Source organism: Nitratireductor sp. J20-h4, assembly GCF_056780505.1.
Window position 1 is genome coordinate 2299748 of sequence record NZ_CM165557.1, and the last position, 112495, is coordinate 2412242.

Sequence of the window (112495 nt, forward strand, 5' to 3'; positions counted from 1 at the left end):
TAGGCGACCATGTCCCAATTATAGTCGGGCCGCACCCAGGCATAAAGCGCCGTCCCCAGGATGACGACCACCATGAAGACGGCCGCCAGCCTGTCGAAGACGGTCTTGGTCGCGATCCGGCCGAGCAGCGCCCCCACGACCGGCGTGGTGAGCGCCCAGCCGATCGGGCTGTTGCGCTCGGCCCGTTGCGCTGTGTTCATCTCGAAACTCCCCGCCCCTACTCGACGTCCTCAGGACATCTGGCTTTTCACGAAATCCTTCACGATCGCGACGATGCCGCGGCCGAGCAGGCTGTCGAGCGCGTCGACGAAGGCATCGACATGCTCACGGCCGCAAATCAGCGGCGGCTCGAGCCGGATGACGTTGCGGTTATATTCGGTGAAGGCGACCAGAACGTCGTGATCGCGCAGAAGCAGCGCGCCGACGAAGCCCGACAAGGAGCCCTTGAGCTTGTCGTCGAGCACGCCCACGATCGGCCGCAGCACCATCGGCAAGGTCTGCGAAAAATCCTGGAATTCCAGGCCGACCATGAGGCCCCTGCCCCGCACATCCTTGATGATCTTGGGATATTTGTCCTTCAGCGCGTCCAGCCTTTCGAGCAGATAGGCGCCGGTGTCGGCGGCATTGTCGATCAGCCCCTCGTCATAAAGGATGTTCATCGCCTCGATCGCGGTGATCGACGCCTCGCCGATGCCGCCAAAGGTGGCCGCGGCATGGATCATCGCCGTCTTCGGCGCCCCATAGGCCTTCATGTAGATTTCGCGGCGGGCGATCATCGCCGCCATCGCAGTCTTGCCGCCGCCGAGCGATTTGGCGAGCGCGGTGATGTCGGGCACGACGCCGTAATGCTCGAAGGCGTAGAAGCGGCCGGTGCGCCCGAAGCCGCACTGCACCTCGTCGGCGACCCAGATCACCCCGTACTGATCGCACAGCGCCCTGAGCTTGACCCAGAATTCGGCCGGCGCCTGGACAATGCCGCCGCCGCCCTGGACCGTCTCAAGCACGATGGTGCCGATCTCCGGATCGGACCGGAAGGCGCGCTCGATGGCGTCGATGTCGCCGAACGGGACGCGCACATTGTCGCCCGGCAGGCGGAAATCGGCGCGGTAGAGCTGGCCGTCGGTAATCGCCAGAACGCCCTTGGTCTTGCCGTGGAAGGAATTCTCCGCATAGACCATTTTCGGCCGCTTCGGGCCGGCCGCGCGTTCGGCGAGCTTGACGGCGGCTTCCATCGCCTCCGACCCGGACGAGCCCAAGAACACCATGTCGAGATCGCCGGGCGAGCACTGCGCGAGATTGTGCGCGAACGCGGCCGCATATTGCGACATGAAGGCGATCGCGATCTCGTGGCGCTTCTCGTCCTGGAACTTCTTGCGCGCCTCGAGGATGCGCGGGTGGTTGTGGCCGAAGGCGAGCGAGCCGAACCCGCCGAAGAAGTCGAGGATCTTGCGACCGTTCTGGTCGACATAATACATGCCTTCGGCACGCTCGATCTTCACCTTGTGGAAGCCGAGCAGCTTCATGAAATGAAGCTGACCGGGATTGAGATGCGCCTTGAACAATTCCGTCATGCGCGGCACGTCGAGCGCCTTGGCGTCCTCGACCGACAAAAGCTCCGGCTTGGGCAGTCTTGCAGGGGCGAGTTCGGGCGCGTCCACCATGGCGCGCGCGGTCTTGATTTCAGGCTTGGCCATCACGGTCATCTGTTGGTTCCTTATTCCGCCGGCTGCAGGGTTGCGGGCACGGCGCGCCCCTCGCGCTTGGCGCGATATTCGTCATAGGCGGCGATCAGCATGTCGCCATCGTTGTATGCGGGCACCCAGCCCAGCTCGCGCTCGCCCTTCGACACGTCGAGCACGCACATCTCGTCGGCGATCAGATATTGCTCGGGATCCATCAGCGGCAGATTGATCAGGTCGAGGAAGTCGAGCGTGCGTTTGACCGCCCAGCCGGGCGTGGGCAGCAGGAAGGATTTCGAACCGGCGTGGCGAACCAGGTCGCCGAGCAGCTTGCGCACCGGCGGCGGGTTGAGCGAGCCGAGATTATAGGCCTCGTTGGGCACGCCCGCCTTCCAGCCGAGCCTGGCCGCCTCGGCGCAGTCGAACACCGAGATGAACTGGTAGGGGTTCTTGCCCGAGCCGATCATCGGCACCGGCAGGTTGAGGTCGACCAGCTTGAACAGTTTTTCCAGGATGCCGAGCCGGCCCGGCCCGATGATCAGCCGCGGCCTGAACAGCGAGATCTTCATGCCGCGCGCGCGCCATTCGGCGGCGAGTTCCTCGGTCTTGAGCTTCGACAACCCGTACTCGCCGAGCGGGTTGGCCGGATGGTCCTCGGTCTGCGGCCACACGAATGTATGGCCATAGATCATGTCGGTGGTGAAATGCACCAGCCGGCCGCACCCTCTCACATCCATTTCCTGGATGATGTTTTCCGTGCCGTGGTAATTGACCGGCCAGAAGAAATCGTGCCGCTTGGCCCGAACCTGGATCGGCGACAGCATCTTGGCCGACAAATTGTAAACCATGTCGTCGGCCTTCAGTCCGACCGCGGCGACCGAGGCCTTGTCGGTGACGTCGCAATGAATGAAGTGCGCCTGGCCGTAATGCGGCAACTCGCTGCGCACGATATCGGCAACGATCACCTCCTGGCCCTCGGCCAGCAGTTTCGGGGCAAGATGGCGGCCGACGAATCCGTCGCCGCCGAAAATCACATGTCTCATCGGGTCAACTCACTGGTCTGTACGGTCGGGGAAGAAACGGTGGCCGGCTCGTCGTGCGTCCGCCCGCTCTGGGCAATCAGCACGGTGCCGACGCAGATGAAGGCGATGCCGGCGATCCTGAGCGCGTTCAGATCCTCGCGGAAAACGAAATAGGCAAACACCGCGACCGCGACATAGGCCAGGCTCAGGAAGGGATAGGCGAAGGACAACTCCACCTTCGACAGCACGAAGAGATGCGACGCCATCGAGACCACAAAGGTCAGCAGCCCGAAGAACACCCATGGGCTGAACACGATCTGCAGGATCTTGAGGACCGGGTTCACCCCCGCGAACGAGAGCGGCCCCATCGACATCATGCCGTGTTTCAGCATGAGCTGGGCCGCGGCGTTGGTCATCACCGTAAACAGTATGAATCCGATATATTTCATGTCACCACCACATTCATGCTCGATATAATATCAAAATAAGAAATATTCGTGAATCCCGTTGTATTTTCTGGATAAAAATCAGATATACTTATTGGTAACCATATTTTCGTTCCATTTTATCTATTCCGCGGCGGCTCGCGCTGGTGCGACCGCGTCCAAGCCCTCAGCCACCGTGCGCCGCCAGAAATCCGACATGAAAGCGGGGTCGCGCAGCGCCTCGACCTGCCGCCAGGCCGGAAACGAGGCCGAAAAAACGTCCGGCGCCATCAAGGCGTGTTTGTAGGGATTGACCGCACCGCCAGCCGCAACGGTGATGCGGTCGAGTTCGGCGAGTAAGGACAGGGTGCGCGCACCGAGATCGGGAAAATCGAGCGTCAGCGTGTAGCCCGGGCGCGGAAACGACATCAGCCCGGGCGATGGCTGGTCTCCGAACCGCTTGAGCACGGTCAGGAAGGAGCCCTGGCCGGCCCGGCGCGCCGCCGCCAGCAGGGCCGGAACCGCCTCGCGCGCCGTATCCGTGGGGATGGTGCTTTGGTGCTGATGCAGTCCGCGCGGTCCATAAAGCCGGTTCCAGGCCGCCACGCCGTCGAGCGGGAAAAAGAAGCCGCGCGCATTGACCCGCCCGCTACCGCGCGCCGTCCTGGCCCGGTAGGCCGCATTGAACAGCTTAAGCGCCGGCCGGTTGAGCAGGTTGAGCGGCGGCTGGAACGGCACGGTCAGCCGCGCCGGGCGCACATCGTAGTGCAACGTTCCGCCGTCGGCGTGATTGCCCGTCAGCAAGAGGCCCCTGCCGGCCTTGGCGCCGGTGGCGAGCTGATCGATCCAGGCGACAGCATATTCATTGGCCGCGTCGGCCGCCTCGGCAAGCGCGAAATAGTCGTCGAGCCGGTCGAACGGGCGCACATTCTGCTCGATATCGAGCCCCGTGATCGGCATCAGCCGGATTACGGCCCGGGTGATCAGCCCGGTCAATCCCATTCCGCCAATCGTGGCGCGGAAGAGATCGGCATTCGCGTCGGCGCGGCATTCGAGCGCGCGCCCGTCGGAGCGCAGCAGTGAAAGCCTCTCGACATGGCGCCCGAACGTGCCGCGCCGGTGATGGTTTTTGCCGTGAATGTCGTTGGCGATCGCGCCGCCCAGCGTCACCCATTGCGTGCCCGGAAGCACCGGCGGCAGGAACCCGTGCGGGGCGGCATGGGCGATGATGTCGGCCAGAAGCACGCCGGCTTCGGCCTCCAGAATGCCCGTCTGGGGATCGAATTCCAGAATGCGCGCGGCCGGGCGCATGTCGACCAGCCGGCCGGAACTGTTGAGGCAGGTGTCGCCATAGCTGCGGCCATTGCCGAAGGCGAGCAGGCTTCGCGCCCGCGCCTCGCCGGAGGCCAGAAGGCCGGCCGCTTCCTCGAACGTCAGCGCCGATTGCCGGGCCGCGTTCGGCCGTCCGAAACTCTGCAGACCGTTTTTCATCACATGCTCGCCGCTACCAGCAGCAACGCCCCGAAACCGGCGACGAGCTGGCTGCGCCAGTCACGGATGATGAACACGACCGGGTCCTCATGCATCTCGCCGCGGCGCGCCAGCACCCAGATGCGCATGACGATGTAGAGCACGATCGGCGCCAGCGGCCACACCATCCACGGCTCGCCGTAGAGTTCGCGCACGCTGCCGGAATCGATGTAGAGCGCAAGCACCAGCACCGCCGCAAACCCCGAGGCGACACCGGACTGGCCGATAATGTCGATATCCTCGGCCCGGTAGCCGCGTCCGGCCAGGCGCACGCCGCGCTCCAGCTCGCCATCGTCGAGTTCGACGAAGCGTTTGACCAGCGCCAGCGACAGGAAGAAGAAGATCGAGAAGGCGAGCAGCCAGAACGAGACCTCCGTTCCCGTGGCCGCCGCGCCGCCGAGGATGCGCATGGTGTAGAGGCCGGCGAGCGTCAGCACGTCGATCAGGAGCATGCGCTTGAGCGACACCGAATAGGCGGTGGTTGCGACCAGATACCCCGCCAGAACCAGCCAGAACTGCGGGTCCAGCAGCGCAGCCAGCACCGTGCTGGTCGCCAGCAGGACGACGATGCTGGCAAGGCCGAACGGGATCGACAGCCGACCGGACGCGAACGGCCGGTTGCGCTTGGTGGGGTGTTTGCGGTCGAGCGCCAGGTCGAAGAAATCGTTGATGATGTAGATCGCCGAGGCGGCGGTGCTGAAGGAGAAGAAGGCGATCAGGCACGCCACGACCATCTCGACATTGAGATATTCGTGCGACAGCACCATCGGCACGGCAATCAGCGTGTTCTTCAGCCATTGGTGCACGCGCAGCATCTTGACGACGGCGCGCAGGTCCGGCCGCTCGCCGGGCACGAGTTCGCAACCATGGGCGGCCTGCCAGCGCGCGGCCGCGCGATCGGGCGCGACCACGATCGACTCGCGCGCGGCGCCGAACACCTTGAGATCGTGGCGGCTGTTGCCGACATAGTCGAACCCGCCATCGCCGAAAGTCTCGACGAGCCGCGCGCGCTTGCGCGACGAGGTCAGGTTCACGCCGTCCTCGGTCGCCAGAACGTCGTCGAACAGGCCCAGATGTTCAGCGATCGCCTCGGCGAACTTGCGCGGCGTGCCGGTCGCCAGGATGATGCGGCGCCCGGCCGCCTTTTCCTCCGCCAGCCGCGCCGCCACCGCCGCGCGGTAAGGCAGGCTCGCCGGATCGATGTCGACGCGCGCCGCGATCTCGTTCTTGAGCCGCGCGGGACCGCCAAGCAGCCAGAACGGCACCAGGAGGAAGGCGAGCGGGTGCTGGCGCAGCAGCAGGAAAAGCCCTTCCCACAAAAGATCCGTCGCGATCAGCGTGCCGTCCAGGTCGACGGCAAGCGGGATGGCGGTTCGGTCGGCGCGAGCATCCATATCAGGCAACCTTCACAAGCAGGGCACACCGGTCGTCGGGTGCGCCGTCTGGCGAAGGTCTAGCCGCAGTTGCCCTACAAAAAGCTGAATCCGGGCCGCCGCGCCGCCGGTAGGGCGCGGCTTTTCGAAACCCAGGCTTAACAGGCGGTTAGCTGGAAAGATAAAAGGCCGGACAAAGGCCCGGCCCGCGCTGCGATGATGGCAGGAGCGGCTAGCGGATACGCCCGCGCCCGCCATCTATCTCGACCGCCTCGGTGCCGGTCAGCGCCTCGCGGTCGCCGTTCGGCATGGTCACGAAACAGCCATTGGGGCAGAACTGCACAGTTTCGCCGCCCGCCAGAACGAGCTCGCTCTGCGTGCCGCCCTCCGTGACGATCACCGTGCGCGGCTCCGAATCGCGATTGACGATGCTGGCCGCGAAGGCAGGCCCGCCCGCGACAAGCAGGGCGGCGAGGATCATGATGGATCTGTTCATCTATCGGGTCCGGTGTTTCCACCGCCTCTCATTGGTTCGGCGAGCCGTGGCTCGGCTTTCGATCCAGTCTATAGGGTTTCCATGCTGAACGGCAACTGAACGGGCGATCAGGCCCCGCCTGCCGCCGAAGCCGCGGTGGTCGCACCGGTCCGTCCTCAACTGTCGGGATCGACGGCGCGCCGACGGCGGCGGCGCGGTTTGATCTCCTTGGCGGCCGGCTCGGCCCCGGCGTCCGGCGCCTCGGGCTCGTTTCTTGCCGCCGCCGCGGCCCGGGGCGCTTCGACCGGCGGCGCGGCGCTTCCCAAGGCGCCTGTCCCGCTCTTGATGTGGATGTCGCGCTGCGGGAACGGAATTTCAATGCCTTCGCGCTCGAAGGCCTCCACGATCTGGAAGCGGATTTCGTTTTGCACCGAAAGTCCGCTCAAAATGTCGGACAGATAGAGCCTGAGCTCGAAATCCAGCGACGAAGCGCCGAAATCTGCGAAAAACACGAACGGTTCCGGATTTTTCAGAACCAGCGGATGGCCACGTCCGATCTCCAGCAGGATGTCGTGGACGCGCTTGACGTCGGAGCCGTAGGCCACGCCGATGCGGATTTCGACGCGGCCGAGCTTGTTGCGGTGGGTCCAGTTGCCGACGGCGGCGTTGATCAGGTCGGAATTGGGCAGGATCACCGTCTGGCGCTGAAACGTCTCGATCTCGGTCGCGCGCACGCTGATGCGCTTAACGGTGCCGGTCACCGCCCCCGCCTCGATCCAGTCGCCCGCCTTGAACGGGCGTTCGGCGAGCAGGATCAGGCCGGAGACGAAATTCGACACGATGTTCTGCAGTCCGAAGCCGATCCCCAGCGACAAGGCGCCGGCGACCAGCGCGAGATTGGACAGATTGATGCCGGCAGCCGAAACGCCGATCAGCGCCGCGACCGCGATGCCGGCATAGCCGACCGCCGTGCGGATGGAGTTGCGCACGCCGGCGTCCACGCGCCCGCGCGTCAGCACCGAGCCGTCGAGCCAGCCCTGAAAGCCGCGCGTCAGAAAATAGCCGAGCGCGAACACCAGAACGCCGGTCAGGATGCCGATCAGCGAGAACGAGACCGAGCCGATGGTGATCTCGTTGGCGAGCCTGTAGGCCCAGCTGGTGATGTCGCCCCACTGGAACCCCCATTGCAGCAGGATCAGCGGCACGCCGACGGCCACGATCAGTATATTCGTGCACACGCTGGCCACGAGACCGAGCTGGTCGAGCGAAATGTCCTCGAGCAGGAAGCGCCGGCGCACGAAACGCCCGAGCGCGGTATCGATAAAGGCGCCCTCGCGCGAAATCGCGCTCGCCGACAAAAAGCCGATATACATCGTCGCCCCGATCGCACCGGTGATGACGATCTGCTTCGACAGGAAACGCGCAAAGCCGATATAACCCAGTATCGCCGCGACCGTGGTGCCGATGCCGAGCACGAGAAAGAAATAGTTGAGCGGCCTCAGCCGACGCGGCCCCGGCGTGTCCTCGTCGGGGCGCGCCGGACGCACGAGCCCGATCAGCGTCACCAGCACACCGACGATCACCGTGGCGAGCAGGCTCTTGGCGATCGTCAGCGACAGCGGCGAGCCCATTACCTGGTTGATCTTGTTCATCGCCACGTCGAGGCCGTTGATGACGGCCGTCATCCAGGCGAGCCAGAACAGGCGGAAGGCGGATTTCGAATCGACGGGAAGCAGCCGCCAGTCGGCGCGGGCCGGCGACAGCGCCGCGCGCGCCAGCCGGTTGACGAAGAACACGATCACCGCGACCTGGGCGAAGGTCGACAGCATCGCGGCGATATCCGAGCGCAGCACGTTGAAATAATCGAAGAAGAAGTAGCTGGCGCCGAAGAAAACGGCGAGCGACGCCGACGGCAGCAGGGTCGACCAGAAGGCGACGGAAAGACGCGACAGATAGGTCGGCGCGGGATGATCCTCTTCGACCTCCACCATGCCCGAAAAGAACCGGTTGCCGACGAACAGGATCACCCCCGCCGCCGCCAGCGCCAGCAGGGTCGCGATCAGCACCGACTGCCATTTGAAGGTAACAACGAAACGCAACCATGACGCGAACGCCCTGTAGAGATCGTGCGCTTCTGCGACCAGGTCGTCCAGCGTGCCGGGGCTCAGCGCGGCGACGATGTCGTAGCGTTTCGACAGCGTGTCGGTGAACAGGTCGCGGCGCATGGCGCTGATCCGGTCGATCAGCCGGTTGACCCGAAGCGATTCGCTTTCCGCGCGGCCGAGCAGCGCATTGATCTCGGCCTTTTCCTGCACCAGCTCCGCCCGCTCCTCGGCGACGATTTCCGGCTCCGGCGGCTGGTCCTCGCCGGGCGCCGGCCCGAGCGCGTCCAGGCGCAGGTTGATCTCGTTGAGGCGCGGGCGGAATTCGACGCCCGCGCCGAGAAACGCGGCCGCCAGGTCTTCAAGCTCGAGCCGCAATTCGACCAGCCGGGCATCGTCGGTCGCGTTCTGCTCGACCAGCCGCTGCAGGTTCTCGCTTCGCTTCATCAGCTCTTCGATCGCCGCCCGCTGCCGGTCGAGCAGGCTTTGGCCGGCCGCGGCGGTGGGGGTCTCCGTCTGAGCGCGCGCGGGTGCGCCCGCCACGCTGCCGGTCGCGAGCGCCAGCCCGGCCACGACGAGAAAAAAACGGACAAATCGAAACAAGGATAAATTCACGCGCTACTTCCGCCCACGGGCAATCGGCTTCGGCTCCATCATTAGTAACACCGCTTCAATGGGGCAAGCCGGCCAGAGGCGATGGCCGGGGCGGTATGGTCGGTCCAGCGAAAGGCGACGGCGTATTCCAGGCTTTCCGACCGGATTGCGGGCCTATAGTGTCGCACCGACTGCGAGCGGACAGGCACCATGGCCGAATATTCCCTTTTCTCCCTTATCAAGAACGCCTGGAACGGCAATCGCGACTGGAAACCGGCCTGGCGCAAGGCCGAGCCGAAAACCGATTACGACGTCGTCATCGTCGGCGGCGGCGGTCACGGGCTGGCAACGGCCTATTATCTGGCCAAGGAACACGGCATCACCAATGTCGCGGTGCTGGAAAAGGGCTGGCTCGGCTCCGGCAATATCGGCCGCAACACCACCATCGTGCGTTCCAACTATCTGTTGCCCGAATCGATCCGCTTCTACGATTTCTCCGTGAAATTGTGGGAGGAACTGGCGCACGACCTCAATTACAATGTGATGTTTTCCCAGCGCGGCATCCTCAATCTCGCCCATTCGCCGGCCCAGGCGGACGACTATATCCGCCGTGGCAACGCCATGCTGCACGGCGGCGGCGACGCCGAATGGCTCACCCCGGCCGAGATCGCAAAAAAGGCACCCGGCGTCGACCTGAGCGCATCGGCCCGCTTTCCCGTCGTCGGCGGCCTGCTGCAGCCGCGTGCCGGCACGGCGCGCCATGACGCGGTCGCCTGGGGTTATGCGCGCGGCGCCGACCGGCGCGGCGTCGACATCGTCGAGAATTGCGAGGTCACCGGTTTTCTGCGCGAGGGCGAGCGCGTCGTCGGCGTCAAGAGTACGCGCGGCGAAATCCGGGCCAAGAAAATCGCCGTCGCCGTGGCCGGCTCGACCGGCCGCGTCATGAAACTGGCCGGCATCGACACCCTGCCGATCGAAAGCCATGTCCTGCAGGCCTTCGTCACCGAATCGCTGAAACCCTTCGTCGACACGGTGGTCACCTTCGGTGGCGGTCACCTTTACATGTCGCAGTCCGACAAGGGCAGCCTTGTCTTCGGCGGCGATCTCGACGGCTATAATTCCTACGCCCAGCGCGGCAACCTGCCGGTGGTGGAGGAGGTGATGAGCGAGATGGTGGCGCTGTTTCCCGGCCTCGCCCGGGTGCGTCTGCTGCGCTCCTGGGGCGGCGTGATGGACATGTCGATGGACGGCTCGCCGATCATCACCACCGGCCCGCTGCCGGGCATGTATCTGAATTCGGGCTGGTGTTACGGCGGGTTCAAGGCGACGCCGGCCTCGGGCTGGACCTTTGCCTGGACGATCGCCAAGGACGCCCCGCACGCCATCAACGCCCCGTTCACGCTCGAGCGCTTCCATCGCGGCGCACTGATCGACGAAAAAGGCCAGGGCGCCACGCCCAAGCTTCACTAGGATCGCCCGATGCTGATCACCTGCCCCTATTGCGGTCCGCGCGACCTTGCCGAGTTCTCCTACCAGGGCGACGCCAACCGGCCGCGCCCCGACCAGCACGACACCGACCAGGCGCGCTGGAACGCCTATGTCTACGACCGTTCCAATCCGGCAGGCCCGCATCGCGAATATTGGCAGCACGCCGGCGGTTGCCGCAAACATCTGCTGATCGTGCGCTCGACCCTGACGCATGCCATTGAAAGCGTCGCCTTCGCGGGAGCCCAAGGCGCGACGCCGCAAGCGCCTCGGCGGGCGGCCAAGGGCCGCACGAAGACCGGACCGGCCAAAGGGAAAAAACCATGAGCCCGCGCCGCAGCACCGAGGGCGGCCGGATCGACCGCGGCCGCACGATCCGGTTCAGTTTCGACGGCAAGACCTATCAGGGCCACCCCGGCGACACGCTCGCCTCCGCCCTGATGGCCAATGGCGTGCGGCTGTTCGGCCGCTCGTTCAAATATCATCGCCCGCGCGGCCTGCTGGCGGCCGGCGTCGACGAGCCCAACGCGCTGGTCACCGTGCTCAAGGGCACGGTGCGCGAGCCCAATATCGCAGCCACGCAGATCGAGATTTACGAAGGCCTGACGGTGGAAAGCCAGAACCGCTTTCCCTCGCTCGATGTCGACGCCGGCGCGGTCAACCAGCTCGCCGGCGGGCTGCTGTCGGCCGGCTTTTATTACAAGACCTTCATGGGCCCGGTCGTCGGTCCGCTCAAGGGCACGCGGGTCTGGATGGCGTGCGAACATTTCATCCGCCGCGCCGCCGGCCTCGGCCGGGCCGGTCACGACGCCGATCCCGACCGCTACGAGCGCATGAACGCGTTTTGCGACGTGCTCGTCACCGGCGCCGGACCGGCCGGCCTGTTGGCCGCCAAGGCCGCCGCCGAGGCCGGCAAGCGCGTCATCCTGGCCGATCTCGAGCCGGTGCCGGGCGGTTCGGCAAAATGGTCCGGCGACACGATCGACGGCCTGCCGGCCGCCGCCTGGGCGCAAGGGACGATCGAGGCGCTCGGCGCCATGGACACGGTGCGGCTTTTGCCGCGCACGACGGTCTGGGGCTACTACGACGGCAACACGCTCGCCGCGCTGGAGCGTGTCACCGATCACAAGCCGGCGCCAGACAGGGGCGAGCCGCGCCATCGCCACTGGACGATCCGCGCCGGCGCGGTGGTGCTGGCGACGGGCGCGTTCGAGCGCCCGCTGGTCTTTCCCGGCAATGACCGGCCGGGCGTGATGCTCGCCGACGCGGCCGTGCGCCTGTTGCGGGAATACGGCGTCGTCGCCGGCTCCAGGCTCGCGCTCTTTGCCAACAACGACGACGCCTATCGCGCCGCCGCGGCATTGGCCGAGGCCGGCGCGACAATCGCCGCCATCGTCGACATGCGCGACACGATCTCGCCGGCCGCCCGGGCGCTCGCCGAACGGGCCGGCGCGGAATTGCTTGCCGGCCACGCCGTCACCGGCACCAAAGGCCGCAAGGCGCTCCGCGAGATCACCGTCCAGCGCCTGCGCGAGGGTGAAATCACCGGCCAGCCGCGCAGGATCGCGGTCGACTGCCTGTTGATGTCGGGCGGCTGGTCGCCGGCGATCCACCTGGCGAGCCAGGCCGGCACGGCGCCGCGATGGGACGAAGCGCTGCAGGCCTTCCTGCCGCCAAAACCGACCCAGAACTGGGTCGGCGCCGGCGCCTTTGCCGGCCGTTTCGCGACCGCGACGGCCCTTGCCGATGGGCTTGCGGCCGGCGCGAAGGTGGCCGGCGGCAAGCCGCCGCGCAAATCCGCGCAGCCCAGGGTCGAGACCCTGGAACTGGACATCGCGCCCGCGCCGGTCTTCGAGATCCGCCCGCCCGGCAAGGCTGGCAAGGCCTTCGTCGACTTTCAGCACGACGTCACCGCCGAGGATGTGCGCCTGGCCCACCGCGAGGGGTTCGTCTCCGTCGAGCACCTCAAGCGCTACACCACGCTCGGAATGGCGACCGATCAGGGCAAGACCTCCAACGTGCCCGGTCTCGCCATCATGGCCGCGGCGCTGGGCAAAACCATTCCCGAGGTCGGCACGACGCGTTTCCGCCCGCCCTACACCCCCGTCTCGCTGGGCGCGCTGGCGGCCGAGCGCTACGGCGAATTGCGGCCCGGCCGGCTCACCCCGATGCACGACTGGCACGTCGAAAACGGCGCGACCATGTATGCGGCCGGGCTCTGGTACCGGCCGATGATCTATGGCGGGCGCGGCGAGACGGTCGAGCAGGCCTATGTGCGCGAAGCCGCCGCAACGCGCGCCGGGGTCGGCGTCGTCGACGTCTCCACCCTCGGCAAGATCATGGTTCAGGGTCCCGACGCGGCCGATTTCCTCGACCGGGTCTACACCAACACCTTCTCCACCCTGCCGGTGATGAAGGCCCGCTACGGGCTGATGCTGCGCGAGGACGGGCTGGCCTATGACGACGGCACGACCTGGCGCCTGGCGCAGACCGATTTCCTGATGACGACCACCACGGCCAATGCCGGCAAGGTCATGCAGCAGCTCGAATATTATCTCGACATCGTCTGGCCCGACCTGAAAGTGACGCTCACCTCCGTCTCCGACCAATGGGCCGGCGCCGCGATTGCCGGCCCGCGATCGCGCGACGTGCTGGCCGCCTGCGTCACCGGTACGGCCGTCGACAACGACACCCTGCCCTTCATGGGCATCGTCCGTGGCGAGGTCGACGGCGTGCCGGTGATGATCTGCCGCCTGTCCTTTTCCGGCGAGCGCGCCTACGAGGTCTATTGCGGCGCCGGCCACGGCCTGCATGTGTGGGAAGCGTTGATGGAAGCCGGCAAACCGTTCGCCATCGTGCCCTACGGGCTCGAGGCGCTGGGGACGCTGCGTATCGAAAAGGGCCATGTGACCGGCGCGGAGATCGACGGACGCACCACCGGGCGCGATCTTTATCTCGACTGGATGCTGTCGAAGAAAAAACCCTTCGCCGGGTCGATGATGATGGATCGCGAGGGCCTGTGCGACGACGACCGCATCCGCCTGGTCGGCATCGTCGCCCTCGACGACAGGCCGCTCGGCGGCGGCGCCCATATCGTGGAACACAACGACCCGGCCGAAATCCGCGATTCGATCGGCCACGTCACCGCCGGCTGCTATTCGCCCGCACTCGGCAAATATATCGCGCTGGCGCTCGTCAAGGGCGGCAAGACGCGCCACGGCACGCGCGCCTTCGTCTCCGACCCGCTGCGCAAGCGCTTCGGCCTGGTCGAGATCGTCAGCCACCATTTCTACGATCCGGAAGGGAGCCGCATGCATGGTTGAACCCGTGTCGCCGCTCGGCGCGGCCTGGAAACCGGGCGCCTATCCCAACACCGCCGGCGAGACCGGTCTGGTCCTGAGCGAGACCCGTCCCGGCTCGATCGTCCAGGCCGCGGCCTGGCGCGGCCGGGAAAAGGCGCTGATTGACGCTATCAAGTCGGTTACCGGCCTGGCGCCTGTCGACGGCGTCGACGCCGGCCGGGTCGACGGGACCAAGGCCGCGTTCGGGTTCGCGCCCGGAAAATTTCTGGTCGTCGACCAAAGGGAGGGCCTCGCCGCTGCCCTCGGCGCCGTAATCGGCGTGGAGACCGGCACCGTCACCGACCTGTCGCACGGCCGCACCGCGCTGCGCCTGGCCGGAGCCAAGGCCGAATGGGTGCTGGCCAAGTTCTTCGCGCTCGACTTTTCGCAGAGCGCCTTCCCGCCAGGCGCCGGCCGCGCGACCAGCCATCACGACATTTTCGCCCAGATCCAGCGCTCCGGCGCCGAGCAGTTCGACCTCTACGTCTTCCGATCCTTCGCCCGCGCCTTGTGGACCGCGTTGTGTCACGCGAGCAAGGAAACCGGCTACCGGGTCGGGTGACGGCCGGCCGCGCCTATTTCACGAAGGTGACGAATTCCTCGAGATCGGCGCGCTCGGTGCGCAGCTTGTTTTCCGGTTTCGACGTGTCCTCGTGGCCGAGCGCCATGCCGCATACCACGACTTCCTCGTCCGGGATGCCGAGCACGGGCCGGATCTGGCGGTGATAGGGCGCGAACGCCGCCTGCGGGCAAGTGTGCAGCCCCCTGCCCCGCGCCGCGACCATGATGTTCTGCAGGAACATGCCGTAGTCGATCCACGATCCCTGGTTCAGCCGCCGGTCGATGGTGAAGATCATGCCGACCGGTGCGTCGAAGAAGGTGAAATTGCGATCGTGCTGGGCGCGCATCTGGTTGACGTCGCGGCGTCCGATGCCGAGATGACCATAAAGCGAGAAGCCGACCGCGCGGCGGCGCGACAGATAGGGTTCGAAGAACTGGTCGGGATAATAGCGATATTCGTCCCACTTGGCCTTTTCGGCCCTGATCCCGGAATTGAGGATGGCATCGGCGAGCTGGCGCTTCTTCTCGCCGGTGGTCACATAGACCTTCCAGGGCTGCATATTGGTGCCCGACGGCGCCCGGCTCGCGACCTTGAGGATGTCGCGGAGCGTGTCCTCGTCCACCGGATCGGGCAGGTATGCGCGCACCGATCGCCGCGACGTGATCGCTTCGTCGACGATGTCGGCGTCCAATACGGCATCGTTTTGTTTGTCTGGCACCAGCATTCAGCCGTCCCCACCTCAACTCTCTGGCCGCGCGCTCCGCGCACGGTCAATCTTGCCACTCACTCGGGCCGCGGCACCGGACGGACATGCGTTGCACGGCCCTCCGGCAGGACCGCCCCTTCCTTTGCATATTGTCGCTCGCGGGTCGACTCCGTCCCATCCCATCCGCGATCGCAACGCGGCTTCACGCCGCCTGTGGCGGTAGAGTGACAGGCCCTGTCGGCAGCGACGCAGCCTGTGGTGGACAAATCCGCCAGGCTCGCCATGCTGTGACAGGAAGGAAAGAGAGACTTGGACGTGCGTGACGTGATCCTTCTCGACGGCGGCATGGGGCAGGAACTGATCGCCCGCAGCCGCTTTGCGCCGACGCCGTTGTGGTCGACGCAAATCCTGCTCGACGAGCCCGAGATCGTCGAACAGGTCCACCGCGACTATATCGAGGCGGGCGCCCGGGTCATCACCATCAACGCCTACTCGGCCACCCCCGAGCGCCTGGAGCGCGACGGTGACCCGGCGCGGTTTCGTCCCCTGCAGCAACGCGCCATCGACCTTGCCTGCGCCGCGCGCGAGGCGATGGGGCGTGAGGTCGCGATTGCCGGCTGTCTGCCGCCGCTGGTGGCGAGCTACCGGCCGGAGCTGACGAGCGATTTCGACCTGGCGCTCGCCACCTATCGGCGGATCGCCGGAATTCAGGGCCCGCGGGTCGACCTGATACTGTGCGAGACCTTGTCGTCCACCCTCGAGATCGCCGCGGCGACCCGCGCCGCCGCCGAAACCGGCAGGCCGGTCTGGACGGCCGTCAGCCTGATGGACGGCGCGCCGTCCGCGATGCTGCGCTCTGGCGAGCCGCTCGCCGCCGGGCTGGAGGTCGCGCGCACGGAAGGCGCGCAGGCGGTGCTGGCCAATTGCTGCCGGCCGGAAACGATCTCGGCCGCGCAAACCGAACTTGCCGCCGCGGGCCTGCCTTTCGGGGCCTACGCAAACGGATTTTCTGCCATCGACGCGCTGCGTCCGGGTGGTACAGTCGACGCGCTGACCGCCCGGACGGATCTCGACCCCCAGGCCTATGCGCGATGGGCGCTCGACCTGGTGGCCCACGGCGCCGTAATCGTCGGCGGCTGTTGCGAGATCGGCCCGGATCATATTTGTGAGTTGAAGCGCCAACTCGAACACACCGGACACACCATCACGGGACCATTCCATGCCTAATCCCTCTTCCCGCATCTCCGGCATCACGCCCCACGGCAAGGATGGCTGGGAGGTTCATTTCGCCGCCATGACCCGCAAGCAGGCCGGCGAGGACATCATGATGCTGTCGGTCGGCGACCACGATTTCGACACGCCGGCCAAAACCGTCGAGGCCTGCGTGACGGCGGTCCGCCAGGGCCGCCACCACTATACGCAGCTTGCCGGCCTGCCCAGGCTGCGCGCGGCCATGGCCGCGATTTCCGAACAGGCGACCGGGCTTGCGACCCGCCCCGATCAGGTGATCGCCACGCCGGGCGGCCAGCTTGCCCTGTTCGCCGCCGCCCAGGCCACGCTCGACCCCGGCGACCACGCGATCATGATCGCGCCCTACTACGCCACCTATCCCGGCACGTTTCGCGCCGCCGGCGCCGATTTCACCGTCGTGGAAGCGCGCGCCGAGGACGGGTTCGAGCCGCGCGCCGAGGCGATCGAGGCGGCCATCCGCGACAATACCCGGACGCTGCTGATCAACACGCCGAACAATCCGACCGGCGCGGTCTATTCGCCCGAGACGCTGGAAGCGATCGCCGCCCTGTGCCGGCGCCACGATCTCTGGCTGATCTCCGACGAGGTCTACTGGACCTTGCCCGGCAGCAAGAAACATGTCTCTCCGCGCGCCCTGCCCGGCATGGCCGAACACACGCTGGTGATCAATTCCATGTCCAAGAGCCACGGCATGACCGGCTGGCGGATCGGCTGGCTGACCGCGCCGGCCGATCTCGTCGCCAGGCTGGTGAGCCTCAACCTGGTCACCACATACGGCCTCAACGACTTCGTCAGCCGCGCCGCGATCGAGGCACTGGAAAACGCCTATGGCGTCGACGAGATCGCCGAGCGCTATGGTGCCCGCCGCAAGGCCTTTCTGGACGCCATGCGCGGCTTCAACGACATCACCGTGCGCGGCTCGCAAGGCGGCATGTATGTCATGCTCGACATTTCCGCCGTCGATTTCGATTGCGAGCAGTTCGCCTGGCGTTTCCTGGAAGCTGAAAAGGTCGCCGTCATGCCGGGGCTCAGCTTCGGCGAGGCCGCGAGAAGCCACATCCGCATCAGCCTGTGCCAGAGCGAGGCCGTGCTGCGGGAGGCCGCCGACCGCTTGCGCCGCTTCGTGGCCGGCTATGGCGAGCGGCGTCGCTCCGCCTGACCGCCCTCATAGCAGGCACGAACCGGCCTCAAAGCTCCGGCGCGCCGGCAAGCTCGATCAGCGCCGGGCCGCCGGCGCCCCGCGCGCGCGCCACCGCCGCGCCGAGATCGGCCAGCGCACCGATCCGCTCGGCGGCCATGCCGTAGGCGGCGGCCACGGCGCAGAAATCGGGTGCCGACGGGCGCACGCCGACCGGCACGATACCGGCCGCGCGCATCGACGTCTCGATCTCCTGGAAACCGCGATTGTTCCACACGACGAAGATCACCGGCGCGCCCTCGTCAACCGCCGTGCCGAGTTCGGCCAGGACGAACTGCATGCCGCCGTCGCCGCTCAGGCAGATCACCGGCGCGCCCGGCCTGCCGAGGGCCGCACCGATCGCCGCCGGCGGCCCGTAGCCGAGCGCTCCGTAGCCGGTGGCGGCGTTGAACCAGCCGCCCGGCCGGTCGTGGTCGTAAAAAAGATTGCCGGCATAGATCGCCTGGGTGGAATCGCCGACGATGGTCGCGCCCGGCACCGCGCTGCGGATCGCCTCGAGCGCGCCGACATGGGTCCGCATGCGCTGCCCGATCTCCTCCCATGCATCGTCTCGCGCCTGTCGGGCGCGTTCGGCGCCCGTGCCGGCCGAACCATCACCGCCGCCGCCGAGGGCCGCGACCAGCGCCGCGGCGGTGGTAGCCGCATCGCCGGCGAGCGCGACCGCGCCGGGGGTTGTCGAGAGCTGGCTGCCGTCGCAATCGACCCGCACAAGATTCGAGAGGGCGGGCATGCCGCCATCGGCATAGACGTCGTAGTCGGTCGGTCCCATTTCGGTGCCCAGCGCCAGCACCGCATCGCTGCCGGCCAACAAGGCGCGTACCGCTTTCAGGCTCGGGCTTGCCGGCACCGCCAGCCGATGGCCATGCATGATGCCGCGCGCGTTGGCCGTCGAAATCACCGGCGCGTCGAGCCGTTCGGCCAGCGGCGCGACGGCGTCGGCCGCGCCGCGCGCGCCGCCGCCGATCAGGATCGCCGGCCGGCGGGCCTGGGCCAGGATCTCGACGGCGCGGTCGCGTTCGGCCTTGGCGGGCATCGCCGGCCGCGGTCGCGGCGCGATCTCGAGGGACAGGTCGCCGGCAGGCAGGCCCATCACGTCGAGCGGGATCTCGATATGAACCGGGCCCGGCCGGCCGCTGGCCAGACGGTCGAAGGCGCGGCCGACGGTTCCGCCGAGGTCCTGCGGCCGCTCGATGCGTTCCGACATCAGGCAGACGCTGCGCATCATCGCGCGCTGGTCGGGCAGTTCGTGCAGATGGCCGAGCCCCCGGCCGAGGCTATCTAGCCGGTTGACGCCGGAAATCACCAGCATCGGCACGCTGTCGGCGCGCGCCTGGGCGATCGCGGTGATGGCGTTGGTCAGGCCGGGCCCGGTGATCAGCAGGGCCACGCCCGGCCGCCCTGTGGCGCGCGCATAGCCGTCGGCCATGAACCCCGCCGCCTGCTCGTGACGCGGCGTGACGTGCCGGATCGGCGAGCCTGCAAGGCCGCGATAGAGCTCGATCGTATGGACGCCCGGAATGCCGAACACCGTGTCGACCCCATGCGCCTCCAGAAGCCTGACCAGCGCCTCGCCGACGGTTTTCATGGGCGTTCGCTCCCTTCATCGCCCGGCAGATCGACGCCGAGCTGCGCGGCGACGCTGGTGATCGCGATCCCCGCCAGTTCGCCTTCGTCAAACAGGCTGCTGGCCATGCAGCCCTCGATCCACAACCCGTCGATTATGGCGTTGATGGCGATCGCGTGCCGGCGCAGCGTCATCGCGTCGGCCGGGTGGCCGGCCTCGCCCAGCACCGCACCCACCAGGCTTTCGACCTCGTCGCGGAAGCCGAGATAGCCTTCCCGGTGGACGGCGGCCAGCGCGGTGTCGGCATGGGCGCGGGCGATAAAGCCGGCCCAGAGGGCGAAAATCCGCGTATCGACCACCGGCGGGCCGAGATTGGCGCGCACGAAGGCGGCAAGCCGCTCGGCCGGCCGCGCCTCGCGCGCGGCGAGCGCGTCCTTGGCCTGGTCGGTCATTCTCTTGACCACTGCCGCATAGGCGGCCTGCAAAAGCTCCGCCTTGCCGGGAAAATAGTGCCGGATCAGGCCGGCGCTGACGCCGGCGCGCAGCGCGATCGCCCGCACGGTCGCGCCTTCGATTCCGTTTTCTGCCACGCAGTCCAGCGTCGCCTCGATCAGATCCCGACGGCGACGCCCCTCGCCCTCGCGTCTAAACTTGCGCCGTGCGCTGACGGTCATTGCCGCAGGATCGGTCGGGTCAGGCAGGTCGGCCCGCCCTCGCAGGCAATGCACAGCGCATCGGCCTCGAAAGTGTCCACCCTGCAGCCGGCCCGTTCCATCGCCGCCTTCGTCCTGGGAAAGCCGGCAACCGCGATCGCCGCGCGCGGCGCGGTCGCCAGCACGTTGAGCGACAGCCCGTTGCTGGCCGCGAACTCGTCTGGATCGCCCTCCACCAGCATGATGCCGCGCGCCCGCAGCATCTGCCAGAACGGCGCCGGCAGCAGCGGCGCGTGAACCAGCGCCAGATCGTCGGCGAGCGGGCTGATGACCGACATCAGGTGCAGGCAGGCCTCCTCCCCGTGCCACAGGGGCAGGTCGAAACCCTGCACGGCCACGCCCAGCGGCTCAAGCAGCGCGGCGAGTTGGCGAATGCCGGCCTCGTTGGTGCGCACCCCGCGCCCCACGGCAAGCGTGGCCCGGTCGAGCCACACGCAATCCCCGCCCTCGACCTGACCCGGCGCCTCGATCCGCCCGAGAACGGCGATGCCCAGCTTGCGGTAGCACGCCTCGTGCAGCTCAGGCTCCGGCCCACGCAGCGCCTTGCCCATCGACAGGATCACCGCGCCGCGATCGGTCATCAGCGACGGATCGTGGGTGAAGACGGAATCGGCCAGCCCGTCGGCGCCGGCGAGCCAGTCGATCCGCGCACCGGCTGCTTCCACCAGCGCGCTCAGCCGCGCATGCTGGGACGCCGCCCTGGCCGGGTCGAATTGCGGTCCGTAATGCCAGCGCTTCGGCTCGGCGCCGCGCATGGCGGTGCCGGCGGAACACATCAATACGCGCTTCAGCGGCGCGGCCATGGATTGCGAGCCGTATTGCGTCACGATTTCTTCTTTCTCCGGCCCGCGAAATCGGGGCGCCCGTATTTATACGCTTGCATAACAAGCCGGCAAGTGCCGTAATGGCCTCGAAAAACAAAGGCCGGTCCGCCGCCACGGCGACCACGGATCCGGCGAAAGAAACGGGGAACGATGCGACAGGCGATGGCGCACCGGGTGGGTCTGCGGGTGTTCGATACGCCGCGAAAGCGTGACCGATGACGGTCGCGGCCGCGCAACCCGAAGCACAAGAGCCATCCGGCACACCGGCCGAGGCGATCCATGTCGAGGACCTGCACAAGAAGTTCGGCGCCCTGCACGTGTTGAAGGGCGTGTCGCTGTCGGCCCGCGACGGCGAGGTGGTCGCCATCATCGGCGGCTCCGGGTCGGGCAAGTCGACGCTGTTGCGCTGCATCAACTGCCTGGAAAACCCGACCAGCGGCGTCATCCGCGTCAATGGCGAGCAGATCCGGCTGAAACCGGACGGCCACGGCGACATGGTGCCGGCCGACCGGCGTCAGATCGAGCGCATCCGCTCCCGGCTCGGCATGGTGTTCCAGAGCTTCAATCTGTGGAGCCACATGACGCTGATCGAAAACGTCATCGAGGTGCCGGTGCATGTGCTGGGCATCGCGAGGGCCGAGGCGATCGCCACCGGCGAGGCGCTGCTCGAAAGGGTCGGGCTGGCCGAAAAGCGCGATGTCTACCCCGCCTTCCTGTCCGGCGGCCAGCAGCAGCGCGGCGCGATCGCCCGCGCACTCGCCGTCGAGCCGCGCGTCATGCTGTTCGACGAGCCGACCTCCGCGCTCGATCCCGAACTGGTCGGCGAGGTGCTCAAGGTGATCGCCGACCTCGCCGGCGAAGGCCGCACGATGGTGCTCGTCACCCACGAGATGAAATTCGCCCGCGAGGTCGCGAGCCACGTCGTCTACCTGCACCAGGGCCTGGTCGAGGAGGAAGGCCGGCCCGAAGAGCTGTTCGGCGCGCCGAAATCCGACCGCTTGCAGCAGTTTTTGCGCACGGTCGGCTGAGACAGAAATTAGGGAACCGCAACCAAACAAAGGGAGTTTTCCATGAAATCCTTCGCCAAATTCGCCGCCGGCATGATTGCGGCCGGCATCATGTCGCTCGGCGCGGCACAGGCCGAGACCGTCAAGGTCGGCATTGCCGCCGAGCCCTATCCGCCCTTCGCCTCGCCGGACGCCTCGGGCAAGTGGGTCGGGTGGGAAGTCGAGATCGCCGAGGCGATCTGCGCGGCGGCCGAACTCGACTGCGAGATCACGCCGGTGTCGTGGGACGGCATCATTCCAGCCCTCAACGCCAAGAAGATCGACTTCATCGCCGCCTCGATGTCGATCACCGCCGAGCGGATGAAATCGATCGATTTCAGCGACAAATATTACAACACCCCGACCGGGATCGCCGGCGCCAAGGCTGTGGAGATGGACGCGACGCCCGAAGGGCTGAAGGACAAGATCCTCGGCGTTCAGGTGTCGACCGTGCACGACGTCTACGCCAAGAAGCATTTCGGCGACACGGTTGCCGAGATCAAGGTCTATCAGACCCAGGACGAAGCCAATGCCGACCTCGCCGCCGGCCGCATCGACGCCACCCAGGCCGATTCCTTCGCCCTCGAAGCCTTTCTTGAAACCGACCAGGGCAAGGCATGCTGCGAGATGAAAGGCATCGTCGCGCCCGATATCGACGTGTTGGGACCCGGCGTCGGCTTCGGCGTGCGCAAGGGCGAGGACGATCTCAAGGCCAAGCTCAACGCCGCCATCGGCGCGATCCGCGACAGCGGCAAATATGACGAGATCACCAAGGAATATTTCGATTTCGACATTTTCGGCGGCTAGCCGAGGCCAGAGCTTGAACGCCCCTCGATCGGCGCGCCGCCTGGCGTTGCCGGCGGGGGGCGCGACGCGCATCCACCGCCGGAGACAAGCACCTGCTTGAGACCCTGCTGCAACTGAGCCTTTTCGACCTGCTCGCGCCGAGCCCGCCCGGCTGGGGCGGAACGCTGCTGCGCGGCCTCGCCAGTTCCGTCCAGATCGCGCTCGGCGCGTTCGGCATCGGCCTTGTGATCGGCACCGCCGGCGCCTGGGGCAAGCTCTATGGCGGCCCGGTCGTCCGCGACCTGTTGGAGGTCTACACCACCGTGGTGCGCGCGGTGCCCGAACTGGTGCTGATCCTTTTACTCTATTACGCCGGCACCGATCTGGTGAACCGCACGCTCGAGGCCTTCGGTTATCCGCCGGTCGACATTTCCGGCCTCGTCGCCGGCATCGCCGTGCTCGGCGTCGTCCAGGGCGCCTATTCGACCGAAGTCATTCGCGGCGCCATTCGCGCCATTCCGCAGGGCCAGATCGAGGCCGCGCGCGCCTACGGCATGGCGCCGGGCCTGCTCCTGCGCCGCATCACCCTGCCGGCAATGCTGCCCTACGCCATTCCCGGCCTCGCCAATCTGTGGCTGATCGCCACCAAGGACACCGCGCTGCTGGCCGTCGTCGGCTTCAACGAGCTGACGCTTGCGACCCGCCAGGCGGCCGGCGCGACCAAGGCCTATTTCACCTTCTTCGTCGCCGCCGGCGCGCTCTATCTGCTCCTGACCCTGTTTTCCAACGTCATCATCGCTCGCGTCGAGCGCTGGGCGCGTCGCGGCATGCCGCATGTCGGAGGCGCGGGCTGATGGCAAACGTGATCGAGGTCACCGGCAAGCCGCTGCCGCCGCTGCGCGCCTGGCTGAAGCCGCACCGCATCGTGCTGATCGCGATCGCGCTGGCGCTCGCCGCCTATGCCGGCTGGACCATGCGTTGGGACTGGATCCCCGACTACGCCCCGCTCGCCGCCGAGGGGCTCTGGCGCACGCTGTGGCTGCTGGTCGTGACCTGCATGCTCGGCTTCGCGCTTGCCGTGCCGCTCGGCCTCGCCCAGGCGGCCGGGCCCGCCTATCTCGCCTTGCCGGCGCGCGCCTTCTGCACGGTGATCCGCGGCACGCCGCTTCTGCTGCAATTATGGCTGCTTTATTTCGGGCTGGGCTCGCTGTTTCCGCAATTTCCCTGGATCCGCGGCTCGGAACTGTGGCCGTATCTGCGCCAGGCTTGGCCCTATGCCATGCTGGCGCTGACCATGTCGTTCGCCGGCTACGAGGGCGAGGTCATGCGCGGCGCCTTTGCCGGCGTGCCGCGCGGACAACTGGAAAGCGCGCGCGCGTTCGGCATGAGCCGCTGGAAGATTTTCCGTCGCATCTGGCTGCCGCAGGCGATCCAGCGCGCCCTGCCCACGCTTGCCGGCGAAACCGTTCTGCAACTGAAGGCGACGCCGCTGGTCGCCACGATCACGGTCGTCGACATCTACGCCGTGTCGAGCCGGGTGCGCCAGGACACGTTCATCATCTTCGAGCCGCTGCTGCTGCTGGCGCTGGTCTATCTGGTCATTACCGGACTGATCGTGCTCGCCTTCCGGCGCCTCGAAGCCCGCGTTCCGACCAGGCTGGGCTGAGCGGGCGACACCGGTGGGCAACCCGCCGATCGCGATTGCCGGGCGGCGAAATTTCTTCTAGTCTTTACCAATTGATAAAAAATGAGGCGGGCAACGTCCTCGCGCACGTTCCAACCAGAGGTGGACCCATGACGAAATTCACGCCCGGATCAACACGCTCTCTCGTCTCGCGCCGCACCGTCTTGAAGGCCGCCGGCGCCACGGCGGCCCTGGCCGGCGCCGCCACAGTGCCCACCAGGCTGTTCGCCCAGGAGCCGGTCAAGGTCGCCGCGATCTACACCGTGCCGGTCGAGCAGCAATGGGTCAGCCGCATCCACAAGGCCGCCAACGCCGCCAAGGACCGCGGCGACATCGACTATGTGTTTTCCGAAAACGTCTCCAACAGCGACTACGAGCGCGTGATGCGCGAATATTGCGAGGCCGGCCACCAGCTCGTCATCGGCGAGGTGTTTGGGGTCGAGGACGCCGCCCGCACCGTCGCCGCCGACTACCCCGACACCGCCTTCCTGATGGGGTCGAGCTTCAAGCCCGACGACGCCCATCCCAATTTCGCGGTGTTCGACAACTATATCCAGGATGCCTCCTACCTGACCGGCATCATCGCCGGCGCGCTGACCAAGTCGAACAATATCGGCATGGTCGGCGGTTTCCCGATTCCCGAGGTCAACCGGCTGATGCACGCCTTCATGGCCGGCGCGCGCGAGATGGCGCCCGACATCGCCTTCCAGGTCGCCTTCATCGGCTCCTGGTTCGATCCGCCCAAGGCCAAAGAGACCGCCTTCGCCCAGATCGACGCCGGCGCCGACATTTTGTACGCCGAGCGCTTCGGGGTCTCCGACGCCGCGCAGGAGCGCAAGCTTCTGGCGATCGGCAACGTCATCGACACCCAGGCCGACTATCCCGAGACCGTCGTCGCCTCGGCGCTGTGGCATTTCGAGCCGACGCTCGACAAGGCGATCGCCGAGGTCAAGGGCGGCTCCTTCAAGGCCGACGATTACGGCATCTATTCCTTCATGAAGCATGGCGGCTGCTCGCTCGCCCCGCTCGGCACCTTCGAGGGCAAGGTGCCCGACGAGGTGATGGCCAAGGTGGCGGAGAAGGAAAAGGCGATCAGGGACGGCTCGTTCACCGTCGAGATCAACGACGAGGAACCGAAATCGAGCTGATCGAACGGCCTCTCCCACAAGGGAGAGGCCGGATCGGTATTTTGCCATCCGCAACCGGCCCGCGATCCGGGCGAAGGCCGAGACCTCGTTTCGGCGGCCTTCGGCCCGAGGCGCAGAAAGGGTCGTGACCGTCGCGACCGGAATCCCGATGACCGCCACCCCCGTCCTGCGTCTGCACAACATCACCAAGCGTTTCGGCCCGCTTGTCGCCAACGACGCGATCTCGCTCGAATTGCGGCGCGGCGAGGTCGTGGCGCTGCTGGGCGAAAACGGCGCCGGCAAGACGACGCTGATGAACATCCTGTTCGGCCACTACGTCGCCGACGAGGGCACGGTCGAGGCGTTCGGCAAGACCTTGCCGCCCGGCGATCCGCGCGCCGCGCTCGAAGCCGGCGTCGGCATGGTCCACCAGCATTTCACGCTGGCCGACAACATGACGGTGCTGGAAAACATCGCGCTCGGCACCCAGTCGTCCTGGTCGCCGCGCTTCGACCGCGCCACGGCGCTCGCCCGCATCCGCACGCTTGCCGCCGATTTCGGGCTCGCCGTCGAACCGGACCAGACGGTCGCCAACCTCACCGTCGGCGAGCGCCAGCGCGTGGAGATACTCAAGGCGCTTTATCGCGACGCGGGCGTGCTGATCCTCGACGAGCCGACCGCGGTGCTGACGCCGATCGAGACCGAGGCGCTGTTTGCGACCCTGAAGAAACTGGTCGCCTCGGGGCTTTCGGTGATCTTCATCTCGCACAAGCTCAACGAGGTGCTGGCGATCAGCGACCGCGTTCTGGTGCTGCGCACCGGCCGCCTGTCGGGCGAACGCGAAACCAAGGGCACGACGCGCCAGGAACTGGCCGCGCTGATGATCGGCCAGGAAATCGCCCCGCCGGCGATCGCCGCGGCCGCGCCGGGACCGGTGTTGCTCGAATGCGAGGCCGTTTGCGCCGCGCCCGCCTCCGGTCCCGTCGGCCTGGAAAGCGTCTCGCTGGCGCTGCGCGGCGGCGAGATCGTCGGGCTGGCCGGCGTTTCGGGCAACGGCCAGACGACGCTGGCGGCACTGCTGTCTGGCATTCACCGTCCGCGATCGGGACAGTTTCGCATCGCCGGCGAGGCGGTGGAGACATGGTCGCCGGCGATCGCGCTGCAGGCCGGCGTCGCCCGCATCCCCGAGGACCGGCACGCCGTCGGCACGATCGGCGACATGAGCGTGACGGAAAACGTCATCGCCGAGCGTTACCGCTCGCCGCGCTTTTCCCGGCACGGCTTTCTCGACTGGGCCGCCGCGCGCGGTTTCGCCGAGGAGCTGATCCGCGATTACGACGTCAAATGCCCCTCGCCGGAGGCGCGCGTGCGCCTGCTTTCGGGCGGCAATATGCAAAAGCTGATCCTCGGCCGGGCGCTCGATCCCGATCCGAAGATCATCCTGGCCAACCAGCCGACGCGCGGGCTCGACGTCGGCGCGATCTCCTATGTACACCGGAAACTGCTGGAGGCGCGTGCGCGTGGCGCGGCGGTGCTGCTGATATCGGAGGATCTCGACGAGATCCTGACGCTCTCCGACCATGTCTGCGTGATGTTCAAGGGCAGGCTTTCGCCGCCCTCGGCGCGCGGCGAACGCTCGGTGCGCGACCTTGCCGAACTTATGGCCGGCCACGGCATGGAGGCGGCATGACGGTGTTTCCCCGCCCCGTGATCGCGCGTGCCGCCCGGGAGCCCGGCGGCGACATCCTCCACAAAGGCCATGGACGCCCTCATCATGCGGCTTGAACCCAAACCCGCGCCCTCGCTCGCCGCCACGCTCGCCTATCCGGCGGGCGCGATCCTGGCCACCATGGCGATCGCCGCCATTTTGGTGCTGGCGGCCGGCGCCTCGCCGCTGTCGGTGTTCGCGCTGGTGGCCAAGGGCGCGGCCGGCTCGCAATTTGCCCTGCTGGAAACCCTGACCCGCGCCACGCCGCTGATCTTCACCGGGCTTGCGGTCGCGGTCGCCTTTCGCGCCAAATTGTGGAATATCGGCGCCGAAGCCCAGCTTTACGCTGGCGCCATCGTCACCGTCGTGCTCGGCACCGGCGCGCTGCCCCTGCCGGCGATTGTCCTCATCCCGCTGATCATGCTGGCCGCGATGACGGCCGGCGCCCTGCTTCTGCTCGGTCCGGCCTTTTTGAAAACCCGGCTCGGCGTCGACGAGGTCGTCACCACGCTGTTGTTGAACTTCATCATGCTGCTCGTGGTCTCCATGCTGCTGGAAGGCGTCTTGAAGGACCCGATGGGGCTCGGCTGGCCGCAATCCGAACGCGTGATCGCTGAGGCCAAGCTGCCGCGCATCGTCAGCGGCAAGCGTCTGCATTACGGCTTCGTGATCGCCGTCATCGCCGCGCTCTGGGTCTGGGTGATCATGAAAAAGACCGCGCTCGGCTACGAGATGCGCGCCGTCGGCCACAACCCCGCGGCCGCGCGTTTCGCCGGCATCCCCGTCAACACGGTGCTGATGAAGACGGCGCTCCTGTCGGGGGGCCTAGCCGCGCTTGCCGGCTTTTCCGAAGTGTCGGGACTGAAGGGCAACCTCACGCTCGATCTGTCGCCGGGCTTCGGCTACACCGGCATCGTGGTCGCCATGCTCGCCATGCTCAATCCGCTCGGCGTGATCGCCGCGGCGATCTTCGTGGCCGGCATCTTCGTTGGCGCCGACGCCATGAGCCGCACCGCCGACGTACCGAGCTACATCGCCAATGTCATGACGGCGACCGCATTGCTGACCATGGTCACGGCGATCATGCTGACGCGTTACCGCATCCGGTGGAGGTGAGCGTGATCGAAGCTCTTGAAATCCTGTTCACCGCCTCTTTCTGGGTCGCCGCGATCCGCATCGCCTCGCCGCTGATCTTCGCCACCATGGGCGAACTGATCTGCGAGCGCGCCGGCGTGCTCAATCTCGGCATCGAGGGCATCATGGTCGCCGGCGCCTTCACCGGCTGGTTCACCGTCTATGCGGGCGGCGATCTGTGGACCGGGATCGCGGTCGCCGCGGCCACCGGCGCGGCCTTCGGGCTGCTGCACGGCACGCTGACCGTGCCGCTCGGCCTGTCGCAGCACGTGGTCGGCATCGGCATCACCCTGCTCGCCACCTCGCTGACCTATTTCACCTATCGTCTCGCCCTGCCGGAAGTGACCTCGCCGCCGAAAATCGACTCGTTCCAGCCGCTGGAAATCCCGCTCCTGTCCGACATTCCGCTCGTCGGTCCGGCGCTGTTTGCCCAGACCCCGTTCACCTATCTCGCCTTCGTCACCGTCGCCGTGGTCGGTTGGGTGCTTTATCGCACGCCGCTGGGGCTGGCCGTGCGCGCCGTCGGCGAAAACCCGGCCGCCGTCGAGGCCCAGGGCATCGGCGTCACCGCCACGCGCATCGGCGCGGTGATGGCCGGCAGCGCGCTGATGGCCGTCGGCGGCGCCTTTTTGACCATGTCGGCCTTTAACTCGTTCTTTTTCGAGATGGTCAACGGCCGCGGCTGGATCTGCATCGCACTGGTCGTGTTCGGCTCCTGGCGTCCGGGCAAGGCGCTGCTCGGCGCGGTGCTGTTTGCCGCCTTCGACGCCTACCAGGTGCGCCTGCAGCAAGTGACCGGCGGCGTCATTCCCTACCAGCTCTTCCTGATGCTGCCCTATGTGTTGTCGGTGCTGGCGCTGATTCTCGTCGCCCGCCGCGCGACCTATCCCAAGGCGCTGATGATACCCTACCAGAAAGGCGAGAGATGAGTTTCGACCTGATCGTCAAGGGCGGCACCCTGCCCGACGGCCGAACCGCCGACATCGCGATTGCCGGAGCCAGGATCGCCGCCATCGAGCCCGGCATCACCGCCGAGGCCGGCCGCGTCGTCGACGCGAGCGACAATCTCGTCGCCCCGCCGCTGGTCGATCCGCATTTCCACATGGACGCCACGCTGTCCTACGGCCTGCCGCGCATCAACGCGTCGGGCACGCTTCTGGAAGGCATCGCGCTGTGGGGCGAGCTGAAGCCGCTCCTGACCCACGAGGCGGTCAAGGAGCGCGCGCTTGCCTATTGCGACTGGGCGGTTTCGATGGGGCTGCTGGCGATCCGCAGCCATGTCGATGTCTGCGACGACCGGCTGCTCGCCGTCGAGGCGCTGCTGGAGGTCAGGAAGGAGGTCGCGCCCCATATCGATTTGCAGCTGGTCGCCTTCCCCCAGGACGGGTTCTATCGCTCGCCCGGCGCGCGCGAAAACACGCTGCGCGCACTCGACATGGGCGTCGACGTCGTCGGCGGCATCCCGCATTTCGAGCGCACCATGGCCGACGGCACCCGCTCGGTCACCGCCCTGTGCGAGATCGCGGCCGAGCGCGGTCTGATGGTCGACCTGCACTGCGACGAGACCGACGATCCGCTGTCGCGCCACATCGAGCAGCTCGCCTACGAGACACAGCGTCTCGGCCTCGGCGGCCGCGTCGCCGGCTCGCATCTGACCTCGATGCACTCGATGGACAATTATTACGTCTCCAAGCTCCTGCCTTTGATCGCCGAGGCCCAGGTCGCGGCGATCCCCAACCCGCTGATCAACATCATGCTGCAGGGGCGCCACGACAGCTTTCCCAAACGCCGCGGCCTGACCCGGGTCAAGGAAATGCTTGCCCACGGCATCCGTGTCGGTTTCGGCCAGGACTGCGTGCTCGATCCCTGGTACTCGCTCGGCACCGCCGACATGCTCGACGTCGCCTTCATGGGCCTGCACGTCGCGCAGATGTCGCATCCCGACGAGATGCGCCGCTGCTTCGACATGGTCACCGGCGAGAGCGCGGCGATCATGGGGCTTGACGATTACGGTCTCGCGGTCGGCAAGAAGGCGAGCCTGATCGTGCTCGACGCCGGCGACCCGGTCGAGGCGATCCGGCTGCGGCCGGAACGGCTGTGCGTGATCGCCGCCGGCAAGGTGGTGGCCGAGCGCGACCGGCAGGAAACCCGGCTTGCCCTGCCCGGCCGGCCGCGGACCGTCGCCCGCCGCCATCGCGCCCCGACCGCGCGACAGGAATGACGCGACGCCCGCGCCTGACAGCCGAGCTCGTCCGGCGGGTTCATCGCGACCTCGCCGATCCCGGGTCGATGCAGCGGCAAAAGAATGTCCCGAAAAGCTGGTTCGCCGTCACCGCGCGATCCCTGCGCGCCGCGCTGGCGCCCGGCGAGCCGTTGTGGGTGTTCGCCTTCGGTTCGCTGATCTGGCGCGCACCGATCGCCTTTTCCGACCGGCGCACCGGCCTCGTGCGCGGCTGGCACCGCGCCTTCTGCCTCGGCTGGGACACGCGCTATCGCGGCAATGTCGACCAGCCGGGCCTGATGCTGTCGCTCGACCGGGGCGGAAGCTGCAAGGGCGTGGCGCTGAAGATCGCGCCGGAACGCCTCGACGCCGACCTCGTGCGGCTGCTTGAACGCGAGCCGCCGATCATGCCGCGCTGGGTCACTGTCGCCACCGACACGGGGCCGCTGCGCGCCATCGCCTTCGTCGCCGCGCGCGATTATGCCGGTTATGTCGGCGGCCTGAGCGAGACCGAGATCGCCGACCGGCTGGCGGTCGCCGTCGGCTTCTGGGGCTCGATGGCCGAATATCTGCTCAACACGGTCGAGCATCTCGAACGGCTCGGCCTGCACGACCGGCATTTGTGGCGGATGCAGGACCTGGTGGCCGAGCGCATCGCCGCGCAGCCGCAGGACGCGAGAGCCGGCCGCTGAAACGATCAACGCCCTTTGATTGCCAGCGCCGCCGTGGTGTAGCCGCCCGACGCGCCGTCGACGAAGTGCACGTGGTCGTCGCTCGACACCGACGGCACGATGCAGGTCATGATCGCCTCGTCCTGCTCGAACAGACCGTAGTCGAGCACACCCTCGGCCGCCGCCCCAGCCAGCAGCGCATCCAGCCTGTCGCGGGTTTCGGCATCGCAATCGATCGTCATCTTCAGACCGTCGTCGAATTTGCGGAAATCGGCGTTGGCGCTGGTCGTCTCGACATAGTGGCCCGGATCGAAACCGCCGACCCCGCGCCCGGTCCTGAACAGCAAAAGCGCAAACAGCGTTTCGGCCAGGAGCCGCAGCTTGTTGAGCAGCAGCGAGCCGCCGCCGCGCCGGGCGCGCGCCTCCAGCTCAAGCCCGAGCGGGGGCCATTCGAAACCGGGCCCCGCCGCCGGCACCGGGTGGCCGCCACGCTCCAGCCCGACCGTCAGGGCGATGATTCGGCGCATGGCATCGGCGACCGCGGCCGCCGGCGCGTCCGCTCTCGGGATCGCCAGCAGCGACAGGATCCTGCCGTGCCTCGCCCGCATCGGCGTCCAGCGGCACGACAGGCCGGCCAGATCGGGATGGCGGTCGGCGGGCGCGGCCTCGACCCGGTAGCGCCCGCGTTTCATCTCGCCTTCCGCCCAGGCCATGCCCCCGCCGGAAAACATCGCGTAATCGACGCCGGGCGACGGCGCGTAGCGGGCGACGGCAAGCTCGTGGCCGGCCGCGCGGATCGCGCCGACCGGCACGATTGCGCCGCGCATCTCGATGTCGAACTCGCGCCTGGCCCAGCCGATCACGCGCGCCAGCGCGTCGCGCGCCGCCTCCAGCCGGTCCGCTTCGAAACCGAACCCGGCGCCGTCGCCGCCGAACACGAACGGAAACCGCATTCCGCCGGCCGCGTTGATCTGCGCCGAGATCACCGCCGCGCCGACCGTGTTGACGACCTTGTAGCGGCCGGCCGCGATCAGGTCGGTCGAACCGACAATATCGGCGGTGCCGACGAACCAGTCGTCCGGAACCGGCCGGTAAGCCGTCCCGTCGGCCAGGTCCTCGAAGCCGGCATGAACAGGCAAAGCGCCGTAAAAATCGGAACGCAGCGCGCCGCCGCCCGCAGATTGTTCGTCCATTCGCCACCACCCGCCTTGCTGCCGCACTATCCAAGCCGGCTTCGCCGCCACCATCAAGAGCGCCATGCAAGGTTAGACGCATTCGCTCCGCGATGGTTTCACATTCGTTCGGCTTTGACGAACACGGATGCGTGTTCGGGACAGAATGCCGGGATCACCGATCGGCCCGACCATTGACGAACGTAATAACATCACATAACCAGACGGGATCGGCCGGCAGCGTCGGCGATTATTCCGGACATGGCAATGAGCGACGCCAGCCTGACCTTTAGCGACCTGACCCTCGGCTATGGCAGCCACCCGGCCGTCCACCATCTGAACGGCCCCGTCGAACGCGGCTCGCTGACCGCCGTGGTCGGCCCCAACGGATCGGGCAAATCCACCCTGATGAAAGGGATCGTCGGCATCGTGAAACCGATGGCCGGCGCCGTGCGAACAGCACCCGGCCAGCGGCTTGCCTATCTGCCGCAGCAATCCGAGATCGACCGCAGCTTTCCCGCCCGCGTTCTCGACCTGGTTGGCCTCGGGCTTTGGCCGAAACGCGGCCTTCTGGGGCGTTACGACCGCCGGGACCGGCAGGACCTGCGCGACGCGCTCGACGCGGTCGGCCTGGCCGGCTTCGAGCACCGGCCGATCGACACCCTGTCCGGCGGCCAGCTGCAACGCGCGCTGTTTGCCCGCGTGCTCGTCCAGAAGGCCGATCTGATCCTGCTCGACGAACCGTTCAACGCCGTCGACGCCAAGACGACCGCCGATCTGATCGCGCTCATCCGGCACTGGCATGGCGAAAGGCGCACCGTGCTGGTGGTGGCGCACGATTTCGAGCTGGTGCGTGAGCATTTTCCCCAGACGCTGGTTCTGGCCCGCCGTCCGATCGCCTGGGGCCGCACGCAAGACGTGATGCGGCCCGACATTCTGGCCCGCGCGCGCCGCTTCGACGAGGCCTGGCACGACGACGCCCCCTGGTGCGCGGCCGACGGCCCGCATGCCGGTCACGATCATGCCAAAACGGGGTCATCGTCGGTTCCGGCCACGGCACAGCGCAGCGGCTCGCTATGATCGAGCTCCTCGTTTCACCCTTTGTCGAATTCGCCTTCATGCGCCGCGCCCTGCTCGGCGTGGTGCTTTTGTCGATCTCCTCGTGCCCGGTCGGCGTGTTCTTGATGCTGCGCCGCATGAGCCTGGCCGGCGACGCCATGGCGCATGCGATCCTGCCGGGCGCGGCCACCGGTTTCCTGCTGTTCGGTCTCGCCATCGTGCCGATGACCGTCGGCGGGCTGATCGCCGGCGTGCTGGTGGCGCTCGGCGCCGGCGCCGTCTCGCGCCTGACCGTGCAGAAGGAGGACGCCTCGATGGCCGCCTTCTACCTGATCTCGCTGGCGGTCGGCGTGTTGATCGTGTCGTTGCGCGGCTCCAGCGTCGACCTGATGCATGTGCTTTTCGGCAGCGTGCTGGCGCTCAACGACGAGGCGCTGATCCTGATTGCCGGCATTTCGATCGCGACGCTCGCAGCGCTCCTGCTTTTATGGCGTGGGCTGATCGCGGAATGTCTCGACCCGCTGTTCCTGCGCTCGGTCAGCGGCATCGGCCCGCTGGTCCATTTCGTCTTTCTGGGCCTGGTCGTGCTCAACCTGGTCGGCGGCTTCCAGGCGTTGGGCACGCTGTTGTCGGTCGGGCTGATGATGCTGCCGGCAGCAGCCGCCCGTTTCTGGACCGCGCGCGTCGACACGATGTGCCTGCTGGCGGTCGCCATCGGCATCGCGTCGAGCACGGCCGGCTTGCTGTTGTCCTATCATTTCACCCTGCCGTCGGGCCCGGCCATCATCCTGTCGGCCGGCCTGGTCTATTTCGCCTCGATCCTGTTCGGCGGCCGCGGCATCGTGCGCGTGCTTTTGATCCGCCATCGGCATCGCACCGCCTGAGACCGGTCGCCGGCGCGGCCAGGCGGGACGCTTGCCAAGCCGGCGACAAGCCGCTCTTGTAGGAAGCGCAATCCCGAAACGACCTGCAAGCGGAGAGCGGAATGGCCGCACGGCGCTACGAAATCTACGACGTCTTCACCGACCGCGCGCTTGCCGGCAATCCGCTGGCCATCGTGCATGACAGCGCCGGGCTTACGGGCGAGGCCATGCAGACGATCGCGGCCGAGTTCAACCTGTCGGAAACCGTCTTTGTCGGGCCGGCGCAAAACCCGGCCCATGCCGCCGGTCTGCGCATCTTCACGCCGAAATCGGAACTGCCGTTCGCCGGCCACCCGACCGTCGGCAGCGCGATCGCGCTTTACGAAAGCGGCAAGGCGCGGGCCGGCGGCAACGCCATTCTCGTGCTTGAGGAAAAAATCGGCCCGGTGCGCTGCGCCGTCAGCGCCACGCCCGGCCGGGCGAGCTTCGCCGAATTCGACCTGCCGCGCCTGCCCGCCCCCGTCGCGCTGTCGGCCGAGCCCGAACTGATCGCCGCCGCGCTCGGTCTCGATGCCGACGAGATCGGCTTCGAAAACCATCGCGCCTCGGCCTGGACTGCGGGCGTGCCCTATGTCTGCATCCCGGTGGCCGGCCTCGAGGCGGCCGCCAGGGCCCGGCTCGACCCACGGCTATGGCTCGATATCGCGCCGCCTTCGGATAGTCTCGTCCCCGGCGCCTATGTCTATTGCCGCGAGACGGTCGGCAATGACTGCGCCTTCCACGCGCGCATGTTCGCTCCGCATGACGGCATTGTCGAAGATCCCGCCACCGGTTCGGCGGCGGCCGCCTTCGCCGGGGCGCTGGTCGCCTTCGACGCCCCGGTCGACGGGCCCGGCCATCACTGGATCGAACAGGGCGTGGAAATGGGCCGTCCGTCCCGCATCCGCCTGGAGGTCGAAACCGCCGGCGGCGCGCTCACGGCCGCGCGCATCGGCGGCTTCGCGGTCCGGCTCGCCGAGGGGACGCTTTTCGTCTGAATTCTTCTTTCCCCAAGGCTTGCAACAGCCGGAACGAGCGGCTATAGAGCCGCACGCTCGTGCTCCTTGAGACGCGGCTCCGTGGGTGATTAGCTCAGTTGGTAGAGCAGCTGACTCTTAATCAGCGGGTCGTAGGTTCGATCCCTACATCACCCACCAATCATTTCAATGACTTACCGGCAATGGTGGCGGAACGGGCCGTGAACGTGTGACGCTCGTGGGACCGTCCCACGTCCCACGTGGGACATTTTCGTTCACGGCCCGTTCCGGCAGGCCGATCTGACCCGCATTGCCGCGGCGACGCCCTCCCGCCGGCGTTCCGCCTAAGCCCCGCGCCGCCCGCATCTTTAGCCGTTCAGCTTCGGTTCACCCGCAATCGGCAAGGTTTCGTCCAGTCAAGAACTCTGACGCAGAAATCGCCTGTAAGTTGAAAAATCCATGGCGGATTTCTGCAAGAGCAAGGCCAAAACAGGAACAGAACACAGCAGCGCTTTACCATGACGAGATTTCGTGCCTAGCTTTGTGTCCCGCGGGTGGTGTGAAGTGCTTCATTTACCCGGAGGGCAAGCGGACCTAGTGAAGGCCCGAATAAAAAGGGACAGACAGACTGCCAGGAGGAGGAGCATCCCATGGCCGCCCACCCGTTACGCACCCGTCATTTTTCACGCAACGCCCTGAAAGGCAAACGTCTCGCCTTCGCCTCGGCCCTGCTTTTGGGATCGTCCGCGCTGGTTCCCGCAGCCCTTGCCCAAGAGGCGCTGTCGGCCGGAGAGTCCTTTGCCACGCGCTTTTCCGGCACCACCGAAATCACGCTTGCCGACGGCGAGCGTCTGACCCTGATCGACGAGGGCGGCGTCGTCGGCTCCGTCGTCGACATTCGCAATCCCGGTTTTGCCGCCGACGGTCGCCACTGGATCGACGAGCCGCAACGCCTGCCGGTGACCGCCGGCCAGGTCGGCCAGGTCTTCGGCATCGCGATCGACGACGGCAGCCCGGCCAATATCTACCTGACGGCCACCTCGCAATTTGGCCTGCACCGCGATCCCGACAATACCGATTGGCTGCCCGGTCAATGGGGCGAAGGCGGCCCCGGCGGGCTTTACAGGCTCAACGCCGACAATGACTACGAGCCCGAACTGCTTGCCGTGATCACGCTGGACGGGCGCGAGAACACCGGCGCCGGCCTCGGCAATGTCGCCTTCGACAAGGCGCACGGACAATTGTTCGTCTCCGACCTCGAAACGGGTATGATCCACCGCCTGTCGCTCGACGGCACGCAGATCGATCGTTTCGACCATGGCGCCGACGCGCGCACCGGCTTCCTCGACGCCATTACCGGCGAGACCGCGACCCTGCCCGCGATCGCCTTCGATACGGCTTCGAGCGCGGCGATCGGCGACTGTGCCGATGCCGGCGGTTCGCCCCAGACCTTCGCGCAGACGCCCGAATGCTGGAACTATGCCGATTTCCGCCGCCGCGTGTTCGGCCTTGCCGTGTTCACCGACCCGCTGTCGAACGAAACCCGGCTCTATTATGCGGTGTCGGGCGCGGACGGCATGGGCAATCCCGACTGGGACGGCGCCAGCGACGATGCCGCCAACAGCGTGTGGTCGATCGGCCTGGACGAAAACGGCGGCTTCAACGGTGCCGATGTGCGCCGCGAAATCGTGCTGCCGGAATTCGGCGGCGATGACGCGACGCCGCGCGCGGTGCCTGACCTTGCCATCTCCAACGAAGGCGTGATGCTGGTCGGCGAACGCGGCGGGGTGCGCAATCTCGGCCTCGATCAGCCGCAGCCGTTTGCCACGCCACATGCCGCGCGCGTGCTGCAATACACGCTGACGAGCGAGGGGTTCTGGGTCCCGCTCGGCCGCTACGACATCGGCTTCTATGACCGCAAATCGCTTGGCGCGCCGCATATCCGCGCCAATGCCGCCGGCGGTGTCGATTTCGGTTACGGTTACACCACCGACGGCACGATCGACGCGGATCGGCCTTATGGGAGCGTCTGGGCCTCCGGCGATTCGCTGTGCTCGCCCGACGGGCCCTGCCTGGAGCCCTCGACCGGCGAACGCAGCGATCTCTCCGAGGTGCACGGCATTCAGGGCACGCCCGTGGAGGCGCTCGACGAGGTGCTGCCCGAGGCGGCTCTCGGCGCCTACCCCGACACCGGCGACCCTTACCCCGCCGACGCGGTGCTCGCCTCCTACATGATCGACCTCGACACCAATATCGACGAGGCCGGCAACCCGATCGCCATCGAGGCGCTCAAGCACGACGCCACCAAGATCGGCGACGTGGAGGTTTATCGCGCCGGCGCCGGCGCCCCGCCGCCAGGAGAGCCGGCACTGCCGCAGCCACAGGGCTACGATCTCGACATCGACAAGAGTGGTCCCGTCGAATGCCTGCCGGGTTCGGAATGCAGCTTCACCATCAAGCTGACCAATAACGGCCCGGCCGATTTCTCGGGTCCGGTCTATCTCTGGGACGTGATCGAACCCGAGGCCGCGCCCTTCGTCGAGACCATCGGAACGGGTTGGAATTGCTTCGAGCTCGACGCGGGCATCCAGTGCTACAATCCGAGCGTGACGCTTGGCGTCGGCGAAGCGACGGAATTCGCACTCAAGATATCGATTCCGGCGGATTATGGCTCCGACATCCTCACCAATTGCGTCAGCATCCAGTGGCTGTACGGCGAGGACGGTGGCGTCGACGCGCAGGCGATCCAGGTCGCGCTCGCGCTTCTGGGTTACGATCCAGGTCCGATCGACGGCATTCTGGGACCGCAGACCCAATCGGCGCTGGCGCAATTGCAGTCCGACAGCGGTCTCGATCCGACCGGCGAACTCGACGACGAAACGCTCGGCTTGCTCTATCCCGGCATGGTGGGGATCATCGGCGATCTCGACAGCACCAACGACCAGGATTGCCACGATGTCGGCACCGGCGATCCGACGCCAATCCATTCCAAGTGGAACTCGCATCTGAAGACGGGTTCGCCACATAACAAGATCCAGTCGCACCTCAAGACAGGCTCGCCGCACAACAAGATCCAGTCGCATCTCAAGACAGGCTCGCCGCACAACAAGCTGCAGTCGCACCTCAAGACCGGATCGCCGCACAACAAGATCCAGTCGCACCTCAAGACAGGCTCGCCGCATAACAAGCTGCAGTCGCATCTCAAGACAGGCTCGCCGCACAACAAGATCCAGTCGCATCTCAAGACCGGATCGCCGCACAACAAGCTGCAGTCGCACCTCAAGACAGGATCGCCGCACAACAAGCTGCAGTCGCATCTCAAGACAGGCTCGCCGCATAAGAAGCTGCAGTCGCACCTCAAGACCGGATCGCCGCACAACAAGCTGCAGTCGCACCTGAAAACCGGATCGCCGCACAACAAGCTGCAGTCGCATCTCAAGACCGGATCGCCGCACAACAAGATCCAGTCGCACCTCAAGACCGGCTCGCCGCATAACAAGCTGCAGTCGCACCTCAAGACCGGATCGCCGCATAACAAGCTGCAGTCGCATCTCAAGACAGGCTCGCCGCATAAGAAGCTGCAGTCGCACCTGAAGACCGGATCGCCGCACAACAAGCTGCAGTCGCACCTGAAAACCGGATCGCCGCATAAGAAACTGCAGTCGCATCTCAAGACCGGCTCGCCGCACAAGAAGGTGCAGTCGCACCTCAAGACCGGATCGCCGCACAACAAGCTGCAGTCGCACCTGAAAACCGGATCGCCGCATAAGAAACTGCAGTCGCACCTGAAGACCGGCTCGCCGCACAAGAAGGTGCAGTCGCACCTCAAGACCGGCTCGCCGCATAAGAAGACGCAGTCGCATCTCAAGACCGGCTCGCCGCACAAGAAGGTGCAGTCGCATCTCAAGACCGGTTCGCCGCACAAGAAGGTGCAATCGCACCTCAAGACCGGTTCGCCGCACAACAAGGCGCAATCACACAAGAAGATTGGTTCGGTCAGGCCACACAACAAAGCGCAGTCGCACAACAAGACCGGTTCGGTGAAGCCGCACAACAAGCTGCAATCGCACCTGAAGAAGGGCTCGGCGATCGAAAAGCCGCCGGCATTCCTGCCCAAGCTCTAGGCTTGCGCAATTCAGATGCGCGGGGAGTCTGCAGGCCAGGCTCCCCGGCAGGTCCCGAAGATTGGAATGGAGATCGACATGATACCGGCATCATTCGTGCCGCGGGGCTTTCGCTTTGCCCGGCTTTGTTTCGGCCTCGCGGCCGCAGCGATCATTTGGGCGCAGCCGGTCGCGGCCGCGTCCACCAGCACGATCACGACCAACGAAGCCTATGTCGACGCCGTGCGCGCCGCGCCTGCTTTCGACATCACCGACATCGACGCGGTGTTCGACCACGTGTTTTCCCAGCTCAAGGACGACGTCACCGTCTATCCGACTGAAAACTACTATTATTTCAAATTCATCCACGACGCGGTGCCTTATGCCGGAAATTTCCGCCTCGACATCGCCGATCGCGACGACGGCATCGTTCATTTCGCCTATTTCACCGAAAATAACCCCTTCACCGAACAGCAACTGTCCAAGCACCGCGCCTATACGGCCGAGCTTGGCGTGACCGTGGAGAAAAAGGACGGTCTCACCTATGCGTTGACCCGCAAGGGGCGCACGGTGACGTTCCATCTCAACGATCTGCGCGATGTCCGGGTCCCCAAATCCAAGCTCGGGCCGGGCGAGGCGTATCTCGGCCCGGTCTTCGACGAGGCCGGCGTGCAGATGTTCCTGTTGTGGAACAAAGAGCTGAAAATGTTCCTCTACGTGCTCGACGACAAAGTGCCGTCGGAGGACTATTTTCAGTCCGAGACCTCGAACCAGGTCAGCATCGGCCTGCGCACCGGTTTTGCCTGGTACCAGGACCGCTATCTCGACCGCCGGATCCTGGTCGGGGTGCGCGCCTACGAGACCTCGCTCAACACGTTTTTCGACGGGCCGTTCGACCAGCTACCGGACAATTTCCTGGAAGGCGACGTGCTGCGCCGCGCCCTGCTCGAGCTCAGCCCGGAAGTCGAGGGCCAGATCGACAGGTTCGGCAATTCGCGCGACCTCACCGGCCGCATGCTGGTCGATCCCTATCTGCTCTACGACGACCAGAGCGAGTTCACCGTGCTCGATCAATGTGCGGCGGCCGCAATCGACCCGGCGACCTATTATCCCTGCTTCGCCATCGGCCAGAGCAAATAGGCCGCCGGCGGGCGGCGAGGCTCACGCCTCCCGCGCCCGCGCGGCAAGTACCGTGTGCGTAAAACCGTCCTGCGCAATCGCCGTGCACAGTTCGGCCCATTCGCACGCGTGACATGCGGAGCGGACATGACCGGCCGCGAAAGCGGCGCGAAGCTGACCGAGCCGTGTCGCATCCAGCACCAATCGGTCGCCGGGGCGTACGGCCAACGCCAGCACGCCGCCGAGATTGTCCATCGCGGCGCGATCGCGTTCGCTCACGCTGGCACGATGGCAATGGGGCTGCGGGTCGCTCAGAAGCGGGGCACAAATATCGTCCGGCCCGGCCACGATTTCGACCTCTTCGCCCCCTGCCAGTCGCCCCGCGATCGCGGTCAGACTGACCGTGAAGGCGGGGCTGTAGCCCTTTCCAGCATAGGTCAGCACACACAGCAGATGATGCGGGCGCAAGCGCACCGTCATTCGGCCGCGGGTCTCGGCTCGCGCGCCATCAGGCGGAGCGTCAACGCCCCGAGCGCCGCTTTGAGAACCGCGCCGGCGAGGAAAGGCACGATCCCGGCCATCACCGCCTGCTCGAGACCGATCAGGGTCGCCAGCCACGCCGCGCCGACCAGGAGGCAAAGCAGATTGCTGATCAGCATGCCGACAAAGGCCAGGCCGGGACGATGGCCGTTCCAGCCGCGCTCGGCCAGCCAGCCCATGGCCATGCCCGCGACCGGGAAGGCGAAGAGATAACCGGCGGTCGGCCCGACGAAATGATGCGCGCCCGCGGCCCCGCCGGCGAGCACCGGCAGACCAAGCGCCCCTTCCACCAGCCAGGCCGCGATGGTGGCGCCGCCGAGGCGCCAGCCATAAAGCGCGCCCACCAGCGCGACGGCAAAAGTCTGCATCGTCACCGGGACGGGGAACATCGGCACTTCGATATAGGACGACAGCGCCAGAAACAGGCTGCCGAAAAACACCGCACCGATCTTCCAGACCAGCGGACGACGCTGCAGATCGAGCGGGCTGAAGGCCGGCCTTTGCCGGGCGCTGGTCGAGAGGGTCATGGCTGTCCTTTCCAGATTATAGATAATGTAGATGTCCTATCGCTAATGGAGTCCATAAAACCGCGCCCATTGCAAGTCCGGCGCGCGCTTTCGGTTTCCCGCGCAGGTCGGAGACCGTTTTTGGAACAGGAAAACCGCGCCGGCAGGCCGAGCGGCCGTCAAGCGGCAAGGCATACATGCGCGGCGTCGCCCTGCCTTGCCCCTTCCGGCAACGGATGATTCGTCACGGTGTCGGCCGCCGGACTGTTCTGTCGCACCCTATCGGCGCGCGCCGACGGCGCGCCGCCGTTCCGGCGTTTTTCCGATCCACCCCACATGCCGCGCAAGCACGGCCGTGGCGGCATCGATATCGCCGGCGCGCAGAGCCGCGAGGATGGCTCTGTGATCACGGTCGGTCGGCGTCTCCCATTCCGCCCGCCAGCCCGAAAACAGGAAGCGAGCGCTGGCGATGTGCAGGTCGTCGATGGTCCGCAGCAGGCGCGGCATGCCGCAGGGCGTTATGATAAGCCGGTGGAAGGCGCGGTTGGCGTCTTCCCAGGCGTGAACATCGCCCGCGTGGTCGCCGGCGCGCGTGGCGTCCTCGGCTTCATCGAGAATGGCCTTGGTCAGATGCGGCGCGGCGTTGCGCAGGGCGAGAACCTCGAGCGCGGCGCGCATCTCGGCAACCTCGCGCACGTCCTCCAGGCTGAAGCCCGCCACCCGAACGCCCCGGTGCGGTTCGCTTTCGACCAGCCCCTGCGCTTCGAGGCGGCGGAAGGCTTCCCGCACCGGCACATGGCTGGCGCCGAATTCCTCGGCGATTTCGTCCTGCCGCAACCGCGCGCCGGCGCCGATCCGGCCGGAGATGATGCGCGCGGCGAGTTCGCGGCCGATCCGCGCGGCAACAGGTTCTGATTTGTGACGCGACATGAAATAATAGATAATGCCAACAAGACGCCACGTCGAGTGTGCCGCAAATGGTCGCCCTGGCGAGCGCCGCCGGCTTCACACCAGGTCGAGCGTGATGGCGATCGGGCAATGATCCGACGCTTTTGGCCGGTCCCAGCCGGTGCGCGGATAGCGCTCCACCGCCTGGCCGGGCGGAAACAGGGTCCGGAACGGCTGTCCGGCGCGCACGATGTCGGGCACCGCCTTGGCGTTGCCGCGCGCCAGCGCCGGCGACAACAGGATGTAGTCGAGCTGGCACAGATGGCGTTCCTGCGGCCCGCGCGTGTGGTAGAGCGTCCAGCGGTCCAGCTCCGGCCGGCGCTCGACCGGGTTGACGCTGAAACCGTCCTCGGTCAGGAGATCGACACAGGAAAAATCCTCGCGCACCGGTGTGAAGCCATAGCCGGAATACCGGTCGCCGCTGATGACGACCCGTTCCTGGTAGTCGTTCATGTCGCCGCAGATCACCCAGCGCTTGTCCGCCGCCTCGTCAGGCCCGAAGCGATCCTCGATGATCCGGCGCACCGCGCGCGCCTCGGCAATCCGCACCGGCATGCTTGCATCGCGGCCCGAGCGCCCGTTGCGCGGCGTGCCCATCGACTTGAAATGGACAGTGTAGATGGTCAGCGGCCGCCCGTCGACCAGCACGTCGACTTCCAGACAGTCGCGGCGGAAGATGCGGGCAAACGGTTCGATGCCCAGTTCGGCCAGTTCGGGCGTATGCAGGTCGAAATCCTCGAAGGTGACGTGGGCATGGCTGGTCATGGCCACGAACTCGATCGGCTGGCCGTGCCTGGTTTCCGGCCGCATCATCACCGCCACGTCGATACCGCGCCCGTCATTGCCGGCCGTCATGTATTTGTGGCGATAGCCGCGCCCGACCATCTTGAACAGATAGCCGTATTCGAACGCCTTCAGCGCGTCGAGATTGTCGACTTCCTGCAGACAGATGATGTCGGCACCGGTTTCGGCGATGGCAAGCGCGGAAAGCTGGCGGGTGTCGTCGGTGTGGGCGATCGCGCGCGCCCGCTCGACCTCGCGATATTCGGCCTCGTCCTTGATGTCGAACAGCGCCACGGCCCTGTCCTGCCACAGCTCGTTGCGGTAACCGGAAAAATCGAACCTGTTCATCAGGTTCTCGACATTGAAACTGGCGACGCGCACGGACATGGGCGGCATATTTGCCCGCCGCGACCGCAAATAACAAGACACCGGTCACGCTTACGCGCGCAGCGGTTGAAATGCTTCCGTTCATCCCTAGTTCAGGTAGGAATGAATACGCTTTTCGTTTGCCAATGCCTTTTGCGCCCCCGCAGGCGCGGCTGGGCTCGTACGCAAGGAGACAACGACAATGCCTAGAACCTTTCCGCTTCTCGCCTGGTGCGCGGCGCTTGTCGTCGGCGCGCTGGCGATGGGAACCAGTTCGGCATCGGCCGGTGAGCGCCTGTGGCGCCACGAGGGCGGTCTGAGCGCGATCGGCTGCGCCGGCGGTTCGACCGACTGCCCGACGATCATCAATCGCGGCGGCGGCGTCTATTTCGACCGCCGTTTGAAGCGCCGGCATGTGTACAGGGATCGCGACTTCCGCGATCATCGCATTTACAAGCGCCGCTATAAGCATCGCCACAAACGCCGCATCTACCGCCATGGCGGGCCGCGCATCTATCTCAACGTTCCCGGGCTGCTTTATGACGGCTATGCGCCGCGGCGTTACGTGCAGCCGCGCCGGCGTTATGACCGCTCATACGGCCTGTCCGGGGCTCATATCCAGTGGTGCTTCGATCGCTATCGGTCCTACAGGGTGCGTGACAACACGTTTCAGCCCTATCATGGCCGGCGGCGCCAGTGCGTATCGCCCTATAGCTAAGCCCCCTTGCGGCACACAAATGGCCGTGGCGCGATCACCAGACCGCGCCGCGCCCATCTCCCCTTGTTGCACGGGGTAAACCCGCCCTTAATCCTCATTCCGCATACAGGCCAGATCAGACCGAGCGGAGCCGCATGGATGTCGGGGCAGCCAGAAAATCCACCGGAGCGCGAGCATCGCAATCGGGTGCTGAAACGCGCCACGATCCTGACCGGCATTGCCAATTCCGAGATCGCGTGCGTGGTCAGGAACATGCACGCGCATGGTGCGGAAATCAGGGTTCCCGACGGGACCCGGGTGCCCGAGGACTTCCTGCTTTACGTTCCGCTGGACGGCGTGGCCTACAGGGCAAGCCTGCGCTGGCGCCGCGGCAATCAGGCCGGTCTGGTCTTTTCGGGATCGACGGCCAAGCCGTCATGGCATTACGGCTGACCGGCCCGCCCCACGCCGCGGCCGGCCAGCCTGGCATGCGCCTGTTTTTATTATATGAAGCGCACGCCGATCTCGCCAATGCCGCGCCAGCACACCGCGGCCTCATGGGTGACCGCGTCTGCTGCAATCTGCAACCGGAACCGCGGCGGCACGCCGAGCGTATCGCCGAAGGCAAGTTTCGCCCCCCGATCGGACAGGTTGCGCACCACGCATTCGCTCGCGCCATATCCGTTGTTGAAGGAAAGTTTCGCGCCTTTCAGAACCCTGTGGCGCAGTTCGCGGCGACGGTCGGGGAAAATGCGGCCATCGATGGCGATCGACTTCTTGGTAATCGGCATCATGTCGAGCCTCCTCGCATTGATAGGGTCGAGGAAGCGATTTTCGTGCCAGACCGCCTGTGCCGGAACGGCACAGGCGCCGGACCAGAAGGCCGGCGCCTGTGCATTTTTCAATCGTACGAACCCTTGCCGGGTGGCCGCAGCCGCCGGCGGGGCCTGCCGGTCGGTTAGTTCTTGGCTTTGTCGACCAGCTTGTTGGCCGAGATCCACGGCATCATGCCGCGCAGCTTCTCGCCGACCTGCTCGATCGGATGGCTGTCGTTCATGCGGCGGATACCCTTGAAGCGCGCCGCGCCCGAACGGTATTCCTGCATCCATTCCGAGGTGAACTTGCCGGTCTGGATGTCGTTGAGCACGCGCTTCATCTCCGCCTTGGTCTCGGCGGTGATGATGCGCGGCCCGGAGACATATTCGCCCCATTCGGCCGTGTTGGAGATCGAGTAGTTCATGTTGGCGATGCCGCCCTCGTAGATCAGGTCGACGATCAGCTTGACCTCGTGCAAACATTCGAAATAGGCCATCTCGGGCGCGTAGCCGGCTTCCACCAGCGTTTCGAAACCGGCCCGGATCAGCTCGACCAGACCACCGCACAACACCACCTGCTCGCCGAACAGGTCGGTCTCGCATTCCTCGCGGAAATTGGTCTCGATGATGCCCGAGCGGCCGCCGCCGACGCCGCATGCGTAGGAAAGCGCCAGGTCCAGCGCATTGCCGGACGGATCCTGATGCACCGCCACCAGGCACGGCACGCCGCCACCCTTCTGGTATTCGCCGCGCACCGTATGGCCCGGGCCCTTCGGCGCGATCATCAGCACGTCGACGCTCGCCTTCGGCTCGATCAAGCCGAAATGCACGTTCAGGCCGTGCGCGAAGGCGATCGCGGCGCCGTCGCGGATATTCGGCGCGATCTCGTTCTTGTAGATGTCGGCCTGCAATTCGTCGGGCGTGGCCATCATCATCAGATCGGCCCATTTGGCGACCTCGGCCACGCTCATCACTTTCAGCCCGTCGGCCTCGACCTTCTTGGCCGTCGCCGAGCCTTCCTTCAGGCCGATCGCGATTTCCTTGGCGCCTGAATCCTTCAGGTTGAGCGCGTGCGCCCTGCCCTGCGAGCCGTAGCCGATAATGGCGACCTTCTTGCCCTTGATGAGATTGAGATCGGCGTCGCGATCGTAATAGACACGCATCATCATTTCCTTTCCTGGGTTTGCGTTCCGGCGGCGCCGGATCCCGGTGCCGGTTCTGCTTCGTAGAGAGCCAAGAACTGCCGCGTCGCGGAGCCTGCGTCGCGGGCGATCTCGGCCTCGTTCATGTCCAGCCGGTCGCCGAGCAGGAGCCGGATCTGGACGTCACGGCCCACCAGGCCGAAAAAGCTGCGGAAGGCGGTTTCGGCGTCGTCGAAGGCAAGCAGCCCGGCCGCGCGTCCGGCTTCCAAAACGGGTTTCAGCCTCTCGCCGATGGCAAAACGGCCATTGGCGAGCACGATCCGGCCGAGATTGCTCTTGCCGGACCCGGCATGCGAGATCGCCACCCGGTTGAGCGCGATCGAGCTTTGCGAGGAAATGACGCGCAGCCAGGTGGCGGCGAAATCCTCCAGGCTCTCGCGCAGGGCCGCCGCGTCGAGCCGCTGGCGCTCATAGCTGCCGGTCCTCACCTTCGCCGCCTGCCAGCGCACGGTCGCCGTCAACAACCCGTCGCGGTCGCCGAACCATTTGTAGAGCGTTTCCTTCGAGCAGCTCGCCCGCCGCGCCACCGCGCTCATGGTAAGCGCGTCGCGGCCTTCCACCAGAAGCGCGAGCACCGCGTCGAGCACTTCGCCCTGGCGCGGGGTGAGCGTTTCCAGCCGTTCTGTCTCGTGCGCGACCTGCAACTATGTCTCCGGCGGTAAACCTCAAAACAGCGTACCGTACGTTACGGTTCGCTTCTCATAGCGCCATCGCCCCGCCCCATGCAAGACCTATATGGCGCGCCAGTCGACTTCCCGAAGTCCGATCGGTCGAAACGGCGAGAACAGCGTGCCGGCCACCATCGACGCCAGTATCTGCGGCGCCGGCGGAACACGCGCGACTGTGGCCACCAACCGGTCGCGCACGAACGGCATCACCGCGGAATCCGACTGATAAAACGGTGTCAGGGCTGCCGACAACGCCTGAAAGGCGCGCACGTGCCAGCGCCGCATCGCGCAATAGGCCTCGAGCGCCGTCGCCACGTCGGACGCCCTGTCCAATGCGTGCGCCAGCGCGGCCGCGTCGAGCAGCGCCATATTGGCGCCCTGCCCCAATTGCGGACTGGTCGAGTGCGCGGCATCGCCGATCACCGCCAGCCCGCGCCCGGCCGGAAGCTTGAGCGTATGGTGGCCGTAGCGCGCCAGGGTGAGCTGGTCGAAATCCGCGATCTGGTCGAGATAGGCCCGCGTTTCGGGCCAAAGCCGTTCGACCCTGGCTTTCCAGGCATCGAGCCCGGCCGCGCGAACCGCGCCCGCCTGTGCAGGCTTCAGGCTCCAGAAAAACGCCGCCTGCGCGTCGCCGTCCGGCGTGGGCCGGCCGATCGGCAGAACGCCGATCATCACGCTCGCCTTGTCGTAGCGCTGAACCAGCGCGTGCGGATCGAAACCGTCGCCGCGCCAGCCGAGCGAGGCCCAGAACGCGCCATAGGCGAGCGGCCGCGGCTCGCATGGCCGGCGCACATGCCGCTTCAGCTTCGAGCGCGCCCCGCTGGCATCGACGACGAGATCGAACGGGCCGAGCAGGCGGCCGGTCGCGGTGACGATGCGCGGACGGTCCCCCGCGTGATCAAGCGCCTCGATCTCGGTTCCGGTTTCCACGCCGATCCCTGCGGCCCTGACGGCATCAAACAGCACGTCGAACAGGGCGGCCCGGTGCACCGACAGGCCGAAGCGGCCGCCGCGCCAGGCCGCGTAGCGCACATCCAGCACCGTGCGCCCCGACCGCGCGTCGCTGCCGTGCAGCCGCTCGATGCGGCTGCCGCGCGGCACGATCGCGTCGAGAAGCCCGAGCGCGGCCAGCACCGTCAGCCCGGTCGGCTGCAGGATCAGTCCCGAGCCCAATGGCTGCGCTGCCTCGAAACGCTCGAAAACCGTCACCCGGTGCCCGGCCCGGTCGAGAAAAAGCGCCGCGGCGAGCCCGGCCGGGCCAGCTCCGGCGATCGCGATGTCCATCCGGCCGATATCCCCCGTTCGCAGACGCAATGGCACGCCGGGCGCGGCCCTGACAAGCGAAAGGCCGCGCGGCCGTCATTCGCGCGGCCCGCGCCGGGCCGACCGGTCACGGCGTTTCGGCACGGCCCCGCCCGACGGTACCGTGATGAGCGCTCGTGATGTCCGTGGATGCCTTGTCTTGGAAACCCGTCCGGCTTTCAGGTGCGAAAGCCTAGCGCCCGCACTGGCGCATCTGGTCGGCATAGGAATTGGCCATGGTGGCCGCCTTGCGCGCCGCCTTCTGCATGCCGGCATTGCCCCGCCACACGCCGCGCGCATAACCGGCCTGACCGGCATAATAGGCCAGATAGAGACTATAGGCGTCGTTGAGCGCGATGCCGTTCTTGCGATGGCTGTTGTAGTGATACCAGCCGACGAAGTGGATCGCGTCGGCGAAATCGGTGCGGCTCGCGCCCCAGCGGCCGGTTTCGCGCTTGTAACCCTGCCAGGTGCCGTCGAGCGCCTGCGAATAGCCGTAGGCGGTCGATTTTCGCTTCCAGGGAATGATCCCGAGCAGTTTCTTGCGCGGCGGCCGCGCATCGGAATCGAAACCGGACTCAATGCGAATGGTCGCCATCAGGACCGAAGCCGGCACGCCATATTCGCGCTCGGTGCTCTTGGCCGCCCGGTACCAATTGCCGAACCAGCCGTCCTTCTGGTCGAAGACGGTGCACACATTGTTGATGCCGCGCGGCGTGGACCCACAGCCGGCGAGCGCGATCAACAAGACGATGGCGACGACGGTACGAATGACAAATCCTCGTGCTCTGACGAGGATGTAATCGCTAAAAACCTAATAAAGTCTGACCGAAAGACGGGCCCGGCGCGGTGTTTATTGGCCCGCGCAGGCGCGCAGGAACCGCCTCACCGTCTCGGCCATGCCGTGTTCGAGCGCGTCGGCGGTCAGGCCCTGGCCGATCGAGACTTCCGCCAAATGCGGAATCGCCCGCGCCAGCGCCGGCAGATTGGCGACCGTCAAATCGTGGCCGGCATTGACGCCGAGCCCGGCATCTTTTGCGAGCAACGCGGTTTGTTTGAGCTTTTCCAGCTCTTTGGCGGCCTTTTCGGAATCGTCGTAGCAGGCGCCGTAGGGCCCGGTATAGAATTCGACCCGGTCAGCGCCCGTCGCCTGTGCGGCCGCAATCTGGGCCTGCGAGGCATCGGGGTCGCAAAACAGCGACACCCGCGCCCCGTTCGCCTTCAGCCGCGCGACGATGGCGCGCAGAATGTCGCCATTGGCGACGAAATCCCAGCCATGGTCGGAGGTGGCCTGTTCGGGGTCGTCGGGCACCAGCGTAACCTGCTCGGGTTCGGCCTTCGCCACCAGATCGAGGAAATCCTGGGTCGGATAGCCCTCGATATTGAACTCGCGGTCGGGGAACTCGTCGTCGATCAGCGCCCGGATTTCCGGCACGTCGGCAAACCGTATGTGGCGCTGGTCGGGACGCGGATGCACGGTCAGCCCGCCGGCGCCCGCCGCCAGCGCGATGCGGCCGAGCCCGATCACGCTCGGCCACGGCAGGTCGCGACGGTTGCGCAGCATCGCGATGGCGTTGAGATTTACGGACAATTTTGCCGGCATGGCTGACTTCGCGGAATTTTCCAACGTGAAGATGTATAATCGCTTTTGCCGGAACACACAGGACCAAACGCCGTTGATTTTATGGACAGCACAACGGCCAAAGAGGATCAGCATCATGCTCGTCAACGACAACCCGCCCACCATAAAGCGCATCGACACCACACGCGACGACGCCTACGCCTTCGACGTCGCCGGCCATGTCACCGCGCCGGACATCGAAAACATGTACGGCTTGCTCGAAGGAGCCTACGAAATCCACGACAAGATCGACCTTCTGGTACGCATGTCGTCCTATGAGGGCTTCGACTGGAGCGCAGCCTTCAAGGAAACCACCATGATCGGCAAGACCCACGCGCTGCGGCATATCCGCAAATACGCCGTCGTCGGCGGGCCGGCCTGGATCGCCACCATGATGACGGTCTTCAAGCCGTTCATGTCGATGGACATGCGCCATTTCGAGGCCGACCAGGAAGCCGAGGCCTGGAAATGGCTGGAGGCCGAACCGGCCGAGAGCTGACGGCTGGCCGCGGAAAGCCCGCCGCTTCCCGTATCGATGAACGGTATGGTGATTTGACCGTGATGGGCGCCGCATGGTGGGCTGAGGCGGAAACCGTTCAGGCGCGGAGACGCGGGATGACTGTCCTGTTCAAACTGGCGCTCGCCTGCCTCGTCGGCCTTGTTGCAGGCACGCTTGCCCACGCCGACGCCGGGCTGTGGACGCGCGAAGGCTGGAAGACCGATTTTTCACGCGCGGCGATCGATCTCGACGAAATCCTCTCCGGCGGGCCGCCCCGCGACGGCATTCCCTCGATCGACGATCCAAAATTCGCGCCGGCCGCGACGATCACCACGGTCGGCGATCGCGAACCGGTCATCCGGCTCGCGGTCGGCGACGATATTCGCGCCTACCCGCTGCAGGTCCTGACCTGGCACGAGATCGTCAACGACCAGGTCGGGGGCGTGCCGGTGGCGGTGACCTACTGCCCCTTGTGCAACGCGGCGATCGTCTTCGACAGGCGTCTGGACGGCCGCACCCTCGAATTCGGAACGACCGGCAAGCTGCGTAATTCCGATCTCGTCATGTACGACCGCCAGACCGAAAGCTGGTGGCAGCAATTCACCGGCGAGGCGATCGTCGGCGAACTGACCGGCCGGCGGCTCGAACTGCTGGCCTCGCGCATCGTCGCCTTCGAAACCTTTCGCACAGACAATCCCGACGCTCCGGTCCTCGTCCCCAACGATCCGGGCCTGCGCGCTTATGGCCGCAACCCCTATGCAGGTTACGACAGCGCCGCCCGCCCCTTCCTCTATCGCGGCGATCTTCCCGACAATATTTCTCCCATGGCGCGGGTGGTCGTCGTGCGCACTCACGACCGGCCGATCATCGTCAGCCTGGACCGCGTCCGCGAACAGGGTTTTGAGCGGGACGGCTACCGGATCCGCTATCTTGGCGGCGTCGCCTCGGCGCTCGACACCGCCGCCATCGCCAAGGGCCGCGACGTCGGCACGGTGCGCGTGACCAGAAACGGCAAGGACGTCGCGCACGACATCACCTTCGCCTTCGTCGCCCACGCCTTCCATCCCGGGATCGAGATCCTCGCGCAAGAGGCGAACTGATCGCGGCCCGGCGATCGTCGGGCATCATCGCATCGTGCGGATCCTCGGCGGTCGCTATCGCACGATGGTCAGCCGCTCGGCGGCGCGGGTGATCGCGGTATAGAGCCAGCGCTGGCGGGTGTCGCGGAACGCATAGCTCTCGTCGAACAAGACGACCTCGTCCCATTGCGAGCCCTGCGCCTTGTGCACGGTAAGCGCGTAGCCGTAATCGAAATCGTCGAAACGCTTCTTCTGCTGCCAGGGAATGTCGGCCTCGGGCGTCTCGAACGCGGCCTTCAACAGCTTGATCTTGGAAACGCCCCGGTCGGGATCGTCCTCCTCCGGCGAGACCAGAAGATTGATGCCGGGCTTCACCGTTTCCTTCGACGCCGTCATCACCTTCCACAAGGACCCGTTGAGCAGCCCCTTGGCCGGATCGTTTCTCAGACACACCAGCTTGTCGCCGGCCTGCGGCAGCGGCCCGGCAAAGCCCTTCAATTCGCGCAGGCGCTGATTGTAGCGCCGCCGGGTGCGGTTGGTGCCCACAAGCACCTGGTCGGCCGACAGAACCAGATCCTGGTCGACGTCCTCGCGGCCGATCACCTGGGCGGCACCGAAATCGCCCTTCATGAACTCGCGGCCCTCGCGCACGTCGAGCGCCAGCCGGATGATCGGATTGTCGCGCGCCTGGCGGTGGATTTCGGTCAGCAGGAAATCGGGCTCGTGTTCGGTAAAGAACCCGCCGCCCGAAATCGGCGGCAGCTGTGCCGGATCGCCCAGCACCAGCACCGGCGTGCCGAAGGTCAAAAGGTCGCGACCGAGCTGCTCGTCGACCATCGAGCACTCGTCGACGACGATCAGCTTGGCGCGCGCCACCGGGCTTTGCCGGTTGAGCGAGAATGTCGGCGACATCGAGGTCTTGCCGGTCGTCTCGTCCGCGATCGCCTCCTCGCCCCGCGGCCGGTAGATCAGCGAATGGATGGTGCGCGCATTTGTGGCGCCCTTGGCGCGCAGCACCTGCGCGGCCTTGCCGGTGAAGGCGGCGAACTGCACCGAACCGTCGACATGCTCGGCGAAATGGCGCGCAAGCGTCGTCTTGCCGGTACCGGCATAACCGAACAGCCGAAAGATCTGCGGGCTGCCGGCCGTGAGCCAGCGCGATACCGCCTTCAGCGCCTCGTCTTGCTGGGGAGAAAACTGCATGGCACCGAAAGACAGGATTCGCGCCCGCCGCGCAAGAGCGCCTGACGCAGGCCGCCCCGGTTGGACCGGGACCCGTGCCTCCAAATATTCCGGGCGATCGTCATTCTCGATTTCACCGATGCCCGGCGGGACCGGCTCCCGATTGGGCGACGGCGGTTTATTCGGGCGGATTGCGCGCATAGCCCGGCCCGACCGTCAGCGGCCTGTCGGGAACGACGGCGTCGCCGATCTGCGAGCGTACGCTCACACTGTCGCGCCATAAGACCGCGCGTTCCTCTCGGTCCAGCACCCGGATCGCCACCTTGTAAGGCTTGTCCTTTTCGACCCCGCGCACCGGCGGCGAGCGCAGCGAATAGCGCGCCGTGTCGGTGCCGACACGCGTGCGCACCACGTGGCCGGCGCCGCCGGCGGGGTCCTCGAATGTCGCCTCGATGATCGAGCCGGTGGGCAACGGACGCTGGACCAGCACGGTAAAGCCGTAATAGACGTCGGCGACGCGGTAATTGAATATGAAACCGCTGCCGAGAATCTTCAAATAGGGTTTCGAGGCCGGGTCTTCGCGGGTCAGCCAGCCCGCCGCGAGCAGCAGGGCCAGCACCGTCGCCGTTGCCGCCAGGACGCGCAAAACGGTCACATGCCGGATCATGAAACCCAGTATAGCATAGGCCGCGCGCCCGCGGCCTGCGCCAGCCGGATCATGCCTATGCGCCAATCCGCCGCCCCGCGCGACGGATCGGCGCGAGGCCGCTCAGCCGGCCTCGCCGAGAGGATCGTTTTCGAGCTTGATTGGCGCGCCGTGCGGCGTTGCCCGGGCCGCGCGGCGCCAGGCGGCCGCCAGTTCGGCGAGCCGGGCGCGGTCGGCAAGGCCCTTTTCGGCGAGCAGCGCCTCGAGCGCGGCGACCACGCCGTGATAATAGTCGCTGCCGTCGGCGGCGAGGTCACCGCGCCCGCGTTCGCGCCCGAGCGCGGCGGCCCATTCGGCCGGCGAAACCAGGCCCTGGTCCTGCAGGGCGAGCGCCAGCGCGAAGGCCTGGGCCTGCCAGGGTTCTGCGAAGGCGCCGTCCTCACCGCTCATCGGCCGGCTCCAGATAGCTTTCCCAGGCGTCGATCGACACCGAAAGCGTCGGATCCGCAGCCTCGCCCCACAATTCGCGCGCCGAAAACACCACCGTGTAGAGATGTTGCGGCGCCTCGCCCGCGCCATGCGCGTTGGCGTCGGGATAGACGAAACCGCCGCGCGCCGCCTCGATCACGCCGACCTTGCCGCGCGCATAGCGCGGCAGCCGCGTATGGCCCTGCGGATGCATGGTGCGGGTGCGCACGCGGGCGCCGGGCGAAAAGCGCGGCGCTGCCGCGACCGCGCGGTCGCACGGTCCGCCTTTGGCAAGGACCGCCGGCACGTCGGCCGCCCGCAGGACACGTTTCGGGGTTGCGCCCGCGCCATGCGCCCGGCCGGCGGCCAGTTCGTCATCGGTGAGGAAACCGTGCCGCACGAGCAGCCGTTCCAGCGCTTTCGTCCAGATTTCGTAATAGCTCGACGCGTAGTAGTCGGCCGGATGCAGGCATTCGCGCGCGTGCCGGCTTTCGTCGATGGTCCAGTGTCCCATTCCGCCGGCCGCCAGCGTGACGCCGAGCGCCCGCTTTTCCCATTCGGCGTGAAAGACCGGTTCGTCGACCTCAGGCGCCACGGCGCCGAAACCCATCTGCCCGCCGAGATCGTGCGGACCGTTCACGACGCGGCCGCGGGCGTCAGCGCCAGCCCGGTGCCGATCATGGAATCGCGCGTTACCAGACCGGCCAGCGCCTCCTCCGCCCAGCCCTGCGTGCCGGAGGGGCGTTGCGGCACGACCAGATAGCGCAGCTCGGCGGTCGAATCCCACACCCGGATCGCGGTCTGGGCCGGCAGCTTCAGCCCGAACTCCTCCAAAACGCCGCGCGGATCGATCACCGCCCGCGAGCGATAGGGCGGCGATTTATACCACACCGGCGGCAGGCCGAGTACCGACCACGGATAACAGGAGCACAAGGTGCACACGACGAGATTATGGGTGTCGGCGCTGTTGAACACCGCCTGCATGTGCTCGCCCTGGCGGCCCGTAAAGCCGAGCGAGGCGATCGCGGCGGTGGCATCGTTTTGCAGCCAATCGGCAAAGTCCGGGTCGGTCCATGCCCTGGCGACGACGCGCGCGCCGTTTTTCGGCCCCACCTTGTGTTCGTAGGTCTCCACGATCGCGTCGACGGCGGCCGGATCGATCAACCCCTTCTCGGTAAGCACGGTTTCGAGCGCCCGCACGCGCGCTGTCATCGGATCGAGCTCGTTATCGTGGTGATCGTGCGCCATGATCGCGCAGAGTATGGCGCGCACCGGCTCAGGGCAAGATGTCGAGGCCGCTCAGCGCAACATCGGCCACAGCGTCGCCGCCAGGAGCAGTCCCATGGCGATATTGAACCATTTCAGCCGCGCCGGGTCGGCAAGAAACCGCCGCAGCGCCACCCCGAACCCGGCCCAGGATGACACGCACGGCACGTTGACGAGGCCGAAGGCGGCGGCGACCAGCAGCACCGAGCCGAAGGGGCTGTCGGCATTGGTGTAAAGCACCATCGCCGTCACCGCCATCACCCAGGCCTTGGGATTGACCCATTGGAACGCCGCCGCCGACAGGAAGGACATCGGCCGGCCGTTCCCCGCATCTTTGTCGATCGATCGCGACATGGCGATCCGCCAGGCGAGATAGAGCAGATAGGCGCCGCCGGCGAATTTCAGCGCCATATGCAATGCCGGAAAGCTGGTCAGCACGGCGCCGAGGCCGAGGCCGACGGACAGAAGCAGGGTCACGAACCCGGCCCCGATGCCGAGCATATGCGGCACGGTGCGCCAGAAGCCGAAATTCACGCCCGAGGCCAGAAGCATGAGATTGTTCGGGCCGGGCGTGATCGAGGACACGAAGGCGAACACCAGCAAGGCGAAAAAAACGTCGGCGGTCATGGTCCGGTTCCGTTGGCACCGCGCCCGCCGCCAATATGCAACGATCGCGGGCACGCATTTAGGACAGCATTATTGTCCTAAATTGCCTGAAAATCGACTCCGAATTTGTCCGGGGAACAATTTTCGCCATCGAAAGATCGTTGTGGTTGGCGAAGCGCCAAGCGGCAAAAGACGTCCGCCGCAAGGCAGCAAAGCAAGCCCGCCGGTCTATTGCATGCCCTGCGCGCCGCGATTGAGGGCGGCCACGCCGGTCCGGCACACCTCGACCAGGCCGAGCGGCTGCATGATGGCGATGAACTGCTCGATCTTGGACACCCTGCCGGTGATCTCGAAGATGAAATGCTCGGTATTGGCGTCGATCACCTGGGCGCGGAACGCGTCGGCGAGCCGCAGCGCCTCCACCCGATGATCGCCGGTGCCCGCCACCTTGACGAGGGCCAGTTCGCGCTCCAGCGGCCTGTCCTGGCCGCGCTCGCGCGCCACGACGGTCAGGTCGACCACCTTGTGCACCGGCACGATGCGCTCGAGCTGGTGCTTGATCTGCTCCAGCACGTGCGGCGTGCCGCGGGTGACGATGGTGATGCGCGATAGATGCCGTTCGTGCTCGGTTTCCGACACCGTCAGGCTGTCGATATTGTAGCCACGGCCCGAAAACAGCCCGATCACACGCGCCAGAACGCCCGGTTCGTTGTCGACCAGCACCGACAGCGTGCGGGTTTCGTGGGTCTCGGTCTCGCTTGCGATGAAATAGGCCGAGCCGGTCGGTTTGAGTTGGGCGTTCATGGTCTGCGCCTTTCGTTCTGCGCTATGGCGAGCAGGTTCTAGTTATCACGGAAGCGTCACCGCCCGAGCCCGAGCCCGGACCGTTTGACGGTGCGCGGCCTAGACCAGTTCCCTGCCCTTGGCGTCGATTGCGTTGGCAACAGCCTCGTCGCTCGCCTCGTCGGGCAGCAACATCTCATTATGGGCCTTGCCGGACGGGATCATTGGAAAACAATTGGCGAGATTGGCCACCCGGCAGTCGAAGATCACCGGTTTCTTCACCGCGATCATCTCCTCGATCTTGTCGTCCAGTTCGCCGGGCTTTTCGCAGCGTATGCCGTACCCGCCATAGGCCTCGGCCAGCTTGACGAAATCCGGCAGCGCCTCCGTATAGGAATGCGACAGCCGGTTGCCGTGCAGCAATTGCTGCCACTGACGGACCATGCCCATATATTGGTTGTTGAGGATGAAGATCTTGATCGGCGCCTCGTACTGGACGGCCGAGCTCATTTCCTGGATCGTCATCAGCACCGAGGCGTCGCCGGCGATGTCGATCACCAGGCTGTCGCGATGGGCGATCTGCACGCCGAGCGCGGCCGGCAGGCCGTAGCCCATCGTGCCGAGCCCGCCGCTGGTCATCCAGCGATTGGGCTGCTCGAAACCGTAATGCTGCGCCGCCCACATCTGGTGCTGGCCGACCTCGGTGGTGATGTACGTGTCGCGGTCCTTGGTCAGCTCGTAGAGCCGCTGGACGGCATATTGCGGCATGATGACGTCGTCATTGGGCCGGTAGGCCAGCGAATCGCGCGCCCGCCAGCGTTCGATCTGCTCCCACCAGGGTCCGAGCGCGGCGCGGTCGGGCTTGACCGTCGCCCGCCACAGCCGCACCATGTCCTCCAGCACCCGGCCGACATCGCCCAGGATCGGGATGTCGGCGCGAACGGTCTTGTTGATCGACGACGGGTCGATGTCGATATGGATTTTTTTCGAATTGGGCGAAAACGCATCCAGGCGCCCGGTGATGCGGTCGTCGAAACGCGCGCCGACGCACAGCATCACGTCGCAGTCGTGCATGGCCATGTTGGCCTCGAACGTGCCGTGCATACCCAGCATGCCGAGCCAGCGCGCGCCGGAGGCCGGATAGGCGCCGAGCCCCATCAGCGTCGAGGTGATCGGAAAGCCGGTCAGGTCGACGAGTTCGCGCAACAAATGGCTCGCCTCGGGTCCGGAATTGACGACGCCGCCGCCCGAATAGATCACCGGCTTCTTGGCCTCGGCCATCAACTGCACCGCCGCCTTGATCGCCTCCAGGTCGCCCTGCACGCGCGGCCGGTATGAGGTCCGCGGCGCCTGCTGCGGCGGGGTATAGATACCCTTGGCGAACTGGATATCCTTGGGGATGTCGACCACGACCGGACCCGGCCGCCCGGTGGTGGCGACATGGAACGCCTCGTGGATGATGGCGGCGAGCTGGTTGACGTCCTTGACCAGCCAGTTGTGCTTGGTGCACGGGCGGGTGATGCCGACCGTGTCGCATTCCTGGAACGCGTCCGAGCCGATCAGCGTGGTGGGCACCTGGCCGGTGATGCAGACCAGCGGGATGGAATCCATCAACGCATCCTGCAGCGGCGTGACCGCGTTGGTCGCCCCCGGCCCGGAGGTCACCAGCATCACGCCCGCCTTGCCGGTCGAGCGTGCATAGCCTTCTGCGGCATGGCCCGCGCCCTGCTCGTGCCGGACCAGGATATGCTCGACGTCCTCCTGCTGGAAGAGCTCGTCGTAAATGGGAAGCACCGCGCCGCCGGGATAGCCGAAAATATGTTCCACGCCGTTGTCCTTCAGCGCCTGCACGACCATCTCCGCGCCCGTCATTTCGGCACGGCCGGCATCGTCTCTCGGGTTCACCATTGTCTTTCGTCCCAACTTTCTTCTGCGCGCTGCCGCCACGGTTCCTTAACGGCGATCCTGACAATAAAAAAGGCCCCCGAGGGAGCCTGTCGTCGCGCATGGGTGCTTCTGCCCGGCGGTTACACCGCCTTGCCCATGCGCCTTCCTACTACGAGAATAATCCGTGTGTTCATGGGCGCGGACTTTAGGCACCGTTTTGGCCGGCGTCAACGCGAAAACGAGCCTGCGGCCCCTGAGCCGTTCGTTAGGGAAATTTCTACCAATCGCCCACACGCCGCCTTAACCCAACGGCGCTACCTTGCCGGGAACCAGGGGTACGGGGACGTGTCGATGATGTATGCCGAGGACGGCAAGGCCGTCGGCGAAACAGTGAGCCAGGAACGACGCAATCTCCAGCAGCCGGACGCCCGGCTGCTGGGGCGCGTGATCCAGTGCGACGGCGCCCGCGCGACCATCTCGTCTTATGTCGATGCGGCCGAAGACGCGCCGACCGATTTGTGGAACATCGGCAAGCTGATCTCGGTGTCGACCGGCCAGACCCGTCTCGTCGGTCTGGTTTGCTCGATCGAAACCCCCTCGGGCATCTGGGCCGATGCCGGCGCCAACCCGATCAAGGTCCATCTCGAACTGATCGGCGAGGTCCGCGACGAGCCCGGCACCCGCCGGCCCGTCTTCGATCGCGGCATCACCGTCTATCCCAATATCGGCTCGGTCGCGCACCAGATCAGATCGCGCGATCTCGAGGCGGTCTACCAGATGGACGGCAAGCGATCGGTCGCGGTCGGGCAACTGGCCCAGAATACCAAACTGCCGGCCCGCATCTCGATCGACTGCATGCTCAATCGCCATTTCGCCATCGTCGGCACCACCGGTGTCGGCAAGTCGTCCGCCGTCTCGCTGCTTCTGCACAAGGCGATCGAGGAACGCGCCGACCTGCGCGTTCTCATTCTCGATCCGCACAACGAATTCTCGGCCGCCTTTCCCACTCAGGCCGCGCGCATGGACCAGACGACGCTTGATCTGCCGTTCTGGCTGTTCCGGCTCGAGGAATTCACCGAAGTGCTGTTTCGCGGACGCGATGGGATCGTCGAGGAAATCGACATTCTTCGCGACCTCATCCCCGCGGCCAAGGTCGCCTGCAGCCAGCCCTCCGGCGCGGGCCGTCTGCGGCGTTCGTCCGACCACGGCTCGATCACCGCCGACACCCCGGTGCCTTACCGGATCAACGATCTGATCAGACTGATCGACGAGCGCATGGGCCTGCTCGATGCCAAGGCCGAACGCCCCGTCCTGCGCTCGCTCCGCGGCCGGCTCGAAAGCATCGTCAACGATCCGTCCTACCGTTTCATGTTCGCGCCAAGCCTGGTCGAGGATTCCATCAGCGACATCGTCGGCAAGATTTTTCGCGTTCCCCATGGCGGTAAGCCGGTCATGTGTTTCCAGATGGCCGGCATGCCATCGGAGGTGGTCAACTCGGTCTGCTCGGTGCTGGCGAGACTGGCCTTCGACCTCGCCCAGGCGAGCGCCAACCGGCTGAAACTGCTGGTTCTGTGCGAAGAGGCCCACCGCTACATGCCTTCCGATCCGCGTCTCGGCTTCGCGCCGACCCGCCACGCCCTTGCCCGGATCGCCAAGGAAGGCCGCAAATATGGCTGCTATCTCGGCGTCGTCACCCAGCGCCCCGGCGAGCTCGACCCGACCATCCTGTCGCAGTGCTCGACCGTGTTCGCCATGCGACTGTCCAACGATCGCGATCAGGAGATCATCCGCAGCGCGATCGCCGATTCGTCGGCCTCGACCCTGTCGTTTCTGTCGTCCATGGGACAACGCGAGGCGATCGCCTTCGGCGAGGGCGTCGCGACGCCGATGCGGCTGAAATTCGAGGAACTCAGCCCCGAGATGATCCCTGGCGCACATGCCGACGACGACATCGGCGCCGTGGACCAGCCGAACGACGTGGATCTCGCCGCGATCATCGAGCGAATGCGACACGTCAACCGGGCCGAACAGGCCACGGCCGCCGATCCGCAAGGCGACCCCGCTTTCTTCGGCGAACCGAGCACCGTGCTGAAACGCGCCCTGCACGGCAGCGGGATGAATGGCGGCGGCTGGGCCGGTCGCGACCAAAAGAGCGCAGCCGTCCCCGCATTCGACGAGGAACCGCGCCGGGCACGCCGCTTCGGCGACGCGACCTACCGGCCGATCCGCGACTGAGCCCGACCGGCCGGCCCGCAGCGCAGCCGTTAGGGTTAGGCTGCGATCGTGCGGAGCGTCATTGCCGCCATCGTCTCCATGAAGCCGGCGTTCACCGTTCCGCGTCGCGGCCAGGCATGCGCCAGGACCGGCACCGGCCTTGGCGCAGGCCGGCTCTTCAGGCGGATATCTTGCGTTAAAGCCGGCGCACAATTCCCGAGGCGCCGGAACAACACAACGCCACCGGGCTGGGCGCGGCGATACGATGCCGGCGGGTCAGGCGCAAACCCGGTTACGCCCCAGGCGCTTGGCCTGGTAGAGCATGCGGTCGGCGCGGCGGAAGAAATCCTCCGCCGTTTCCTTGCCGTCCCACACCGCAATGCCGACGCTGGTGGTCACTTTCAGCCGGATATTGCCCGACACCACGGTCAGGCCCGAGATCGCCTTGCGGATGCGTTCGGCAAGCTTGGCGAGCAATTCCTGGTCCATGTTCGGCGCCACCACGGCGAATTCCTCGCCGCCCAGTCGCGCCGCGACATCGTGATAGCGGGTGAAATCGCGCAGACAGCCAGCCACCGCCCGCAACACCTCGTCGCCGACGTCGTGGCCATGCGTGTCGTTGACCGATTTGAAGTGATCGAGATCGAGGATCATCAGCCCGATGGGTTTGCCGATGCGGCGGAACTCGTGCAGATATTCGCGCAATGCGTCGTCGAAATAGCGCCGGTTCTGCATGCCGGTCAGCCCGTCGGTTAGCGCCGCCTGCTCGAGCGTCTCGGAGCGCGCGCTGAGCGACGCCGTCATTTCGCGCAGCTTGCCTTCTTCCTTCACCTGGGTGCGGATGAGCGGATAGATGAAGAACATGCCGAAAAAGACCGCCACGGCCAGGAGCATCACCGAGGCGAACAGAAGCTGGGACGGCCGCATGCCGGCCGCGCCGAATCCGCCCATCGCCTCGAAACCGCCCAGCGAATCGTAGGCCACGAGCGTAAACGCCCCGGACGTGAGGATCAGGGCGATAAAGGCAAAAAACGCCGATTCCGATTTGTGGAAACGCATCGACCACCACCAACCAGCCGACACCGAGTCTCGCACGTTTTTGTTTACTGCCGTATTAATGACTGCAACCCTTGCGTGAAAATCTGTCTGCGGGCACTAGCGTGAGAGTGTCTTAGGCCTGAGGAGTAAATATTCCGTCCACCGTGGTATCGGGCGCGATTTTTGTCCACGACGAATCGAGTTGGTTGCGAAACCACGTCGCCTGGCGTTTGGCATAACGTCTGGTGGCGGTCTTGGCGCGCGAAACGGCATCCTCGAGCGTCGTCTCGCCGGCCAGGGCTGCCGACAGCTCGGGCACGCCGATGGCTTTCATTGCCGGCAGGTTCGGGTCCAGGCCGCGCGCGACCAGCGCCCTCACCTCGTCGAGCGCGCCCGATGCCATCATGTCGTCGAAGCGCCTGTCGATCCTGCGCGTCAAGGTCGCCCGGTCGACGTCGAGAACCAGGCGGCGGGCTGTGCCCGGTTCCACGATTGCCGGCGCCCGGCGCGCCTGCCAGTCGCCGATCGACCGGCCGGTGTGGTCGAAAACCTCCAGCGCGCGCACGATCCGCTGGCCGTCCGCCGGCGCAAGCCTTGCCGCGCTCGCCGGATCGCGCGCATCGAGGTCGCGGTGAAGCGCTTCGCTCCCCTCGCGCGCGAGGCGATCGCGCCAGCGGCGGCGCACCGCGGCGGGAACGTCCGGCATGTCCGACAGCCCGCCTTCCAGGGCACGGAAATAAAGCCCTGTCCCGCCGACGAAGATGAACCGGGCATCGTCGGGGCCAAAAGTTTCGGCAAGCGCGACGACATCGCGCAGCCACGCGCCGGTGGAATAGGCCTGGGCCGGATCGACATGACCGTAGAGATGGTGCGGCGCCCGGTCGAGCGCGGCGCGGTCCGGCCGTGCGGTAACCCGTTCCAGCATCGCGTAGACCTGCATGGAATCGGCATTCACGATCCGCGCGCCGATGCGTTCGGCCAGCATCAGCGCCAGCCGCGACTTGCCGCTGGCAGTCGGGCCGGCTATCAGGATCGCGTTTTTCAACGGTGCCCGGCCTTCCGCCGGTGCAGGATTTTTCATGGCACTCGTCGCAACAATCGTTTCCAATCCCGTTACCCGCGCGCTCAGCGAGGACGCGGCGACTATGGCCATATCGGCTCTCGGCGCAAGCCGGATCGACTGGCTCGCGCCCGCCGTCGCCGCCGACATCGAGGTGCCCGGGGGCATGGATGCGGCCGATGCCGGCGCGCGATTGCGCGACGCGCTCGCGGACTATCCCCTCGACGTCGCCGTTCAGGACCAGGCCGGCCGACGCAAGAAAATCCTGATCGCCGACATGGATTCCACCATGATCGGCCAGGAGTGTATCGACGAACTTGCCGACGAGGTCGGCCTGCGCGCCCAGGTCGAAAGGATCACCGCGCGCGCCATGGACGGCGAGATCGCCTTCGAGCCGGCGCTGCGCGAACGCGTCGCGCTCCTCAAGGGCCTGCCGGTCGAGGTCGTCGCGCGTGTGATCGCCGAGCGCATCACGCTTGCCCCAGGCGGCCGCGAACTGGTTGCCACAATGCGAAGCGACGGCGCCTACACCGCGCTCGTGTCGGGCGGCTTCACGCTGTTTACCGGGCCGGTCGCCGCCATGCTCGGCTTTCACGACAACCAGGCCAACCGGCTGATCGAAGAAGACGGCGTCCTGACCGGTCACGTCGACGAACCGATCCTGGGCCGCAGCGCCAAGGCCGAGGCCCTGCGGGCGATCGCCGCGCGTCTCGGCCTGCACACGGCGGACGCGATCGCCGTCGGCGACGGCGCCAACGATCTCGACATGCTGCACCTCGCCGGAACCGGCGTGGCGCTGCACGCCAAGCCAAGCGTCGCCGCCCAGGCCCGGATCCGCGTCGATCACGGCGATCTGACGGCGTTGCTTTACCTGCAGGGCTATTCTCGGTCCGAGTTCAGTCGGCCATGAGACTGGAAACCCCGCGTCTGGTCATCCGCAACTGGCAGGATCGCGACCGCGAGCTGTTTTTCCGGATCAATTCCGACGATCGGGTGATGGCGTTTTTTCCGTTCCGCCGCGACCGCGCGCAGGCCGAGCGGCTGTTCGACATGCTGCGCGACGGCATCGCCGGCAACGGCTACGGCTTCGCGGCGCTGGAACTGCGCGCCACCGGCGCGCCGATCGGCTTTGCCGGCATCCAGCCGGCCGGCCTCGAACCCGTCCTGCCCGCCGAGACGTTCGAGATCGGCTGGCGGCTCGCACCGGAATTTTGGGGCAGCGGCTACGCCACCGAGGCCGCCCGGGCGCTGCTCGCCTACGGTTTCGACGATCTCGGCCTTGACGAGATCGTGTCGTTCGCGGTGTGGAACAACACCCGCTCGACCGCGGTGATGGAGCGGATCGGCATGCGGCGCGATCCCGGCTCGGATTTCGATCACCCGAAAGTGCCCGAAAGCCATCCCGATCTGCGCCGCCACGTCCTCTACCGCCTTGCCCGCACGGACTGGCTGGCGCGCGCGGCACCCTAAGCGCTCTTCCGACAGGCAGACCAGCCCGTGCCCGGGATCACGCGCGGGACGATTTCCCGCGCCCCGTCCGCGTGCGCGTCAGTCCATCCGCACGGTCACGAAACGCAACTCGCCGCTCTTGGAGGCGAGCATCAACAAAGCGTTCTTGCGGCCCTGTTCCTTGAGCGCGGCGATGCGGTCCATCACCTGCTGCGGCGTCGACACCGATTCCTGGGCGATTTCGGTGATCACCTCGCCGGCCGCGATGCCCTTTTCCATCGCCGCCGAATCAGGCGCGACCTCGGTCACCACCACGCCCGACACGTCCTGGGAAATCTCGAAACGCTGCCGCGCCGGGTCGTCGAGCTCGGCGATGGTCATGCCGAGCACCGTCGCGGTTGCGACCGACGCGCCGTCGTCGCCGTCGTCGCCCCCGGTCTCGGCGGCGGCGAGCTGCTCGCCGTCCTCCAGCCGGCCAAGCGTGACCTTGACCGTGCTTTCCTTGCCCTTGCGCACGAGGACCAGGTCGACCGCCTTGCCGACCGGGCTTTCCGCCACGATGCGCGGCAGGTCCCGCATGTCGATAATGTCCTGGCCGTCGAAACGGATGATCACGTCGCCGGGCTGGACGGAGCCGTCATCGACCGGACCGTCCTTGACGATGCCGGCCACCAGCGCGCCTTTGGCGGTCGCCATGCCGAGGCTTTCGGCAATATCGTCGGTCACCGGCTGAATGCGCACGCCGAGCCAGCCGCGCCGCGTCTCGCCGAACTCGCGCAACTGGTCGATCACGTTGACGGCAAGCTTGGCCGGGATCGAGAAGCCGATGCCGATCGAGCCGCCCGACGGTGAGATGATGGCGGTGTTGATGCCGATCACCTGTCCCGCCATGTTGAACAGCGGTCCGCCCGAATTGCCGCGATTGATCGCCGCGTCGGTCTGGATGTAGTCGTCATAGGGACCGGAATTGATGTCGCGATTATTGGCCGACACGATGCCGATCGACACCGAGCCGCCGAGCCCGAACGGATTGCCGATCGCCAGCACCCAGTCGCCAACGCGCATCTTGTCCGAATCGCCGAACGGAACCGCGGTCAGTTTCTTCTTCGTCGGATCGACTTTCAAAACCGCCAGATCGGTCTTGGTGTCGCGCCCGATCAGTTCCGCCTTCAGCTTGCTGCCGTCGGAAAAATTGGCCTCGATCTCGTCGGCGTCGGCGATCACGTGATTATTGGTGACGATGATGCCTTCCTCGGCATCGATCACGAAGCCGGATCCGAGCGACTGCACCTTGCGCGGGCGATTGTCCTGCCCTTCCCTGTTGCGGAAGAACTCGTCGAAAAAGTCCTGGAACGGCGAGCCTTCCGGCAGTTTCGGCATCGGCACGGCGTCGCGGCCGCCGCGCGTGGTCTGCGACGTCGAAATATTGACCACCGCCCCGATCAGCCCGTCGGCGAGATCGGCGACCGAGGCCGGCCCGGCGTTCTGGGCCCAGGCCTGCGGCATGGGCACGGTGGCGCCGGCCACAAAAACGGCGGCCGCGGCCGCGATGAAGCTTGTGCGCAGCGGCGGCCAAACTCGCGTCAGGGACATGCAATCGTTCTCCCGGTAGCGGCGCATGACCGTCAGCGCGGCCCTGGCCCGATTGACAGAGACTTCAAAAACAATACGGCGCGTTTGCGACCTCGCACGCGCCGTACCGATAACGCCTGCGTTACCCGCGCACCATCCACACGATCGCCACGCCGGCCGCGACCGCCGCCAATCCGCCATAGCGCAGCACATGTTCGGGGGTTTCGCGCATTTCGGCCGCCAGCCGCCGCGCGAAACCGGGAAAGCCGCCATAGATCACGCCCTCGATCACGAGGACGAGACCGATGGCGGCAACCAGGTCGCCCATACTACTCGCCGGGCGGCGTGGCGCCGGTGGTCGTGCCGTCGGCGCGCGGACCGGCAGGAGCATCCCCGCCCGGCGCGGGAGCCCGGCCTCCGGGCGACCCGAAATAGCGGAAGAACTCCGAATTCGGAGACAGCACCATCGACGTGCCTTCGCTGTCCAGGGCCAGCGTATAGGCGGCCATCGAACGATAGAATTCGAAGAATTCCGGATCGCGCTGGAAGGCGTCGGCGAAGATCGCGTTGCGCTCCGCCTCGCCTTCACCGCGCAGGATCTCCGATTCCCGGCGCGCCTCGGCGACGATTTCCACCACCTCGCGATCGGCGCGGGCGCGGATGCGCTGGGCCGCCTCGCGACCGCGCGCGCGCAGGCGCTCGGCTTCGGCCAGGCGCTCGGCCTTCATGCGGTCATAGGTTTGCTGGGAGACTTCCTGGGTGAGGTCGGTCCGGCGAATGCGCACGTCCTCGATTTCCAGGCCGAGCGAATTGGCGTCCGGGCGCAACTGGTCGCGCACCTCGCGCATCATCGACGAGCGCTCTTCCGAAAGCGCGGCCTCGAAGCCGCGCAAGCCGTAGACCCGGCGCAGCGCGGCGTCGAGACGCGTGCGCAGGCGCTGTTCGGCCAGCGTCACGCTGCCCGACACCGTTTGCCGGAAGGTGCGCGGATCGGAGATCCGGTAGGCGACGAACGCGTCGACCTCGTAGAACTTGCCGCCCGAGACCTGCACACGAATGTCGTCGAGGTCGAAGCGCAGCACGCGATCCTCGATCAACTGCACATTGTCGGCCTCCAGAAACCCGAAGGGCAGCTTGAAATAGAGGCCCGGCTCGGTCTTCACCTCGACGATTTCACCGAAGCGCAGCACGATCGCCTGCTGGCGTTCGTTGACGATGAAAAACGACGAAAATCCGAGGATGACGAGAATCGCGACCACGAACGCGATAAGGGGAAGACGGTTCGACATCACTGGTCTCCTCCCGCGCGCTTCTGCAGTTCGGGCAGCGGCAGATACGGCACCACGCCCGGGCCATTGCCCTGTTCGACGATCACCTTGTTGGATCCTTTCAGGATTTGTTCCATCGTTTCCAGGAACAGACGCTTGCGGGTGACGTCCGGCGCTTTGGCGTATTCGTCATAGACGGAGACAAAGCGCTGGGCCTCACCGCGCGCTTCCTGCACGACACGGTTCTTGTAGGCGGCCGCCTCCTCGCGAATCTGGGCGGCTTCACCGCGGGCCTGGCCGAGCTTCTGGTTGGAATACTGGTTCGATTCCTCGACGAAGCGGTCTTCGTCCTGTTCGGCGCGCTGCACCTCGTCGAACGCGTCGGCCACCTCGCGCGGCGGCGCGGCGTCCTCGATCGAGATCGCGTTCACCGCCAGGCCGGAGCCGTATTCCTCGAGCGTCGTCTGGATGATCGTGCGCACATTGTCGGAAATGCCCTGGCGGTCGTCGCGGAACACGTCCTGGGCCGGGCGTCGGCCGACGACTTCGCGCACCGCGCTTTCGCCGATCTGGCGGATCATGTCGTCCGGGTTCTGCACGTTGAACAGATAGGCGCGCGGATCGGCGACCTGATAGGCGACGGAAAAGCTGACATCGACGATGTTCTGGTCGCCCGACAGCATCAGGCCCGAGGAATTCGATCCCCTGGCATCGCCGATATTGAGCAGTTTTTCGGCCGTATTGGCCTTTTCGACGGTTTCGACCGGCCACCAATGGAAATGCAGGCCGGGCTCGGAAATATCGTCCTTCGGCTTGCCGAAGCGCAGTTCCACGCCAAGTTCGTCGGGCTGGACGGTGTAGATCGCCTTGAAGGCCCACAGCCCGAGCAGGCCGACCACGATCAGCCCGACAATGGCGGGGCTGAAGCCGCCGCCGCCCGGCAGAGCCTGCTTCAGCCGGTCCTGGCCGCGGCGGATGATGTCCTCAAGGTCGGGTGGGTTGTTCGACGGTCCGCCCGGACCGCGCGGACCCTGGCCCCAGGGGCCTCCGCCATTGCCGCCCCCCCAAGGGCCGCCGCCTCCGCTCTGATTACTCCAGGGCATGAAATTCCTTTCATTGTGCGTTCCGCTTCGCGACGGCCTGTGTGCCGGGCGGAATCCATGTGTCGAGAGTTATAGGGATGCGCTACCGCCCTTTCAACGCGGGCATGGACCTTGCGGTGTCATTTGCCGCACATGGTCGCGCTTTCCCTGCAGCATAGGGTAAAAAACCGGTCGCGGCCATGCAAGCGCTCAACGCCGTTCATAAACGGCATAACGGGTGGCGTGGCTGTCCTTCTCGCCCGGCGGCACGTCGACTTCCTCCACCACCGCCCACACCGACGGGTCGATCGTCGGAAAGCGCGTATCGCCGGCGATATCGGCCAAGATATGGGTGACGTGCAGCCGGTCGGCCCGGCCGATCGCCTGGGCATAGAGCTCGCCACCGCCGATCACGCAGATCTCGTCGCCGTCCTCGCGCGCCGCCATCGCCAGCGCCTCGTCGAGGGTGGAGGTTGCCCTGACGCCGTCGGCCTGCCAGTCGCGATTGCGCGTCACCACGATATTGGCCCGGCCGGGCAAGGGCCTGCCGATACTGTCGTAGGTCTTGCGTCCCATGATGACGGGTTTGCCCAGCGTGACCGCCTTGAACCGCTTCAGATCCGTCGACAGGCGCCACGGCATGCCGCCGTCTCTGCCGATCACGCCGTTTTCGGCGACGGCCACAACGATCACGATACGGCTCATGACAAGGCCTTCAATTCCGCCTCATACCGCGATCGGCGCCTTGATCGAGGCGTCGGCCTCGTAGCCCTCGAGGCTGAAATCGCCATAGCGGAAGGCGAACAGATCGGCGACATCGGGATTGATGCGCATCGTGGGCAGCGGCTTCGGCGTGCGGGTGAGCTGCAGCCGCGCCTGCATGAAATGGTTGTGGTAGAGATGCGCGTCGCCCAGCGTGTGCACGAATTCGCCCGGCCGCAGGCCGGTCACCTGCGCCACCATCATCGTCAACAGCGCGTAGGAGGCGATGTTGAACGGCACGCCGAGAAAGATGTCGGCCGAGCGCTGGTAGAGCTGGCACGACAGCCGGCCCTCGGCGACGTAGAACTGGAACAGGCAGTGGCATGGCGGCAGCGCCATTTCGCCGATCTCGGCCGGGTTCCAGGCCGACACGATCAGCCGCCGCGACTCCGGATTGGTGCGGATCTGGTCGACGAGTTGCGCAATCTGGTCGATCGAGCCGCCGTCCGGCGTCGGCCAGGACCGCCATTGCGAGCCGTAGACCGGCCCGAGATCGCCGTTGCCGTCGGCCCATTCGTCCCAGATCGTCACGCCGTGCTGGTTGAGATAGGCGATATTGGTGTCGCCGGACAAAAACCACAGCAATTCGTGGATGATCGATTTCAGATGCAGCTTCTTGGTGGTCAGCACCGGAAAACCGTCATCGAGATCAAACCGCATCTGGTGGCCGAACACCGAGCGGGTGCCGGTTCCCGTGCGGTCGCCGCGGTCGGTGCCCGTGTCGAGCACGTGGGACAAAAGGTCGAGATATTGGCGCATGATGGTCCGGGACAGCGATTCTCTTCGCGCCACACACTAGCCTATCGCGCCCGGCCGCGCACGCCATCGTCCGGCCTGTCCCCAGCCGGTAAAACGCTGCCAATGCCGGCGCCGGCATTTCAGTCCAGCACGGCCGGCCAATTGGCGTCGGCCTTGGCGACATTGCCGGCAATGTTCCGCGACCATTGTGCGCGCACGGACTGCGAATAGTTGAGATAGAGCCTGCCATCGACAACCGTCCAGGCCTCTGGATCGCCCTTGGCGGTATAGCCCTGGCTCACCGCCCAGGCGCAATAACCGCCATAGCGCGGCAGATATTTTTGCGGATCGGCTTGGAAAGCGTCGCGGTTGCGCGCGCTGGCGAAGCGGTAGCGCACGCCCTCGTGGCTGGCTTCGATCGCCGGGTCGCCGGGGATCGCGGCGTTTGCACTCTGATAGGCCACCACATCGTAGCCGCCGGCGCCAACGCCGGCCACCAGGCCGGTAAACACCTTGTCGGCGGCAAACGCCGCGCCGGCGGTGCCAAGCGCGGCCGCCGCGCCCGCGATCAGGCCCAAGACCCCACGTCGCTCCATCGGACATTCTCCATCTCTGCCGACACCGCTTGTAGCGCGGCCGGGCCTGCCGCGCGCTACACGACCTCACACGAGTGCTTGAGCGCCCTCACCGCCTGACCGGCTCAGGCACGCCCCGACCGCGACAAAGCGGCCTCGACCAGCGTAAAGGCCGCCGCGCCGGCTTCATCCATATAGTCCGGGTCGCGATGCAGCAGCACGACGGCGAACGAACCGTCCAGAAGCAGCACGACCCGCCGCGCCAGCCTGTCCGGCTCCGGCACCCCGTCGCCCGCGAAGATTTCCGCAAGCCAGGCCTCGAACTTCTTCTTGTGTGTCGCGCCGATGCGCAGCGCCGGGTGGCCGGGCATGGCCGCCAGTTCCGCCGCCGTGCGCAGAAAGCCGCAGCCCTTCCATCCCGGCTTGCGGGCCGAGCGGGCGAGCGCGGTGAAAATACCGCGCACCTTGTCGGCAAGCGACCCGTCGGTTTCGGTGAACCAGCGCCGGAAAGTGGCCAGGTTGGGCTGGTCGCGCCCTTCCAGATAGGCGGCGATCAGGTCGTCCTTGCTGGCGAAATGATAGTAAAGCGTCCGCTTCGTGACCCCGGCCCTGGCGGCGACCGCATCGACGCTGACGGCGCGGATTCCCTCGCCGTAAAACAGCGTCGTCGCCGCCTGGACGATACGTTCGCGGGTGGGTTTTGCCGTCGTCGCCATGGCTCTATGTATACCGACTAGTGAATATACACAACCATGTCGTCACGCTACCCTTTCTGTTGTCTCAACCTGCCTACAGGAAAGCCCGATGCCAGAACCTGTCCTCTACGATGTCGCCGGCTCGATCGCCGTGCTGACGCTTAACCGCCCCGACAAGCTCAACGCGCTGTCCTACCGCCTGATCGACCGCCTGATGGAGCTGCTCGACGAGATCGAGACCGACAGCCGCTGCCGTGCGGTGATCGTGACGGGCGCCGGCGGCCGCGCCTTTTCGGCCGGCGGCGACATTCCCGAATTTCGCGAAAGCGTCCGCGCCGGCACCGAACGCGCCGTCGGTGACTTCGTGCGCCGCGGCCAGCGCATGACGGCGCGGATCGAAGCCTACCGCAAGCCGGTGATCGCTGCCGTCAACGGTCTTGCCTTCGGCGGCGGTTGCGAGATCGTCGAAGCCGCCCACCTGACGATCGCCAGCGAGGACGCGCTGTTTGCCAAGCCGGAGATCCGGCTCGGCATGCCGCCCACCTTCGGCGGCACGCAACGCCTGGCGCGCCTCGTCGGGCGCAAGCGCGCGCTCGAACTGCTGCTGACCGGCGAGACGTTTTCGCCGCAACGCGCGCTCGAACTCGGGCTTGTCAACCGGGTCGTGCCAAGCGACGAGGTGATGCCGGCGGCGCGTGAATTGGCGCAGCGCATCGCGGCCCACACCGCCTCGTCCGCCGGGGCGATCCTGGCGGCGACCACGCGCGGTCTGAATATGAGCATTTCCGAGGGTCTGCAGACCGAAAGCGACCAGTTCGCCAGCCTGGTTCCCACACACGATCTCTCCGACAGGCTCGACCGCTGGCTGGCGCGCAAAGCAAAAACCGCGCCGGCCGCATAGCCGGGCCCGAGCGTGCGCCGGCGGTCTTTTCTTTTGCCGCCGGCATCCCTATATTCGCTCCGTCAGCTTGTCTGACTATGGCGATAAACTGCCGATGCAATAAGCCGTTCGGACCCGGGGGCGGTACCCGGCGCCTCCACCATGAACCGCCGTTCCGGCGGTTTTTGATGGGGGCGAAACAGGATCGACGAAGGTGTAAAGATCGGACTTTCGCCCGGCATGGTACCACCGTTATCGGGCTAAACTTGTAGTTGCAAACGACAACTATGCGGAAGCACGTCTCGCTGCGTAATGCGGCTCGACAGCTTCAATTCAAGTCCTAGCGGTTCGCACCTCTAGGCGGGGTTCGGAGGCACCTGGCAACAGAAGCCTCCACTTCTCCCCGCCTGCCTCCCCGTCCATTCCCGACCGCTGTCGCGCGTATCCGCGCCGCTATGCGCGCCTTGCAGCCGCTTTCCCGTGCGCACGCCGCCGCCAAAACCATCCAGCCAGAAAGCATGTCATGTCCTCACGCAACAACGAGCGCCTGTTTGTCTTCACCGGCGGGCCGGGCTCCGGCAAAACAACGTTGCTCGACGCGTTGGCCGCGACCGGTTTCGCCGTCATGGACGAGGCCGGGCGCGGCATCATCCGCCAGCAACAGGCGATCGGCGCCGACGCCCTGCCCTGGGCCGACCGGACGCGTTTTGCCGACTTGATGCTGAGTTGGGAACTGCGTTCGCACGCACTCGCCCTGCGGCAAGGCGGGACCGTCCTGTTCGACCGCGCCATCCCCGACATTGTCGGTTATCTCGACCTGTCGGGGCTTGCCGTGCCGCCGGCGCTGGCGCGGGCCGCCGCCGGTTTTCGTTACAACACAACCGTCTTCATCGCGCCGCACTGGCCCGAAATCTATGTCAACGACGCCGAGCGCCGCCAATCGCCCCAGGAGGCCCTGCGCACGCATGCGGTAATGGCCAAAACCTATCTCGCCTTGGGCTACCGGCTTGTCGAACTGCCCAAAACCGGCCTTGCCGAGCGGGTGCGCTTCGTGGTCGAGACGCTGCGGGCGGCCTGAGACGTCGCCGGCGACGCTGCCCGCGTACACCATAGCGGCCGAGCATGCGGGAATATCGCACTCGCCGGTTCCATCTTGGTGCAAACCGCACTAAATCTAACCGGACTCACTCGATGGACCCCGACTGCATGACGGACGACCAAATTCGCTACGACATCCTCGCCCAGGAAGCCCTGCGCGGCGTAATGCGCAAGGTATTGAGCGAGGTTGCCAAGACGGGCCTGCCGGGCAACCATCATTTTTTCATCACCTTCCTTACCGGCGCCCCCGGCGTGCGGGTCTCCAGCCGGCTGCGCGAGCGCTATCCCGAGCAGATGACGATCGTGCTGCAATACCAGTTCTGGGACCTGAAAGTGACCGATAGCGGCTTCGAGATCGGCCTGTCGTTTTCCGACGTTCCCGAAAAGCTCGAGATTCCGTTCTCGGCCGTGCGCGGCTTCTACGACCCCTCGGTCAATTTCGAGCTCGAATTCGACGTCAAGGCGGAGGTCCCGGCCGAGGAAGAGGACCAGCCGGCCGCGAACGACAAGAAGACCGCCGCACCCGCCAAGGCGACCGCGGCGAAAAAACCCGGCGGCGAGCGCGCCAAGAAGAAGAAGGACGAGGCCAAGGTCGAGGAACCGGCCGAGGCCGACGCCGAGACCGAAACCAAGGGCGCCCAGGTCGTCTCGCTCGATGCGTTCCGCAAGAAATAGCGGCAAGGATTGCCCGGCCGGGAGCGCCGATGGCTGAGATCGTCAATCTGCGCCAGGCGCGCAAGCGCGCCGAACGGGCCGAGCGCGAAAAACGCGCGAGCGAAAACCGGGCGCGCCACGGCCGCACCAAGACCGAAAAGCAGACCGACGCCCGCACCGAACGGACCGCCCGCGCAGCACTCGACGGCCATCGCCGCGACAAGCCGCAAGGCGACGACCAGCCGTGAGCGGCGTGCGCAAACGATCGGTCACGATCCGCGGCCACCGCACCAGCTATTCGATCGAACAGGCTTTTTACGACGAGTTGAAGAAAATCGCGGCGCGGCGTGATCGAGCCCTCGCCGCGCTCGTTGCCGAAATCGACGAACACCGTCCCCGCGACACCAATCTGTCGTCGGCCCTGCGGCTTTTTGTGCTCGACCAGATGCGCGCGCACCACCCCGACGAACCCGGCCTTCACAGCGAACCGTGACCGTGACGACCGGGCGCCGGTTTCAGCCGCGGCAGCGCCTTTTCCGCGCCTCGACGTCAGGCCAGCCGACCCGCACGTTCACGCCGCGCCCCCTCAGCGGCCGGGCGAATGGGATTTCAAGAATTCCTCGATATCCATGGCGTCGAAATCGAGCTCCGACGCGGAACCGGGCCGTGGTCTTTGCGGCCGCGCGGGCGGCGGCAGCGGCTCGCGGGTGATCGCATCGGCCGAGGCGGCCTGACCGGCCTGGCTCTCCGCCTCTCTGGCCTTGTCGCGCGCAGCCTGTTCGGCCCGTAGCCGCGCCTCCTCCTGCGCGCGTCGCCTAGCCTCGTCCTCGGCACGGATGCGCGCGGCGTCGTCTTCCGCCTTCCGTCGCGCCGCTTCCGCGGCGTTTCGCTGCGCCGCGTCCTCGGCCTTCCGCCGCGCCTCTTCCTCCGCCTGGCGCCGCGCCTCCTCCTCGGCCTTCAGCCGCGCTTCTTCCTCGGCCTGGCGCCTCGCCTCCTCCGCAACCTTCAGCCGCGCCGCCTCTTCGGCCTGGCGCCTGGCGTCTTCTTCGGCTTTCCGGCGCGCTTCTTCTTCGGCCTTCTGGCGTGCTTCCGCCTCGGCCTTCTGCCGCGCCGCCGCCTCGGCCTCGCGAACGCGGCGCAGCTCGGCCTTCTGCGTGTAATAGCGCACCTCGCGCCGCAGCCGCTGCTTTTCCAGAAGTTCGGCCTGCATCTTTTCCACCCTGGCCTGTTCGCGCTCGAGCGCGCGCTGGGTGAGGAACTGCGCCAGCGGCGCGGTGTCGAAACGGCGCATCACATTGCCGATCGCTCCCTCGACGGCGATGTCGACCACCGGTTCGGAACCGATAACGGCCTGGTCGCCGGCTTCGTAGCGCAACTGACCGTCCAGCGACACCGCACCGGAATTGAGATCGGCGCGCGCCTGCGTCTCCAGACGCGCCGCGCCGGCGTCCAGAAACAGCGGCGGCGTGCGGATCACGCCGCCGGCAATCGTGAAGGGGGCAACGATTTCGCCGATCGCGAGCGTCCCGTCGGCGACCAGCGCAGGCGCGAAACCGGCCGTCTGGTCCACGGTGATGTCGCGGCCGATTTCGTCGGCGCGCGCCAGGATCGGCCCGAGCGCGTCCGCACTCAGGCCCGGCACGGCAAGCCCGACGAACCGCGCCGTGCCCGATCCCGTCAGCGCCGCGATCAACCCGCCGACGGTGCGCCCGCTTGCCGTTGCCGTCGCGCTCAGATCGGCCGTGCCGCCAAACCCCGGCGCGCGCAGCAGCGCCGCGGTGTCGGCGCCCTCGATGGCGAGCTGGGCCGAAAACAGGCCCGCCCCCTGATTGTTCTTGAGTTCGGCCAGCCCTTCCAGCGAACCGCCGAGGAAGCCGGCCTTGAGATCGGCAATCCGCACCCCTTCGCGATCCAGCCCCAGAGTGAAGGTCGCATCCTCCGCGCTCAGCCAACTGCCGACGCCGAGCGTGCCCACCTCGAAATCCAGCCGTCCGGTAAACGGCGCCGTCGCGGCCTGGACGAAAGGCGCGTCGGGCCAGCCCTCGCCGTCATATTCGATCGCCCCTTCGCCGAGCGCCAGGCCGGCCGCGAGCGCGAGATCGAAGCCGTCGAGTTCGAGCCGGCCGGCGAGATCGGGCGTCCCCTTCCTGACCCGGGCCTCCAGCATGCCCTGAACGCTGTTTCCCGCGACATTGCCGGCGATGTCGGCAAGCGTGAGCACGTCGTCGTGCAGCGTGACGGAGCTCTTGAGGTCGGCGGGAAGGCCGAGCCCCATGCCCGGCAGGGTGAGACCAGAGGTCATCAGCCACGGTTCCAGATCGTCGCCCGAAAGGCTGAGCCCGCCGCGCGCCGACAGCGCCATGCCGTTCACCGTGGCCTCGCCGGTAAAGCGCACCTGCGCCTGCGGCGACAGAAGCGCGAACCGGACCGCCGCGCCTTGTGCCAGCGTGCCGTCCACCGCCAGTTGCGCCGAGCCTTCCCCGGTCAGGCCGAGATCGAAGGCCGGCAGGCCGGCAAAGGCCAGCAACTCGGCCGTATTCGTGGTCTCGGCCTCCAGCGACAGCGCCAGCGGCGCGCCGAAAAGGTCGCCGTCGAAAGCCTCCGACGACAGCGACAGGCTGACATCGCTGTCGCCGATATGGCCCTGCGCGCCCAGCGACGCCTGGCCCGGCCCCGCGTCGGTGCGCTCCAGGCTCGCCACCAGGTCGATCTGCGCGTCGTCCATCAGCCCCTGATAGGCATCGGCCCGGCCGGCAAGCGCGGCCGCCAGGGCGTTTTGCGGAAAGCGCGCCGCCACCAGCCGCGCGAACGGGGCCAGATCGCCCGCCAGGATGGATGCGTCGACGGAGCCGCTCGGCCGGCCGTCAATGTCGCGTAGCTTTGCCGTGGCGCTGATATTGGCGCCCGCGAAGCCCGTCACCGCCAGCCGGTCGATGTCGAGCTGGTTGCCGCGCAACCGGAAGGCGGTATCGACCGTGTCGGCGGCCAGGCCCGACAGCCGCACCGGCCCCGCCTTCAGGCTGAAATCGATGTCGTGCCCGCCGAAATGGGTCACACCGGCATCGCTGACGAACAGCGAGGCGAACGCCGCCATGCCGTCGACGTCCAGCGCCTCGCCTTCCAGCGCGGCGATCATCGCCGGCCTCGTGGCGTCGCGCACCTGGCGGTCGAGCGAGCCGCGAAACCGCGCCGTGCCGAGAATCAATTCGAGATTGTTGAAAAGCTGGCGCTCGGCGCCCAGTTCGACATCGGCGGCGAAACCGGCGGCCGGCAAACGCCGGATCGCCTCGTCGACGTCGCGCGCGAGCCATGCCGCAAAGCCCGACGGCTGGCCGACCGCCAACAAAAGCCGGCCATCGAAGCGCATCGCCCGGCCGGCCGAAATCAGCCCGTTCGCCTCAAGCCGGGTGCGGCCGGGCAACATTGCCCGCAATGTGTTGACCGTCCAGCCGGCCTCGCCCGGTTCGGCCGAGAACGACACGTCGCGAATGGTCGTATCGCCGGCCACGATCGCCGGCAGGTCGATGTCGACGGTTCCCGCGATGCCCGGCCGCGGCAGATCGAGCACGGCCTCGTTGAGCGCATCCAGGCGATCCTGCAGCGCCAGACCGGTTATGTCGCCGTCCTCGCTCTCTCCGCCGTCGAGGCGCACCTGCGCGCCGGTCGCCTGGATCAGGAAACGCGGCGTGACGCCGAAGTCGAGCAGCGCCGTGCCGTCGGCGGTGTAGGGATCGTCGAGCGTACCGGTCTCGAGCCGGAACTGCGAAACGTCGAGCCGGTTATTGTCGAGCATGAACGCGCCGGCGAAACGATAGCCGGCCGGCGCCTCGGGCTGGGCCTCCGTCTCGCCCTCGGCGGTGCGGATGCCCGCGTCGAGTTTGAAGCGCCCCTCATAGCTGGCCGCCCCGTCATGCAGCCGCGCACGGCCGTCGGTTTCCAGCGCGAAAGCCTGACCGTTCGGGCGCACACGCGCGCGCAGCCGCAACGTGCCGTCGTCCTCGACGGTGCCGGTCGACAGCGTGACCGCCGCCGCCTGCCCGTCGAGACGCATCGCGCCGTCGAGCCGCCACGGCCCGGCGAGCGTGCGCGCGGCGATTTCGGCATTGATCTCGCTGACAAAATGCTCGCGCCCGCTGAGCGCGTGACGCAGCCGCACGCTCCCTTCCGCGATGGTGATCTTTTCCAGCGATATCTGCGACGGGTCGAACAGGGTTGCCGGCCGCGCCGCCCAGTCTATGGTGCCGTCCTCGGCCACCGTGATAACCGCCGACGGCCGCTCCAGCCGCATGTCGAAGATCAGGATTTCACCGCGCAGGAACGGCGACAGTTCCGCGTCCATCGAGAAGCTGTCGACCGTCATCTGCGGCTCGCCGGGCGTCGCCCCGGCCACCCTGACATCGGTGAACCGCACCGAGGGGAACGGCAAGAGCCGCGCCGTGGCGGTGCCCTCCACGGTCACCGCGCGGCCGAGTATGCGGCTTGCCTCGCGTTCGAAATCGGCGCGATAGCTGGTCCAGTCGACAAAATAAGGCCCCACCAGCGCTGCGGTGAGCGCCAGCACGATCAAGCCGCCGATAAATACGAACAGACGGGCCAGAAACCTGCTCCTGAGTCGTCGATGGCCGACACCTTATCCCGATCGGCGTGTCGATAAAGTGGCGGCGCCGCTCCCGGTTCCCGCGAACACGCGCTTCACTCGAAATTGAAGATCTTGCCCGGATTGAGGATGTTTTGCGGATCGAGCGCCTTCTTGATGGCGCGCATCATGTCGACGCCGGCGCCCAGCTCCAGTTCCAGAAACTTCGCCTTGCCCTGGCCGATGCCGTGCTCGCCGGTGCAGGTGCCCTCCATCGCCAGCGCCCGTTCGTTCAGCCGGGCAACGAAGGCCTCCGCCTGCGCGATCTCGCGCGTGTCTTCGGGGTCCATCAGCACCAGCACGTGGAAATTGCCGTCGCCGACGTGGCCGACGATCGGCGCCACCAGCCCCATCGCCTCGATGTCGCGCTCGGTCTCGGCGATGCACTCGGCCAGCCGCGAGATCGGCACGCACACATCCGTCGACAGGCCCTGCGCACCGGGCCTGAGCGGCAGCGAGGCCCAATAGGCGTCGTGGCGCGCCTTCCACAATTTGGTGCGCTCCTCCGCGACCTGTGTCCAGATGAACGGTCCGCCGCCGTTGTCGGCCGCGATCTCGCCGAACAGCTCCGCCTGTTCGGCCACGCCGCCTTCGGTGCCGTGAAATTCGAGAAACAGGCACGGGCTTTCGGGATAGTCGAGCTTCGAATAGGCGATCATCGCCTTCATCTGAAGCTGGTTGACCAGTTCGATCCGCGCCACCGGGATGCCCATTTGAATGGTGGCGATCACCGCCTCGCAGGCCGCCTCCACGCTCGGGAACGGGCACACCCCGCCCGAAATCGCCTGCGGAATGCCCTGCAGCCTGAGCGTCAGCGAGGTGATGATGCCGAGCGTGCCCTCCGCGCCGATGAACAGCCGCGTCAGATCGTAGCCGGCCGAGGATTTCTTGGCGCGGCCGGCAGTCGTCACCGTGCTGCCGTCGGCCGTTACCGCCGTCAGCGCCAGCACATTGTCGCGCATCGTGCCGTAGCGCACGGCGTTGGTGCCAGAAGCGCGTGTCGAGGCCATGCCGCCGAGACTGGCATTAGCCCCCGGATCGATCGGAAAAAACAGCCCCGTGTCGCGCAGATAGGTGTTGAGCGCCTCGCGCGTCACGCCCGGCTCGATCGTGCAGTCGAGATCTTCCGCGTTGACCGACACGATCTTGTCCATGCCCATCAGGTCGAGCGAGATGCCGCCGCCCGGCGCGTTGACATGGCCTTCCAGCGACGTGCCGGTGCCGAACGGGATCACCGGCACCCGGTGCGTGGCGCATACCCGCACCACCTCCTGCACCTCCGGCGTCGAGCGGGCGAACACCACGCCGTCCGGCAGTTGCGCGGGGATGTAGGTGGTGGTGTGGGCATGCTGCTCGCGAATCGACTGGCCGGTCTGGAACCGCTCGCCGAAGCGTTGTTTGAGAACGCCGAGCGCGGCCTTGATGCCGTCTTCGTTGCGTTCGACGCGGACCAGATCGGCAAGCGCCATAGGTTCCTCCCCTTGCATTGTGCCGCGCAGGCCTTGAGAAGGCGTCCCGGTTCTGATGAGTATCGGGACCGGGCCGGCGGGCGTCCGCGCCTTTATCGGCTGCGCCGGAGAGATCATCAAGCGGGGAAATTCAATGACCATCGACGCACCGTTCCTGTCGCGCATCATGGAGATCGAAAAGGACTGGATCGACTATAACGGCCATCTCAACATGGCCTACTATAACGTGCTGTTCGACCGCTGCTCCGACGAGGTGTTCGAACTGATGGGCATGGGACCCGACTACGCCAGCGCGCGCAGGCTGACGATCTACACCGCCGAAGTCCATGTCTGTTACGTCCGCGAACTGCATCTGGGCGATCGCGTCCGCGTCTCCTTCAATCTGATCGACCACGACGACAAGCGCCTGCGCGCCTATCAGGAAATCCACCATCTCGACGGCTGGCTGGCCGCGACGTCGGAAACGCTGTCCCTGCATATCGACATGGCCGGGCCGCGGGTCGCCGCCTTTCCCGACGACATAAGGCAAAAGGTCGAGGCGGTGCGCGCCGCCCACCAGGTGCTGCCGATGCCACAACGCGCCGGCCGCTCGATCGCGATCCGGCGCTAGGTCGGCGCGATGAACGTCGTCGCCAAGCGCGCCATCGTCGCGCTCAGGGGCTGGGTCGGCCCGAACTGGCGCGATTTCCGCAAGGAACGCCAGCCGCTGGTCTTGTGCCTGGCGCTGGCGATCGGCCTTGGCGCCGGCATTGCCGCGATCGGCTTCCGCGAACTGATCGGCCTCGCGCAATGGTTCTGGCTCGGCAGCCGCTCCGAACAGACCCTGACGGCGGCCGCCGGCATGCCGTGGTGGGTGATCGTTTCCGGCCCGGTCGTCGGCGGCCTCGTCGTGGGCCTCCTGCTGCAGCGCATTTCGGTGCGGCGCGCCGGCGGCGTGGCCGACGTCATCGAGGCGCGCGCCTTTACCGGGCGCAAGCTCGGCATGGCCGACGGGCTGTGGTCGGCGCTGGTCTCGGCCATCTCGGTCGGCAGCGGCGCCAGCGCCGGGCGCGAGGGACCGATCGTGCATCTCGGCGCAACGCTCGGCGGGGTGATCGCGCGCCGCGCCGCGCTGCCGGAATGGTGCCGCCGCACCCTGCTGTCGGCGGGCGTGGCAAGCGCGGTCGCCGCCTCCTTCAACGCCCCGTTCGCCGGCGTGCTGTTCGCCCACGAGGTGGTTTTGGGCCACTATGCGCTGCGCTCCTTCGTGCCGATCATGATCGCGTCGACCGCCGGCAGCGTCCTGTCCAGGCTGTGGTTCGGGCCCGACGCCTCGTTTTCCGTGCCGGCCTATGCGGTCGCCTCCTATTGGGAATTCCCCGCCTTCGTGCTTCTCGGCCTGGTTTCGGCCGTGGTGGCGATCCTGTTTCAGTTCGCGCTGTTCATCGCCGATTTCGCCGCCCGCCGCGTCGAGATACCGCTTTGGACCCGGCCGGTGGCCGGCGGTGTACTGGTCGGGGCGATCGGCGTCTCTTTTCCGCATATTCTGGGTGTCGGCTACGAGCTCACCGACCTTGCCCTGTCGGAGCAACTGCCGCTGGCGCTCATCTTGTCGCTGATCGTGCTGAAAACGGTGGCGACGGCAATCTCGCTTGCGGCGCGCTTCGGCGGCGGTGTGTTCGCGCCGGCGATGGTGGTCGGCGCGCTCACCGGCAGCGCCTTCGGCATGATCGCCTCCAGCCTTTTCCCCGACATGGCCTCCAGCGGCGGTCTCTACGCCATGCTCGGCATGGGCGCGGTCGCCGGCGCCGTGTTCGGCGCGCCGATCTCCACGGCGATGATCGTGTTCGAACTGACCGGCGGCTACGCGCTCGCCATCGCGCTGTTGCTGACGGTGGCCGTGGCCCAGGGCGTTATCCAGGCCGTGCACGGTCATTCCTGGTTCCAGTGGCAGTTGCGCCTGCGCGGCCTCGACGTGCGCGAGGGCCCGCACAAGCCGCTCGGCGCCTCGGTGCGGGTGATGGACTTCATGGAGCCGCTCGCCGCAGGCGGCGAGCCCCTCGCCTATGACCCCGAACGCAACGGCACGGCGCTCAAACCGACCGACACGCTCGACGCGGCCCTGCGCGCCCTCGACACTGGCGGCCATGAACGCCTGCCGGTGGTCGACCCCGCCGACGAGACCCGCGTCATCGCCTGGGTCAGCCTGGTGGCGGCCCTGCGCCATTTCAACCAGGCCCTCGTCCAGACCTCGGTCGAGGAGCATCGCTGATGCGCGCAAAAACCGTCCCGGCCGGCGCAACACATTGTTAACCTTAACGAAACGTTAATGTGGACAGCCGAAGCCCGGCCTTGAACGCATAGGCCGACTCGCAACAGATGGCTCGGGAAACGGGTGAGACGGCGGGCTTCTTGAACGACACTGAGGTGATGGCGTGACGACTGATGTCAAGGCGCTGGCGCAGACGCTTGCCCGAGATCGGCGCTTTTCAGACTATGATTTCTGGCGGGCCAAGAACAATCTCGAAAACGCCATTCACGCCATCGCCGGACGCAACGAACCGATCCCGATCGATTATCTGCGATGGCGCGCCGTGGTGCGCGAGGTTCGCCACCTCCGGCATGCGGTGTGAGCCGGACTGCTCATGCTGGTGCGGGTTTACGGTGCGTCGGCCGCTCGACCACGACGCAATAGCCGCAGCCCGGCCGGCAGTTTCCAAGCGCGCTGTCGGGAACAGGCATCGAGCCTGACTGACCCGCCGCACGCATCCCCACGACCCATCATCAGGCACAGGCGGGTTTGTTCCCGGGCAAACACCGGTTAGACTGGCGCAAAATGGGGGGTGGGAGTGCTTTCTCGCGGGGAAGCAACGCGCGCGAAAACCGTCATCGTGCTGGCGGCGCTCGCGCTGGCGGCCTGTAGCGGACCGGGCCGACGCGCCACGGACGGGCCGCGGTTTTACGCCAATCCGGACCGGCCCGTTCCGGCGCCGCAAATCGCCCGCTGGACCGACCATCTGGCCAAGATGGCGCTCAAGCTGTTTCCGCAAAAGGACACGCTGCCGTCCGGCCACTGGCTGACGCCCGCGCAGGCCGAAGCACAATTCGAGAGCGCACGCGCGGCGCGGCTGGCGCTCACCTGGTTCGGTCACTCCACCTTCCTGATCCGGATCGGCGGCCATACCGTCCTCACCGACCCCGTGCTTGGCAGCCGCGTCGGAGCGGGAGGGCTGCATGTTCATCGCCTGCCGCCTTTGCGCCCCGACCCCGGTCTGATCCGGCGTCTCGACGCGATCGTCATCTCCCATGCCGATTACGACCATCTCGATATTGCCAGCCTGGAACGGCTGGCCGGCCGTTTTCCCGACGCGCGTGTGTTCGTCCCTGAGGGCACGGCGTTCCTGGTCCGGCGGGCGGGCTTTGCCCGTGTCGAAGAGATGCGCTGGTACGAGACGGCGCGGCTCGACGGCCTGACGATCACCGCCGCGCCGGCCATTCACGGTGTCCGCCGCCCGCCCTTTGCCATCGACAGCATGCATTGGGCCGGTTTCGTGATCGGCGACAGGCAGAACACGGTCTATTTCGCCGGCGATACCGCCGCCGACAACACGGTCTTTTCAGACATGCGCCGGCGCCTGGGTCCGGTCGACGTGGCCCTCGTGCCGGCCGGCGCCTGGTCCCCGCATCACTTCCAGCGTCCCTACCATGTCGAACCGGGCGAGGCCGCGGAACTGGCCAAGATGCTCGGCGCGCGGCTTGCCGTTGGTATGCATTGGGGCACGTTCGCGCTTTCGGAGGATCCGCCGGCCGAACAGAAGCGGCGTTTTCTCGCCGCCTCGACGCCGCAAACCCGCACGACCGTGTTCCGGATCGGCGAAACCCGCGTTCTGTCGCGGTAGGCTTTGTCGCGGGAGCAAAGCCATCGTGAAAAACGGCTACGGGCCGGGCGGGACAGGCGCTCGTCTGCCGATTCGTTGGCCAGGAGGGGAAACCGGGAAAATCCGTCCTGTTCGCCGTACCGCCACGCCCGGTTGACGCGGCCCGCAGCACGACGGAAACGGCCGATGGCGAAAAATGGTTCCGCCGACGGGCTTTGGCGGTGACAGGCGCCGCGCCGCTGGCCTTTCCGGCGCGAATCACTACATTCAAGGAAATGTCCAGCAGCCCAGACGATTTGCCCATCCATCAAGGGGACGAGATGTCCGCGCCGTCCGCCGGCGGCGGTCTTGCAGCGCGCGCCATGGCCGCGCGCTCTCCGCAGGCGCCCGACTATCTTGCCGGCCTCAACCCCGAGCAGCGGCGCGCGGTCGAGACCACCGAGGGCCCGGTGCTGGTGCTGGCCGGCGCCGGCACCGGCAAGACGCGGGTCTTGACCACCCGCATCGCCCATATCCTGGCGACCGGACGCGCCTGGCCGAGCCAGATCCTGGCCGTCACCTTCACCAACAAGGCCGCGCGCGAGATGAAGAGCCGTGTCGGGCTTCTGGTCGGCGAGCAGGTCGAGGGCATGCCCTGGCTCGGCACGTTCCACTCGATCGGCGTCAAGCTCCTGCGCCGCCATGCCGAACTGGCCGGGCTGAAACGCGACTTCACCATTCTCGACACCGACGACCAGATCCGGCTGCTCAAGCAGTTGATCCGCGCCGACGGGCTCGACGACAAGCGCTGGCCGCCGCGCCAGTTCGCCCAGATGATCGACGGCTGGAAGAACAAGGGCCTGTCGCCGGCCCAAATCCCCGAGGGCGACGCCCGCGCCTTCGCCAACGGCAAGGGCCGCGAACTCTACGCCGCCTATCAGGAGCGGCTGAAAACGCTGAACGCCTGCGATTTCGGCGATCTTCTGCTGCATCCGATCCGGCTTTTGCGCGAAAATCCCGATATTCTGCGCGATTATCAGCAGAAATTCCGCTATATTCTGGTCGACGAATACCAGGATACCAACACGGCGCAATATATGTGGCTGCGTCTGCTGGCGCAGCGGCCGCAGGCGCAACGTTCCGCCGCGGCCCAGATGCCGGCCGCAGGCGTGCCCGCGGACGAAGGCCGCGAGGTCGACCGGGGTTCGGCCGGCCAGGCCGACAGCGCAAGGGAAAATCAGCAGATAAACATTTGCTGCGTCGGCGACGACGACCAGTCGATCTATGGCTGGCGCGGCGCCGAGGTCGACAATATCCTGCGTTTCGACAAGGATTTCCCCGGCGCCGCCGTGATCAGGCTGGAACGCAACTACCGCTCCACCGCCCATATTCTGGGCGCGGCCTCGCACCTGATCGCCCACAATGAGGGCCGGCTGGGCAAGACGCTGTTCACCGAGCAGCCCGACCCCGACGACGCCAGGGTGATGGTGCACGCCGCCTGGGATTCGGAGGAGGAAGCGCGCGGCGTCGGCGAGGAGATCGAAGCCCTGCAATCCAAGGGCCACGCCCTCAACGACATGGCGATCCTGGTGCGCGCCTCCTTCCAGATGCGCGAATTCGAGGACCGGTTCGTCACGCTCGGCCTCAATTACCGCGTCATCGGCGGCCCGCGCTTTTACGAGCGCGCCGAAATCCGCGACGCCATGGCCTATTTCCGCGTCGTCGCCCAGGGCGCCGACGACCTCGCCTTCGAGCGCATCGTCAATGTGCCCAAGCGCGGCCTGGGCGAGGCCTCCGTGCGCCAGCTGCACGACACCGCCCGCGCGCTCGGCGTGCCGATGCTGGAGGCCGCCCGCCAGCTCGCCGAGAGCGACGAGATGAAGCCCAAGCCGCGCGCGGCGCTGCGCCAGGTGGCGGCCAATTTCGCCCGCTGGCAGGAGCTTCTGGAAACCACCCCGCATACCGAGCTCGCCGAGACGATTTTGGAGGAATCCGGCTATACCGACATGTGGAAGAACGACCGTTCGGCCGACGCGCCCGGGCGGCTGGAAAACCTCAAAGAGCTGATCCGCTCGATGGAGGACTATGAAAGCCTGCGCGGCTTCCTCGAACATGTCGCGCTGGTGATGGACGCCGAGCAGGACGAAAATCTCGACGCCGTCTCCGTCATGACGCTGCATTCGGCCAAGGGGCTGGAATTCGAGACCGTGTTCCTGCCCGGCTGGGAGGAAGGGCTTTTCCCCCATCAGCGCGCGCTCGACGAGGGCGGCCGCTCGGGGCTGGAGGAGGAGCGCCGCCTGGCCTATGTCGGGCTCACCCGGGCCAAGAAGAACCTGCATATCTGGTTCACCTCAAACCGCCGCGTGCACGGTCTGTGGCAGTCGACCATCCCCTCGCGCTTCATCGACGAACTGCCCGAGGCCCATGTCGAAGTCGCAGAGACCGGCCAGAACTACGGCGGCTACGCCTCCGGCGGCGGCCAGGGCACCTATGGCGGCCGGCGCAACCCCTATGGCGCCTCGCGTTTCGACGAGGCCGGCGGCTCGTTTTCCAACACCTACGCCACGCCGGGCTGGAAACGCGCCCAGCAAAACCGCACCGAGGCGACCGACCGCAACTGGGGCACGCGCTCCGGCCACGGCGTCGAACGCATCGGCTACGGCGAGACCGATTCGGGCTACGGCGCCGGGCGCGGCTCGGTCAAGGGCCGGGTGATCGACGGCGAACTGGTCGCCAAATCCGTCGCCGACCAGCCCTCGTCCTTTGCGGTCGGCGACCGCGTCTTCCACCTGAAATTCGGCAACGGCAACGTCGCCTCGGTGGAGGGCAACAAACTCACCATCGATTTCGACAAGGCCGGCCAGAAACGCGTGCTCGACGGATTCGTGGAAAGGGTTTGATCCCCAAACGGTTTGGACACTCAATTCGAGTTGTTTGAGAAATAAATGGCGAAGGGTCTCGCAGAACGCGAGACCCTTCGATCTCAACCGAGTGCTTTCCCATTAAGCTACGGCCCCGCAAAGTGGTGGAGCCGATGGGATTCGAACCCACATTTTCCCGGCCCTGCGTCGCAGCTTCGGCTTGGAATCGCCATTTGCTGCGACGGCCCTTGGAAGGGTCTTAGACGCGGATCGCATGCGAGAGCCGCTAACGATTTTAATCTGGTGAATTAAAGGTATTTTGTCAAGGTGCTCAGACCGATTGCCCGAAGAGCGCATTGGCGAATTTGCTTTATTATTTCAGTATTTAGTGGCTCCAGAAGATACTTCCTTCGACCGGTCGAATCCTTACCCAAACGGATAAGATCAAGCCTATGAAACGCTACCGCGTTAACCATATCACCCTTAACCCACACGCCCTTACTTTGCCACGGTTTCGGGAGGGCTGGCTGCAAATCGATCCGACAATGATAAGCCATTATCGGGTCGGGCTTTTCTGTACTCAATGCCACGACCGTGCATAGGCGCGGCCGCGCTTTTATCTTTGGACTTATAACAACGACAGGTCGACGCTTTACCATTTCGGGAACACGAAAGCCCGTATTGAAGTCGCACATTACGACGGTTCCCAGCGGCGGATGCTCTGCGATTGGCATTATTACTCAACCGATTTATTCTCATTCTCCATCTATAGCACCATGTTGGAACCAAAAAGGCGATATAATTCGTAGTTTATACCAGTCATCGAAACATGACGAATACGTCTTCGACCATCGCCAAGCAGATCACTGGCAACAAAAAATAGTTTCGTTCCGAAGTACACCCTTCTTTCAGACCAAGCTAAGCGGCCTTGCCCGCACCATGCCCCCTCATACCAGCGCTGAAAGCCGTTCCGCCGTCTCGGGCAAGCGTTTCAGACTTGCCTTAATGCGGTCGCGCCAGCGCGACCCACGCGAGAGCGCGTCCTCGTAGGCTTCCGCCAAATCGTCCGGACGGTCCAGAGAAAGGACCGCCACGAGAAACTCGGCCTGGGCACGATCCTTGCGCGCCTTCAGTTGATCCGGCCCGCCGCGGCGCCGGTCGGCGACGATCAGCTTGTGGATCGCGAAACGTTCGGGCCGCGGCATCTGCACCAAAACCCCGGAACGATAGAGAGCGACCGCATGAATGGGGTCCGCGATCAGGAAGTTCAGGTAGTTCAGCGCCTGCGCGCTCACGCCCAAAGCTGGCAGCGGCTTGACTTTTTCCTCGCCGAAGGCCGGTGTCAGAAACTCGACCATCGCTTCCGAATGGCTCTGTCGCCATTTCCAGATCTGCCGGTCGTTGAGACCGGGAAACGGGTCGAACTTGAGCAACTTGAGGATATCGGCGGGATTTTCTTCGACCGTGTCTTCCACAACGATCGAGAGCCGTTGGAAGCTGGCGAAATCGATGTCACCGGTTTGAGCCAGTTCCTCGTAATCCATCCGCACCCCGAGTTCTCCCTGATAGAGACCGTAGGCCGATGTCCCCACAAGCGTGCCACCGAGCCGGAAACACCCCTGCCCGAGCAAAGGCGAGAAGGATCGACCCGGTTTCACGATCCGTCGTGATAAGACCTTCAGCCCGGAGCGCTCTGGAAAGCCGAGCCATCCGGTTGCGGCGTGCGGCTCCGTCGACCTTGAGCGCTTCAGCGCGTTGCAATCGCGCGCAATTCCGGCTTGTCCTCGCCGAGATACCGGCTCATCATCTCCTTACCGATCCGGAAGCGCTCTTAGAGATAGGTACGCCCGTTACGCTTGCGCTCCTCAATGGTGCCGATCAGGCTGGCGGCCCGTTCGTCGAGATGGAGACGCAGCAGATCTTGATACGCCACGACGGCCGGGCGACTGTGAGCGACAATGTCCATGTCCCGCTGTGTTCCGCGCAATTTGTGTGTATCAAACTGCTTTCTGCTGCACATGGGCGCAAGTGTGCAGCAGAAAAATTACTGATGCACATGAAGCCCGTCTGTCGCCTCCGCCAACGCTCCCCGTACCCGTGCCGGCACTCAGCGCCGCTACCCGCGCGCCTCGCGGAGCGCCTGGTCGAGCACGGCAAACACCGGTTCCGGGCATTGGGCGACGTTGAAGCGCAGGAAGCCGGTTGCCGATTGCGACACGCTGAACACGTTGCCGGGCGCAAGCACCACGTCATGCTCGAGCGCCCGCCGCGCGACGTCGGCGGCGTCCACGTCCTGCGGCAGCGCGCACCACAAGAACATGCCGGCCTGCGGCTCGAGCCAGGGTTTCAGGCCGATCCGTTTCAGTCTCGTCCCCACCTCGGCGCGGGCGCGCGCCAGCCGGGTCCTGAGCGTCTCGCAATGCTTGCGGTAGACGCTGTCGGTCAGAACGCGCAGCACCAGCGCCGCGTCCAGCCGGCCGCCGCCGAACGTGGTGGCGATCTTCAGATCGACGAGCCGCTCCACCCAGTCGCCGCGCGCGGCGATGAAACCGCAGCGCGCCGACGCCGACAGGGTTTTGGAAAAACTGCCGATCTGGATCACCCGCTCGAGCCCGTCGAAGGCGGCGAGCCGTGGCGCGGGCCGATGCTCGAAATCGGCGAAAATGTCGTCCTCGACCACGGTCACGGAAAAGTCTTCGGCAAGCTTCAGCACCCGGTGCGCGGTCGCCGCCGACAGCGTCGCGCCGGTCGGATTGTGGATCGCGGCATTGGTGATGTAGAGCTTCGGCCGATGGGCGGCGAGCGCAGCGGCAAAGGCAGCGATGTCGGGCCCGCTCGGCGTGTGCGCGACGCCGACCACGGTGACGCGATAGGCGCGCAGCAGCGCCTGGAAGTTGAAATAGCACGGATCGTCGACCACCACCGTGTCACCGGGCTCCAGAACAAGCCGGCAGATCAGGTCGATCGCCTGCGTGCCGGACTCCGTCAGCACGATCCGCTCGGGTGCGGCTTCCACCCCCTTGTCGGCCAGGCGCCGCGCGATCAGCTGGCGCAGCGGCGCCAGCCCCAGCGGCGTTGCGTAATCCGCCAGCACCGCCTCGTCGGCGCGCGCCAAACCGCGCAGCGCCCTGCGCACGGCCTCCTGTGGCAGCCAGGACGGCGGCAGCCAGCCGCAACCCGGCTTGAGGGCGGTCGCGCCCGCCTCCAGCGACTGGCGCGACACCCATAGCGGGTCGATCGCCCGGTCGCGCCGCGGCCCGACCCGGGCCAGCTCCAGCGGCGCGGCCTGGGCCGCGACGTAAAATCCCGAGCCCGGGCGCGCGCCGATCAACCCTTCGGCAACCAGCCGGTCATAGGCCTCGACCACGGTCGAGGGCGACACACCGGCCATGCGCGCCATCTGGCGGATCGACGGCAGCCGCGCCCCGGCTGTCAGGGCGCGGCCGGCGACACGCTGCCGGATCGTCTCCATCACCATCGCCACGCGGCCGCCGCCCCGGTCTGGAATCGTCATCCGTATTGCATCCGTTATCGGTACAGTTTGGCCAGATTGTATCGCACCGTTTCTTCCAGAAATAGCCCTGCCGGGCGATAGCGAGGCTCCAATGCGAAGGAAACGGCATGGACAGGACGACACAGGGCTGGATCGCCGGTTTGATCGGCGTGGTGATCTTTTCGGCTTCCCTGCCGGCCACCCGCGTGGCGGTTCTCGATTTCGACCCGGTGTTTTTGACCGTCGCGCGCGCCACGATCGCCGGCCTGCTCGCGATCGCCCTGTTGCGGGGCTTCGGCGCGGCGCGCCCGACGCGCGCCGACCTGCCCTCGCTCGCCATCGTGGCGCTGGGCGTCGTTGTCGGCTTTCCGCTGTTTACCGCGCTGGCGCTCGAGCACGTCACCGCGGCCCATTCGATCGTCTTTATCGGCCTGTTGCCGCTTGCCACCGCCATTTTCGCCGTCCTGCGCGGCGGCGAGCGGCCCAGGCCGGCCTTCTGGCTGTTTTCGGGCCTCGGCAGCACGCTCGTTGTCGGTTTCGCGCTGGCGCAGGGCGTCGCCGCCTCGCCGGTCGGCGACCTGCTGATGCTGGCGGCGATCGTGGTCTGCGGCCTGGGTTACGCCGAGGGCGCCAGGCTCTCGCGCAGGCTCGGCGGCTGGCAGGTGATCTCGTGGGCGCTCGTCCTGTCGCTGCCGGTCATGGCGCTGCTGAGCGTAATCACCATGCCGCAAACGTTTATCGGTATCGGCGTCCCGGCCTGGATCGGCCTTGCCTATGTGTCGCTGTTCAGCATGTTGATCGGGTTTTTCTTCTGGTATCGCGGCCTGGCCGCAGGCGGCATCGCCACGGTCGGCCAGCTCCAGCTGCTGCAGCCGTTCTTCGGCTTCGCGCTCGCGGCCGGGTTGCTCGGCGAGCCGGTGACGACCGCCATGCTCACCGTCACGGTCGCGGTGATCGCCTGCGTGGCCGGCGCGCGCCGGTTCGCCGGCTGAGGTCCGATGACTGGCTCCATGCGACCGGTCAGTCCCCGCCCGGCGCGGCAAGCATCTCGCGGATGACCACGGCCTGGTTGTGCCGCTCGTCGCGGGCCGAATAGACCAGCGTCAGCGGCCCGTCGCGGCCATGCGCCCGCAACGCCTCGAGCAGGTCGCGCCGCTGGTCGAGCTCGTCGCGATAGCGCCGGCGAAACGCGTCCCAGCGTTCGGGGTCGTGGCCGAACCATGTGCGCAACGCCGTCGAGGGGCCGATCTCGGGCATCCACAGATCGACCGCCGCCTTGGCCTTCGAGAGGCCGCGCGGCCAGACCCGGTCGACCAGCACCCGAAACCCGTCATCGGCTTCGGCCGGCTGATAGACCCGCTTTATCCGCACCGTGTGCATGGCGCGCTCCCGATCTTCAGCCCCCGCGTCGATGCCGCACTCTAGCCCGGTTCCAGGCCGGGCGGAATATCGGCCGCCCCTGCCCGACAGAAAGGTGGCGCGGATACACGCAGAACGTGCCGCCGGCCTTTACCCGATCTCAAAAACCCATCGGCCAAGATGGGGATGCAGGCCAATCCCTGCACCGCCTTCCCCCAAGGCGGGGTGCTCCTCCCTTCCGTCGTGGCCCCCTGCGACGGAAGGGCTCCACCCTCGGCGAGCGGCTTGGCGCCGCGACAGGGTCACGCCCGTGACAACGGCTCCCATTTGTCCAAAAAGGCTTCGATTCCAAGGGTTTGCATATCCGGCACGGCCTCGAACAGCCTGGCGTCGGGCCAGTCCCACCAGCCGAGCCGCGAGATGCGCTCCGCGATTGGCGCGGAAAAGCGCGCCCGCAGCATCCGCGCAGGCGCACCGGCGACAATGGCAAACGGCGCGACATCCCCGGTCACGACCGCGTTGGCGCCGACCACCGCGCCGGTGCCCACCCGCACGCCGGGCAGGATCACCGCGCCATGGCCGATCCACACATCGTGACCGATGGAAACGGGTTTTGCCCGCCTTTGCGCGCGAAACGCCTGGTCGACACCAAGATAGCGGAAATATTCGTTGGGCCTGTAGCTGATCTTGTGGCTGGTCAGGCGTTCGATCGGGTGCTCGAGCGCGTTGATGCGTGTATTGGCCGCGATCGAGCAGAATTTGCCGATCTCGGTATAGATCGCCTCGCCGTGGCGCTCGAAATAGGAATAGTCGCCGACCGTGACCTCGCGCAAAACCACGCGCTCGCCGATCGCCACGTGGCGGCCGAGCCGGCAGGTCTTCAGCACCGCCGTGGAATGAATGCGCGGCGCCGGATCGGTAAATCGCAAATCGGCGCTGTCGCTCATCTCGGCTCCCCGGCTGCGCTTCAAGAGGGACGGCTTCAGGCCGGCCCGCAGCCTTAAGAGCCGGTCTGGCGGCAACCGGCAAGCCCTATTGCGGCTTGCCCTGGCTCCAGACGACCTTCTCGCCATAGAGCGGCACGGTCGAGATCGCCATCTTGGCCGAGCCGTCCTGAACCTGACGCGTGTGCGACAGATAGATCAGCGTATCGTTGGCCTTGTCGTAGATGCGATTGACCACCTGCTTCTTCCAGATCAGGCTGATGCCCTGTTTGAAGACCTCCTCGCCGCCTTCGCCGAGCGCGATGTCGCCGATCGTGATCGGCCCGGTCTGCCGGCACGACAGCGCGCTGTTGGAGGGATCCTCGAACCAGTTTCCCTTCTGCAGCCGGTCGATCATGCCGCGCTCGAAATAGGCGACGTGGCAGGTCACGCCGTCCACCTTGGGGTCGCGGATCGCCTCCACGATGATGTCGTTGCCGAGCCAGTCGACGCCGACCTCGCCCACTTCCTGGGCCTGCGCGCCGGTGGCTATTGCGCCGGCGGCCAGCATGGCTGCGGCAAGAACAAGAATGCGGCTCATCGAATACTCCTCATTGCTGTGACGGGCAGATGGGGCGTGCGCGGCGCCCCCGCAAGGGGCCCGGCGCGTGCGCGACCAAAAGCCCCTTTGCCAGCGACCTGCCGACACATTATTTTGTTGGTGAGAGGAAATACAATGTCCGTGCGCCGCGTCACCCAAACAACGTTGTTGGTCGCCGCCCTCGCCGCAGGCTCCGGCGTGGTGTTTGCCATGTGGGCGCAACAGGGACCTGAAATTTTCCTCGCGGTCGTCGAAAACGGTTTGGCCTGGTGTTTTTGAGATCGCTTCGACACGGATTTCGGCAGGCAGGATAAAAACACCATGATGCGCGGCGTTCTGATCGGCATTCTTTTTCTCATGGCCGGCGCCGTCGGCTGGCTGACATTCGACTGGTACCGCACCACCTATGGCGGCGGGGAAGCCTTCGGCGCCCCGTTCACGCTCGTCGACCAGAAGGGCGAAGAAATCACCGAGGCCGCTTTCAAGGGCAGCCCGACCGCGCTGTTCTTCGGTTTCACCCATTGTCCGGAAGTGTGCCCGACGACGCTCTACGAACTCGACGGCTGGCTCGCCCAGCTCGGCGAGGAGGGCGAGGAAATCGAAGCCTACTTCGTCTCCATCGACCCCGAGCGCGACACGCCGGACGTGCTCGACCGCTATGTCGCCAACGTGTCGGAGCGCATCACCGGCATCACCGGCGAGCCGCAGAAAGTCGCGGAAATGGCCAAGGCGTTCAAGATCTACGCCAAGAAGGTGCCGCTCGACGGCGGCGACTACACGATGGACCATACCGCGTCCGTGCTGCTTCTGGGCCGCGATGGCGACTTTTTCGGCACCATCGCCTATGGCGAGAACGCCGAGACCGCGATCGCCAAGCTGAAGCGGCTGGCCAACGAAAGCTGACCGGTAAAGCCGACCGACGGTCGCCGCCGGCAGCATTGCGGGGATCAAGCCACGCCCACGCCGCTGCTTGCGCGCCGGCCGCCGATCGGGCAGGAAGGCCGGCGCATGCGCGGCCCAGCTCCCCGCCCCGGCCCGCGTGCGCCCTGACAGCCGACCTGCCCGGACCTCCCGCCATGCAATGCCGTTTGTTCTTTTCAGCTCCGGAACCCGACGCCAGAAGGCTCTATGAGCTTCTCGATGTCGAGTTCGAGCGCGACGGCCACACCATCGCCATCACCGAAATCGACGAGGCGGCCGGCCTGCACAGTGTCGAGCTCTACGTCGACGAGGCCGGGCTGGACGAGGCGCGGGCGCGCATGCACGCCGTGGTGGCGCGCGCCGGCGTCGATGGCGCGATCGAGACGGAGACCCTGCCCGACATCGACTGGGTGGCGCGGTCGCTCGAGGGGCTGAAACCGGTGCGCGCCGGCCGGTTCCTGGTTCATGGCGCACACGACCGCGACCAGGTGCGCGCAAACGACCTGTCGATCGAGATCGAAGCCGCCCAGGCATTCGGCACCGGTCATCACGGCACCACCGCCGGCTGCCTGGAAATGATCGCCGACGTCGTGCGGCGCGAACGCCCGGCCAGCGTGCTCGATCTCGGCACCGGCAGCGGGGTGCTGGCGATCGCGGTCGCGAAACTGGCGCATGTGCCGGTCCTGGCCACCGATATCGATCCGATCGCGACCGCCGTCGCGGCGCGCAACATGCGGCTCAACCGCGTTGGCGCCGATGTCGACGCGGTGACGGCGACGGGTTTCCGCCATCGCGAAATCGCCCGGCGCGCGCCCTACGACCTGATTGTCGCAAACATCCTCGCCCGGCCGCTGATGCAGCTCGCTCCCGGCATGGCCCGGCACCTGCGCCCGGGCGGCTCGCTGATCCTGTCTGGGATCCTCGCACGCCAGCGCAATGCGGTGATCGCCGCCTATGCCGGACAGCGCTTCGGCCATGTCCGCACGCTGACGCGCGGCGAATGGGTGAGCCTGCATCTCATGCGTTAGATCGCCCGACAACCGGCGTTTTCTTCCGGCTGCCAACAAAAAAGAGCGGCTTCGTCGGAAGCCGCTCGTCCCGGCGCGGGCTGGAGGTCGCCGCCCGCGCGCCAATCCGCAAAACCGGGCCTAGTAGAAATAATAGCCCGTGCTGCGCTTCTTCAGCTCGGCGCGGCTGTAGCCATTGGCTTTCAGCGTCTCGTCGTCGAGCATCAACAGCGCACCGTTGACGTAGTGGTTGGCCTGACGCATGCGGGCCTCGACCATCCTGTCGAGCGCGTTACGGAAAAACCCACGTGTCTGTGCCATGTCTAAACCTCGCAATTGGAAGAAATGTCCTCCACGCTCCTTAGGTAGGCTCGGCGAGCGCGTTCCACCAGCGCCGGAGACGCATGGAAGCCATGCGCTTGTTGCAATGCAACAAAATCTATGCCGCACCTGCGAAAACCGTTCGCCATTGCCTCGCTTGTCGGGCCCGACTACGGTCTGCCGGATTTGATGGAGAGCAGAGACCGCGATGTTCCAGAACTTCGACACCGTTTCCGATCCGTCCCTGGCGGCAGGCCGGGTGGCGCGCCTGCGCGCAAGGCTCGCGCAGGCGGGTGTCGACGGGTTTCTGGTGCCGCGCGCCGACGAGCATCAGGGAGAATACGTGCCGGCCTGCGCCGAGCGGCTGGCTTGGATCACCGGCTTTACCGGCTCGGCCGGCGTCGCGCTGATCATGCAAGACAATGCATGGCTGTTCGTCGACGGCCGCTACACGCTGCAGGGTCGGACCCAGACCGATCCCGGCCTGTTCGAGATCGTCGATCTGGTCGAGACGCCGCCGGCCGTCTTCCTGCGCACGCGCTTGCCGGCGGGCGCCCGGATCGGGTTCGATCCCTGGCTGCACACGATCGACGAAGCCAGGAAGCTGCGAAAGGCGCTCGGCGAAGGCGGCGGCGCGCTGCTGGCGCTCGACGAGAACCCGCTCGACGCGGTCTGGCAGGACCGGCCGGCGCCGCCGCTGAAGCCGGTCGCGATCCATCCCGAGCGTTATGCCGGCCGGCTGGCGCGCGACAAGCTGGCCGACCTCGCCGCGGCGGTCGGCGCCGCCAAGGCCAGCCACACCGTGCTCACCGATCCAGCCTCTTTGTGCTGGGCCTTCAACATTCGCGGCGGCGACGTGCCGCATACCCCGTTGGCACTGGGGTTTTCGATCCTGCCCGCCGAAGGCCGGCCGCAACTTTTCATCGACAAGCGCAAGCTGCCGATGAAGACGGAAGCCTATCTGACCCAGCTCGCCGACCTTCAGCCGCCCTCGGCGTTGGAAGACGCCCTCGCCGACCTGGCCGGGAGCGGGGTCAAAATCGGGCTCGATCCCGCGCTTGCCGCCGAAAAGCTCAGGCTGGTCGTCGAGGATCGCGGCGGCACCGTCATCGCCCTGCCCGACCCCGCCCGCCTGCCGCGCGCAACCAAGAACGCGGCCGAACTGGCCGGAAGCCGGGCCGCGCATCGGCGCGACGGTGTCGCCGTCACCCGCTTCCTCGCCTGGCTCGACCGCCAGCCGGCCGGCACCGTCGACGAAATCGGCGCCGTGCGGGCCCTCGAGGACGCCCGGCGCACCGCCGGCGAGGCGGCGCAGATGCCGCTGCGCGACATCTCCTTCGACACGATTTCCGGCGCCGGCCCGAACGGCGCCGTCATCCACTACCGGGTGACGAACGCGACCAGCCGCACGCTCGCCCCCGGCGAGCTTTTTCTGGTCGATTCGGGCGGGCAATACGAGGACGGCACCACCGACATCACCCGCACGGTCGCCATCGGCGCGCCGAACGCGGAAATGCGCGAGCGTTACACGCTGGTGCTCAAGGGGCTGATCGGCATCACGGTGCTGAAATTTCCGCCCGGCACCCGCGGCAGCGACATCGACGCCGTCGCCCGCATGGCGCTCTGGAAGGCCGGCCTCGATTACGGCCACGGCACCGGCCACGGCGTCGGTTCCTACCTGTCCGTGCACGAAGGCCCCCAGCGCCTGGCCAGGACGGGAACCGAAAAGCTGCTTGCCGGCATGATCCTGTCCAACGAGCCCGGCTACTACAAGGAAGGCGCCTACGGCATCCGCATCGAAAACCTGATCGTCGTCGGCGAGGCGACGCCCGTTCCCGGCGGCGACAAACCGATGCACGGTTTCGAGACGCTGACGCTCGCCCCCTTCGACCGCCGGCTGATCGCCGAGGACTTGCTGACCAAAGAGGAACTGCAATGGCTCGACGGCTACCACGCCCGCGTGCTGGCCGAGATCGGGCCGATGCTGGACGGCGAGGACCGCGCCTGGCTGGAACGCGCCGCCGCGCCGCTGGCCCGCCACTGACCGCCCGGCGGCCGGATTAAGCGTTAGCAGGCGAAACGGAAGCCGGTTCGCCGTTCAAAAAATGTTTCAAAACAATAAGGTGAAGCCGATCTGCGATTGCGTGAAAAGCAGACCGGCTCTAGCCGAAAAACTGGCGCCCGGCGATCAGCACCGCGGCCCCGCCGAAAAACACGCTCATCATGCCGCCGCGCAGCCCGATCAGGCCGGCGGCGACCAGCGCCAGCGCCTCGGCCGGTCCGGCCGTATAGGCGGCCGGCGCCACCAGCGCGGTCAACACGGCCGTCGGCACCGCGTTCAGCCCCGCCTCCACGCGCGGATGGATGCGCGAAAACCGCGACAGCACGAGATGGCCGCCGCACCGCGTCAGATAGGTCAGCACCGCGCTGGCCAGGATGATCCAGGTGATCTCACTCATACGCTCTGCCCCGACTGGTCCGGCGGCGGATCGTCGTAATCCGCCCGCGCCTGCGGGCTCGGCGGCATCGCCGCCGCCAGCACGACGCCCGCCAGCGCGCCGACCGAGATGTGCCACGGCGATCCGATCGCCTTATAGGCCAAGATCGACACGACCGCGCTGACCAGCACCACCGGCAACCACAGCGGCCGGTTGCGGAAACCGACGACGAGGCCGAGAAAATAGATCGGCAGCAGGAAGTCGATGCCGAGCGCGTGCGGATCGGGAATCAGCGCGCCGAAGCGCGCGCCGAGCCAGGAATTGAACACCCAAAACACATAGACCGGCAGCGCCATGCCCAGATACCAGGCAAAGCCGACCGACCGGCCGCTTTCGCCGCGGCGCTCCGCTTCCGCGTATTGCGGATCGACCAGGAAGAAAAAGCCGACGGCCTTTTGCCAGGCGGTCCACCCGCCCATGCGCCGCCCGACGGCGGCGGAATAAAGAATATGGCGGAAATTGACGGCGAAGATCGAAAACACCACCAGCCACGGCGCGATCGTCTGGCCGAACAGTTCCAGGCCGACCATCTGGCTGGCGCCGGCGAAAACGGTCGCGCTCATCAACACGACCTGGAATTCGGTGAAGCCGTTCTGGATCGCCAGCGCGCCGAACAGGGCGGCGAAGGGCGCCACCGCCACGATGATCGGCAGGCCGAGGCGCGCCCCGGCCCTAAAGTCGGACGCGCCCTCGGACGCGTAGCTTGTATCTGCGGACATCGGCACTCCAGATCCGGCCTTATGTAGGAAGGCGCGTCCGGCCTGTCACATGAATTCGCTTGAGCCAGCCATCAGCCACGCTGATGTCCGGCGTCGGCAGGCGCCGGATAACCGCGACCACCGCCCCGCAGGCACCGCGTGCGCTCACATCCCGGCGATCCGCTCGAACCAGGTCGCCTCGTCGATCACCTCGATGCCGAGTTCGGCCGCCTTTTTCAGCTTCGAGCCGGCGCCGGGGCCGGCGACCACCAGATCGGTCTTGCTGGACACCGACCCGGCCGCCTTGGCGCCCAGCTTTTCGGCCATCGCCTTGGCCTCGTCGCGCGACATGCGCTCCAGCGCGCCGGTAAACACGATCGTCTTGCCCGCGACCGGCGAATCCGAGGCGATCTTTTCGGCGTCCCGCACCCGCACCTCACCGGCCAGCCGCTCGACCAGTTCGCGATTATGCGCCTCGCCGAAATAGCGTGCGATCGCGTCGATCACCGCATTGCCGATATCATCGAGCGCGTCCATGTCCTCGCGCGCGGTCTCGTCGCCGTGGGCAACGGCCAGCGCGGCGTCGTGAAAGGCCTGCCAGGACCCGTAGGCGCGCGCCAGCGTGCGCGCCGTCGTCTCGCCGACATGGCGAATGCCGAGCCCGTAGACCATGCGCTCCAGCGGAATGTCGCGGCGCGCCTCGATGGCGGCAAACAGCTTGGCGGCCGAGACCGCGCCGAACCCTTCCTTGTCTTTCAGTTTCTTCAGGTTCTTGTCGTCGCGCGCGGCGAGCGTGAAAATCTCGGCCGGGCTTCTGACCGGCAGGTCGGGATCGTTGAAGAAGAATTCGATCTGCTTTTCGCCCAGCCCCTCTATGTCGAAGGCCCGGCGCGAGACGAAGTGGCGCAAATGCTCGATACGCTGGAAGGGACAGGCGAATTCGCCGGTGCAGCGCCGGATCACCCCCTCGCTGCCGCCCGCCGTCTCCTCGCGCACCACCGGCGTTTTCAGATCGCACGGACACACGGAGGGAAACTCGAACGCGACCGCGTCGGCCGGTCGCTTGTCGAGGTCGACGCCCAGGATCTGCGGGATGACGTCCCCTGCCCGCTGCACGGTGACGGTGTCGCCGATCATCACGCCCAGCCGCTCGATCTCCTCGGCGTTGTGCAAGGTCGCGTTGGTCACCACCACCCCGCCGACCGTGACTGGGGTCAACCGCGCAACCGGGGTCAGCGCGCCGGTGCGCCCGACCTGGATATCGATGCCGGTGAGAACGGTGGTCGCCTTTTCGGCCGGAAATTTGTGCGCGGTCGCCCAGCGCGGCGAGCGCGAGACGAAACCGAGCCGCTGCTGCAGCCCCAGATCGTCGACCTTGTAGACCACCCCGTCGATATCGTAGCCGAGCCCGGCGCGGCTTTCCTCGATCAGCCGGTAATGGTCGAGCAGCCCGTCGACATCGGTGAAGCGACGCATCAGCGGATTGACGGGAAAGCCGTAGCCGGCGAAGGCTTCGACCATGCCCATCTGCGTGTCGGCCGGCATCGCGCTCACCTCGCCCCAGGCATAGGCGAAGAAATGCAGCGCCCGGCCGGCCGTGACCGAGGCGTCGAGCTGGCGGATCGAGCCGGCCGCCGTGTTGCGCGGGTTGACGTAGGTCGGCTTGCCCTCCCCCTCCTGGCGCCGGTTCAGCGCCAGAAAGTCGGCCTGGGTCATATAGACCTCGCCGCGCACTTCCAAAATCTCGGGAAAGTCGCCCGACAGCACGTTCGGAATGTCGGCGATCGTGCGGGCATTCGCGGTCACGTCCTCGCCGGTCTGGCCGTCGCCACGCGTCGCCGCCGTCACCAGGCGGCCGTTCTCGTAGCGCAGCGACAGGGACAGCCCGTCGATCTTGGGTTCGGCGGTGATGCCGAGCGCGGCATCGGCGGGCAGGCGCAGGAAGCGGCGCACCCGCTCGACGAACTCGCGCACCTCCTCGTCGGAAAACGCGTTGTCGAGCGACAGCATCGGCACGCGGTGGCGGACTTTCTCGAATTTCTCCGACACCGCGCCGCCGATGGCGTGGGAGGGCGAATCGGCGCGCGTCAGATGGGGAAAACGCTGCTCGATCGCCAGATTGCGGCGCCGAAGCGCGTCGTACTCGGCATCGGTGATGACCGGCGCGTCCTCGGAATGGTAACGCCGGTCGTGCTCGGCAATCTCGCCGGCAAGCCGCTCGAGCTCGGCGCCGGCCTCCTCTTCCGAAAGCGCGCCGACGGATTTGGAAGCGGAGGAGTGTTTTGGCATGGACGGTCCGCAGACTGGTTGCACGAGGCAGCGCCGGCTTTGCGGCGGCTGAGCGGCCAAGCTATGCCAGCTTTGCCGCAGACTTCAACTGACAGCCGCGTTCTCGCCCAGAAGCCTGCTTGCGGCGGCCCGCGCCTCGTCGGTGATGGTGGCGCCGGCGAGCATGCGCGCGATCTCCTCGCGCCGCGCCGCCTCGGCCAGCGCCTCGACCCCGGTCGCGACGCTTTCGGTGGTGCCGGTCTTGGAGATCAGGAAGTGATTCGCCGCCCGCGCCGCCACCTGCGGAGCGTGCGTGACCGAAAGCACCTGCACCCGCTCCGCCAGCCGCGCCAGCCTCTTGCCGATCGCATCGGCGACCGCGCCGCCGACACCGGTGTCGATTTCGTCGAAGACCAGCGTCGGCGCCGAACCGCGGTCGGCCAGCGCCACTTTCAGCGCCAGCAGGAAGCGCGACAGCTCGCCTCCGGAGGCGATCTTGACCATCGGGCCCGGCCGCGAGCCGGGATTGGTGCGCACCCAGAATTCGACCTGGTCGATGCCGTCCTCGCGCCGGTCGTCGGGCTCGCTGTCGATCTGGACGATGAATTCGGCCCGGTCGAGCTTCAGCGCGGGCAGTTCGGCCATCACCGCCGCCGACAGCATTGCGGCAGCGGCGTGGCGGTCGGCCGAAAGCGCAGCCGCGGCCCGGTCGTAGTCCTGGCGCGCCACGAGCGCCGCTTTTTCCAGTTCGGCCAGCCGCTCCTCGCCCGCATCGAGATCGGCAAGATCGGCGGCCATGCCGTCGCGCAGTTCGGCAAGCCCCTCGACCGCGACATTGTGCTTGCGCGCGGCCGCGCGCAGCGCGAACAGCCGCTCCTCGGCGTCCTCGAGCCGTTTGGGATCGAACTCGGTGGCGCGCATCGCCGCATCGATGCCGCTCTGCACCGAATCGAGCGCAATCAGCGCCTCGTCCAGCGCCTTGATCGTCTCCTCCAGCAGGCCCGGCGCTTCGCCGGATTTGCGCTCGAGCCGCCTGAGCAGGCTGGCAAGCTGCGGCACCGGCGAGGCGGGACCGGAAAACACCTCCTGCGCATCGCTGATCTCGCTGGCGATCTTTTCGGCCCGCATCATCGTCGCGCGCCGGCCGGCGAGTTCCTCCTCCTCGCCCGGCATCGGATCGAGCGTGTTGAGTTCGTCCACCGATGCGCGCAGATAATCGGCCTCGCGCGCCGCCGCCTCGACGCGGGCGCGATGGCGCGCCAGATCCTGGTCGGCCGCGCGCCACGCCCGCCAGCACGCCCGCACCGCCTCGGCCCGGTCGACCAGACCGCCAAACGCGTCGAGCAGGTCGCGATGCGCGTCCGGATCGACCAGCGCGCGTTCGTCGTGCTGGCCGTGGATTTCAACCAGCGCGCGCCCGACCTGACGCATCAGGCCGACGCTGGACGGTCGGTCGTTGACGAAGACGCGCGTGCGGCCGTCCGCCGTCTGCACCCGGCGCAAGACGATGTCGCCATCGTCGTCCATGGCGTTGTCGCGCAGGATCGCGCGGGCGGGATGATCGGTGGGAACGTCGAAAGCGGCGCTCACCTGGCCCTGCGCCGCGCCGGAGCGCACCAGCCCGGCATCGCCGCGCATGCCGAGCGCCAGGGACAGGGCGTCGAGCAGGATCGATTTTCCCGCGCCGGTCTCGCCGGTGAGCACCGAAAGACCGTCTGAAAACCCGATATCGAGCTTTTCGATCAGGACGATATCGCGAATCGAGAGTTGGACGAGCATTGCGTGCGCCCGCCCCCGTCAACCGCCGAGAATGGCAGCTCCGGCCTTCGACAGCCAAGACTTTCTGTTCTCGCGCGGCTCGAGCCCGCCGGTCTGCAGCAGCGCGTAGGAATCGCGGTACCACTGGCTGTCGGGATAATTGTGGCCGAGCACGGCGGCCGCCGTCTGCGCCTCGGAGGCCAGCCCCATGGCGAAATAGGCTTCCGTCAGGCGCGCCAGCGCTTCCTCGACATGGCGCGTATCCGAATAGGCCTCCACCACCAGGCGGAACCGCTTGATGGCGGCGATATATTCGCGCCGTTCGAGATAGTAGCGCCCGATCTGCATTTCCTTGCCGGCGAGCTGGTCGCGGGCGAAGCGCTTCTTGGTCTTGGCGTCCTCGACATATTCGGATTCGGGCCAGCGGGTGATCACCTCGTCCATGGCCTCGATCGTGTTGCGCGCGTCCTTCTGATCCTGCGTGACGTCGGGGATCTGCCGGAAATAGCTCAAGCCGACAATATACTGCGCGTAGGCCGCGTCATCCGTGTAGGGGTAGAGCGAAACGTAGCGCTTGCCCGTGTTGATGGCGTCCTGGTAGTTGCCCTGCCGGTAATTGGTGAAGGCGTGCATGACCATCGCGCGGCGGGCGAATTCCGAATAGGGGTGCTGGCGGTCGACGGCCTCGAACTTGGCGATCGCCTCGCTCATCCGGCCGGCTTCGAGATTGGCCAGGCCCTGATTGTAGAGCGTGTCCGCCGGCTCGATGTCCTCGACATAGCTGGCGAGGTCGATGTCCTTTTCCGAGGCGCAACCGGCCGCCGCGAACGGAAGCGCGAGCACCGACAGCGTCAGCAGGAACTTGCCCGCGCGTTTGCCTGGCCGTGAAATTCGATCGGATCGCATCTGTGCTCTGGTCCCTCGGGCCGATACGGCCTGCCGACCGATGCCATTAATCACAGCATCGGCTTTCGGGCAACGTTATCGCCCCTCAATCGCGCAATTTTGTGGCGAACACCGCCAGGCGCTGGGCCCTACAGCTATCAAAGCCGCCACGGCGCATAGGCCGGCGCGTTCACCGCGATCAATTCCGCCGAACGGCCGCGCTCGCGGCGTCCGGTCTCGACGATCTCGAACGCGCTCGGGTCGGACAACAGCAGCCGCAACGCGGTGGCGTTGAGGTTGTGCCCGCCGCGATAGGAGCGGAAACAGCCGATGAAACGCGCCCCCGCCAAAGCAAGGTCGCCCATCGCATCGAGCGTCTTGTGGCGCACGAACTCGTCTTCGTAGCGCAGGCCCTCGATATTCACGATGCTGTCGTCGTCGGCAATCACCAGCGAATTCTCCAGCGATGAACCGAGCGCGTAACCCGCCGCCCACAGCCGCTGCACGTCTTTCATGAAACCGAAGGTGCGCGCCCGAGCGATCTCGCGCTTGAAGACGCCGGGGTCGATGTCGGACGCGAAAATCTGGCGCCCGATCGCCTTGCTCTGGAAATCGATCTCGATCTCGAAACGGGTTCCGTCGTAGGGCAGAAATTCGGCCCACGAGCCGCCCTTCTCGACGCGGATCGGCTTCAGCACGCGGATGTAACGACGTTTGACGGCGAGCGGGCGAATACCGGCCTGTTCGAACGCCTCGACGAAATCCTCGCTGCTGCCGTCCATGATCGGCACTTCCGGCCCGTCAATGTCGATCGAGACATTGTCGATGCCAAGCGCGAACAGCGCCGCCATGAGATGCTCGACCGTCGCGATCTGCGGCCCGTCGGGCGCGCCGAGCGCCGTGCACAGATCGGTTGCGCCGATCTCCGAAACCAGCGCCCGGATCTCGACCGGCTCCCCCGCTCCGCCTTGATAGCAAAACACGATGCCCGAATCGGCGTCGGCCGGACCGAAATGGATCGTGACCGGCTTGCCGCAATGCACACCGACCCCCGACAGAGAGACGCGTGATTTCAGCGTGGTTTGATATTCGTGCAACTCTAATCCCATAGCCCCGCCCCGTACGAGACCGCTCGACCGATCGCAAGCCCGCGGTTCTCTTGCGCGTACGTTCAGGAACTCCAATCCCCGAAAGCCCTGCACAGCGCCTGTACAAATCGGAGCTGAAGATACTGTCCGCGCAGAGAGTCGCCAAATCACGGTTTCTTACTCAGTGTTACGAGTTCCCTTGTTGAGCCGCTTCCCACTACTTATTGATTTCATTGAAGAAACGAGGAGGCGGACGGGAAGTTTCCTTCCGGCCCGCCTCCGTTGTTAACAGGCCCGTGAGCCCGTCAGTTGGCTTGCCGGCGCAGGAAAGCCGGGATCTCGAGCTGATCGTCCTCCTGCTGCGCGCGCGCGGCCGGCGTCAGGCGGCCGTGATCGTCGAGCTGGCCCTGCCGGGGCGCGTAAAGCTGCGCGTCCTGGCTGGCGAGCCGCCGGGCTTCGGGCTGGCGCACCAATTGCGGCTCGCGCGGCGCACCGGCGCCCCGCGTCGGCTCGTCCTCGCGCCGCGACAGGCCCGTTGTCAGCCGCTTGAGCAATCCCATCGGCCCCTTGTCCTCGGCAGCGGGCTCGGCACCGGAGCGCGCCTGCAGCTCGGCCTTCACGACCGGCGGAAAATCCTCCACGCGCGGCATGCGGGGCTGGGCCTCGGCGGCGGCAGGCTGCGTCCGCGACGCGGGCCTGGTCGGGGCGGCCGGCGCGGCCGGCGCCTGTTCGGGCGCCGCCTGGAAAATGCGGCTTTGCGGCCGGAAATCCGACTGCTGTGCGTTGCCGCGTTCGGCGTCGCGGATCGCTTCGGCGACCGGATCCTCCGCCGGCGCCGCTTCGGCGACGGGGGGCGGCGCCTGACGCGTCTCGGGCGCCTGTTGCGGAGCGGCTGCGCGCGGGGCGGCCGGCTTCGGCTGCTGACGGATCTCGACCGGCGCGGCGGCGATCTCTGAAGCCTTCTTGTCGATGCCCGTGGCAACCACCGACACCCGGATCACGCCTTCCAGATCCTCCGCGAAGGTCGCGCCAAGAATGATATTGGCTTCCTGGTCGACTTCCTCGCGGATGCGCGTCGCCGCCTCGTCGACCTCGAACAGGGTCAGGTCGCGACCGCCGGTGATCGAGATCAGCAGGCCCTTGGCGCCCTTCATCGAGCTCTCGTCGAGCAGCGGATTGGCGATCGCGGCCTCGGCGGCGGCCATCGCGCGGCCCTCGCCGGACGCCTCGCCGGTGCCCATCATCGCCTTGCCCATCTCGCGCATCACCGAGCGTACGTCGGCGAAATCGAGATTGATCAGACCTTCCTTGACCATCAGGTCGGTGATGCAGGCAACGCCCGAATACAGCACCTGGTCGGCCATCGCGAAGGCATCGGCGAAGGTCGTCTTGTCGTTGGCGATCCGGAACAGGTTCTGGTTGGGAATGACGATCAGCGTATCGACCGACTTCTGCAACTCCTCGATGCCGTGATCGGCGATCTTCATGCGCCGCTGGCCCTCGAAATGGAACGGCTTGGTGACGACGCCGACGGTCAAAATGCCCTTTTCGCGCGCGGCCTGCGCGACCACGGGCGCGGCCCCGGTGCCGGTGCCGCCGCCCATTCCGGCGGTGACGAAGCACATATGCGTCCCGGCGAGATGATCGACGATTTCATCGATGCACTCCTCGGCCGCCGCGCGGCCCACTTCCGGCTGCGATCCCGCGCCGAGACCCTCTGTCACATGCGCGCCGAGCTGGATCAGCCGGTCGGCCTTCGACATCGTCAGCGCCTGCGCGTCGGTGTTGGCGACCACGAAATCGATCCCCTTGAGGCCGGCCGTGATCATGTTGTTGACGGCGTTGCCGCCGCCGCCGCCGACACCGAAGACGGTGATGCGCGGCTTCAGCTCGGTGATGTCCGGCTTTTGCAGATTGATTGTCATGTCGTCGTCCTTTTCGCCTTTCTCGCCGCATCGCCGCCGCGGCCGCCAGGAGGTGTGACCCTCAAAGTTAGAAACTGTCTCTCAACCATTGACCCACACGCAGGAACCGCCCGCCCGTACCGGTCGCGCGCATGCCCATGAATTTCGATACCCGGCTGTTTTCGAACGATGCCACCTGGGGATAGATCATCAGCCCGGCAACCGCCGCGAAGGCGGGACCCTTGGCGGCCTCGGGAAGGCCGGCCACGCCGAGCGGCCGGCCGATGCGCACGCTGCGCCCCAATATGCGCCGCGCCGCCTCCGGCAGGCCGACAAGCTGGCTCGCCCCGCCGGTCAGCACCACGCGCTTGCCGATCGTGCTGCCATAGCCCGAGCGCCCCAGCCTCTCGCGCACCAGTTCCAGCGTCTCCTCCACCCGTGCCCGGATGATGCGCGTCATCACCGCGCGCGGCACCTGCAGCGGCTCGTCGCCGTCGCCGCTGCCGACGGAGGGAACGTTGACGATGTCGCGCTCGTCGGCGGTGCTCGCCAGCGCCGAGCCATGCATGACCTTGAAGCGCTCGGCGACCTCGACGCTGGTCGACAGGCCGCGCGCCAGATCGAGCGTCACGTGGTGGCCGCCGACCGGGATCGATTCGGCGTGAACGAATTTTCCTTCCGCAAACACCGACAGCGTCGTGGTGCCGCCGCCCATGTCGATGCAGGCCGCCCCGAGTTCGGCTTCGTCGTCGACCAGCGCGGCCAGGCCGCTCGCATAAGGCGTAGCCACCATGCGCTCGACCGACAAATGGGCCCGGTTGATGCACAGTTCGAGATTGCGGATCGGCGCCGCGTCGGCGGTCAGCACATGCATGTCGACGCCCAGCATCTCGCCGACCATCCCGCGCGGATCGCGAACCCCGCGCTCGGCGTCGAGCGCGAAGCCGACGGCCAGGGAGTGCAGCAATTCGCGCTCGGCATCGAGCGCCTGCTTGGCGCCGGCGGCCAGCACCTTCTTGATGTCGGAGGCATCGACGGCGTGGCCGCCGAGATTGACCATGGCGGTCGAAACCTCGCTTTTCAACCGGCCGGCCGACAGATTGACGATCAACGAATCGACGGTCACGCCGGCCATCCGCTCGGCCGCGTCGACCGCCAGCCGAATGGCGTGTTCGGCCCGGTCGAGATCGACGACCATGCCGGATTTCACGCCCTGCGATTTCTGGTGGCCGATGCCGACGATACGGACCTGGTGCGTGCGTCCCTTCAAAAGCTGGCCGCCTTCAGCAGGCCTGAGCTTGCCGATGATGCAGCAGATCTTGCTCGATCCGACATCGAGAACCGTCACCACGCCGGAGCGGCGGGCGGCGGTGTCGCGGGGTGCGGCAAGCCAGCTCATATCGATCGCCCCTTGCGCTTGCCCTTGCCGCGCCCGCTCAGGGCCGCTTCGCGCCGCTCCGCGCCTTCGGGCGTCAGCTTCACCACCAGACGATCCTCCAGCCGCATGTCCACGGCGGCGATATCGCGTTCCAAAAGCCCGTAGGTCCGCTCGAGCGCGGCCAGTTCCGCGATCGCGCGGCCTTCGCCATTCTCGGGCAGTTTGACGGTCACGCCGTCGGCGAGCCGCAAATCCCAGCGCCGGTCCGCCACCCGCACATACCCCTTGACGCGCTCGGCAAGCGCCGGATGAACCGCGAGCTTGCGCACGATCGCCTGCGCGCGCTCGGCCGCCCCGGCGCCCACCACCAGCGGCAGCATCGCGTAGCGATCGCTGCGATAGGGCGCGATCTCCGCCCCGTCGCGCTCGATCAGCGTCAGGTCGCTGCCGCGCTGCCAGATCGCGAACGGCTTCTTTTCCGTGATCTCGATCTCGATCGCGTCGGGATAGATCTTGCGCACCGAAGCCGAACGCACCCACGGCATGGCGGCGATGCGCGTGCGCGCCGTGTCGGCGTCGAAGCCGACCAGCGACGTCCATCCGTCGAGCTCGAGCCTGCCGAGAATGTCGATCTCGGACGTTTCGACATGGCCTGAAATGCGAACATCGTTGATGGCGAAGCCGCTGCGCGCGGTGACCGCCTTGACGACCGTCGGCATGTGCCCGCCAAGAACGACGCCATAGGCGCCGGCAGCCATCAGCACGCACAGCGTGGCCGCCAGCATGGCGTGACGCGGCGCCTCCAGCGCGTCGACGTCCAGGCGCGACAGAAACCGCGCCGGGCGGCGCAGCCGTCGCGGCAGGACGCCGTCCGAAAAGCCGGCAAGCGTCCGCGACGGGAGCGAAGCGCCCGTCTTGCGGTATTTTGCCGGTCTCAACGCAAACACGAAGCGTCCTCCACCATCCAACGCAGGAGCTCACCAAACCCGTGACCGGCATGCGCGGCCAGTTCCGGCACGAGCGATGTCGGCGTCATGCCCGGCTGCGTGTTGACTTCGAGCCAGATCAACTCGCCATTTTCCGAATGGCGGTCGTCGTAGCGGAAGTCGGACCGGGTCACGCCCCGGCAGCCGATGGCTTGGTGAGCCTTGAGCGCGAGTGTCTGTATTTTTTGGTAAATATTCGGTGAAATTTTTGCGGGGCATTCGTGTTTTGAGCCCCCCGCCACGTACTTTGCGTCATAGTCGTAGAAGGAATGCCCCACCGGCACGATTTCGGTGACCCCGAGAGCGACGTCGCCCATCACCGCGCAGGTCAGTTCGCGCCCGTGCACGAATCGCTCGACCATGACGATGTCGCCATATTTCCAATCGTCCGACTGGATGATCTGCGGCGGATGCGGCTGGTCGGCCTTGACGATGACGACGCCGAAGCTCGAGCCCTCGTTGACCGGCTTGACCACATAAGGCGGCGGCATCGGATGCCGGGATCCGATCTCGAAACGGTTGCGGATTTTCGATTCGGCGACCGGAATGCCCGCCGCCCTGGCGACCAGCTTGGCCTTTTCCTTGTCCATCGCCAGCGCCGACGCCAGCACGCCGGAATGGGTGTAGGGAATTTCGAGATATTCGAGGATGCCCTGAACCTTGCCGTCCTCGCCGAACGGCCCGTGCAGCGCGTTGAAGGCGACATCGGGCCGCAGCTCGGCCAAAACCCGGCCGAGATCGTGGCCGACATCGACGCGCGTGACGCGATACCCCTCGCCCTCGAGCGCGTCCGCGCACGCAGCGCCCGAAGACAGCGAAACGGGCCGCTCGGAGGAAAATCCCCCCAAAAGAACGGCAACGTGTTTTTTCGCCATACCCGGACTTCCCCTGCTTCGGCGGGCCTCTCCGCGCAGTCCGGGCTTGAGTCCGAGTCCACCGGCGGAAGACCCCCCAGTCAAAAACGCGGCGAACGCGTGAAACGACTCAAATCAGGAAACGCTTGGCCCCAAAGAATCAGAGCTTTAGCCCGCTGGCAAGTATGGAATGTCGGGGCGTCCGCACGATAGTGCCCGATCGCCCGTTTCGATGCGGCCGATGCCGCGGGGCAAGCCGCTACAGCATCTGCCCCAGGAACTCGTCGATCTCGTGGCCGGGCTTGAAGGCGCCGATGCGCCGGATTTCCCAGGTCAGCCTGATACCGGACCGTTCCAGGACGCGGGCGCGCACGGTCTCGCCCAGGAGTTCCAGATCGTAGCCGGTCGCGGTGCCGGTGTTGATCATGAAATTGCAATGCATGGGCGACATCTGCGCGCCGCCGATCATCAGGCCCCGGCAGCCGGCCTTGTCGATCTCCTTCCAGGCCGAGGTCCCTTCCGGGTTCTTGAAGGTCGAGCCGCCGGTCTTTTCGCGGATCGGCTGCACCGTCTCGCGGTGATGCTGGACGGCGTCCATTGCCGCCTGGATCGCCGCCTTGCCGGCCGGCTCTCCTTCAAGCGTAGCCTCGGTGAAGATCAGATCCTTCGACGCGGCCGAATGGCGATAGGCATACCCCATATCGGCGTTCGAAAGGATGTGGAGCGCGCCGTCGCGGTCGAGCGCACGCACCTCCACGACGCGCTCGCGCGTCTCCACGCCATTGGCGCCGGCATTCATGCGCAGCGCCCCGCCAATGCCGCCGGGAATGCCGTGATAAAAATGGAAGCCGCCGAGACCGGCCTCGAGCGCCGCGGCCGCCACGCGCTTGTCGGGCGCCGCCGCGCCAGCGCGGATGCGGTTGTCGCCGATCGCCTGCACGGCGCCGAACCCCTTGGCCGACAGTCTGACGACGAAACCGCGAATGCCGCCCTCGCGCACCAGCAGGTTGGAACCGATGCCGACGACCGTGATCGGAATCTCGCGCGGCACCGCTTTCAGGAACGCGGCCAGATCCTCTTCGTCGGCGGGCTGAAACAGCGCATCCGCCGTTCCGCCGGCCCGAAACCAGGTGATCTTGTCCATCGCCGCGTCGGGCGTGATGCGCCCGCGCACAGCCGAAAGCCGGTCGCCCAGCCGCTGCACAAGCGCAGCGCCGTTCATGTGTTGCCCCCGGCGAGTTCCCCGGGCAGCTGATAGGCCCATTGGGTGATGTTGCCGGCCCCCAGAAAGATCACGTAGTCGCCATCGCGGGCAAGATCGCGCACGATCGGCGCGATCGCCTGCGGCCCGGCGATCGCGCGCGCGTCGCGATGGCCGCCGGCGCGCATGCGCGCCACCAGCGTCTCGGCCGACACGCCTTCGATCGGATCCTCGCCGGCCGGATAGACCGGCGCGACCAGAACCGTGTCGGCATCGTTGAAGCAGGAGGCGAAATCGTCGAACAGATCGTGCAGGCGGGTGAAGCGATGCGGCTGGGCAATTGCGATGACGCGGCCCTTGCAGGTCTCGCGCGCGGCGCCCAGAGCCGCGGAAATCTCGACGGGATGATGCGCGTAATCGTCGAAAACCTGGACCCCGTTCCAGGTGCCGGTCGGGGTGAAGCGCCGCTTGACGCCGCCGAACGACAGCAACCCCTTGCGGATGTCGTCGGCCGAAATGCCCAGTTCGTGCGCCACCGCGATCGCGGCCGTCGCGTTGGCGACGTTGTGGCGGCCGGGCATCGGCAGGCGCAGGCCGCGAATGTCGCTGACCTGACCGGTCTTGCGGTCGCGCACGACGATGTCGAACAACGAGTGGGTACCCTCCGTGCCGACATTTTCGAACCGGACGGCGGCCTGCGGATTGCCGCCATAGGTGATGACGCGCCGGTCCTCGATGCGCGAAACCAGTGCCTGCACCTCGGGATGGTCGATGCACATCACGCCGAAGCCGTAAAAGGGCACGTTTTCGACGAATTGACGGAACGCCTCGCGCACGCCGTCGAAACTGCCGTAATGGTCGAGATGTTCGGGATCGATATTGGTCACCACCGCGATCTCGGCCGGCAGCTTCAAGAAGGTGCCGTCGCTCTCGTCGGCCTCGACCACCATCCACTCGCCTTCGCCCATGCGCGCATTGGTGCCGTAGGCGTTGATAATGCCGCCATTGATCACCGTCGGATCGAGCCCGCCGGCGTCGAGCAGCGTGGCAACCATCGACGTGGTCGTGGTCTTGCCGTGGGTGCCGCCGATCGCCACCGCCTGACGAAAGCGCATCAGTTCGGCCAGCATCTCGGCGCGCCGGACCACCGGCAGGAGCCGCTCTCGCGCGGCGGCGAGCTCCGGATTGTCCTTCTTGATCGCGGTCGACACCACCACCACCTCGGCCTCGCCGAGATTGGCCGCGTCGTGACCGACGAAAACGCGGATGCCCTTGTCGCGCAGCCGCTGCACATTGGCGTTGTCGGACTGGTCGGAGCCCTGCACCTGGTAACCGAGCGTGTCGAGCGCCTCGGCAATCCCGCTCATGCCGATGCCGCCAATGCCGACGAAATGGATGAGGCCGATCGTCTCTGGCATCTTCATGATCGGACTCCTTGCTTGAATGCGTCTGGCGAAAGACCCGACGCAATAACCTCCGTCAAGTCGGCGAGCAACCTCGTCGCGTCCGGCTTGCCGGCCGTTTTGGCGGCGGCCGCGATGGTATCGAGCCGCGCGGGGTCACGCATCAATCCGTCGAGCAGGTCGCGCAGTTTTTCCGCCGACAGCGTCGCCTGGGCATGGACTTCCGCCCCGCCGGCCGCCTGCAGGGCGGCGGCGTTGGCCGCCTGATCGTGATCGAGCGCATACGGATAAGGCACCAGCAGCGCCGGGCGCCCGATCGCCGCGATTTCTGACACGGTCGACGCGCCGGCCCGCGCGATCACCAGATGCGCGCGCGCGATCCGCGCCGCCATGTCGGTAAAGAACGGCGATATTTCGGCCGCCACGCCCATCGCCTGATAGGCGGCGCGCACGGCCGCCTCGTCCTCCGGCCGGGCCTGCTGGGTGACGCGCAGGCGCCGGCGCGCCTCGTCGGGCATGGCCGCGATGGCCGGCGGTACGGCTTGCGAGAAAAACTGTGCGCCCTGGCTGCCGCCGAACACCAGAAGCTCGAACGGCGCATCGGGCGCCGGGGACCGGTACGCCGTGGCGGCGGCCTCGATCACG

General features: G+C 66.5%; 106 protein-coding genes, 1 tRNA gene and 1 other RNA gene (2 of these 108 cut by a window edge). 45 read left to right on the top strand and 63 right to left on the bottom strand.

All coding sequences use genetic code 11. The features are described from left to right. From ACT2B0_RS11215 to ACT2B0_RS11250, 8 genes are all read right to left on the bottom strand, one after another. Positions 1 to 200, bottom strand: the start of a protein-coding gene (locus tag ACT2B0_RS11215; RefSeq protein WP_473464723.1) for a hypothetical protein. The gene continues 997 nt to the left of window position 1, outside the view; only the first 200 of its 1197 coding nucleotides appear in the window; it begins with the start codon at positions 198 to 200; its stop codon lies off the left edge, out of view. A 30-nt stretch (positions 201 to 230) separates the two neighbouring features. After that, the gene (locus ACT2B0_RS11220) at positions 231 to 1661 is read right to left on the bottom strand and encodes an aspartate aminotransferase family protein (protein ID WP_473465925.1); all 1431 of its coding nucleotides are present in this window, start codon (positions 1659 to 1661) and stop codon (positions 231 to 233) included. A gap of 53 nt (positions 1662 to 1714) precedes the next feature. After that, complete coding sequence (locus ACT2B0_RS11225; protein ID WP_473464725.1) at positions 1715 to 2722, bottom strand: NAD-dependent epimerase/dehydratase family protein; 1008 nt, start codon at positions 2720 to 2722, stop codon at positions 1715 to 1717. Then, positions 2719 to 3150, bottom strand: coding sequence for a DMT family transporter (locus ACT2B0_RS11230; RefSeq protein WP_473464728.1), 432 nt, complete (start codon positions 3148 to 3150; stop codon positions 2719 to 2721). The genes ACT2B0_RS11225 and ACT2B0_RS11230 overlap by 4 nt, the downstream gene beginning before the upstream one ends. Positions 3151 to 3270: 120 nt before the next feature. Then, complete coding sequence (locus ACT2B0_RS11235; protein WP_473464730.1) at positions 3271 to 4617, bottom strand: FAD-binding oxidoreductase; 1347 nt, start codon at positions 4615 to 4617, stop codon at positions 3271 to 3273. Continuing rightward, entirely contained in the window at positions 4617 to 6050 is a 1434-nt protein-coding gene (locus ACT2B0_RS11240; RefSeq protein WP_473464733.1) for a UbiA family prenyltransferase, read from the bottom strand. The genes ACT2B0_RS11235 and ACT2B0_RS11240 overlap by 1 nt, the downstream gene beginning before the upstream one ends. Before the next feature lie 211 nt (positions 6051 to 6261). Beyond that, positions 6262 to 6525, bottom strand: coding sequence for a hypothetical protein (locus tag ACT2B0_RS11245; RefSeq protein WP_348117481.1), 264 nt, complete (start codon positions 6523 to 6525; stop codon positions 6262 to 6264). Positions 6526 to 6680: 155 nt separating this feature from the next. Further along, positions 6681 to 9209, bottom strand: coding sequence for a mechanosensitive ion channel domain-containing protein (locus tag ACT2B0_RS11250; RefSeq protein WP_473464735.1), 2529 nt, complete (start codon positions 9207 to 9209; stop codon positions 6681 to 6683). A gap of 201 nt (positions 9210 to 9410) precedes the next feature. Here ACT2B0_RS11250 and ACT2B0_RS11255 point away from each other — a divergent pair, with 201 nt between their 5' ends. Genes ACT2B0_RS11255 through ACT2B0_RS11270 form a run of 4 tightly spaced genes read left to right on the top strand, consistent with a single transcriptional unit; the run spans position 9411 to position 14588 of the window. Next, a complete protein-coding gene (locus ACT2B0_RS11255; protein ID WP_473464738.1) occupies positions 9411 to 10670 on the top strand; it encodes a sarcosine oxidase subunit beta family protein in 1260 nt (419 codons plus the stop codon). A gap of 9 nt (positions 10671 to 10679) precedes the next feature. After that, a complete protein-coding gene (locus ACT2B0_RS11260; RefSeq protein ID WP_348117475.1) occupies positions 10680 to 11012 on the top strand; it encodes a sarcosine oxidase subunit delta in 333 nt (110 codons plus the stop codon). Then, positions 11009 to 14008, top strand: a complete 3000-nt coding sequence (locus tag ACT2B0_RS11265) for a sarcosine oxidase subunit alpha family protein (RefSeq protein WP_473464740.1) — start codon at positions 11009 to 11011, stop codon at positions 14006 to 14008. Before ACT2B0_RS11260 ends, ACT2B0_RS11265 begins: the two co-directional genes overlap by 4 nt. Beyond that, positions 14001 to 14588: a sarcosine oxidase subunit gamma family protein gene (locus tag ACT2B0_RS11270; RefSeq protein ID WP_473464743.1), complete on the top strand. Its 588-nt coding sequence runs from the start codon at positions 14001 to 14003 to the stop codon at positions 14586 to 14588. Before ACT2B0_RS11265 ends, ACT2B0_RS11270 begins: the two co-directional genes overlap by 8 nt. Positions 14589 to 14601: 13 nt before the next feature. Here the strand turns inward: ACT2B0_RS11270 and ACT2B0_RS11275 are convergent, their stop codons facing one another. After that, positions 14602 to 15312: a nitroreductase gene (locus ACT2B0_RS11275; RefSeq protein WP_348117469.1), complete on the bottom strand. Its 711-nt coding sequence runs from the start codon at positions 15310 to 15312 to the stop codon at positions 14602 to 14604. 297 nt (positions 15313 to 15609) lie between these two features. On the opposite strand from ACT2B0_RS11275, the gene ACT2B0_RS11280 reads away from it, so the two are divergent. Both ACT2B0_RS11280 and ACT2B0_RS11285 read left to right on the top strand, forming a co-directional pair. Continuing rightward, positions 15610 to 16521, top strand: a complete 912-nt coding sequence (locus tag ACT2B0_RS11280; RefSeq protein WP_473465927.1) for a homocysteine S-methyltransferase family protein — start codon at positions 15610 to 15612, stop codon at positions 16519 to 16521. Continuing rightward, positions 16514 to 17704, top strand: coding sequence for a pyridoxal phosphate-dependent aminotransferase (locus tag ACT2B0_RS11285; RefSeq protein ID WP_473464746.1), 1191 nt, complete (start codon positions 16514 to 16516; stop codon positions 17702 to 17704). Before ACT2B0_RS11280 ends, ACT2B0_RS11285 begins: the two co-directional genes overlap by 8 nt. A 28-nt stretch (positions 17705 to 17732) precedes the next feature. Here the strand turns inward: ACT2B0_RS11285 and ACT2B0_RS11290 are convergent, their stop codons facing one another. Genes ACT2B0_RS11290 through ACT2B0_RS11300 form a run of 3 tightly spaced genes read right to left on the bottom strand, consistent with a single transcriptional unit; the run spans position 17733 to position 20847 of the window. After that, the gene (locus ACT2B0_RS11290; protein WP_473464748.1) at positions 17733 to 19328 is read right to left on the bottom strand and encodes a 5-guanidino-2-oxopentanoate decarboxylase; all 1596 of its coding nucleotides are present in this window, start codon (positions 19326 to 19328) and stop codon (positions 17733 to 17735) included. Beyond that, entirely contained in the window at positions 19325 to 19981 is a 657-nt protein-coding gene (locus ACT2B0_RS11295; protein ID WP_473464751.1) for a TetR family transcriptional regulator C-terminal domain-containing protein, read from the bottom strand. Before ACT2B0_RS11295 ends, ACT2B0_RS11290 begins: the two co-directional genes overlap by 4 nt. Continuing rightward, positions 19978 to 20847: a dimethylarginine dimethylaminohydrolase family protein gene (locus ACT2B0_RS11300; protein ID WP_473464753.1), complete on the bottom strand. Its 870-nt coding sequence runs from the start codon at positions 20845 to 20847 to the stop codon at positions 19978 to 19980. The genes ACT2B0_RS11295 and ACT2B0_RS11300 overlap by 4 nt, the downstream gene beginning before the upstream one ends. Positions 20848 to 21059: 212 nt before the next feature. On the opposite strand from ACT2B0_RS11300, the gene ACT2B0_RS11305 reads away from it, so the two are divergent. From ACT2B0_RS11305 to ACT2B0_RS11350, 10 genes are all read left to right on the top strand, one after another. Further along, positions 21060 to 21872, top strand: a complete 813-nt coding sequence (locus ACT2B0_RS11305; protein ID WP_348117454.1) for an ABC transporter ATP-binding protein — start codon at positions 21060 to 21062, stop codon at positions 21870 to 21872. 42 nt (positions 21873 to 21914) lie between these two features. Then, positions 21915 to 22697: a transporter substrate-binding domain-containing protein gene (locus tag ACT2B0_RS11310; protein WP_348117452.1), complete on the top strand. Its 783-nt coding sequence runs from the start codon at positions 21915 to 21917 to the stop codon at positions 22695 to 22697. Between the two features lie 107 nt (positions 22698 to 22804). Further along, positions 22805 to 23530: an ABC transporter permease gene (locus tag ACT2B0_RS11315; RefSeq protein WP_473465930.1), complete on the top strand. Its 726-nt coding sequence runs from the start codon at positions 22805 to 22807 to the stop codon at positions 23528 to 23530. Continuing rightward, on the top strand, positions 23530 to 24342 hold the full coding sequence (locus ACT2B0_RS11320; RefSeq protein WP_473464759.1) for an ABC transporter permease: 813 nt from the start codon (positions 23530 to 23532) through the stop codon (positions 24340 to 24342). The genes ACT2B0_RS11315 and ACT2B0_RS11320 overlap by 1 nt, the downstream gene beginning before the upstream one ends. Positions 24343 to 24470: 128 nt before the next feature. After that, complete coding sequence (locus tag ACT2B0_RS11325) at positions 24471 to 25508, top strand: BMP family protein (protein ID WP_473464762.1); 1038 nt, start codon at positions 24471 to 24473, stop codon at positions 25506 to 25508. A 148-nt stretch (positions 25509 to 25656) separates the two neighbouring features. Next, complete coding sequence (locus tag ACT2B0_RS11330; protein WP_473464764.1) at positions 25657 to 27177, top strand: ABC transporter ATP-binding protein; 1521 nt, start codon at positions 25657 to 25659, stop codon at positions 27175 to 27177. A gap of 84 nt (positions 27178 to 27261) precedes the next feature. After that, positions 27262 to 28311, top strand: a complete 1050-nt coding sequence (locus ACT2B0_RS11335; RefSeq protein WP_473464766.1) for an ABC transporter permease — start codon at positions 27262 to 27264, stop codon at positions 28309 to 28311. Between the two features lie 5 nt (positions 28312 to 28316). Beyond that, positions 28317 to 29258, top strand: coding sequence for an ABC transporter permease (locus ACT2B0_RS11340; protein ID WP_473465932.1), 942 nt, complete (start codon positions 28317 to 28319; stop codon positions 29256 to 29258). After that, entirely contained in the window at positions 29255 to 30550 is a 1296-nt protein-coding gene (locus tag ACT2B0_RS11345) for an amidohydrolase family protein (RefSeq protein ID WP_473464768.1), read from the top strand. Before ACT2B0_RS11340 ends, ACT2B0_RS11345 begins: the two co-directional genes overlap by 4 nt. Then, positions 30547 to 31242: a gamma-glutamylcyclotransferase gene (locus ACT2B0_RS11350; RefSeq protein ID WP_473464771.1), complete on the top strand. Its 696-nt coding sequence runs from the start codon at positions 30547 to 30549 to the stop codon at positions 31240 to 31242. Before ACT2B0_RS11345 ends, ACT2B0_RS11350 begins: the two co-directional genes overlap by 4 nt. A gap of 5 nt (positions 31243 to 31247) precedes the next feature. Here the strand turns inward: ACT2B0_RS11350 and ACT2B0_RS11355 are convergent, their stop codons facing one another. Beyond that, positions 31248 to 32414 carry a DUF3095 domain-containing protein gene (locus ACT2B0_RS11355; protein ID WP_473464773.1) on the bottom strand — a complete coding sequence of 389 codons (1167 nt, stop codon included), beginning with the start codon at positions 32412 to 32414 and terminating at the stop codon, positions 31248 to 31250. A gap of 246 nt (positions 32415 to 32660) precedes the next feature. Between ACT2B0_RS11355 and aztA the strand changes: the two genes are divergently transcribed. From aztA to ACT2B0_RS11385, 6 genes are all read left to right on the top strand, one after another. Then, the gene (gene aztA, locus ACT2B0_RS11360; RefSeq protein WP_473464776.1) at positions 32661 to 33473 is read left to right on the top strand and encodes a zinc ABC transporter ATP-binding protein AztA; all 813 of its coding nucleotides are present in this window, start codon (positions 32661 to 32663) and stop codon (positions 33471 to 33473) included. Further along, the gene (gene aztB, locus ACT2B0_RS11365; protein WP_348117429.1) at positions 33470 to 34336 is read left to right on the top strand and encodes a zinc ABC transporter permease AztB; all 867 of its coding nucleotides are present in this window, start codon (positions 33470 to 33472) and stop codon (positions 34334 to 34336) included. The genes aztA and aztB overlap by 4 nt, the downstream gene beginning before the upstream one ends. A 101-nt stretch (positions 34337 to 34437) precedes the next feature. Further along, positions 34438 to 35352, top strand: coding sequence for a PhzF family phenazine biosynthesis protein (locus ACT2B0_RS11370; RefSeq protein WP_473464780.1), 915 nt, complete (start codon positions 34438 to 34440; stop codon positions 35350 to 35352). 83 nt (positions 35353 to 35435) lie between these two features. Beyond that, positions 35436 to 35511, top strand: a tRNA-Lys gene (locus ACT2B0_RS11375). Between the two features lie 470 nt (positions 35512 to 35981). Beyond that, positions 35982 to 39455 (top strand): peptidoglycan-binding protein, encoded by a 3474-nt coding sequence (locus ACT2B0_RS11380; protein WP_473464783.1) that lies wholly within the window; start codon positions 35982 to 35984, stop codon positions 39453 to 39455. Between the two features lie 78 nt (positions 39456 to 39533). Then, positions 39534 to 40574, top strand: coding sequence for a hypothetical protein (locus ACT2B0_RS11385; protein WP_473464785.1), 1041 nt, complete (start codon positions 39534 to 39536; stop codon positions 40572 to 40574). A gap of 21 nt (positions 40575 to 40595) precedes the next feature. Here the strand turns inward: ACT2B0_RS11385 and ACT2B0_RS11390 are convergent, their stop codons facing one another. The 4 genes from ACT2B0_RS11390 to ACT2B0_RS11405 all read right to left on the bottom strand — a co-directional run bounded on the left by ACT2B0_RS11390 (position 40596) and on the right by ACT2B0_RS11405 (position 43717). Continuing rightward, positions 40596 to 41033: a DUF1284 domain-containing protein gene (locus ACT2B0_RS11390; RefSeq protein ID WP_473464788.1), complete on the bottom strand. Its 438-nt coding sequence runs from the start codon at positions 41031 to 41033 to the stop codon at positions 40596 to 40598. After that, a complete protein-coding gene (locus tag ACT2B0_RS11395) occupies positions 41030 to 41620 on the bottom strand; it encodes a biotin transporter BioY (RefSeq protein WP_473464790.1) in 591 nt (196 codons plus the stop codon). The genes ACT2B0_RS11390 and ACT2B0_RS11395 overlap by 4 nt, the downstream gene beginning before the upstream one ends. Before the next feature lie 258 nt (positions 41621 to 41878). Next, a complete protein-coding gene (locus ACT2B0_RS11400; RefSeq protein WP_473464793.1) occupies positions 41879 to 42529 on the bottom strand; it encodes a GntR family transcriptional regulator in 651 nt (216 codons plus the stop codon). A 75-nt stretch (positions 42530 to 42604) separates the two neighbouring features. Then, the gene (locus ACT2B0_RS11405; RefSeq protein WP_473464796.1) at positions 42605 to 43717 is read right to left on the bottom strand and encodes an endonuclease/exonuclease/phosphatase family protein; all 1113 of its coding nucleotides are present in this window, start codon (positions 43715 to 43717) and stop codon (positions 42605 to 42607) included. A gap of 181 nt (positions 43718 to 43898) precedes the next feature. On the opposite strand from ACT2B0_RS11405, the gene ACT2B0_RS11410 reads away from it, so the two are divergent. Both ACT2B0_RS11410 and ACT2B0_RS11415 read left to right on the top strand, forming a co-directional pair. Beyond that, a complete protein-coding gene (locus tag ACT2B0_RS11410; protein WP_473464799.1) occupies positions 43899 to 44414 on the top strand; it encodes a BA14K family protein in 516 nt (171 codons plus the stop codon). Positions 44415 to 44552: 138 nt separating this feature from the next. Continuing rightward, on the top strand, positions 44553 to 44846 hold the full coding sequence (locus tag ACT2B0_RS11415) for a PilZ domain-containing protein (RefSeq protein ID WP_473464802.1): 294 nt from the start codon (positions 44553 to 44555) through the stop codon (positions 44844 to 44846). A 50-nt stretch (positions 44847 to 44896) separates the two neighbouring features. On the opposite strand, the gene ACT2B0_RS11420 is transcribed toward ACT2B0_RS11415, so the two are convergent. The 6 genes from ACT2B0_RS11420 to ACT2B0_RS11445 all read right to left on the bottom strand — a co-directional run bounded on the left by ACT2B0_RS11420 (position 44897) and on the right by ACT2B0_RS11445 (position 49983). Continuing rightward, a complete protein-coding gene (locus ACT2B0_RS11420; RefSeq protein ID WP_473464804.1) occupies positions 44897 to 45394 on the bottom strand; it encodes a hypothetical protein in 498 nt (165 codons plus the stop codon). Next, positions 45352 to 46371, bottom strand: a complete 1020-nt coding sequence (ilvC, locus tag ACT2B0_RS11425; RefSeq protein WP_473465935.1) for a ketol-acid reductoisomerase — start codon at positions 46369 to 46371, stop codon at positions 45352 to 45354. The genes ACT2B0_RS11420 and ilvC overlap by 43 nt, the downstream gene beginning before the upstream one ends. A gap of 2 nt (positions 46372 to 46373) precedes the next feature. After that, the gene (locus tag ACT2B0_RS11430; protein WP_473464807.1) at positions 46374 to 47054 is read right to left on the bottom strand and encodes a TetR/AcrR family transcriptional regulator C-terminal domain-containing protein; all 681 of its coding nucleotides are present in this window, start codon (positions 47052 to 47054) and stop codon (positions 46374 to 46376) included. A gap of 87 nt (positions 47055 to 47141) precedes the next feature. Beyond that, positions 47142 to 48362 carry an FAD-dependent oxidoreductase gene (locus ACT2B0_RS11435; protein WP_473464809.1) on the bottom strand — a complete coding sequence of 407 codons (1221 nt, stop codon included), beginning with the start codon at positions 48360 to 48362 and terminating at the stop codon, positions 47142 to 47144. A 211-nt stretch (positions 48363 to 48573) separates the two neighbouring features. Further along, positions 48574 to 49152 carry a transglycosylase SLT domain-containing protein gene (locus tag ACT2B0_RS11440; protein WP_473465938.1) on the bottom strand — a complete coding sequence of 193 codons (579 nt, stop codon included), beginning with the start codon at positions 49150 to 49152 and terminating at the stop codon, positions 48574 to 48576. An 81-nt stretch (positions 49153 to 49233) separates the two neighbouring features. After that, complete coding sequence (locus tag ACT2B0_RS11445; RefSeq protein WP_473464812.1) at positions 49234 to 49983, bottom strand: pyridoxine 5'-phosphate synthase; 750 nt, start codon at positions 49981 to 49983, stop codon at positions 49234 to 49236. A gap of 115 nt (positions 49984 to 50098) precedes the next feature. Here ACT2B0_RS11445 and ACT2B0_RS11450 point away from each other — a divergent pair, with 115 nt between their 5' ends. Continuing rightward, on the top strand, positions 50099 to 50500 hold the full coding sequence (locus ACT2B0_RS11450) for a SpoIIAA family protein (RefSeq protein ID WP_473464814.1): 402 nt from the start codon (positions 50099 to 50101) through the stop codon (positions 50498 to 50500). Between the two features lie 116 nt (positions 50501 to 50616). Continuing rightward, a complete protein-coding gene (locus ACT2B0_RS11455) occupies positions 50617 to 51600 on the top strand; it encodes a DUF3179 domain-containing protein (RefSeq protein WP_473464817.1) in 984 nt (327 codons plus the stop codon). A gap of 54 nt (positions 51601 to 51654) precedes the next feature. Here ACT2B0_RS11455 and ACT2B0_RS11460 read toward each other — a convergent pair whose 3' ends face one another. The 8 genes from ACT2B0_RS11460 to ACT2B0_RS11495 all read right to left on the bottom strand — a co-directional run bounded on the left by ACT2B0_RS11460 (position 51655) and on the right by ACT2B0_RS11495 (position 58438). Beyond that, on the bottom strand, positions 51655 to 52782 hold the full coding sequence (locus ACT2B0_RS11460; protein WP_473464819.1) for an ATP-dependent DNA helicase: 1128 nt from the start codon (positions 52780 to 52782) through the stop codon (positions 51655 to 51657). A gap of 157 nt (positions 52783 to 52939) precedes the next feature. Then, entirely contained in the window at positions 52940 to 53416 is a 477-nt protein-coding gene (locus ACT2B0_RS11465) for a hypothetical protein (protein WP_473464822.1), read from the bottom strand. 114 nt (positions 53417 to 53530) lie between these two features. Continuing rightward, the gene (locus tag ACT2B0_RS11470; RefSeq protein WP_473464824.1) at positions 53531 to 53857 is read right to left on the bottom strand and encodes a nitrile hydratase accessory protein; all 327 of its coding nucleotides are present in this window, start codon (positions 53855 to 53857) and stop codon (positions 53531 to 53533) included. Next, entirely contained in the window at positions 53847 to 54515 is a 669-nt protein-coding gene (gene nthB / locus ACT2B0_RS11475; protein ID WP_473464827.1) for a nitrile hydratase subunit beta, read from the bottom strand. The genes ACT2B0_RS11470 and nthB overlap by 11 nt, the downstream gene beginning before the upstream one ends. Further along, positions 54512 to 55123 carry a nitrile hydratase subunit alpha gene (gene nthA / locus ACT2B0_RS11480; protein WP_473465940.1) on the bottom strand — a complete coding sequence of 204 codons (612 nt, stop codon included), beginning with the start codon at positions 55121 to 55123 and terminating at the stop codon, positions 54512 to 54514. Before nthA ends, nthB begins: the two co-directional genes overlap by 4 nt. A 51-nt stretch (positions 55124 to 55174) precedes the next feature. Continuing rightward, positions 55175 to 55768 (bottom strand): LysE family translocator, encoded by a 594-nt coding sequence (locus ACT2B0_RS11485; protein WP_473464830.1) that lies wholly within the window; start codon positions 55766 to 55768, stop codon positions 55175 to 55177. A gap of 207 nt (positions 55769 to 55975) precedes the next feature. Beyond that, positions 55976 to 56551 (bottom strand): acetolactate synthase small subunit, encoded by a 576-nt coding sequence (gene ilvN, locus ACT2B0_RS11490; RefSeq protein WP_473464833.1) that lies wholly within the window; start codon positions 56549 to 56551, stop codon positions 55976 to 55978. A gap of 99 nt (positions 56552 to 56650) precedes the next feature. Further along, positions 56651 to 58438 carry an acetolactate synthase 3 large subunit gene (locus ACT2B0_RS11495; protein WP_473464836.1) on the bottom strand — a complete coding sequence of 596 codons (1788 nt, stop codon included), beginning with the start codon at positions 58436 to 58438 and terminating at the stop codon, positions 56651 to 56653. 333 nt (positions 58439 to 58771) lie between these two features. On the opposite strand from ACT2B0_RS11495, the gene ACT2B0_RS11500 reads away from it, so the two are divergent. After that, positions 58772 to 60652, top strand: a complete 1881-nt coding sequence (locus ACT2B0_RS11500; protein ID WP_473465942.1) for an ATP-binding protein — start codon at positions 58772 to 58774, stop codon at positions 60650 to 60652. A gap of 255 nt (positions 60653 to 60907) precedes the next feature. Here the strand turns inward: ACT2B0_RS11500 and ACT2B0_RS11505 are convergent, their stop codons facing one another. Continuing rightward, complete coding sequence (locus ACT2B0_RS11505) at positions 60908 to 61690, bottom strand: GGDEF domain-containing protein (protein ID WP_473464838.1); 783 nt, start codon at positions 61688 to 61690, stop codon at positions 60908 to 60910. A 112-nt stretch (positions 61691 to 61802) separates the two neighbouring features. Continuing rightward, the gene (gene miaA / locus ACT2B0_RS11510; RefSeq protein ID WP_473464841.1) at positions 61803 to 62750 is read right to left on the bottom strand and encodes a tRNA (adenosine(37)-N6)-dimethylallyltransferase MiaA; all 948 of its coding nucleotides are present in this window, start codon (positions 62748 to 62750) and stop codon (positions 61803 to 61805) included. Here miaA and serB point away from each other — a divergent pair. After that, positions 62749 to 63639, top strand: a complete 891-nt coding sequence (serB, locus tag ACT2B0_RS11515; protein WP_473464844.1) for a phosphoserine phosphatase SerB — start codon at positions 62749 to 62751, stop codon at positions 63637 to 63639. The two genes, miaA and serB, sit on opposite strands and share 2 nt — an antisense overlap. Continuing rightward, positions 63636 to 64199 carry a GNAT family N-acetyltransferase gene (locus ACT2B0_RS11520; protein ID WP_473464846.1) on the top strand — a complete coding sequence of 188 codons (564 nt, stop codon included), beginning with the start codon at positions 63636 to 63638 and terminating at the stop codon, positions 64197 to 64199. The genes serB and ACT2B0_RS11520 overlap by 4 nt, the downstream gene beginning before the upstream one ends. 78 nt (positions 64200 to 64277) lie before the next feature. On the opposite strand, the gene ACT2B0_RS11525 is transcribed toward ACT2B0_RS11520, so the two are convergent. The 8 genes from ACT2B0_RS11525 to ACT2B0_RS11560 form a co-directional block, all read right to left on the bottom strand. Next, positions 64278 to 65771 carry a DegQ family serine endoprotease gene (locus ACT2B0_RS11525; RefSeq protein ID WP_473464849.1) on the bottom strand — a complete coding sequence of 498 codons (1494 nt, stop codon included), beginning with the start codon at positions 65769 to 65771 and terminating at the stop codon, positions 64278 to 64280. 121 nt (positions 65772 to 65892) lie between these two features. Continuing rightward, complete coding sequence (locus ACT2B0_RS11530) at positions 65893 to 66078, bottom strand: DUF2065 domain-containing protein (protein ID WP_473464851.1); 186 nt, start codon at positions 66076 to 66078, stop codon at positions 65893 to 65895. Position 66079: 1 nt separating this feature from the next. Further along, positions 66080 to 67039: a protease modulator HflC gene (gene hflC, locus ACT2B0_RS11535; RefSeq protein WP_473464854.1), complete on the bottom strand. Its 960-nt coding sequence runs from the start codon at positions 67037 to 67039 to the stop codon at positions 66080 to 66082. Further along, the gene (hflK, locus tag ACT2B0_RS11540) at positions 67039 to 68121 is read right to left on the bottom strand and encodes an FtsH protease activity modulator HflK (RefSeq protein ID WP_473464856.1); all 1083 of its coding nucleotides are present in this window, start codon (positions 68119 to 68121) and stop codon (positions 67039 to 67041) included. The genes hflC and hflK overlap by 1 nt, the downstream gene beginning before the upstream one ends. A 189-nt stretch (positions 68122 to 68310) precedes the next feature. Then, on the bottom strand, positions 68311 to 68805 hold the full coding sequence (locus tag ACT2B0_RS11545) for a dihydrofolate reductase (RefSeq protein WP_473464859.1): 495 nt from the start codon (positions 68803 to 68805) through the stop codon (positions 68311 to 68313). A 21-nt stretch (positions 68806 to 68826) separates the two neighbouring features. Beyond that, positions 68827 to 69621 (bottom strand): thymidylate synthase, encoded by a 795-nt coding sequence (locus ACT2B0_RS11550; RefSeq protein ID WP_473464861.1) that lies wholly within the window; start codon positions 69619 to 69621, stop codon positions 68827 to 68829. 119 nt (positions 69622 to 69740) lie between these two features. Further along, positions 69741 to 70196 (bottom strand): YHS domain-containing (seleno)protein, encoded by a 456-nt coding sequence (locus ACT2B0_RS11555; protein ID WP_473464864.1) that lies wholly within the window; start codon positions 70194 to 70196, stop codon positions 69741 to 69743. A 104-nt stretch (positions 70197 to 70300) separates the two neighbouring features. Beyond that, entirely contained in the window at positions 70301 to 70891 is a 591-nt protein-coding gene (locus ACT2B0_RS11560; protein WP_473464866.1) for a TetR/AcrR family transcriptional regulator, read from the bottom strand. Positions 70892 to 70979: 88 nt separating this feature from the next. Between ACT2B0_RS11560 and ACT2B0_RS11565 the strand changes: the two genes are divergently transcribed. From ACT2B0_RS11565 to ACT2B0_RS11590, 6 genes are all read left to right on the top strand, one after another. Further along, on the top strand, positions 70980 to 71771 hold the full coding sequence (locus ACT2B0_RS11565; protein WP_473464868.1) for a crotonase/enoyl-CoA hydratase family protein: 792 nt from the start codon (positions 70980 to 70982) through the stop codon (positions 71769 to 71771). A gap of 22 nt (positions 71772 to 71793) precedes the next feature. Further along, positions 71794 to 72148: a transfer-messenger RNA gene (gene ssrA / locus ACT2B0_RS11570) on the top strand. Between the two features lie 125 nt (positions 72149 to 72273). Continuing rightward, the gene (locus tag ACT2B0_RS11575) at positions 72274 to 72828 is read left to right on the top strand and encodes an AAA family ATPase (protein WP_473464870.1); all 555 of its coding nucleotides are present in this window, start codon (positions 72274 to 72276) and stop codon (positions 72826 to 72828) included. A gap of 128 nt (positions 72829 to 72956) precedes the next feature. After that, complete coding sequence (locus tag ACT2B0_RS11580) at positions 72957 to 73523, top strand: SspB family protein (RefSeq protein ID WP_473464871.1); 567 nt, start codon at positions 72957 to 72959, stop codon at positions 73521 to 73523. Between the two features lie 29 nt (positions 73524 to 73552). Continuing rightward, positions 73553 to 73750 carry a DUF4169 family protein gene (locus tag ACT2B0_RS11585; protein WP_473464873.1) on the top strand — a complete coding sequence of 66 codons (198 nt, stop codon included), beginning with the start codon at positions 73553 to 73555 and terminating at the stop codon, positions 73748 to 73750. Then, complete coding sequence (locus ACT2B0_RS11590) at positions 73747 to 73995, top strand: ribbon-helix-helix domain-containing protein (protein ID WP_473464875.1); 249 nt, start codon at positions 73747 to 73749, stop codon at positions 73993 to 73995. The genes ACT2B0_RS11585 and ACT2B0_RS11590 overlap by 4 nt, the downstream gene beginning before the upstream one ends. A 93-nt stretch (positions 73996 to 74088) precedes the next feature. On the opposite strand, the gene ACT2B0_RS11595 is transcribed toward ACT2B0_RS11590, so the two are convergent. Further along, on the bottom strand, positions 74089 to 78099 hold the full coding sequence (locus tag ACT2B0_RS11595) for an AsmA family protein (RefSeq protein ID WP_473465944.1): 4011 nt from the start codon (positions 78097 to 78099) through the stop codon (positions 74089 to 74091). A gap of 95 nt (positions 78100 to 78194) precedes the next feature. Next, the gene (locus tag ACT2B0_RS11600) at positions 78195 to 79607 is read right to left on the bottom strand and encodes an FAD-binding oxidoreductase (protein ID WP_473464877.1); all 1413 of its coding nucleotides are present in this window, start codon (positions 79605 to 79607) and stop codon (positions 78195 to 78197) included. Positions 79608 to 79740: 133 nt separating this feature from the next. Here ACT2B0_RS11600 and ACT2B0_RS11605 point away from each other — a divergent pair, with 133 nt between their 5' ends. The 5 genes from ACT2B0_RS11605 to ACT2B0_RS11625 all read left to right on the top strand — a co-directional run bounded on the left by ACT2B0_RS11605 (position 79741) and on the right by ACT2B0_RS11625 (position 86343). Further along, the gene (locus tag ACT2B0_RS11605) at positions 79741 to 80217 is read left to right on the top strand and encodes a thioesterase family protein (protein ID WP_473464879.1); all 477 of its coding nucleotides are present in this window, start codon (positions 79741 to 79743) and stop codon (positions 80215 to 80217) included. 9 nt (positions 80218 to 80226) lie between these two features. Next, positions 80227 to 81858, top strand: coding sequence for a chloride channel protein (locus tag ACT2B0_RS11610; RefSeq protein ID WP_473464880.1), 1632 nt, complete (start codon positions 80227 to 80229; stop codon positions 81856 to 81858). A 163-nt stretch (positions 81859 to 82021) separates the two neighbouring features. After that, complete coding sequence (locus tag ACT2B0_RS11615; RefSeq protein ID WP_473464883.1) at positions 82022 to 82219, top strand: hypothetical protein; 198 nt, start codon at positions 82022 to 82024, stop codon at positions 82217 to 82219. A gap of 216 nt (positions 82220 to 82435) precedes the next feature. After that, positions 82436 to 83485, top strand: a complete 1050-nt coding sequence (locus ACT2B0_RS11620; protein WP_473464885.1) for an MBL fold metallo-hydrolase — start codon at positions 82436 to 82438, stop codon at positions 83483 to 83485. A gap of 254 nt (positions 83486 to 83739) precedes the next feature. Further along, positions 83740 to 86343 (top strand): ATP-dependent helicase, encoded by a 2604-nt coding sequence (locus ACT2B0_RS11625; RefSeq protein ID WP_473464887.1) that lies wholly within the window; start codon positions 83740 to 83742, stop codon positions 86341 to 86343. 269 nt (positions 86344 to 86612) lie between these two features. Here ACT2B0_RS11625 and ACT2B0_RS11630 read toward each other — a convergent pair whose 3' ends face one another. The 3 genes from ACT2B0_RS11630 to ACT2B0_RS11640 form a co-directional block, all read right to left on the bottom strand. After that, positions 86613 to 87038 carry a type II toxin-antitoxin system PemK/MazF family toxin gene (locus tag ACT2B0_RS11630; RefSeq protein WP_156712154.1) on the bottom strand — a complete coding sequence of 142 codons (426 nt, stop codon included), beginning with the start codon at positions 87036 to 87038 and terminating at the stop codon, positions 86613 to 86615. A 213-nt stretch (positions 87039 to 87251) separates the two neighbouring features. Further along, on the bottom strand, positions 87252 to 87962 hold the full coding sequence (locus tag ACT2B0_RS11635; protein ID WP_473464889.1) for a nucleotidyltransferase family protein: 711 nt from the start codon (positions 87960 to 87962) through the stop codon (positions 87252 to 87254). A gap of 458 nt (positions 87963 to 88420) precedes the next feature. Continuing rightward, positions 88421 to 89818, bottom strand: a complete 1398-nt coding sequence (locus ACT2B0_RS11640; RefSeq protein WP_473464892.1) for an aminotransferase-like domain-containing protein — start codon at positions 89816 to 89818, stop codon at positions 88421 to 88423. A 107-nt stretch (positions 89819 to 89925) separates the two neighbouring features. On the opposite strand from ACT2B0_RS11640, the gene ACT2B0_RS11645 reads away from it, so the two are divergent. Next, complete coding sequence (locus ACT2B0_RS11645; RefSeq protein ID WP_473464894.1) at positions 89926 to 90789, top strand: DMT family transporter; 864 nt, start codon at positions 89926 to 89928, stop codon at positions 90787 to 90789. A gap of 28 nt (positions 90790 to 90817) precedes the next feature. Here ACT2B0_RS11645 and ACT2B0_RS11650 read toward each other — a convergent pair whose 3' ends face one another. The 3 genes from ACT2B0_RS11650 to ACT2B0_RS11660 all read right to left on the bottom strand — a co-directional run bounded on the left by ACT2B0_RS11650 (position 90818) and on the right by ACT2B0_RS11660 (position 92680). After that, positions 90818 to 91177 carry a DUF488 domain-containing protein gene (locus ACT2B0_RS11650; RefSeq protein ID WP_473464896.1) on the bottom strand — a complete coding sequence of 120 codons (360 nt, stop codon included), beginning with the start codon at positions 91175 to 91177 and terminating at the stop codon, positions 90818 to 90820. A 281-nt stretch (positions 91178 to 91458) separates the two neighbouring features. Then, on the bottom strand, positions 91459 to 92103 hold the full coding sequence (locus ACT2B0_RS11655; RefSeq protein ID WP_473464899.1) for a DapH/DapD/GlmU-related protein: 645 nt from the start codon (positions 92101 to 92103) through the stop codon (positions 91459 to 91461). A gap of 85 nt (positions 92104 to 92188) precedes the next feature. Further along, positions 92189 to 92680, bottom strand: coding sequence for a CreA family protein (locus tag ACT2B0_RS11660; RefSeq protein ID WP_473464902.1), 492 nt, complete (start codon positions 92678 to 92680; stop codon positions 92189 to 92191). A gap of 135 nt (positions 92681 to 92815) precedes the next feature. Between ACT2B0_RS11660 and ACT2B0_RS11665 the strand changes: the two genes are divergently transcribed. The 3 genes from ACT2B0_RS11665 (at position 92816) to ACT2B0_RS11675 (ending at position 94629) form a co-directional block, all read left to right on the top strand. Next, positions 92816 to 92959, top strand: coding sequence for a hypothetical protein (locus tag ACT2B0_RS11665; RefSeq protein WP_473464904.1), 144 nt, complete (start codon positions 92816 to 92818; stop codon positions 92957 to 92959). A 42-nt stretch (positions 92960 to 93001) separates the two neighbouring features. After that, a complete protein-coding gene (locus tag ACT2B0_RS11670) occupies positions 93002 to 93583 on the top strand; it encodes an SCO family protein (protein WP_106571574.1) in 582 nt (193 codons plus the stop codon). Between the two features lie 173 nt (positions 93584 to 93756). Then, entirely contained in the window at positions 93757 to 94629 is an 873-nt protein-coding gene (locus ACT2B0_RS11675; protein ID WP_473464907.1) for a 50S ribosomal protein L11 methyltransferase, read from the top strand. Positions 94630 to 94749: 120 nt separating this feature from the next. On the opposite strand, the gene ACT2B0_RS11680 is transcribed toward ACT2B0_RS11675, so the two are convergent. Next, positions 94750 to 94929 carry a hypothetical protein gene (locus ACT2B0_RS11680; RefSeq protein ID WP_106571568.1) on the bottom strand — a complete coding sequence of 60 codons (180 nt, stop codon included), beginning with the start codon at positions 94927 to 94929 and terminating at the stop codon, positions 94750 to 94752. Between the two features lie 208 nt (positions 94930 to 95137). Here ACT2B0_RS11680 and ACT2B0_RS11685 point away from each other — a divergent pair, with 208 nt between their 5' ends. Continuing rightward, entirely contained in the window at positions 95138 to 96973 is a 1836-nt protein-coding gene (locus ACT2B0_RS11685) for an aminopeptidase P family protein (protein WP_473464910.1), read from the top strand. Positions 96974 to 97091: 118 nt separating this feature from the next. Here ACT2B0_RS11685 and ACT2B0_RS11690 read toward each other — a convergent pair whose 3' ends face one another. The 13 genes from ACT2B0_RS11690 to murG form a co-directional block, all read right to left on the bottom strand. Next, on the bottom strand, positions 97092 to 97388 hold the full coding sequence (locus ACT2B0_RS11690; protein ID WP_473464912.1) for an AzlD family protein: 297 nt from the start codon (positions 97386 to 97388) through the stop codon (positions 97092 to 97094). Further along, complete coding sequence (locus ACT2B0_RS11695; RefSeq protein WP_473464914.1) at positions 97385 to 98146, bottom strand: AzlC family ABC transporter permease; 762 nt, start codon at positions 98144 to 98146, stop codon at positions 97385 to 97387. The genes ACT2B0_RS11690 and ACT2B0_RS11695 overlap by 4 nt, the downstream gene beginning before the upstream one ends. Positions 98147 to 98290: 144 nt before the next feature. Beyond that, entirely contained in the window at positions 98291 to 100414 is a 2124-nt protein-coding gene (gene ligA, locus ACT2B0_RS11700) for an NAD-dependent DNA ligase LigA (protein WP_473464917.1), read from the bottom strand. An 84-nt stretch (positions 100415 to 100498) separates the two neighbouring features. After that, a complete protein-coding gene (recN, locus tag ACT2B0_RS11705) occupies positions 100499 to 102172 on the bottom strand; it encodes a DNA repair protein RecN (protein WP_473464918.1) in 1674 nt (557 codons plus the stop codon). 18 nt (positions 102173 to 102190) lie between these two features. After that, positions 102191 to 103057, bottom strand: coding sequence for an outer membrane protein assembly factor BamD (locus tag ACT2B0_RS11710; RefSeq protein ID WP_473464921.1), 867 nt, complete (start codon positions 103055 to 103057; stop codon positions 102191 to 102193). Between the two features lie 137 nt (positions 103058 to 103194). Then, positions 103195 to 104145: a UDP-3-O-acyl-N-acetylglucosamine deacetylase gene (gene lpxC / locus ACT2B0_RS11715; RefSeq protein ID WP_473465947.1), complete on the bottom strand. Its 951-nt coding sequence runs from the start codon at positions 104143 to 104145 to the stop codon at positions 103195 to 103197. Positions 104146 to 104429: 284 nt separating this feature from the next. Beyond that, entirely contained in the window at positions 104430 to 106049 is a 1620-nt protein-coding gene (gene ftsZ, locus ACT2B0_RS11720) for a cell division protein FtsZ (RefSeq protein ID WP_473464923.1), read from the bottom strand. 67 nt (positions 106050 to 106116) lie between these two features. After that, positions 106117 to 107427, bottom strand: a complete 1311-nt coding sequence (ftsA, locus tag ACT2B0_RS11725; protein ID WP_473464925.1) for a cell division protein FtsA — start codon at positions 107425 to 107427, stop codon at positions 106117 to 106119. After that, positions 107424 to 108353 carry a cell division protein FtsQ/DivIB gene (locus ACT2B0_RS11730; protein WP_473464928.1) on the bottom strand — a complete coding sequence of 310 codons (930 nt, stop codon included), beginning with the start codon at positions 108351 to 108353 and terminating at the stop codon, positions 107424 to 107426. The genes ftsA and ACT2B0_RS11730 overlap by 4 nt, the downstream gene beginning before the upstream one ends. Further along, positions 108341 to 109267, bottom strand: coding sequence for a D-alanine--D-alanine ligase (locus ACT2B0_RS11735; protein WP_473464930.1), 927 nt, complete (start codon positions 109265 to 109267; stop codon positions 108341 to 108343). The genes ACT2B0_RS11730 and ACT2B0_RS11735 overlap by 13 nt, the downstream gene beginning before the upstream one ends. Before the next feature lie 238 nt (positions 109268 to 109505). Then, positions 109506 to 110468, bottom strand: a complete 963-nt coding sequence (gene murB, locus ACT2B0_RS11740; RefSeq protein WP_473464932.1) for a UDP-N-acetylmuramate dehydrogenase — start codon at positions 110466 to 110468, stop codon at positions 109506 to 109508. Next, positions 110465 to 111871, bottom strand: coding sequence for a UDP-N-acetylmuramate--L-alanine ligase (gene murC / locus ACT2B0_RS11745; protein ID WP_473464935.1), 1407 nt, complete (start codon positions 111869 to 111871; stop codon positions 110465 to 110467). The genes murB and murC overlap by 4 nt, the downstream gene beginning before the upstream one ends. Beyond that, on the bottom strand, positions 111868 to 112495 hold the 3' portion of the coding sequence (murG, locus tag ACT2B0_RS11750; RefSeq protein ID WP_473464937.1) for an undecaprenyldiphospho-muramoylpentapeptide beta-N-acetylglucosaminyltransferase. 497 nt of this gene lie beyond the right edge of the window; the window shows 628 of its 1125 coding nt (coding positions 498-1125); its start codon lies beyond the right edge, outside the window; its stop codon occupies positions 111868 to 111870. The genes murC and murG overlap by 4 nt, the downstream gene beginning before the upstream one ends.

Bases quoted from the DNA above. Each gene is read 5' to 3' on its own strand.
- ACT2B0_RS11220 (WP_473465925.1), bottom strand. From the start codon at position 1,661: ATGGTGGACGCGCCCGAACTCGCCCCTGCAAGACTGCCCAAGCCGGAG.
- ACT2B0_RS11225 (WP_473464725.1), bottom strand. From the start codon at position 2,722: ATGAGACATGTGATTTTCGGCGGCGACGGATTCGTCGGCCGCCATCTT.
- ACT2B0_RS11230 (WP_473464728.1), bottom strand. From the start codon at position 3,150: ATGAAATATATCGGATTCATACTGTTTACGGTGATGACCAACGCCGCG.
- ACT2B0_RS11235 (WP_473464730.1), bottom strand. From the start codon at position 4,617: ATGAAAAACGGTCTGCAGAGTTTCGGACGGCCGAACGCGGCCCGGCAA.
- ACT2B0_RS11240 (WP_473464733.1), bottom strand. From the start codon at position 6,050: ATGGATGCTCGCGCCGACCGAACCGCCATCCCGCTTGCCGTCGACCTG.
- ACT2B0_RS11245 (WP_348117481.1), bottom strand. From the start codon at position 6,525: ATGAACAGATCCATCATGATCCTCGCCGCCCTGCTTGTCGCGGGCGGG.
- ACT2B0_RS11255 (WP_473464738.1), top strand. From the start codon at position 9,411: ATGGCCGAATATTCCCTTTTCTCCCTTATCAAGAACGCCTGGAACGGC.
- ACT2B0_RS11260 (WP_348117475.1), top strand. From the start codon at position 10,680: ATGCTGATCACCTGCCCCTATTGCGGTCCGCGCGACCTTGCCGAGTTC.
- ACT2B0_RS11265 (WP_473464740.1), top strand. From the start codon at position 11,009: ATGAGCCCGCGCCGCAGCACCGAGGGCGGCCGGATCGACCGCGGCCGC.
- ACT2B0_RS11270 (WP_473464743.1), top strand. From the start codon at position 14,001: ATGGTTGAACCCGTGTCGCCGCTCGGCGCGGCCTGGAAACCGGGCGCC.
- ACT2B0_RS11275 (WP_348117469.1), bottom strand. From the start codon at position 15,312: ATGCTGGTGCCAGACAAACAAAACGATGCCGTATTGGACGCCGACATC.
- ACT2B0_RS11285 (WP_473464746.1), top strand. From the start codon at position 16,514: ATGCCTAATCCCTCTTCCCGCATCTCCGGCATCACGCCCCACGGCAAG.
- ACT2B0_RS11290 (WP_473464748.1), bottom strand. From the start codon at position 19,328: ATGAAAACCGTCGGCGAGGCGCTGGTCAGGCTTCTGGAGGCGCATGGG.
- ACT2B0_RS11295 (WP_473464751.1), bottom strand. From the start codon at position 19,981: ATGACCGTCAGCGCACGGCGCAAGTTTAGACGCGAGGGCGAGGGGCGT.
- ACT2B0_RS11305 (WP_348117454.1), top strand. From the start codon at position 21,060: ATGACGGTCGCGGCCGCGCAACCCGAAGCACAAGAGCCATCCGGCACA.
- ACT2B0_RS11310 (WP_348117452.1), top strand. From the start codon at position 21,915: ATGAAATCCTTCGCCAAATTCGCCGCCGGCATGATTGCGGCCGGCATC.
- ACT2B0_RS11320 (WP_473464759.1), top strand. From the start codon at position 23,530: ATGGCAAACGTGATCGAGGTCACCGGCAAGCCGCTGCCGCCGCTGCGC.
- ACT2B0_RS11325 (WP_473464762.1), top strand. From the start codon at position 24,471: ATGACGAAATTCACGCCCGGATCAACACGCTCTCTCGTCTCGCGCCGC.
- ACT2B0_RS11330 (WP_473464764.1), top strand. From the start codon at position 25,657: ATGACCGCCACCCCCGTCCTGCGTCTGCACAACATCACCAAGCGTTTC.
- ACT2B0_RS11335 (WP_473464766.1), top strand. From the start codon at position 27,262: ATGCGGCTTGAACCCAAACCCGCGCCCTCGCTCGCCGCCACGCTCGCC.
- ACT2B0_RS11345 (WP_473464768.1), top strand. From the start codon at position 29,255: ATGAGTTTCGACCTGATCGTCAAGGGCGGCACCCTGCCCGACGGCCGA.
- ACT2B0_RS11350 (WP_473464771.1), top strand. From the start codon at position 30,547: ATGACGCGACGCCCGCGCCTGACAGCCGAGCTCGTCCGGCGGGTTCAT.
- ACT2B0_RS11355 (WP_473464773.1), bottom strand. From the start codon at position 32,414: ATGGACGAACAATCTGCGGGCGGCGGCGCGCTGCGTTCCGATTTTTAC.
- aztA (WP_473464776.1), top strand. From the start codon at position 32,661: ATGAGCGACGCCAGCCTGACCTTTAGCGACCTGACCCTCGGCTATGGC.
- aztB (WP_348117429.1), top strand. From the start codon at position 33,470: ATGATCGAGCTCCTCGTTTCACCCTTTGTCGAATTCGCCTTCATGCGC.
- ACT2B0_RS11370 (WP_473464780.1), top strand. From the start codon at position 34,438: ATGGCCGCACGGCGCTACGAAATCTACGACGTCTTCACCGACCGCGCG.
- ACT2B0_RS11380 (WP_473464783.1), top strand. From the start codon at position 35,982: ATGGCCGCCCACCCGTTACGCACCCGTCATTTTTCACGCAACGCCCTG.
- ACT2B0_RS11385 (WP_473464785.1), top strand. From the start codon at position 39,534: ATGATACCGGCATCATTCGTGCCGCGGGGCTTTCGCTTTGCCCGGCTT.
- ACT2B0_RS11390 (WP_473464788.1), bottom strand. From the start codon at position 41,033: ATGACGGTGCGCTTGCGCCCGCATCATCTGCTGTGTGTGCTGACCTAT.
- ACT2B0_RS11395 (WP_473464790.1), bottom strand. From the start codon at position 41,620: ATGACCCTCTCGACCAGCGCCCGGCAAAGGCCGGCCTTCAGCCCGCTC.
- ACT2B0_RS11400 (WP_473464793.1), bottom strand. From the start codon at position 42,529: ATGTCGCGTCACAAATCAGAACCTGTTGCCGCGCGGATCGGCCGCGAA.
- ACT2B0_RS11405 (WP_473464796.1), bottom strand. From the start codon at position 43,717: ATGTCCGTGCGCGTCGCCAGTTTCAATGTCGAGAACCTGATGAACAGG.
- ACT2B0_RS11410 (WP_473464799.1), top strand. From the start codon at position 43,899: ATGCCTAGAACCTTTCCGCTTCTCGCCTGGTGCGCGGCGCTTGTCGTC.
- ACT2B0_RS11415 (WP_473464802.1), top strand. From the start codon at position 44,553: ATGTCGGGGCAGCCAGAAAATCCACCGGAGCGCGAGCATCGCAATCGG.
- ilvC (WP_473465935.1), bottom strand. From the start codon at position 46,371: ATGCGTGTCTATTACGATCGCGACGCCGATCTCAATCTCATCAAGGGC.
- ACT2B0_RS11435 (WP_473464809.1), bottom strand. From the start codon at position 48,362: ATGGACATCGCGATCGCCGGAGCTGGCCCGGCCGGGCTCGCCGCGGCG.
- ACT2B0_RS11445 (WP_473464812.1), bottom strand. From the start codon at position 49,983: ATGCCGGCAAAATTGTCCGTAAATCTCAACGCCATCGCGATGCTGCGC.
- ACT2B0_RS11450 (WP_473464814.1), top strand. From the start codon at position 50,099: ATGCTCGTCAACGACAACCCGCCCACCATAAAGCGCATCGACACCACA.
- ACT2B0_RS11455 (WP_473464817.1), top strand. From the start codon at position 50,617: ATGACTGTCCTGTTCAAACTGGCGCTCGCCTGCCTCGTCGGCCTTGTT.
- ACT2B0_RS11460 (WP_473464819.1), bottom strand. From the start codon at position 52,782: ATGCAGTTTTCTCCCCAGCAAGACGAGGCGCTGAAGGCGGTATCGCGC.
- ACT2B0_RS11470 (WP_473464824.1), bottom strand. From the start codon at position 53,857: ATGAGCGGTGAGGACGGCGCCTTCGCAGAACCCTGGCAGGCCCAGGCC.
- nthA (WP_473465940.1), bottom strand. From the start codon at position 55,123: ATGGCGCACGATCACCACGATAACGAGCTCGATCCGATGACAGCGCGC.
- ACT2B0_RS11485 (WP_473464830.1), bottom strand. From the start codon at position 55,768: ATGACCGCCGACGTTTTTTTCGCCTTGCTGGTGTTCGCCTTCGTGTCC.
- ilvN (WP_473464833.1), bottom strand. From the start codon at position 56,551: ATGAACGCCCAACTCAAACCGACCGGCTCGGCCTATTTCATCGCAAGC.
- ACT2B0_RS11495 (WP_473464836.1), bottom strand. From the start codon at position 58,438: ATGGTGAACCCGAGAGACGATGCCGGCCGTGCCGAAATGACGGGCGCG.
- ACT2B0_RS11500 (WP_473465942.1), top strand. From the start codon at position 58,772: ATGTATGCCGAGGACGGCAAGGCCGTCGGCGAAACAGTGAGCCAGGAA.
- ACT2B0_RS11505 (WP_473464838.1), bottom strand. From the start codon at position 61,690: ATGCGTTTCCACAAATCGGAATCGGCGTTTTTTGCCTTTATCGCCCTG.
- serB (WP_473464844.1), top strand. From the start codon at position 62,749: ATGGCACTCGTCGCAACAATCGTTTCCAATCCCGTTACCCGCGCGCTC.
- miaA (WP_473464841.1), bottom strand. From the start codon at position 62,750: ATGAAAAATCCTGCACCGGCGGAAGGCCGGGCACCGTTGAAAAACGCG.
- ACT2B0_RS11520 (WP_473464846.1), top strand. From the start codon at position 63,636: ATGAGACTGGAAACCCCGCGTCTGGTCATCCGCAACTGGCAGGATCGC.
- ACT2B0_RS11525 (WP_473464849.1), bottom strand. From the start codon at position 65,771: ATGTCCCTGACGCGAGTTTGGCCGCCGCTGCGCACAAGCTTCATCGCG.
- ACT2B0_RS11530 (WP_473464851.1), bottom strand. From the start codon at position 66,078: ATGGGCGACCTGGTTGCCGCCATCGGTCTCGTCCTCGTGATCGAGGGC.
- hflC (WP_473464854.1), bottom strand. From the start codon at position 67,039: ATGTCGAACCGTCTTCCCCTTATCGCGTTCGTGGTCGCGATTCTCGTC.
- hflK (WP_473464856.1), bottom strand. From the start codon at position 68,121: ATGCCCTGGAGTAATCAGAGCGGAGGCGGCGGCCCTTGGGGGGGCGGC.
- ACT2B0_RS11545 (WP_473464859.1), bottom strand. From the start codon at position 68,805: ATGAGCCGTATCGTGATCGTTGTGGCCGTCGCCGAAAACGGCGTGATC.
- ACT2B0_RS11550 (WP_473464861.1), bottom strand. From the start codon at position 69,621: ATGCGCCAATATCTCGACCTTTTGTCCCACGTGCTCGACACGGGCACC.
- ACT2B0_RS11555 (WP_473464864.1), bottom strand. From the start codon at position 70,196: ATGGAGCGACGTGGGGTCTTGGGCCTGATCGCGGGCGCGGCGGCCGCG.
- ACT2B0_RS11560 (WP_473464866.1), bottom strand. From the start codon at position 70,891: ATGGCGACGACGGCAAAACCCACCCGCGAACGTATCGTCCAGGCGGCG.
- ACT2B0_RS11565 (WP_473464868.1), top strand. From the start codon at position 70,980: ATGCCAGAACCTGTCCTCTACGATGTCGCCGGCTCGATCGCCGTGCTG.
- ACT2B0_RS11575 (WP_473464870.1), top strand. From the start codon at position 72,274: ATGTCCTCACGCAACAACGAGCGCCTGTTTGTCTTCACCGGCGGGCCG.
- ACT2B0_RS11580 (WP_473464871.1), top strand. From the start codon at position 72,957: ATGACGGACGACCAAATTCGCTACGACATCCTCGCCCAGGAAGCCCTG.
- ACT2B0_RS11585 (WP_473464873.1), top strand. From the start codon at position 73,553: ATGGCTGAGATCGTCAATCTGCGCCAGGCGCGCAAGCGCGCCGAACGG.
- ACT2B0_RS11600 (WP_473464877.1), bottom strand. From the start codon at position 79,607: ATGGCGCTTGCCGATCTGGTCCGCGTCGAACGCAACGAAGACGGCATC.
- ACT2B0_RS11605 (WP_473464879.1), top strand. From the start codon at position 79,741: ATGACCATCGACGCACCGTTCCTGTCGCGCATCATGGAGATCGAAAAG.
- ACT2B0_RS11610 (WP_473464880.1), top strand. From the start codon at position 80,227: ATGAACGTCGTCGCCAAGCGCGCCATCGTCGCGCTCAGGGGCTGGGTC.
- ACT2B0_RS11625 (WP_473464887.1), top strand. From the start codon at position 83,740: ATGTCCAGCAGCCCAGACGATTTGCCCATCCATCAAGGGGACGAGATG.
- ACT2B0_RS11630 (WP_156712154.1), bottom strand. From the start codon at position 87,038: ATGCCAATCGCAGAGCATCCGCCGCTGGGAACCGTCGTAATGTGCGAC.
- ACT2B0_RS11640 (WP_473464892.1), bottom strand. From the start codon at position 89,818: ATGACGATTCCAGACCGGGGCGGCGGCCGCGTGGCGATGGTGATGGAG.
- ACT2B0_RS11645 (WP_473464894.1), top strand. From the start codon at position 89,926: ATGGACAGGACGACACAGGGCTGGATCGCCGGTTTGATCGGCGTGGTG.
- ACT2B0_RS11650 (WP_473464896.1), bottom strand. From the start codon at position 91,177: ATGCACACGGTGCGGATAAAGCGGGTCTATCAGCCGGCCGAAGCCGAT.
- ACT2B0_RS11655 (WP_473464899.1), bottom strand. From the start codon at position 92,103: ATGAGCGACAGCGCCGATTTGCGATTTACCGATCCGGCGCCGCGCATT.
- ACT2B0_RS11660 (WP_473464902.1), bottom strand. From the start codon at position 92,680: ATGAGCCGCATTCTTGTTCTTGCCGCAGCCATGCTGGCCGCCGGCGCA.
- ACT2B0_RS11665 (WP_473464904.1), top strand. From the start codon at position 92,816: ATGTCCGTGCGCCGCGTCACCCAAACAACGTTGTTGGTCGCCGCCCTC.
- ACT2B0_RS11670 (WP_106571574.1), top strand. From the start codon at position 93,002: ATGATGCGCGGCGTTCTGATCGGCATTCTTTTTCTCATGGCCGGCGCC.
- ACT2B0_RS11675 (WP_473464907.1), top strand. From the start codon at position 93,757: ATGCAATGCCGTTTGTTCTTTTCAGCTCCGGAACCCGACGCCAGAAGG.
- ACT2B0_RS11680 (WP_106571568.1), bottom strand. From the start codon at position 94,929: ATGGCACAGACACGTGGGTTTTTCCGTAACGCGCTCGACAGGATGGTC.
- ACT2B0_RS11685 (WP_473464910.1), top strand. From the start codon at position 95,138: ATGTTCCAGAACTTCGACACCGTTTCCGATCCGTCCCTGGCGGCAGGC.
- ACT2B0_RS11690 (WP_473464912.1), bottom strand. From the start codon at position 97,388: ATGAGTGAGATCACCTGGATCATCCTGGCCAGCGCGGTGCTGACCTAT.
- ACT2B0_RS11695 (WP_473464914.1), bottom strand. From the start codon at position 98,146: ATGTCCGCAGATACAAGCTACGCGTCCGAGGGCGCGTCCGACTTTAGG.
- ligA (WP_473464917.1), bottom strand. From the start codon at position 100,414: ATGCCAAAACACTCCTCCGCTTCCAAATCCGTCGGCGCGCTTTCGGAA.
- recN (WP_473464918.1), bottom strand. From the start codon at position 102,172: ATGCTCGTCCAACTCTCGATTCGCGATATCGTCCTGATCGAAAAGCTC.
- ACT2B0_RS11710 (WP_473464921.1), bottom strand. From the start codon at position 103,057: ATGCGATCCGATCGAATTTCACGGCCAGGCAAACGCGCGGGCAAGTTC.
- lpxC (WP_473465947.1), bottom strand. From the start codon at position 104,145: ATGGGATTAGAGTTGCACGAATATCAAACCACGCTGAAATCACGCGTC.
- ftsZ (WP_473464923.1), bottom strand. From the start codon at position 106,049: ATGACAATCAATCTGCAAAAGCCGGACATCACCGAGCTGAAGCCGCGC.
- ftsA (WP_473464925.1), bottom strand. From the start codon at position 107,427: ATGAGCTGGCTTGCCGCACCCCGCGACACCGCCGCCCGCCGCTCCGGC.
- ACT2B0_RS11735 (WP_473464930.1), bottom strand. From the start codon at position 109,267: ATGGCGAAAAAACACGTTGCCGTTCTTTTGGGGGGATTTTCCTCCGAG.
- murB (WP_473464932.1), bottom strand. From the start codon at position 110,468: ATGAACGGCGCTGCGCTTGTGCAGCGGCTGGGCGACCGGCTTTCGGCT.
- murC (WP_473464935.1), bottom strand. From the start codon at position 111,871: ATGAAGATGCCAGAGACGATCGGCCTCATCCATTTCGTCGGCATTGGC.